The 113,600-nt window shown below is 69.6% G+C and carries 101 protein-coding genes and 1 tRNA gene (1 of these 102 cut by a window edge); 46 read left to right on the forward strand and 56 right to left on the reverse strand.

The annotated features are described in order from the left end of the window. Positions 1 to 855: the 5' portion of a helix-turn-helix transcriptional regulator gene (locus tag ACGFIO_RS01205; RefSeq protein ID WP_392820445.1), read on the reverse strand. 30 nt of this gene lie to the left of the window's left edge; 855 of the gene's 885 nt are visible here — the first part of the coding sequence; it begins with the start codon at positions 853 to 855; the stop codon falls past the left edge of the window. Positions 856 to 1,043: 188 nt separating this feature from the next. Between ACGFIO_RS01205 and ACGFIO_RS01210 the strand changes: the two genes are divergently transcribed. Then, positions 1,044 to 2,204 (forward strand): MFS transporter, encoded by a 1,161-nt coding sequence (locus ACGFIO_RS01210; protein ID WP_392822523.1) that lies wholly within the window; start codon positions 1,044 to 1,046, stop codon positions 2,202 to 2,204. Between the two features lie 168 nt (positions 2,205 to 2,372). Here the strand turns inward: ACGFIO_RS01210 and ACGFIO_RS01215 are convergent, their stop codons facing one another. Beyond that, positions 2,373 to 2,618: a hypothetical protein gene (locus ACGFIO_RS01215; protein WP_392820447.1), complete on the reverse strand. Its 246-nt coding sequence runs from the start codon at positions 2,616 to 2,618 to the stop codon at positions 2,373 to 2,375. A 474-nt stretch (positions 2,619 to 3,092) separates the two neighbouring features. Between ACGFIO_RS01215 and ACGFIO_RS01220 the strand changes: the two genes are divergently transcribed. From ACGFIO_RS01220 to ACGFIO_RS01245, 6 genes are all read left to right on the forward strand, one after another. Further along, on the forward strand, positions 3,093 to 4,823 hold the full coding sequence (locus ACGFIO_RS01220; protein ID WP_392820450.1) for a hypothetical protein: 1,731 nt from the start codon (positions 3,093 to 3,095) through the stop codon (positions 4,821 to 4,823). After that, complete coding sequence (locus tag ACGFIO_RS01225) at positions 4,801 to 7,029, forward strand: WD40 repeat domain-containing protein (RefSeq protein ID WP_392820452.1); 2,229 nt, start codon at positions 4,801 to 4,803, stop codon at positions 7,027 to 7,029. The genes ACGFIO_RS01220 and ACGFIO_RS01225 overlap by 23 nt, the downstream gene beginning before the upstream one ends. A 57-nt stretch (positions 7,030 to 7,086) precedes the next feature. After that, positions 7,087 to 8,457, forward strand: coding sequence for an alpha/beta fold hydrolase (locus tag ACGFIO_RS01230; RefSeq protein ID WP_392820455.1), 1,371 nt, complete (start codon positions 7,087 to 7,089; stop codon positions 8,455 to 8,457). Between the two features lie 595 nt (positions 8,458 to 9,052). Continuing rightward, positions 9,053 to 10,330 carry a formylglycine-generating enzyme family protein gene (locus ACGFIO_RS01235; RefSeq protein ID WP_392820458.1) on the forward strand — a complete coding sequence of 426 codons (1,278 nt, stop codon included), beginning with the start codon at positions 9,053 to 9,055 and terminating at the stop codon, positions 10,328 to 10,330. A 57-nt stretch (positions 10,331 to 10,387) separates the two neighbouring features. Further along, a complete protein-coding gene (locus tag ACGFIO_RS01240; RefSeq protein ID WP_392820460.1) occupies positions 10,388 to 10,837 on the forward strand; it encodes a pyridoxamine 5'-phosphate oxidase family protein in 450 nt (149 codons plus the stop codon). Positions 10,838 to 10,999: 162 nt separating this feature from the next. After that, positions 11,000 to 11,821 carry an L-histidine N(alpha)-methyltransferase gene (locus tag ACGFIO_RS01245; RefSeq protein ID WP_392820463.1) on the forward strand — a complete coding sequence of 274 codons (822 nt, stop codon included), beginning with the start codon at positions 11,000 to 11,002 and terminating at the stop codon, positions 11,819 to 11,821. 533 nt (positions 11,822 to 12,354) lie between these two features. On the opposite strand, the gene ACGFIO_RS01250 is transcribed toward ACGFIO_RS01245, so the two are convergent. The 3 genes from ACGFIO_RS01250 to ACGFIO_RS01260 all read right to left on the reverse strand — a co-directional run bounded on the left by ACGFIO_RS01250 (position 12,355) and on the right by ACGFIO_RS01260 (position 13,958). Further along, a tRNA-Arg gene (locus tag ACGFIO_RS01250) sits at positions 12,355 to 12,426 on the reverse strand. An 84-nt stretch (positions 12,427 to 12,510) separates the two neighbouring features. Next, positions 12,511 to 13,176: a DUF305 domain-containing protein gene (locus tag ACGFIO_RS01255; RefSeq protein ID WP_392820466.1), complete on the reverse strand. Its 666-nt coding sequence runs from the start codon at positions 13,174 to 13,176 to the stop codon at positions 12,511 to 12,513. Next, complete coding sequence (locus ACGFIO_RS01260; protein WP_392820468.1) at positions 13,176 to 13,958, reverse strand: DUF3105 domain-containing protein; 783 nt, start codon at positions 13,956 to 13,958, stop codon at positions 13,176 to 13,178. The genes ACGFIO_RS01255 and ACGFIO_RS01260 overlap by 1 nt, the downstream gene beginning before the upstream one ends. Positions 13,959 to 14,066: 108 nt before the next feature. Here ACGFIO_RS01260 and argS point away from each other — a divergent pair, with 108 nt between their 5' ends. From argS to ACGFIO_RS01285, 5 genes are read left to right on the forward strand one after another with little or no spacing between them, the layout of a single operon-like run. After that, entirely contained in the window at positions 14,067 to 15,710 is a 1,644-nt protein-coding gene (argS, locus tag ACGFIO_RS01265; RefSeq protein WP_392820471.1) for an arginine--tRNA ligase, read from the forward strand. A gap of 3 nt (positions 15,711 to 15,713) precedes the next feature. Next, positions 15,714 to 17,099 (forward strand): diaminopimelate decarboxylase, encoded by a 1,386-nt coding sequence (lysA, locus tag ACGFIO_RS01270; protein WP_392820473.1) that lies wholly within the window; start codon positions 15,714 to 15,716, stop codon positions 17,097 to 17,099. Further along, positions 17,096 to 18,397 carry a homoserine dehydrogenase gene (locus ACGFIO_RS01275; RefSeq protein WP_392820475.1) on the forward strand — a complete coding sequence of 434 codons (1,302 nt, stop codon included), beginning with the start codon at positions 17,096 to 17,098 and terminating at the stop codon, positions 18,395 to 18,397. The genes lysA and ACGFIO_RS01275 overlap by 4 nt, the downstream gene beginning before the upstream one ends. A 1-nt stretch (position 18,398) precedes the next feature. Next, entirely contained in the window at positions 18,399 to 19,448 is a 1,050-nt protein-coding gene (gene thrC, locus ACGFIO_RS01280; RefSeq protein WP_392820478.1) for a threonine synthase, read from the forward strand. Between the two features lie 15 nt (positions 19,449 to 19,463). Further along, positions 19,464 to 20,525: an acyltransferase gene (locus tag ACGFIO_RS01285; RefSeq protein ID WP_392820480.1), complete on the forward strand. Its 1,062-nt coding sequence runs from the start codon at positions 19,464 to 19,466 to the stop codon at positions 20,523 to 20,525. 58 nt (positions 20,526 to 20,583) lie between these two features. Here ACGFIO_RS01285 and ACGFIO_RS01290 read toward each other — a convergent pair whose 3' ends face one another. Then, a complete protein-coding gene (locus tag ACGFIO_RS01290) occupies positions 20,584 to 21,411 on the reverse strand; it encodes a patatin-like phospholipase family protein (protein ID WP_392820483.1) in 828 nt (275 codons plus the stop codon). A 110-nt stretch (positions 21,412 to 21,521) separates the two neighbouring features. Here ACGFIO_RS01290 and ACGFIO_RS01295 point away from each other — a divergent pair, with 110 nt between their 5' ends. Beyond that, complete coding sequence (locus ACGFIO_RS01295; RefSeq protein WP_392820486.1) at positions 21,522 to 22,076, forward strand: TetR/AcrR family transcriptional regulator; 555 nt, start codon at positions 21,522 to 21,524, stop codon at positions 22,074 to 22,076. Between the two features lie 110 nt (positions 22,077 to 22,186). Beyond that, the gene (locus ACGFIO_RS01300; RefSeq protein ID WP_392820489.1) at positions 22,187 to 22,795 is read left to right on the forward strand and encodes a hypothetical protein; all 609 of its coding nucleotides are present in this window, start codon (positions 22,187 to 22,189) and stop codon (positions 22,793 to 22,795) included. Here the strand turns inward: ACGFIO_RS01300 and ACGFIO_RS01305 are convergent. Beyond that, positions 22,792 to 25,536, reverse strand: coding sequence for a glycoside hydrolase family 2 TIM barrel-domain containing protein (locus ACGFIO_RS01305; protein WP_392820492.1), 2,745 nt, complete (start codon positions 25,534 to 25,536; stop codon positions 22,792 to 22,794). The genes ACGFIO_RS01300 and ACGFIO_RS01305 overlap by 4 nt on opposite strands. A 9-nt stretch (positions 25,537 to 25,545) precedes the next feature. Beyond that, the gene (locus ACGFIO_RS01310; RefSeq protein WP_392820494.1) at positions 25,546 to 27,621 is read right to left on the reverse strand and encodes a PQQ-dependent sugar dehydrogenase; all 2,076 of its coding nucleotides are present in this window, start codon (positions 27,619 to 27,621) and stop codon (positions 25,546 to 25,548) included. 122 nt (positions 27,622 to 27,743) lie between these two features. Between ACGFIO_RS01310 and ACGFIO_RS01315 the strand changes: the two genes are divergently transcribed. Further along, positions 27,744 to 28,853 carry an acyltransferase gene (locus ACGFIO_RS01315; RefSeq protein ID WP_392820497.1) on the forward strand — a complete coding sequence of 370 codons (1,110 nt, stop codon included), beginning with the start codon at positions 27,744 to 27,746 and terminating at the stop codon, positions 28,851 to 28,853. Here ACGFIO_RS01315 and ACGFIO_RS01320 read toward each other — a convergent pair. Then, complete coding sequence (locus ACGFIO_RS01320) at positions 28,809 to 29,294, reverse strand: MarR family winged helix-turn-helix transcriptional regulator (protein WP_392820500.1); 486 nt, start codon at positions 29,292 to 29,294, stop codon at positions 28,809 to 28,811. The genes ACGFIO_RS01315 and ACGFIO_RS01320 overlap by 45 nt on opposite strands. Before the next feature lie 140 nt (positions 29,295 to 29,434). Here ACGFIO_RS01320 and ACGFIO_RS01325 point away from each other — a divergent pair, with 140 nt between their 5' ends. Then, complete coding sequence (locus ACGFIO_RS01325; RefSeq protein ID WP_392820503.1) at positions 29,435 to 32,719, forward strand: efflux RND transporter permease subunit; 3,285 nt, start codon at positions 29,435 to 29,437, stop codon at positions 32,717 to 32,719. Positions 32,720 to 32,765: 46 nt separating this feature from the next. On the opposite strand, the gene ACGFIO_RS01330 is transcribed toward ACGFIO_RS01325, so the two are convergent. Beyond that, positions 32,766 to 33,560, reverse strand: coding sequence for a GNAT family N-acetyltransferase (locus tag ACGFIO_RS01330; RefSeq protein ID WP_392820505.1), 795 nt, complete (start codon positions 33,558 to 33,560; stop codon positions 32,766 to 32,768). A gap of 2 nt (positions 33,561 to 33,562) precedes the next feature. Continuing rightward, positions 33,563 to 34,504, reverse strand: a complete 942-nt coding sequence (locus ACGFIO_RS01335) for an RNA polymerase sigma factor (protein WP_392820508.1) — start codon at positions 34,502 to 34,504, stop codon at positions 33,563 to 33,565. 189 nt (positions 34,505 to 34,693) lie between these two features. Here ACGFIO_RS01335 and ACGFIO_RS01340 point away from each other — a divergent pair, with 189 nt between their 5' ends. Genes ACGFIO_RS01340 through ACGFIO_RS01350 form a run of 3 tightly spaced genes read left to right on the forward strand, consistent with a single transcriptional unit; the run spans position 34,694 to position 36,467 of the window. Continuing rightward, a complete protein-coding gene (locus ACGFIO_RS01340) occupies positions 34,694 to 34,969 on the forward strand; it encodes a hypothetical protein (RefSeq protein WP_392820511.1) in 276 nt (91 codons plus the stop codon). Positions 34,970 to 35,022: 53 nt separating this feature from the next. Continuing rightward, the gene (locus ACGFIO_RS01345) at positions 35,023 to 35,904 is read left to right on the forward strand and encodes a DUF4231 domain-containing protein (RefSeq protein ID WP_392820514.1); all 882 of its coding nucleotides are present in this window, start codon (positions 35,023 to 35,025) and stop codon (positions 35,902 to 35,904) included. A 53-nt stretch (positions 35,905 to 35,957) separates the two neighbouring features. Then, complete coding sequence (locus ACGFIO_RS01350) at positions 35,958 to 36,467, forward strand: pyridoxamine 5'-phosphate oxidase family protein (RefSeq protein ID WP_392820517.1); 510 nt, start codon at positions 35,958 to 35,960, stop codon at positions 36,465 to 36,467. Positions 36,468 to 36,472: 5 nt separating this feature from the next. Here the strand turns inward: ACGFIO_RS01350 and ACGFIO_RS01355 are convergent, their stop codons facing one another. After that, positions 36,473 to 36,655, reverse strand: coding sequence for a hypothetical protein (locus ACGFIO_RS01355; protein ID WP_392820519.1), 183 nt, complete (start codon positions 36,653 to 36,655; stop codon positions 36,473 to 36,475). A 144-nt stretch (positions 36,656 to 36,799) separates the two neighbouring features. Here ACGFIO_RS01355 and ACGFIO_RS01360 point away from each other — a divergent pair, with 144 nt between their 5' ends. From ACGFIO_RS01360 to ACGFIO_RS01375, 4 genes are read left to right on the forward strand one after another with little or no spacing between them, the layout of a single operon-like run. Beyond that, complete coding sequence (locus ACGFIO_RS01360) at positions 36,800 to 37,573, forward strand: hypothetical protein (RefSeq protein WP_392820522.1); 774 nt, start codon at positions 36,800 to 36,802, stop codon at positions 37,571 to 37,573. Then, positions 37,566 to 38,510 (forward strand): DMT family transporter, encoded by a 945-nt coding sequence (locus tag ACGFIO_RS01365; protein ID WP_392822524.1) that lies wholly within the window; start codon positions 37,566 to 37,568, stop codon positions 38,508 to 38,510. Before ACGFIO_RS01360 ends, ACGFIO_RS01365 begins: the two co-directional genes overlap by 8 nt. Then, complete coding sequence (locus ACGFIO_RS01370; RefSeq protein WP_392820524.1) at positions 38,507 to 39,250, forward strand: SDR family NAD(P)-dependent oxidoreductase; 744 nt, start codon at positions 38,507 to 38,509, stop codon at positions 39,248 to 39,250. The genes ACGFIO_RS01365 and ACGFIO_RS01370 overlap by 4 nt, the downstream gene beginning before the upstream one ends. A gap of 18 nt (positions 39,251 to 39,268) precedes the next feature. Continuing rightward, on the forward strand, positions 39,269 to 42,397 hold the full coding sequence (locus ACGFIO_RS01375; protein ID WP_392820526.1) for an SUMF1/EgtB/PvdO family nonheme iron enzyme: 3,129 nt from the start codon (positions 39,269 to 39,271) through the stop codon (positions 42,395 to 42,397). A gap of 220 nt (positions 42,398 to 42,617) precedes the next feature. Here ACGFIO_RS01375 and ACGFIO_RS01380 read toward each other — a convergent pair whose 3' ends face one another. The 5 genes from ACGFIO_RS01380 to ACGFIO_RS01400 all read right to left on the reverse strand — a co-directional run bounded on the left by ACGFIO_RS01380 (position 42,618) and on the right by ACGFIO_RS01400 (position 47,869). Then, on the reverse strand, positions 42,618 to 43,265 hold the full coding sequence (locus tag ACGFIO_RS01380) for an NADPH-dependent F420 reductase (protein ID WP_392820529.1): 648 nt from the start codon (positions 43,263 to 43,265) through the stop codon (positions 42,618 to 42,620). 330 nt (positions 43,266 to 43,595) lie between these two features. Then, the gene (locus ACGFIO_RS01385; RefSeq protein ID WP_392820532.1) at positions 43,596 to 44,540 is read right to left on the reverse strand and encodes a LacI family DNA-binding transcriptional regulator; all 945 of its coding nucleotides are present in this window, start codon (positions 44,538 to 44,540) and stop codon (positions 43,596 to 43,598) included. An 89-nt stretch (positions 44,541 to 44,629) separates the two neighbouring features. Continuing rightward, a complete protein-coding gene (locus ACGFIO_RS01390) occupies positions 44,630 to 46,186 on the reverse strand; it encodes a protein kinase (protein WP_392820535.1) in 1,557 nt (518 codons plus the stop codon). Between the two features lie 136 nt (positions 46,187 to 46,322). Beyond that, positions 46,323 to 47,453 carry a serine hydrolase domain-containing protein gene (locus tag ACGFIO_RS01395; protein ID WP_392820538.1) on the reverse strand — a complete coding sequence of 377 codons (1,131 nt, stop codon included), beginning with the start codon at positions 47,451 to 47,453 and terminating at the stop codon, positions 46,323 to 46,325. A 5-nt stretch (positions 47,454 to 47,458) separates the two neighbouring features. Continuing rightward, complete coding sequence (locus tag ACGFIO_RS01400) at positions 47,459 to 47,869, reverse strand: VanZ family protein (RefSeq protein WP_392820541.1); 411 nt, start codon at positions 47,867 to 47,869, stop codon at positions 47,459 to 47,461. 94 nt (positions 47,870 to 47,963) lie between these two features. Between ACGFIO_RS01400 and ACGFIO_RS01405 the strand changes: the two genes are divergently transcribed. Beyond that, the gene (locus ACGFIO_RS01405) at positions 47,964 to 48,569 is read left to right on the forward strand and encodes a TetR/AcrR family transcriptional regulator (protein ID WP_392820543.1); all 606 of its coding nucleotides are present in this window, start codon (positions 47,964 to 47,966) and stop codon (positions 48,567 to 48,569) included. Then, positions 48,566 to 50,125 (forward strand): MDR family MFS transporter, encoded by a 1,560-nt coding sequence (locus tag ACGFIO_RS01410; protein ID WP_392820545.1) that lies wholly within the window; start codon positions 48,566 to 48,568, stop codon positions 50,123 to 50,125. Before ACGFIO_RS01405 ends, ACGFIO_RS01410 begins: the two co-directional genes overlap by 4 nt. A gap of 311 nt (positions 50,126 to 50,436) precedes the next feature. Here ACGFIO_RS01410 and ACGFIO_RS01415 read toward each other — a convergent pair whose 3' ends face one another. From ACGFIO_RS01415 to ACGFIO_RS01430, 4 genes are all read right to left on the reverse strand, one after another. After that, complete coding sequence (locus ACGFIO_RS01415) at positions 50,437 to 51,294, reverse strand: cupin domain-containing protein (protein ID WP_392820548.1); 858 nt, start codon at positions 51,292 to 51,294, stop codon at positions 50,437 to 50,439. A gap of 13 nt (positions 51,295 to 51,307) precedes the next feature. Continuing rightward, positions 51,308 to 52,201 (reverse strand): MBL fold metallo-hydrolase, encoded by an 894-nt coding sequence (locus tag ACGFIO_RS01420; RefSeq protein WP_392820551.1) that lies wholly within the window; start codon positions 52,199 to 52,201, stop codon positions 51,308 to 51,310. A gap of 70 nt (positions 52,202 to 52,271) precedes the next feature. Next, the gene (locus ACGFIO_RS01425; protein ID WP_392820553.1) at positions 52,272 to 52,604 is read right to left on the reverse strand and encodes a YnfA family protein; all 333 of its coding nucleotides are present in this window, start codon (positions 52,602 to 52,604) and stop codon (positions 52,272 to 52,274) included. Between the two features lie 25 nt (positions 52,605 to 52,629). Beyond that, positions 52,630 to 52,986: an STAS domain-containing protein gene (locus tag ACGFIO_RS01430; RefSeq protein WP_392820555.1), complete on the reverse strand. Its 357-nt coding sequence runs from the start codon at positions 52,984 to 52,986 to the stop codon at positions 52,630 to 52,632. Between the two features lie 276 nt (positions 52,987 to 53,262). Between ACGFIO_RS01430 and ACGFIO_RS01435 the strand changes: the two genes are divergently transcribed. After that, positions 53,263 to 54,228 carry an AraC family transcriptional regulator gene (locus tag ACGFIO_RS01435; RefSeq protein ID WP_392820557.1) on the forward strand — a complete coding sequence of 322 codons (966 nt, stop codon included), beginning with the start codon at positions 53,263 to 53,265 and terminating at the stop codon, positions 54,226 to 54,228. 116 nt (positions 54,229 to 54,344) lie between these two features. Here the strand turns inward: ACGFIO_RS01435 and ACGFIO_RS01440 are convergent, their stop codons facing one another. Then, complete coding sequence (locus ACGFIO_RS01440) at positions 54,345 to 54,689, reverse strand: hypothetical protein (protein ID WP_392820560.1); 345 nt, start codon at positions 54,687 to 54,689, stop codon at positions 54,345 to 54,347. A 402-nt stretch (positions 54,690 to 55,091) separates the two neighbouring features. Between ACGFIO_RS01440 and ACGFIO_RS01445 the strand changes: the two genes are divergently transcribed. After that, positions 55,092 to 55,376: a hypothetical protein gene (locus ACGFIO_RS01445; RefSeq protein WP_392820563.1), complete on the forward strand. Its 285-nt coding sequence runs from the start codon at positions 55,092 to 55,094 to the stop codon at positions 55,374 to 55,376. A gap of 100 nt (positions 55,377 to 55,476) precedes the next feature. Here the strand turns inward: ACGFIO_RS01445 and ACGFIO_RS01450 are convergent, their stop codons facing one another. The 3 genes from ACGFIO_RS01450 to ACGFIO_RS01460 are packed head-to-tail and all read right to left on the reverse strand — an operon-like array spanning position 55,477 to position 56,813. After that, a complete protein-coding gene (locus tag ACGFIO_RS01450) occupies positions 55,477 to 55,839 on the reverse strand; it encodes a DUF4180 domain-containing protein (RefSeq protein ID WP_392820565.1) in 363 nt (120 codons plus the stop codon). After that, a complete protein-coding gene (locus tag ACGFIO_RS01455; protein WP_392820568.1) occupies positions 55,836 to 56,306 on the reverse strand; it encodes a helix-turn-helix domain-containing protein in 471 nt (156 codons plus the stop codon). Before ACGFIO_RS01455 ends, ACGFIO_RS01450 begins: the two co-directional genes overlap by 4 nt. Before the next feature lie 30 nt (positions 56,307 to 56,336). Continuing rightward, positions 56,337 to 56,813 (reverse strand): GNAT family N-acetyltransferase, encoded by a 477-nt coding sequence (locus tag ACGFIO_RS01460; protein WP_392820571.1) that lies wholly within the window; start codon positions 56,811 to 56,813, stop codon positions 56,337 to 56,339. A 45-nt stretch (positions 56,814 to 56,858) separates the two neighbouring features. Here ACGFIO_RS01460 and ACGFIO_RS01465 point away from each other — a divergent pair, with 45 nt between their 5' ends. Continuing rightward, positions 56,859 to 57,401 (forward strand): TetR/AcrR family transcriptional regulator, encoded by a 543-nt coding sequence (locus ACGFIO_RS01465; RefSeq protein WP_392820574.1) that lies wholly within the window; start codon positions 56,859 to 56,861, stop codon positions 57,399 to 57,401. Positions 57,402 to 57,426: 25 nt separating this feature from the next. Here ACGFIO_RS01465 and ACGFIO_RS01470 read toward each other — a convergent pair whose 3' ends face one another. The 6 genes from ACGFIO_RS01470 to ACGFIO_RS01495 all read right to left on the reverse strand — a co-directional run bounded on the left by ACGFIO_RS01470 (position 57,427) and on the right by ACGFIO_RS01495 (position 64,269). Continuing rightward, positions 57,427 to 59,196, reverse strand: coding sequence for a GAF domain-containing SpoIIE family protein phosphatase (locus tag ACGFIO_RS01470; RefSeq protein ID WP_392820576.1), 1,770 nt, complete (start codon positions 59,194 to 59,196; stop codon positions 57,427 to 57,429). An 87-nt stretch (positions 59,197 to 59,283) separates the two neighbouring features. Then, complete coding sequence (locus tag ACGFIO_RS01475; protein ID WP_392820579.1) at positions 59,284 to 60,933, reverse strand: molybdopterin-dependent oxidoreductase; 1,650 nt, start codon at positions 60,931 to 60,933, stop codon at positions 59,284 to 59,286. After that, on the reverse strand, positions 60,930 to 61,562 hold the full coding sequence (locus ACGFIO_RS01480; protein ID WP_392820582.1) for a fasciclin domain-containing protein: 633 nt from the start codon (positions 61,560 to 61,562) through the stop codon (positions 60,930 to 60,932). The genes ACGFIO_RS01475 and ACGFIO_RS01480 overlap by 4 nt, the downstream gene beginning before the upstream one ends. Before the next feature lie 120 nt (positions 61,563 to 61,682). Further along, the gene (locus tag ACGFIO_RS01485; RefSeq protein ID WP_392820584.1) at positions 61,683 to 62,423 is read right to left on the reverse strand and encodes an anti-sigma factor domain-containing protein; all 741 of its coding nucleotides are present in this window, start codon (positions 62,421 to 62,423) and stop codon (positions 61,683 to 61,685) included. A gap of 58 nt (positions 62,424 to 62,481) precedes the next feature. Next, positions 62,482 to 63,090, reverse strand: a complete 609-nt coding sequence (locus tag ACGFIO_RS01490) for a sigma-70 family RNA polymerase sigma factor (protein WP_392820586.1) — start codon at positions 63,088 to 63,090, stop codon at positions 62,482 to 62,484. Positions 63,091 to 63,375: 285 nt separating this feature from the next. Continuing rightward, positions 63,376 to 64,269, reverse strand: coding sequence for a Gfo/Idh/MocA family protein (locus tag ACGFIO_RS01495; RefSeq protein WP_392820589.1), 894 nt, complete (start codon positions 64,267 to 64,269; stop codon positions 63,376 to 63,378). Between the two features lie 43 nt (positions 64,270 to 64,312). Here ACGFIO_RS01495 and ACGFIO_RS01500 point away from each other — a divergent pair, with 43 nt between their 5' ends. Together ACGFIO_RS01500 and ACGFIO_RS01505 are read left to right on the forward strand one after the other, a co-directional pair. Then, on the forward strand, positions 64,313 to 64,678 hold the full coding sequence (locus ACGFIO_RS01500; protein WP_392820591.1) for a hypothetical protein: 366 nt from the start codon (positions 64,313 to 64,315) through the stop codon (positions 64,676 to 64,678). Further along, positions 64,671 to 65,093: a hypothetical protein gene (locus ACGFIO_RS01505; RefSeq protein WP_392820593.1), complete on the forward strand. Its 423-nt coding sequence runs from the start codon at positions 64,671 to 64,673 to the stop codon at positions 65,091 to 65,093. Before ACGFIO_RS01500 ends, ACGFIO_RS01505 begins: the two co-directional genes overlap by 8 nt. A 79-nt stretch (positions 65,094 to 65,172) precedes the next feature. On the opposite strand, the gene ACGFIO_RS01510 is transcribed toward ACGFIO_RS01505, so the two are convergent. The 5 genes from ACGFIO_RS01510 to ACGFIO_RS01530 all read right to left on the reverse strand — a co-directional run bounded on the left by ACGFIO_RS01510 (position 65,173) and on the right by ACGFIO_RS01530 (position 70,110). Beyond that, entirely contained in the window at positions 65,173 to 65,664 is a 492-nt protein-coding gene (locus ACGFIO_RS01510) for a pyridoxamine 5'-phosphate oxidase family protein (RefSeq protein ID WP_392820596.1), read from the reverse strand. Positions 65,665 to 65,718: 54 nt separating this feature from the next. Beyond that, on the reverse strand, positions 65,719 to 67,173 hold the full coding sequence (locus ACGFIO_RS01515; protein ID WP_392820598.1) for a glutathionylspermidine synthase family protein: 1,455 nt from the start codon (positions 67,171 to 67,173) through the stop codon (positions 65,719 to 65,721). A 1-nt stretch (position 67,174) separates the two neighbouring features. Next, positions 67,175 to 67,573 carry a hypothetical protein gene (locus tag ACGFIO_RS01520; protein WP_392820601.1) on the reverse strand — a complete coding sequence of 133 codons (399 nt, stop codon included), beginning with the start codon at positions 67,571 to 67,573 and terminating at the stop codon, positions 67,175 to 67,177. 120 nt (positions 67,574 to 67,693) lie between these two features. Then, on the reverse strand, positions 67,694 to 68,443 hold the full coding sequence (fabG, locus tag ACGFIO_RS01525) for a 3-oxoacyl-ACP reductase FabG (RefSeq protein ID WP_392820602.1): 750 nt from the start codon (positions 68,441 to 68,443) through the stop codon (positions 67,694 to 67,696). Between the two features lie 20 nt (positions 68,444 to 68,463). Next, on the reverse strand, positions 68,464 to 70,110 hold the full coding sequence (locus ACGFIO_RS01530) for an alpha-amylase family protein (protein ID WP_392820605.1): 1,647 nt from the start codon (positions 70,108 to 70,110) through the stop codon (positions 68,464 to 68,466). A 76-nt stretch (positions 70,111 to 70,186) separates the two neighbouring features. Between ACGFIO_RS01530 and ACGFIO_RS01535 the strand changes: the two genes are divergently transcribed. Continuing rightward, on the forward strand, positions 70,187 to 70,834 hold the full coding sequence (locus ACGFIO_RS01535; RefSeq protein WP_392820607.1) for a DedA family protein: 648 nt from the start codon (positions 70,187 to 70,189) through the stop codon (positions 70,832 to 70,834). 199 nt (positions 70,835 to 71,033) lie between these two features. Here the strand turns inward: ACGFIO_RS01535 and ACGFIO_RS01540 are convergent, their stop codons facing one another. From ACGFIO_RS01540 to ACGFIO_RS01550, 3 genes are all read right to left on the reverse strand, one after another. Further along, positions 71,034 to 72,215 carry a chitinase gene (locus ACGFIO_RS01540; RefSeq protein WP_392820609.1) on the reverse strand — a complete coding sequence of 394 codons (1,182 nt, stop codon included), beginning with the start codon at positions 72,213 to 72,215 and terminating at the stop codon, positions 71,034 to 71,036. Between the two features lie 35 nt (positions 72,216 to 72,250). Beyond that, complete coding sequence (locus ACGFIO_RS01545; RefSeq protein WP_392820611.1) at positions 72,251 to 73,492, reverse strand: chitinase; 1,242 nt, start codon at positions 73,490 to 73,492, stop codon at positions 72,251 to 72,253. An 84-nt stretch (positions 73,493 to 73,576) separates the two neighbouring features. Next, positions 73,577 to 74,944 carry a carbohydrate-binding protein gene (locus tag ACGFIO_RS01550; protein ID WP_392820613.1) on the reverse strand — a complete coding sequence of 456 codons (1,368 nt, stop codon included), beginning with the start codon at positions 74,942 to 74,944 and terminating at the stop codon, positions 73,577 to 73,579. 112 nt (positions 74,945 to 75,056) lie between these two features. Here ACGFIO_RS01550 and ACGFIO_RS01555 point away from each other — a divergent pair, with 112 nt between their 5' ends. The 4 genes from ACGFIO_RS01555 (at position 75,057) to ACGFIO_RS01570 (ending at position 79,397) form a co-directional block, all read left to right on the forward strand. After that, the gene (locus tag ACGFIO_RS01555) at positions 75,057 to 76,199 is read left to right on the forward strand and encodes a glutamate--cysteine ligase (RefSeq protein ID WP_392820615.1); all 1,143 of its coding nucleotides are present in this window, start codon (positions 75,057 to 75,059) and stop codon (positions 76,197 to 76,199) included. Then, the gene (locus ACGFIO_RS01560) at positions 76,196 to 77,587 is read left to right on the forward strand and encodes an FAD-dependent oxidoreductase (protein WP_392820618.1); all 1,392 of its coding nucleotides are present in this window, start codon (positions 76,196 to 76,198) and stop codon (positions 77,585 to 77,587) included. The genes ACGFIO_RS01555 and ACGFIO_RS01560 overlap by 4 nt, the downstream gene beginning before the upstream one ends. Before the next feature lie 42 nt (positions 77,588 to 77,629). Further along, a complete protein-coding gene (locus ACGFIO_RS01565) occupies positions 77,630 to 78,415 on the forward strand; it encodes an alpha/beta hydrolase (protein WP_392820620.1) in 786 nt (261 codons plus the stop codon). Between the two features lie 133 nt (positions 78,416 to 78,548). Further along, positions 78,549 to 79,397, forward strand: coding sequence for an Fpg/Nei family DNA glycosylase (locus ACGFIO_RS01570; protein ID WP_392820622.1), 849 nt, complete (start codon positions 78,549 to 78,551; stop codon positions 79,395 to 79,397). On the opposite strand, the gene ACGFIO_RS01575 is transcribed toward ACGFIO_RS01570, so the two are convergent. Further along, entirely contained in the window at positions 79,333 to 80,571 is a 1,239-nt protein-coding gene (locus tag ACGFIO_RS01575; protein ID WP_392820624.1) for a polysaccharide deacetylase family protein, read from the reverse strand. The genes ACGFIO_RS01570 and ACGFIO_RS01575 overlap by 65 nt on opposite strands. 414 nt (positions 80,572 to 80,985) lie before the next feature. Between ACGFIO_RS01575 and ACGFIO_RS01580 the strand changes: the two genes are divergently transcribed. Both ACGFIO_RS01580 and ACGFIO_RS01585 read left to right on the forward strand, forming a co-directional pair. Further along, positions 80,986 to 81,822, forward strand: coding sequence for a patatin-like phospholipase family protein (locus ACGFIO_RS01580; protein ID WP_392820627.1), 837 nt, complete (start codon positions 80,986 to 80,988; stop codon positions 81,820 to 81,822). After that, the gene (locus ACGFIO_RS01585; RefSeq protein ID WP_392820629.1) at positions 81,822 to 82,862 is read left to right on the forward strand and encodes a 1-acyl-sn-glycerol-3-phosphate acyltransferase; all 1,041 of its coding nucleotides are present in this window, start codon (positions 81,822 to 81,824) and stop codon (positions 82,860 to 82,862) included. The genes ACGFIO_RS01580 and ACGFIO_RS01585 overlap by 1 nt, the downstream gene beginning before the upstream one ends. Here ACGFIO_RS01585 and ACGFIO_RS01590 read toward each other — a convergent pair. Next, positions 82,838 to 83,632, reverse strand: coding sequence for a hypothetical protein (locus tag ACGFIO_RS01590; protein ID WP_392820632.1), 795 nt, complete (start codon positions 83,630 to 83,632; stop codon positions 82,838 to 82,840). The two genes, ACGFIO_RS01585 and ACGFIO_RS01590, sit on opposite strands and share 25 nt — an antisense overlap. A 156-nt stretch (positions 83,633 to 83,788) precedes the next feature. Here ACGFIO_RS01590 and ACGFIO_RS01595 point away from each other — a divergent pair, with 156 nt between their 5' ends. Next, the gene (locus ACGFIO_RS01595) at positions 83,789 to 84,934 is read left to right on the forward strand and encodes an FHA domain-containing protein (RefSeq protein WP_392820634.1); all 1,146 of its coding nucleotides are present in this window, start codon (positions 83,789 to 83,791) and stop codon (positions 84,932 to 84,934) included. Here the strand turns inward: ACGFIO_RS01595 and rocD are convergent. The 3 genes from rocD to ACGFIO_RS01610 form a co-directional block, all read right to left on the reverse strand. Continuing rightward, entirely contained in the window at positions 84,931 to 86,136 is a 1,206-nt protein-coding gene (gene rocD / locus ACGFIO_RS01600) for an ornithine--oxo-acid transaminase (RefSeq protein ID WP_392820637.1), read from the reverse strand. The genes ACGFIO_RS01595 and rocD overlap by 4 nt on opposite strands. A gap of 225 nt (positions 86,137 to 86,361) precedes the next feature. Then, positions 86,362 to 86,859: a hypothetical protein gene (locus ACGFIO_RS01605; protein ID WP_392820639.1), complete on the reverse strand. Its 498-nt coding sequence runs from the start codon at positions 86,857 to 86,859 to the stop codon at positions 86,362 to 86,364. 146 nt (positions 86,860 to 87,005) lie between these two features. Beyond that, the gene (locus tag ACGFIO_RS01610; protein ID WP_392820642.1) at positions 87,006 to 87,620 is read right to left on the reverse strand and encodes an ATP-dependent Clp protease proteolytic subunit; all 615 of its coding nucleotides are present in this window, start codon (positions 87,618 to 87,620) and stop codon (positions 87,006 to 87,008) included. A gap of 249 nt (positions 87,621 to 87,869) precedes the next feature. On the opposite strand from ACGFIO_RS01610, the gene ACGFIO_RS01615 reads away from it, so the two are divergent. Further along, a complete protein-coding gene (locus tag ACGFIO_RS01615) occupies positions 87,870 to 89,111 on the forward strand; it encodes a serine hydrolase domain-containing protein (protein ID WP_392820645.1) in 1,242 nt (413 codons plus the stop codon). A gap of 6 nt (positions 89,112 to 89,117) precedes the next feature. On the opposite strand, the gene ACGFIO_RS01620 is transcribed toward ACGFIO_RS01615, so the two are convergent. The 10 genes from ACGFIO_RS01620 to ACGFIO_RS01665 all read right to left on the reverse strand — a co-directional run bounded on the left by ACGFIO_RS01620 (position 89,118) and on the right by ACGFIO_RS01665 (position 101,672). Then, positions 89,118 to 90,479 carry a chitinase gene (locus ACGFIO_RS01620; RefSeq protein WP_392820647.1) on the reverse strand — a complete coding sequence of 454 codons (1,362 nt, stop codon included), beginning with the start codon at positions 90,477 to 90,479 and terminating at the stop codon, positions 89,118 to 89,120. 18 nt (positions 90,480 to 90,497) lie between these two features. Continuing rightward, entirely contained in the window at positions 90,498 to 91,151 is a 654-nt protein-coding gene (locus ACGFIO_RS01625; RefSeq protein WP_392820650.1) for an ABC transporter ATP-binding protein, read from the reverse strand. A gap of 20 nt (positions 91,152 to 91,171) precedes the next feature. Next, positions 91,172 to 92,104 (reverse strand): hypothetical protein, encoded by a 933-nt coding sequence (locus ACGFIO_RS01630; RefSeq protein WP_392820652.1) that lies wholly within the window; start codon positions 92,102 to 92,104, stop codon positions 91,172 to 91,174. Positions 92,105 to 92,147: 43 nt separating this feature from the next. Further along, positions 92,148 to 92,363 carry a hypothetical protein gene (locus tag ACGFIO_RS01635; RefSeq protein ID WP_392820654.1) on the reverse strand — a complete coding sequence of 72 codons (216 nt, stop codon included), beginning with the start codon at positions 92,361 to 92,363 and terminating at the stop codon, positions 92,148 to 92,150. Positions 92,364 to 92,384: 21 nt separating this feature from the next. Next, positions 92,385 to 95,582: a cyclic nucleotide-binding protein gene (locus ACGFIO_RS01640; protein WP_392820656.1), complete on the reverse strand. Its 3,198-nt coding sequence runs from the start codon at positions 95,580 to 95,582 to the stop codon at positions 92,385 to 92,387. Positions 95,583 to 95,859: 277 nt separating this feature from the next. Then, entirely contained in the window at positions 95,860 to 96,999 is a 1,140-nt protein-coding gene (locus ACGFIO_RS01645) for a S1C family serine protease (protein ID WP_392820659.1), read from the reverse strand. 729 nt (positions 97,000 to 97,728) lie between these two features. Continuing rightward, complete coding sequence (locus ACGFIO_RS01650; protein ID WP_392822525.1) at positions 97,729 to 99,309, reverse strand: sensor histidine kinase; 1,581 nt, start codon at positions 99,307 to 99,309, stop codon at positions 97,729 to 97,731. A gap of 25 nt (positions 99,310 to 99,334) precedes the next feature. Continuing rightward, positions 99,335 to 100,048, reverse strand: coding sequence for a response regulator transcription factor (locus tag ACGFIO_RS01655; protein ID WP_392820662.1), 714 nt, complete (start codon positions 100,046 to 100,048; stop codon positions 99,335 to 99,337). 83 nt (positions 100,049 to 100,131) lie between these two features. Continuing rightward, a complete protein-coding gene (locus tag ACGFIO_RS01660; protein ID WP_392820665.1) occupies positions 100,132 to 100,914 on the reverse strand; it encodes a lysophospholipid acyltransferase family protein in 783 nt (260 codons plus the stop codon). Next, positions 100,911 to 101,672 (reverse strand): GNAT family N-acetyltransferase, encoded by a 762-nt coding sequence (locus ACGFIO_RS01665; RefSeq protein ID WP_392820667.1) that lies wholly within the window; start codon positions 101,670 to 101,672, stop codon positions 100,911 to 100,913. The genes ACGFIO_RS01660 and ACGFIO_RS01665 overlap by 4 nt, the downstream gene beginning before the upstream one ends. A 101-nt stretch (positions 101,673 to 101,773) precedes the next feature. Here ACGFIO_RS01665 and ACGFIO_RS01670 point away from each other — a divergent pair, with 101 nt between their 5' ends. The 7 genes from ACGFIO_RS01670 (at position 101,774) to ACGFIO_RS01700 (ending at position 111,716) form a co-directional block, all read left to right on the forward strand. After that, complete coding sequence (locus tag ACGFIO_RS01670; RefSeq protein WP_392820670.1) at positions 101,774 to 102,700, forward strand: ABC transporter ATP-binding protein; 927 nt, start codon at positions 101,774 to 101,776, stop codon at positions 102,698 to 102,700. Then, positions 102,697 to 103,521: an ABC transporter permease gene (locus ACGFIO_RS01675; RefSeq protein WP_392820672.1), complete on the forward strand. Its 825-nt coding sequence runs from the start codon at positions 102,697 to 102,699 to the stop codon at positions 103,519 to 103,521. Before ACGFIO_RS01670 ends, ACGFIO_RS01675 begins: the two co-directional genes overlap by 4 nt. 122 nt (positions 103,522 to 103,643) lie before the next feature. Then, positions 103,644 to 107,369: a multifunctional oxoglutarate decarboxylase/oxoglutarate dehydrogenase thiamine pyrophosphate-binding subunit/dihydrolipoyllysine-residue succinyltransferase subunit gene (locus ACGFIO_RS01680; RefSeq protein WP_392820674.1), complete on the forward strand. Its 3,726-nt coding sequence runs from the start codon at positions 103,644 to 103,646 to the stop codon at positions 107,367 to 107,369. 86 nt (positions 107,370 to 107,455) lie between these two features. After that, a complete protein-coding gene (locus ACGFIO_RS01685) occupies positions 107,456 to 107,635 on the forward strand; it encodes a DUF6104 family protein (RefSeq protein WP_392820677.1) in 180 nt (59 codons plus the stop codon). After that, on the forward strand, positions 107,625 to 108,344 hold the full coding sequence (locus ACGFIO_RS01690) for an AAA family ATPase (protein WP_392820679.1): 720 nt from the start codon (positions 107,625 to 107,627) through the stop codon (positions 108,342 to 108,344). Before ACGFIO_RS01685 ends, ACGFIO_RS01690 begins: the two co-directional genes overlap by 11 nt. Before the next feature lie 4 nt (positions 108,345 to 108,348). After that, positions 108,349 to 110,418, forward strand: coding sequence for a phosphate acetyltransferase (gene pta, locus ACGFIO_RS01695; RefSeq protein WP_392820681.1), 2,070 nt, complete (start codon positions 108,349 to 108,351; stop codon positions 110,416 to 110,418). Then, positions 110,415 to 111,716: an acetate/propionate family kinase gene (locus ACGFIO_RS01700; RefSeq protein ID WP_392820684.1), complete on the forward strand. Its 1,302-nt coding sequence runs from the start codon at positions 110,415 to 110,417 to the stop codon at positions 111,714 to 111,716. The genes pta and ACGFIO_RS01700 overlap by 4 nt, the downstream gene beginning before the upstream one ends. On the opposite strand, the gene ACGFIO_RS01705 is transcribed toward ACGFIO_RS01700, so the two are convergent. Continuing rightward, positions 111,620 to 113,272: an FkbM family methyltransferase gene (locus ACGFIO_RS01705; RefSeq protein ID WP_392820687.1), complete on the reverse strand. Its 1,653-nt coding sequence runs from the start codon at positions 113,270 to 113,272 to the stop codon at positions 111,620 to 111,622. The two genes, ACGFIO_RS01700 and ACGFIO_RS01705, sit on opposite strands and share 97 nt — an antisense overlap. A gap of 81 nt (positions 113,273 to 113,353) precedes the next feature. Further along, positions 113,354 to 113,512, reverse strand: a complete 159-nt coding sequence (locus ACGFIO_RS01710) for a hypothetical protein (protein ID WP_392820690.1) — start codon at positions 113,510 to 113,512, stop codon at positions 113,354 to 113,356. Between the last annotated feature and the right edge of the window lie 88 nt (positions 113,513 to 113,600).

The following is a 113,600-nucleotide window of genomic DNA, read 5'->3' on the forward strand; positions in this document are numbered from 1 at the left end:
ATGCGGCTGGAATCGCCGCTGCGGTTGCCGGGTCGGCAGACCGGCCGAGGCCAGGATCGACAGCTTCTCGGCGTCAGGGGATCCCGCATCCGCGTGGTAGATCACCAGCCACTGCCCGTCCGTACCGCTGATCGCCAGCCGTTCCCGGTTCAGCACCAGCTCGCCGAGCTCCGGATGGTTGAACCGAATCGGTGTGCCGTACTGCGCGCGCACCTCGTGCCGTGCCCAGAGCTGTCGGAACGTCACGCTCGCCAGCGACAGCTCACCGGTGAGCTCGATGAACCGTGGGTCCTCGATGTCGGCTCCGACAGCCTGGTGAAGGTTGGCGACAAAGCACTCCGTCATCGCCTCCCACTCGGGATACAGAGTCTGCTGCGCCGGGTCCAGGAAGAAGTCCCGAAGCTGGTTTCCGCCGACATCGAGCCCGGGCGAAAGGGCCCGGGCCAGATTGTTGGTGGCCAGGATGTCGAAGTAGCGGCCCTCGATGAAGGCGGGCTGCACGAGGGAGTTCAGCAACCCGAGCGCCCCGTTCGGCACCGTCTCCTCGCGAGGACGGATCCGGCGGTGCTTCCGCGGCGCGTCCACGGCCAGGGAGAGCAGATGAGCCATGTGCTCGTCGTTGAGGCAGAGAACCCGTCCGATCGACGTGAGCACCTGCGGCGACGGGTTGCGGTCGCGGCCTCGCTCCAAGCGCAGGTAGTAATCAGCGCTGATGCCGGCAAGCATCGCGACTTCCTCCCGGCGCAGCCCCGGCACACGTCGTACGCCGTTGTCGGGAATGCCGGCTTGCCGCGGCGTTACGAGCGCCCGCCGAGCACTCAAGAACGTACCGAGGGCATTCGATTTCTCACTCACCCATCCACCCTAGGACGGCGCCGGCCGATTTGCCGGGGTCCTGTCAGACCCCCGTTTGATCGGGGCTCTGGCCGGCCCGGCGAGCCGTTCCTAGCGTCGTCGGAAAGTGCTCGGGGCGTCGCACGTCCATCGGGCATCGGCAGTGACGGAAGGACACAACTTTGACTGCCACGTCCCCGTCGACCGAGGTGCCTACGGTCGAGCGAACGACGCCCGCGTGGGGTGCGGTCGTCTCCCTGAGCCTGGGCGTCTTCGCCATCGTGATGTCGGAGTTCCTGCCGGCCAGCCTGCTGCCGCGCATCGCCGACGACCTCGGTGTCTCGGACGGCGCGGCCGGCCAAGCCGTCAGCGTGACCGCCTTCGCCGCGGCCCTCTCGGCGCTGTTGATATCGGTGGTGGTATCACGCGCCGATCGGCGGCGCGTCATGATCGGCCTGACTCTCCTCGCGATCATCTCCAACCTGATCGTGTCCGTGGCGCCAAGCCTCTACACCGTCCTGCCCGCGCGCCTCCTGCTCGGTGTCGCACTCGGCGGATTCTGGGCGATGGCCACCGCGATGGCTGCGCACCTGGTGCCGGCCGGCCACGTGGGCCGAGCACTAACAGTGATCAACTCGGGCGTGGCCGCGGCCACGGTCGCCGCCGTGCCCCTCGGCGCCTGGCTCGGCGACGTCTGGGGCTGGCGCGGCGTCTTCGTACTCGGTGCCGGTGTCGCCGCGCTCGCTCTGGCCGTGCAGGTCGCCACGTTGCCGGTCGTCAAGCCCACCGCCGTGAGCGGACTCCACGCGCTCGGATCCGTCATTCGCTCCGGGATCGTCGTGGGTGGGTCGCTCGCGATCCTGCTCATCTTCAGCGGACACTTCAGCGGCTTCACCTACATTCGCGACGCCGCGCAAGGTATGTCCGGAATCAGCGGTGGCGGGTTTGCCGTACTACTCCTCGTCTTCGGCCTCGCCAATTTCGTCGGCACCGCTGCCAGCGGCCCGCTCGCGGACCGGGTGCCGCGGGCCGGAGTCTTGCTCTTCCCGGCCGTTCTGGGTGCCGGAATGATCGTCATGTACGTCACCGGCAGGTCCGTCACCGGGCTCTTCATCGCGGCCGTGATCTGGGGATTCGGTTTCGGTGGAGTGCCGACCACGGTGCTGAGCTGGGGCGCCAGGACCGAGCCCGATCGACTCGAGCAAATCGGCGGCGTCATCGTGACGGTGTGCAATATCGCTGTGGCGACCGGGGCTGTCCTCGGCGGTTTTCTGGTGGACCGAGTGGCGACTGATCTGCCACTCCTGGTCGGTGGCACAGCGTCGATCGCCGGCGCCCTCGTCCTCACCGTCCTGCGCCAACGCCAGTGACGTGGGGTCCTCACTGTGCCCCGCCCACTCATACACCCACAAAGTAGGCATGGCCCCGAGTGCGGCATCCGAGGCGCCGGCCACGCGAAGCGCCGATCTGGAAACGGGGGCGTCGCCAAGATCCGCTCAGCGTTCCATCACGGCGTTTGGCGGTGTGCCCTCCGGCGCTTACAGCTGATGGCCTTGGATGAAGGAGACGAGTTCACCCACGGTCCGGAATCTGGAAACGTCGTCCACGTCGATCGGAACACCGAAGCGACTGGCGACGTGGCCCATCAAGGCACCAACCTGATCAGCGCGCACTTCCAGGGCGGAGATCTCCTTGTCGAGGCGCAGGCCAGAGCTCCCCGCAGGCAGCACCTCACGCACGATCTCGCCGAGGCCTCGCAGGATCTCGTACTGACTGAAAGCCACGCGCATCTCCCAGCGCTCGGAAACCGATTCACCGTTCGCACCGCTTGTCGCTCGACGAGCTGTCGCACGAACATATCGCGTGCCGGCTGGTCAACCCGATAGAGTGTACGCACGAGATCCATAACGGTAGAACTCAGTTGCGACTACCAGCGATCGCGGGTTGCCGTCGGCGGATACGGCAGGTGAGGCGCGACGCGGGCAAATTCATCGCGACCTCGCATCGGCTGGGTGGCTTGGAGCTCAGGAATGCGTTCTAGCGTCTTCTCGGTCGGTATCGATTACGCAGGGACTGGCCATCGCGAGCTGCCGTCCGCCGTCGATGACGCACGGCGACTGGAGCTGTTCCTGACGCGGTGGGGATTCGTCGCCCGGTTGGAATGCGGTGCCCTATCTGGCAGGACTTCTCGTGACATCACTGAGGCGCTTGAGGCCTGGGCGGACGATATAAGGGCGGCGCGGAGGTACAGAGGGGCCGTGTTGTATCTGGCGGGCCACGGTCGCCTCCATAACGGCCGTCATTACGTCTTGGCCGCCTCCAGCCCGCTTGAGCCGCCATACTTCGGCAGCAAAGCAGTCGACTCGGACGATCTGGTGCAGGCCGTCCTGAACAGTGGTGTCACCACCGCACTGATACTGCTGGACGCCTGCTACTCCGGATTCGCCGCCGGTGAGATTCAAACAGCGCTCGAGAGGGCCGCTGCGTCGCAAGGCGGCGCTGGGATGGATCTGGCAGTCCTGGTGCCTTCCTTGCACCACCAGAAGTCCTACAGCGGACTATTCGTTGAAGCCATGTTGGATGCCCTCGAAAGCGGATCGTTGTCGGGGCATTGGAAGGACGGCGACGAATTCGTCACCCTGTTCGAGCTGCGTCAGGAATTGCGGGACCGGCTGCGCGACGAACAGTGCGCCTACGTGGCCGGCCGTGACGGCATCAAAATCCTGCCTAATCCTCGGTACCGGGCAAGTATCACGCAGGACATCCTCTCCGGAGTGCCGCTGCTAGGCGATCTACCGGAGGTCGAACGGCTGCACTTCGTCCGCAAGGCGGCAAGTGCCGGGGAAGACGGGCGAGGCTGGTTCTTCATCGGACGGCGGGCCGCTGCGCGGGACACTGTCGACTGGCTGAGGGACGCGCAGGGCGGCGTCCTGGTGGTGACCGGGGCGCCGGGCAGCGGTAAGTCGGCATTCCTCGGGCGCATGGCCGTATTGGCCGATCCCGCCTCGCAGCCCTCATGTCGAACTCTGGGGTTGTTCGACGACGACACCGAGCCGTGCCCGCCGGTCGGGTGTTTCGACGCCGTAGTGCAGTTGAAGAGTCGGCGAACCGAGGACGCGGCTTACCAGATAGCCAACCAGCTCGGCATAGATCTGGATGAGTCGACCAATGTCCCGCGGGATCTAGTCTCGGCCCTGCGGCTGTCGGGCCGACGCGTGACGGTCCTCGCGGACTCGTTGGACGAGGCGGAACCGGGTGAGGAGGTCTTCATCGCCCGTGACGTCCTGCGCGCCATCGCCAACTCGCCTGGCTGCCGTGTCATTGTGGGGACACGACGTGACAAAGACGGCACGAGCGGTGACCCGAACCGATCTAGTCCGTTGATCAAATCCTTGAGTTCTCGGAGCCTGCCGGTGTCAGTCATAGACCTCGATCAGGATGCGACCGCCGACGACGACATCGAGAAGTACATCGATAAGCGGCTCGCCCAGGAGCCGCGTTGGGCGACTGCGCCAGGCCGCACTGCGGTCGCGGCAGGGGTGACCGCGAAGGCCGGCGGAAACTTCCTGTTCGCGCGATTCGCCGTTCGGGCGCTGGCTGGGCTGGACGAGACGTGGTTCGACGAGCCGGACTGGGAACGCCGCCTGCCAGCGTTGGTCGGGCAAGCGGGTCTACACGAGGCACTTTCGCTAGATCTTGATCGGTTCGAGAATGCAGGTGCCGTCCGGGACGCACTGCTTCCGCTAGCCTACGCCCGAGGAAAGGGCCTACCTCGGCGCGGGATCTGGCCGCGTCTAGCCACGGCACTGGCGAACGACGGATCCGGCCGGGTGTTCAACGCAGCCGACATCTCCGGCGTAATCCGTGACGCCGGGTGGTATCTGGCGGAGGGTTCCGAGGATGGCCAGTCCGTGTATCGGCTATACCACCAGTCCATCGGCGACTATCTGAGAGCGGACGGCGGCTATGAGCGGCGACGCCGACAATGAGGCCCGCATCGTCGATCAGCTCCTCGCTGAAGCTGCCGCCGAGGGCTGGTACCGCGTGAACCCATATGTGACCCGCTACCTGGCACTGCACGCTGCCGCAGCCGGCAAGTTGCCGGTCATCGCCGGTGACCCCGACTACCTCGTCGCCGCCGACCCCGCAATCCTGACTGGTGCGCTGGGCACCGGTCTCGACCCAGCGCTGCCCGAACTCGCACGGATCTATCTGCGGCGCGCCCACTCCATGCGCAGCGCACCGGTTACCGAGCGCATGGCGGTGCTGAGACTGGCCGCACTCGAGGCCGGCGAGGACGCGGATTTCCACCGACCTGAGAGCGGACGCTGGTGGCCCGAATGGGTGCAGCAGCCGCTGATCCCGTTCCACCGGGTGCTGGAGGGACACACCGGCGGCATCAACGCTGTCGCGCACGCGACTCTGTCCGGCGGCCCGGTCGCGGTCACCGGGGGTGAGGACGGCACGGTCCGCGTATGGGACCTGGTCAGTGGGGCCACGATTCGGCTGATCGAAGCGCACGACGGTTCCGTGCAGGCCGTCACCTGCATCGCGGACGACGGCAATACCTTGCTTGTGACCGTCGGTGACGACGCCGCAGTGAAAGTCTGGGACCTAGCCACCGGCACGGCGCTGCAGGTTCTGGGCGGCCATGAGGGTTGGGTGGGGGCGGTTGCCGCGACTCGTCTGGACGGCAACCTGATGGTCGTCAGTGGAGGTTTCGACCGGACGGTCCGGATGTGGGACGCCACTGCAGGTTCCCTGGTAGAGACATTCCGCGGACACGAGGGCACCGTGCGAGCGCTGGACGTGGCGCACGCCGGTGCCGATGTGGTGGCGGTGTCGGGTAGCTCGGACGCAACGGTCCGCACGTGGGACCTGCGTGGCGGCGCAGCCGGCGGCATTCTGGGCAGGCACAACGGATGGGTCCTGGCGGTCGCGGTGGGCGTGGTCGGCGGGCAGGCGACTGCGGTGACCACCGGGGACGACCGGATGGTGCGGGTGTGGAACCTGGAAAGCCAAGAAGAGCGGCACCGCCTCGCCGGGCACGCGGCATGGGGTCGGTCCGCGGTCCTGCTCGTCGACTCCGCGCTTGCCCTGACCGGCGGCGCGGACCGCAAAGTCTGCCTCTGGGACGTCGAGCGAGGACTCCTGCTGCAGGCGATTGGCGGCCACTCTGCGGATGTAACCGGAGTGGCCGTCACCCGGCTGGAGGACGAGGTCGTGGCGATGTCGGCCTCGGACGACTCGACCGTGCGATTGTGGAGCATCGCCGCGGTCGGCGACGTCGACGAGGTACATCACAGCGGCTGGGTGCTGGGTGTGGCCGTGACCGGGGCGCTGGGGACGCGTGTGGCCGTTAGCGGCGGAACTGACCGTACCTTGCGGGTCTGGCGCCTCGCCGACGGCCGTCACCTGCGGACGTTGACCGGCCACACGGGATGGATCGGTCGGGTGACCACGAGCACCGAGGACGGCGCCGGCGTAGTGGTGTCGGTCGGCGCCTTCGGCGAAGCCGTCGTCTGGGACGTCGGCGACGGGCGGATGATCAAGAGGGTCGTTAAGGCACCCAGCTCGCTGTTGGACGTAGCGACGGTCCGCGTGGGCCCCGCCACGGTGGTCTTGACCGCCGGTGACGACGGATACCTAAGGGCATGGGACATAGAAACCGAACGTGACGTGCTGGCAGTACGCAGTCATGACGGAGGCGTGCGCGCAGTCGCCGGCCGCTCATCCGGGGAGCGCAGCATCGCGGTGTCGGGCGGCACCGATGGCGCCCTGCGGGTCTGGGACCTGGTTACGGGGCAACTCGCGGCGACTCTGCCGGGACACACCGGCTGGGTCCGGGAGGTCGCCTTCCTCGACGGAATTGACCGTGTGGTGTCGGCCGGCGACGACCACACGCTGAGGGTGTGGGATCTGCGCACAGGATCGTCCACGGTCCTGCGAGGCCACCGCGACGCCGTCCTCACGGTGGTGGGCGGCATGGTTAACGGTCAGCCCCACGCGGTGAGCGCAAGCGCGGACGGCACCGTAAGGGTGTGGGATGTCTCGACCGGCAACAGCTTTGGCATCCCGCTCGGCGGTTGCTATGGGTTGGCTTTCGAAGCGACGACGATCGTCGCCGCCACCCACCTCGGCGTGTTCGGTATCAGCCTCCACCGGGACGACACAACGTCCACCAGCGGGCCGTAACCGGGAGCGGAGCGCCGGAAACAGGTAGACGGCACAATCCAGCGGATCGGAGATCCAGTGTCCACCGTCACCCACGGCGACATCGTGGTGGTCATCCCGGGAATTCTCGGGTCGGTGCTGTACCGCGGCACCGACCAGGTGTGGGGATATCGCCAAATCGTCACCAACCTGCACCGGCTGCCACAACGCCTGACGCGGGACCTGGCGCTGCCGGCCGACGCCTTCGAACAGCCCGCCGAGGAGGGTTACGACGATGGGGTACGTGCGACCGGCGTGCTTCGCACCCAGGCGATCGTCCCCGGCTTCTGGGCCGTCGACGGCTACGACGTACTGCTGGACAGGCTGCGCCGCCGATTCCCATCCGACAGAGATGGCATCGTAGAGTTCCCGTACGACTGGCGGCAGTCGAACGAGTACACCGCCCGGCGACTCGCCGCCTTCGTTGAACCGCTGATCGAGCGGCGACGGCGTGAGTATCCGCAGGCGAAATTGATCCTGGTCGGGCACTCTATGGGCGGCCTTGTCGCCAGGTACTTCGCGGAGTGCCTCGACGAGGAGGGCGTCGTCCGCCGCATCGTCACGATCGGAACGCCTTACTCGGGCGCCTTGAAGGCGTTGGCCGTGTCGGCGAACGGCTACGTCCGTTTAGGACCGGTACGCATTGATCTGGCCGAACTGGTGCGCTCGCTGCCGTCGGTGGCCGAGTTGCTACCTGTCTACGGGTGCTTGGACTCCGCGGCTGGCGCACCGCAGACGATCTTTGACGGCATGCCCGTACCGGGACTGACGAAGCAGGCCGTCGAGCGGGCGCGCCGGTTCCACAGGGGGATGGACGCCGCCGTGGCGGCGGCCGGACGACGACACCGCTACCACGCGCTGGTGAGCCACCGACAGCCGACCGACGTCGGCGCCTTCCTGTCCGCGACGGGCGAAGTGCAGGCAAGGCGGTCGACCGATCCGGATTTCGGCGGTGACGGGACTGTGCCAAGGTGCTCGGCGACGCCACCGGAATGGACCGACGACGCCAACGCCGTTTTCATCGGCGGTCGGCACGCGAGTCTGCAGCGTCAGAACGAATCCCTGGTGCAGCTGTACGGGATCCTCACCGCTCGTCCCCGCCACGCCCAGGCGGTCGCCGACGAGATCGCGGTGGACGCCGAGGCTTACACGGTCGTCGGTACCGACTGGGTGGTGCGGGCACACTGCGTGACCGGCCTGGACAACTTGGCGTTGGCGGTGAGCGTCGTCGATCCCGCCGAACCGGGCCCCCCGTTCACTGTGCCGTTGACGCCCACAGGTGCCGGCGGGTACCAGAGCAGCGTCGTCCTGACCAGACCGGGCCTGTTCCGGTGGACCGTGCATTCGATCGCGGCGGCCGCAACGCCGATCGATCCGGTCTCGGACCTGCTGCTCTGTCTCGAAGCATGATTCGCCTCGAGACCGACAGGCCGATGCCCACGACCGGCCTCGTGCGGACTCTTCGCGCGCCGACCACCGGAGTCCGTAACGATACGGGCAGGCCGCGTCGCCCACGCCGGGCGGCCGACGGTGCAGCGGTCCGTTCGCCGATGAAGGCCATGATGGAGAATCTGTCGAGCCGTAGGCAGACTGGCTCGGACATTCAGACTATTTACGTTGCGTACGGGACGTCATACTCTCAGCACGTTCAACCGACACATCACGTAGTACTGCCAGTACAGCGTCCCCCGGTCAGCGGAGGTGCTCTCAGATGGTCGACAGAGATAACGGCGTGCCGCTCGACGAGGCCCGAGAAGCACAAGCGGCGAGCGGACGAGCTTCCCGGATTGGTGTACTCCGTAGACGACTTGAGATTGAGCGGTTGCTCGAGACACGGGATGCCTCCGACGACCGCAGCAAGTGGTAGGCGGTCGGACCTCCACTTCTATTGCCGACTGTTACGCGCCGACTGAGCCTGCACCGCACGAGCGGAAAGTTTCAGATCTTGGAGCCTGAGCCCACGCGGATCGATTGCTCGTCGTACTGGTCAGGCGTTAACGCGGTCGTGGCCGACGCCGAGGACGTGGCTCGGCGCGGCTCACCAGGAGCGGACGAGAGCCTCACCCAGCTAGCGTTGTCCAGCCCGCAATGGCCGATCCGAGCGGCGTGTCTGCGCCTACTGGCTGAACACTTCCTCTCAGAGCCGCAGACGCCGCGATCCATCGCCGCTGGCATCCACGATCCAGTGGACTGGGTCGCCTTCACCAGCATCCAACTCGTCCAGCAACACCGGTTGTGGATCGCCGTCGAGGAGTTGGTGCGGGTCTCAGGATGGCCGAGCAGATTCATGCGGCCCGGCTATCTCCGCAAGCCCGTCGGATGCGGGGCCGCGTTCGCGAAACGGGCGCTGATCCACATCTTCGGCACCGTGGATCCAGCCGAGTTACGTAGACGCGAGGACGACTACATCGAATCGCTGCTGGCCAACGTCCGGACGGCGCCAGCTCCCGCGTCCCGCGACCGGCATCGCGACGTCCTGCTAATTCCTGGCGGGACGTTCGCCGCCGGCGCGCCGGGCGTCGGGGGCAACCCGTTTAATCTCGACGACACAGACAACCCCGCCCGGTCGGTGCACCTCGACCCGTACTACGTCGATCGGAAGGCCGTCACGAACGAGAGATACCGCAATTTTCTGCGGGACGTGGACGGCAGTACTGCCTTCGATCATCCCGAGCAGACCGCCCGAACAGATCACGAACCCTCGCATTGGCACGACCTGCGCTTCAGCGCGCCAGACCTGCCCGTCGTCGGGGTTGATTGGTACGATGCCTGGGCTTTCGCCCAATGGGCCGGAGGCTCTCTGCCGTCGGAGGACCAGTGGGAGAAGGCGGCACGGGGCAACGACGGCAGGACCTATCCGTGGGGAAATGAATACGATCCTGATCGTGTGAACGACGTGGCCCGCGCGTTCGGTCGGCAGCCTGCCGACATCGACGAATGGGAGGAGCTACTCGTGAACGCCTCCGCATCCGATTTCCCACCCGCCCCGGTGGTGGCCGTCGATGCCCTTCCCGCTGGGGCTAGCCCTCTGGGCGCGCTGCAGATGTCCGGCAATGTCTGGGAGATAACCCGAACCAACTACTTCTCCCGCGAGGACATGGACCCATTCTTCCGCGCCCGCTCGCCGCGAGAATTCATGCATCGGCGTGACGCGTTCCATGTGATAAGAGGCGGGGCATGGACGTCGCCGGCGCCGTGCCTCGCCACCCACTACCGCGGTCGGGACCTCATCACCGACCGTCACAGCGAGATCGGGTTCCGCTGTATGTATCCGGTGCTCTGAACTGGTGCCGGCGATGAAGTACTCGGTGTCGCAGACGGATGGAAAGGTAACTGGAGAATGACGGAAGCACCCCGCCCCGCCGTGGTCCGCAAGAAAGACGCCCTGCACCGGTTGGAGAACGACCAAGACCTGTGGGCCGCCACCGCCTCGCGGGACGGTGTTCCCACACTGGTCCCGCTCTCCTTTCATTGGGACGGATCGACCCTGCTGGTGGCGACGATCCCTTCAAACCCCACTGGGCGCAACATCCTCGACACCGGGGTCATCAAGGTGGCCCTGGGACATACCCGCGACGTCGTGCTGATCGACGGTGCCGCGCGAATCCTCGACAACGCGGATGTTGGGGCGGACCGGACGTCCGCGTATGAGACGAAGAATAAGTGGAACCCCGCGGAGTCGTCGACCTACCGATTCTTCCTTATCACGCCCGCTTCGATCGAGTCGTGGCGTGAGCTCAACGAACATGGCGACCGTGCGCTTATGCGCGACGGCACCTGGCTGGTCTAGCGGCGCCACGATGGACACGCGAATCCGAACGCCCCACGCCGGCCCATGGCACAGGGGCCGGCCATAGCCTGGTTCGAGCGGGGTAGCGACGAGAGCACGCTCGTGCGAGGGATGGCCGCGGGGCGTGTCCCCGGTCGGCTTGCCTTCGCCGGTAGCGCCGCGATGAAGCAGCTGCGCTTCGCCGAGGACTTTCCAGAGGAGTACGAGGACGGCCGGGCGGACATCGAGGTCGAGGCAGTAACCAAGATGATCGACGGTGGGTTCGACGCTCGGCAGTTGTGTGACATCGGCCCGAGCAACGGCGTCCACACTGCACAGCTGCTCGAGCGATTGCAGCGGCGGGCAGCTCTGCCGGTCAGATATTTGGGTCTCGACTTCAGCGACACCCTGATGCGAGGTGCCCGACGCCGATTGACCGATCTCCTGCCGACGGACCATACCTTCCGACGATGGGATATGGAGACTGGCGCGACCGCCGTCATCAAGCGTTGGCGCAGCGGTCGCAATCCTGTGCTGATCTGCCTGTTCGGTAACACACTGGGCAACGTCCTCGATGAGGCCGCGACACTGCGCAACATCCACCTAAGCAGCCACCCGGGCGATCGCCTCGCCGTCGGCGTCTACCTGGCTTCCGAGCACTGCATCGACGCAGCTTCGCAGTACTACACACAACGCGCCATCCTCGACATGGCCACAGAGCCGCTGCGCGCCGCAGGACTGAACGAATCGACGGTCCGGGTCGACGTGCGTCGCACCGGGAACCGGATCACGTTCACCGGCACGCTGCTAAAACCCTTCTCCCGGGCCGGTATCCGGCTGGACGCCGGACACTGCTTTGAGTGCTTCACTTCGGCACGCTACGAGGAGGGCCGTGTGCGAGCGCTCCTGGATCATTCTGGCTGGCGATGCCTGCCAGATTGGTCCTCCCACAACGACGAGTACCTCGTCGCGGTGGCTGAGCGCATGCCGACCACGCCGTCCTAAGGCCGGAACGCCCTCCACACCGGAAACGCGGGCGGACAAAAGGACTCGACTGGCCGGTGGCGGCGTGGTGCTGGTGCACGGCGGCGCTGCGGCGGGGAACCCGCGCCCTCTATGGGCCGATGAGCTGCCTGCGGTCGGAGTACGGACTTCTCGTGCCGGTGTCCGGCCGGACGCTGCCCCAAAATTCGGGCGAGCCGCCCGGCGTCGGCGATCGCAGGCGGGTCGTCCAGCCGGCGTTCGGCGGCATGGCAGCATGCGCGGCCCGGGTGGTCGGCCGAACCTAGACGGCGACCCAAGGGCGCCATCGGTCGAGGCGGGTGCCTCGGCGCACGCAGGACGCCAGCCGTTTCAGGCGGTAGCCGATGGGTTCGCGGGCCCGGCCAAGCTCTTGATGATCTTGATCGGGCTTCGGTACGTCCTCGGCACGAAGGACCTTAGCTGTCCAGTGATGGCCGTACACGGCCAGACAGACAAAAAGGGCCACTGACCGAGTCATCGCTGGTCAGTGGCTCGAAAGGCCACGTCAACTACGGTGCCCCCGGCAGGATTCGAACCTGCGCTTTCGCCTCCGGAGGGCGACGCTCTATCCCCTGAGCTACGGGGGCTCAGGAACGCTCAGAAGCCTAGCAGGCCCCCAAGACCCCGAGCCAGCCGGATACCCGCGTGGCGGGCACCCGGCTTGCGGCGGGTCAGCTGGCCTGCTTCTTCTTCAGCAGGTCGTCGATCAGGTTGAGTTCGCTCTGCTGGCCGGTGACCATCGACTGGGCGAGCCAGGTGATGTCCTTGTTGTCGGTCTGGTCGAGGATGGCCTGGGCCATGTGCAGGCCGCCGAGGTGGTGGGCGCGCATCAGGGTCAGGAACTGGAGGTCGACGGCGGGGGCGGTGGCCTGGCGGAGTTTGTCGATCTCGGCGGGGGTGGCCATGCCGGGCATGAGGCCGTTCTGGACCGAGGCGGCGCCGCCGGGCATCCAGGACATGGCGGGCTGGGTGCGGGTGGGGCTGAGGCCCCAGTCGCGGAGCCAGGCCTGCATGGTGCCGATCTGGCCCTGCTGCATGGTGGCGATGTCGGCGCTCAGGCTGATGATTGTGGGGTCCGTCGACGCCGCGTGGGCGATCATCGACATTTCCACGGCCTGGGCGTGGTGGTCGCTCATGTCGCGCAGGAAGCCGGCCTCGGCTGAGGCGTCGCCGGGGCGGGCGGCGGTGTGGAAGGCGAAATACGTGCCGCCGGCGCCGAGCAGGAGGCCGAGGATCAGGAGGCCGGCCAGCCAGGCCACGCCGAAGCGGATGGGCTGGGCGGGCGCCTCGACCGGGGCGGTGTCGGCCGCCCCGGGCTCGGTGATGACGCTGCTCATCAGCTGTCCTGGGGCGTGGTGCCGACCGCCGTGACGCCGTTGGAGCAGATGGCCTGCGGCTCGACGGTGGCGTTCTGGCGGAGCGCCTTGATGAACTCGTCGATGCGGGTGTCGTCGACCGAGTCGAGTTTGAGCTGGTAGCCCCAGGCCTGCAGGGACACGTTCTTGTCGAGGTTGGCGATGGGGCTCATCAGCGAGTACGGCTGGCCCTGGATCTTGCCCTTGAGCTTGTCGACCTGGTCGGCGGGGAGGCCCTGCTTGTAGGTCAGCCAGACCGCGCCGTGCTCGAGGCTGTGCACCGCGTGTTCCACGGGGATGGGCTGGTCGTACACGTCACCCATGCAGTTTTCCCAGCGCGGGTTGTGGTCGCCGCCCACGGGGGGACTTGTCTTGTACGTGAGGACCCCGGGCTTGTGGTTGCGCGCGGTGATCGTCTTGTCGGGGTTGTCGCGGTAGTTGACGATGCCCTTGATGGCGTCGGCGCGCTCTTCCCATGGGGTGGCCGCGTCGTTGCTGCTCTTGGCGGCGGCGTACACGCCGTACCCGATGATGCCGCCGGCCAGCAGGACAACGACGGCCGCGACGATGATCGGGCCCCAGTTGCGCCCGCCGGCGACCTTGACCGGAGTGACCGGCTTGCGGCCTTTGCCGCCGCCTTTGCCCTTGGGCGTGCTCTTTTTGGCGCCGGAGGGGCGGCCGGCGGGCGGTTTGCCCTGGCCAGAGGTCTTGTCGACCTTCACCGTGGACGGGACCCGCTCGGGACCCGGGGTGCTCATGCTCATCGTGCCTCGTCAATCCATCCGCAAGACGATCGCCGCACGGCCGTCGCGGCGAGACCTAGGGCGCCATAGGCCACCGAGCACGAAAGTCTACCCGGATAGCATGGCTCAGTGACTCCCGCCGACCTCGCTGCCACCGTTCTCTCAGCTGCCCGTGCCGTTTTCGTGGCCCGCGAGCTCGACGAAGCCGCTCTGCCGGCGACGACGGCCGTCGAGCGACCGCGCAACCCCGAGCATGGCGATTATGCCTCGACCCTGGCCCTCCAGCTCGGCAAGAAGGCCGGAGTGCCGCCGCGTGAGCTGGCCGCCGCGCTGGCCGCCGAGCTGGGCGCGCAGCCGGGCATCAAGTCGGTGGAGATCGCCGGGCCGGGCTTCCTGAACATCCGGCTGGATGCCGCCGCGGCCGGTCAGCTGGCCCGCGACATCGTGCTGGCGGGCGCCGAGTACGGCCACACCTCCCGGCTCGACGGTCAGCGGATCAACTTGGAGTTCGTCTCGGCCAACCCGACCGGGCCGGTGCACATCGGCGGGGTCCGGTGGGCGGCGGTCGGTGACGCCCTGGCCCGGCTGCTGCGGGCGGCGGGCGCCGAGGTCGGCACCGAGTACTACTTCAACGACGCCGGTTCGCAGATCGACCGCTTCGCCAAGTCGCTGTACGCGTCGGCGCGGGGCGAGCCGGTGCCCGAGGACGGGTACGGCGGCGAGTACATCGCCGAGATCGCCGCCACGATCAAGGCCGAGTCGCCGGGCGCCGACCTCGAGGGGTACCGCGTCCGGGGCGTCGAGCTGATGTTCGCCGAGATCAAGCGGTCGCTGTCCGACTTCGGCGTGCACTTCGACACGTACTTCAACGAGAAGGACCTGCACGACCGGGGTGAGCTGCAGACCGCCCTGGACCGGCTGCGCGAGCAGGGCCACACGTTCGAGGCGGACGGCGCGACCTGGCTGCGGACGAGTGACTTCGGCGACGACAAGGACCGGGTGCTGCGCAAGTCGGACGGCGACTGGACCTATTTCGCCGCCGACTGCGCGTACTACCTGGACAAGCGGGAGCGCGGGTTCGAGCGCGTGGTGATCATGCTGGGCGCCGACCACCACGGCTACATCGGCCGGATGAAGGCGATGTCGGCCTGCTTCGGTGACGACCCGGCGGTCAACCTGGAGATTCTCATCGGGCAGATGGTCAACCTGGTGCGTGACGGCGAGCCGGTACGGATGAGCAAGCGGGCCGGCACGGTGGTGACCCTGGAGGACTTCGTCGAGGCGCTGGGCGTGGACGCGGCCCGGTACGCGCTGGCCCGGTATTCGTCGGATTCGACCATCGACATCGACATCGACCTGTGGACCCGGGCGACCCGGGACAACCCGGTCTACTACGTGCAGTACGTCGCCGCCCGCACGGCGAACGTGGCCCGCAACGCCGCCGAGGTGGGTCTGACCCGCGGCCGCCCGGACGACTTCCACCCCGGGTTGCTGGGCCACGAGAAGGAGAACGAGCTGCTCAAGGCCCTGGGCGAATACCCGGCCGTGGTGGCCAGCGCGGCCGAGCTGCGTGAGCCGCACCGGGTCGCCCGCTACCTCGAGGAGGTGGCCGGGGCGTACCACCGTTTCTACGACAAGTGCCGGGTCACCCCGATGGGCGACGAGGAGATCTCCGACCTGCACCGGAGCCGGCTGTGGCTGAACGACGCCACCCGTACGGTGATCGCGAACGGGTTGGGCCTGCTCGGGGTCAGCGCACCGGAAAGGATGTAAGGCGTGAGAGCGCATGAGGCGGGTGCCCTGCACGGTGATCTCGGCACCCGGGGGCCGGCGTGGCTGCGTACCCCCGAGAATGTGAATCAGCTCGTGCCGGAACTCTGGCCGCGGACAGTGCGTCGCGCCGAGGCCGGCGATCTGATCATCGGCGATGTGAGCGTGCGTGACCTGGCCGCCGAGTACGGCACTCCGGCCTACCTGCTCGACGAGGACGACCTGCGGGCCCGGTGCCGCGACTTCAAGAGCGCCTTCGACGGCGCCGACGTCTATTACGCGGGTAAGTCGTTCCTGTGCAAGGCCGTGGTCAAGGTCGTCGATGAAGAGGGTCTTTTTCTAGATATTTGTACGGGTGGGGAGCTCGCCGTGGCGCTGGCCGCCGGCTTCCCTCCGGAGCGCATGGGTTTCCACGGCAACAACAAGTCGGCGGCCGAGTTGCGGAGAGCGGTCGACGCGGGGATCGGCCGCATCATCGTCGACTCGTTCCAGGAGATCGATCGGCTGAGTGACATAGCCGAGAAATCGGGCAAGCGGCCGTCGGTCCTGGTCCGCGTCACGGTCGGTGTCGAAGCTCACACGCACGAGTTCATCGCCACCGCGCACGAGGATCAGAAGTTCGGGTTCTCGCTGGCCGGCGGCGACGCCTTCGCGGCCGCCACCAAGATCATCGACGAGGACCGGCTCGACCTGCGCGGACTGCACTCGCACATCGGGTCGCAGATCTTCGACACCAGCGGTTTCGAGGTGGCGGCCCGGCGGGTGCTGGAACTCCAGGCCCAGATCCGTGACGCGCGCGGCGTCGAACTGCCCGAACTCGATCTGGGCGGCGGCTTCGGCATCGCGTACACCACTCAAGACGATCCCTCACCCGCCGCCGACCTGGCCAAGCGCATCAACAAGATCGTCGAGGGCGAGTGCGACCTGGCCTCGCTAGCCAAACCCAAGCTCTCCATCGAACCGGGCCGGGCGATCGTCGGCCCGGCCGTGCTGACCCTGTACGAGGTGGGCACGGTCAAGGACGTCGACGGGATCCGGACGTACGTGAGCGTCGACGGCGGAATGAGCGACAACATCCGCACGGCGCTCTACGACGCCTCGTACAGCGCCACGATCGCCTCCCGGGCCAGTGACGCCGAACCGCTGCTGGCCCGCGTGGTGGGAAAGCATTGTGAGTCCGGGGACATCGTCGTGAAGGATGAATTCCTGCCCGCCGACGTGCAGCCCGGAGATCTTCTCGCGGTTCCCGGCACGGGCGCGTACTGCCGGAGCATGGCCAGCAACTACAACCACGTGCCACGCCCGCCGGTGGTCGCGGTCCGGGCCGGTGCCTCGCGGGTGATCGTCCGCCGGGAAACCGAGGAAGATCTGCTCGCATTGGATGTTGGATGAGGTCTGTGAAACTGGCCCTGCTCGGCTGTGGCACGGTCGGCTCCGAGGTCGTCCGGCTGCTGCACGACCAGGCCGACGACCTGACCGCGCGCATAGGCGCCACGCTCGAGATCGCCGGCATCGCGGTCCGCCGCGCCGGCCGTGAACGCGGCGACCTGCCCGTCGACAAGAGCCTGTTCACCACCGACGCGCTCGGCCTGGTCAAGCGCGACGACGTGGACATCGTGATCGAGGTCGTGGGCGGCATCGAACCGGCCCGCACCTGGCTCACCGAGGCCCTGCGCGCCGGCAAGAGTGTCGTGACGGCCAACAAGGCGCTGCTGGCCGAGGACGGCGCGGCCCTGCACGACGCGGCCGCCGAGGGCAGCGCCGACCTCTACTACGAGGCGTCCGTGGCGGGTGCGATCCCGCTGCTCCGCCCGCTGCGCGAGTCTCTGCACGGCGACCGGGTCACCCGCGTCACCGGCATCGTCAACGGCACCACCAACTTCATCCTGTCGTCCATGGACCAGAGCGGGGCCGGTTTCAGCGAGGCGCTGGAGGAGGCCACCGCGCTGGGGTACGCGGAAGCCGACCCGACCGCCGACGTCGAGGGTTTCGACGCCGCCGCCAAGGCCGCCATCCTCGCCTCGCTCGCCTTCCACACCCGGGTCACCGCGGCCGACGTCTTCCGTGAGGGGATGACCGGGGTGACGGCCGGCGACATGGCCAGCGCCAAGGCTATGGGCTGCACGATCAAGCTGCTGTGCATCGCCCAGCGTGGCCTCGACTCGACCGGCCAGGAATCGGTCAGCGTCCGGGTGCACCCGGCGATGATCCCGGTGTCCCATCCGCTGGCCGGGGTGGGCGACGCGTTCAACGCGGTGTTCGTCGAGGCCGAGGCCGCGGGCCAGCTGATGTTCTACGGCCGCGGCGCCGGAGGTACGCCGACCGCCAGCGCCGTGCTGGGTGACGTCGTCGCGGCGGCCCGCAACCGGCTCACGGGCACCCGCGCGCCGAGCGAGTCGGCGTATGCGAAGCTCCCGATCCGCCCCATCGGCGAAGCCGTGACCAGATACCACATCAGCCTGGACGTGGACGAGCGGCCCGGCGTGCTGGCCGCGGTGGCCGGGGTGTTCGCGCGGCACGAGGTGTCGATCGCGACGGTCCGGCAGTCCGGCCGGTCCGAGGACGCGCAGTTGGTGATCGTCACCCACGGCGCACCGGACGCGAACCTGGCCGCGACCGTCGCTGAGCTGGACAAGCTCGATATCGTTCGGTCCATCGCCAGCGTGCTGCGGGTCGAGGGTGGAGATTGAGATGTGGCGTGGACTGATCGAGGCGTACCGCGACCGGTTACCGGTCGGGCCGGACACTCCCGTGGTGACCCTGCATGAGGGGAACACGCCGCTGGTTCCGGCGCCGGTGTTGTCCCAGCGCACCGGGGCGGATGTCTACCTCAAGGTCGAGGGGGCCAACCCGACCGGCTCCTTCAAGGACCGCGGCATGACGATGGCCGTGTCCAAGGCGGTCGAGGAAGGCGCCAAGGCGATCATCTGCGCCTCCACCGGCAACACGAGCGCGTCGGCTGCGGCGTACGCGGCAAGAGCGGGTCTGACCTGCGCCGTTCTCGTCCCCCAGGGGAAGATCGCGCTGGGCAAGCTGGCCCAGGCCCTCGTCCACGGCGCCAAGTTGTTGCAGGTCAACGGCAACTTCGACGACTGCCTGGCGCTGGCCTCGAAGCTGTCCCAGGACTACCCGGTCTCGCTGGTCAACTCGGTCAACATCTTCCGCCTGCACGGGCAGAAGACGGCCTCCTTCGAGATCGTCGAAGCGCTCGGCGACGCGCCCGACATCCACTGCCTGCCGGTCGGCAACGCCGGCAACATCTCCGCCTACTGGATGGGCTACCAGGAAGAACTCGACGCCGGCAACATCAAGCGGGCGCCGCGGATGTTCGGCTTCCAGGCCGCCGGCGCCGCACCCATCGTCAACGGCCAGGTGGTGCCCGAGCCGTCCACGATCGCCACCGCGATCCGAATCGGCAACCCGGCCAGCTGGACCAAGGCACTGGACGCGCGCGATGCGTCCGGTGGCCTGATCAACGCCGTCACCGACCGCGAGATCCTGACCGCGTACCGCCTGCTGGCCCGCGAGGTCGGCGTCTTCGTCGAGCTGGCCAGCGCGGCCAGCGTCGCCGGTCTGCTGCAGCAGGCCGAGGCGGGCCGGATTCCGGCCGGTGCGCGCATCGTTTGCACGGTCACCGGCCACGGCCTGAAGGACCCCGAGTGGGCCATCTCGACGGCGCCGTCCCCGACCACGATCAAGAACGACGTCCTGGCGGCGGCGAAGGCCCTCGACCTGACGTAGCTCGTTGAACCGGGCGTGGCCCTTCTCGACATCCCGGTTCAGGCGACGGCACGACCGCAGCGGGAGTGGGGGCTGGACGCGCTCCGGGTCGTAGCGATCACCGGTGTGGTCGCGATCCACGTGTCCGGCCTGCTGCTCGGGCCGCGTTCCGGCGGTCCGGCGTGGTGGGCGGCGGTGACCGTCAACGTCGGCTCGACCTGGGTGGTCCCGGCCTTCGTGATGATCAGTGGCGCGCTGGTGCTGTCGCCCCGGGCGCACGCCGACGGCCCGGCCGCCTTCTATCGCAAACGCTTCGCCCGTGTCCTGCCCGCGCTGCTCGCCTGGCATGTGATCTACCTGGTCGTCGTCCGGTGCTGGCTGCGCGGCGAGCCGTTCCGCCCGCGCATCGCCCTGATCGGCCTGCTCGACGCCAAGACGTTCACGGCGCTGTATTTCCTCTGGCTGATCGCCGGTCTCTACGTGATCGCCCCCGTGATCGCGGCGTTCCTGCGTGGTGGCGGCCGCCGGCGCGCGTTCGGCGTCGCGCTGGTCGCGCTCCTCTGGACCCAGCTGGGGTACGCCGTGAGCACGCTGTCGTCACTCCTCGGCGCCCCGCGCCCCATCCACCTCGGCGTCTGGAACCAGTGGTGGCCGTACGTCGGCTTGTTCGTGGCCGGCTGGGCGTTGCGTGGCGTCGTCCTGCGCCCGTCCGGGCTGGTGGCGGCGGCGCTGGCCGGCGTGCTGGCGGTGGCCGAGCCGATCTGGCAGTACGCCCACCCCCAGCGCCTGCTCGCCTTCCTGCCGATCACCCGGCTGGGCCCGATGATGACCGTGGCGGCGATCTGCTTCTTCCTGGTGGCGACCGGGGTGGCGGCCCGGATCACGCCCGGCCCCCGCACGGCGTCGGCCCTGCGTCGTCTCTCCGGGGCGGCGTTCGGCGTCTTCCTCGTACACCTGCTGATCCTGGAGATCGTGAAGGTGATCGTGCCGGCGACCTCACCTGTCATCCTGGCCGCCGCCTTCGTCGCGACCCTGGCGACGTCCTACGCGATCTCCCTGCTCGCCGCCAGGATCCCCTACCTCGGCGCGATCTTCTAGGGCGCAATCTGACGGCCCAGGGCCACGCCGCGGCCCGGGGTGATCCGTCCGATGCGCCCTAACCGTGGGCGCGACCCAGCTCGTAGGCCCGTGGGGCGCGTGAGCCGTCGAGCACGTGCAGTCCCCGGCCGCTCAATTCCTGAAAGGCCAGGTCGGGTTCGATGACCGTGACCTCGGCGCCGGCGGCGCGGAGGGCGGCCAGGTCGGCGTGCTGCCGGCGGTCGACCTCGTCGAGGATCGGGTCGGCCGGGCGGTCCGGGGAGTCGAGCGGATAGCAGGAGATCGCCAGGACGCTGGTCGCGTGCTCGGCCGTGTGGGCGTTCAACGGCGTACGCATGCCGCCGTCGATCTGAGGCGCGCCTCCGACGGTGATCGGCGGGATGACCGTCGGCACCGCGCAGCTGGCGGCGACGGCCCGATGCAGTTCGACGCCGTCGGCGGCGCTCCAGACACGGAACTCGCCGGTGAGCGCGTCGATCGTGGTGCACCGGAAGGACTCCGGCCAGGGGCGGCCGACCAGCCGGGCGAAGTACGGGTGAGCCAGGAACGCCTCCTCGGGCATGGTGTCCGCGGCCAGGGCGGCGCGCCCGATCGCCTGCAGCGCCTCCACCGGTCCGGCGGCGCCGGCGATGGCGCGCAGCATGGCCGCTTGCATGGCCGCGAGGTCGACGGTCCCCGCGCCGACCGGCAGCTTCGCCGCCGCGAGCAGCTCGCTGGTGTCCTCGCCCAGCGTCAGGTAGGCGCCGGCCACCGCCCCGGCCGAGGTGCCCACCACCAGATCGGCGTCGCCCACCCCGGCGCCGCGCTCACCCAGCGCGTCGATCAGCCCCATCTCCCAGGCCAGACCAACCGGCCCACCGCCACCCAGAACCACCGCACGTCGCATCCGCTGCCACCCTCTGCCGATCTGTCAGTGGCTGCCAAACTAGCACTGCCTGTCAATGAGTTAGAGTCCGACAGGTGGCCGGCGATCTACGTGCGAGAACTCGGGAAGCCATGCGAACCGAGATCGCCGCCGTCGCCATGCACCTGTTCGTCACCCAGGGCTTCGCGGTCACGACTGTCGACCAGATCGCCCAGACCGCCGGCGTCTCGCCCCGTTCCCTGTTCCGCTACTTCGGCACCAAGGAAGACATCGTCCTCGGCGACATGAGGGCAGCCGGCGAGATGGTCCGCGACGCCCTTCGCGCCCGCCCCGCCGCCGAGTCTCCGTGGGACGCGCTCAGCGCCGCGATCGCCGCCCTGGGCGAGGTCCCGGGCAACACCCACGAACGCGCCTTCCGCCTCGCCGAGATGTTCACCATCGAGCCGTCCCTGCGAGCCCGCAAGGCCGAAAAGCGCCGTGACTGGCTCGACCTGCTGGTCCCCGAAGTCGAACGCCGCATGGGCATCGACCCCGTCGACCTCCCCGACGTCCGGGCTCACGCATTGGTCGCCTGCGCCCTGACCTGCCTCGACACCGGAACCGAAATCTGGGTCCGCCAGGGCGGCACAGGCAACCTCGGCGACCTCGTCAACGAGGCCCTCACCGTCATGCGCCCGCACCGGTAGTCCGCGGCGACTCCGTGGCATGGTTCGCGCCACGGCCGGAGTTCCCGGATTCGTGCCAGCAGTTGCCGGGGCTCGTCCGCCGGGGCGGCTCGGGCGGCAAGGTCATCGGCATGAATCGACTTCTGGCAATTCCGGTGATCGTCGGCGCTTTCGTTCTCTCGACCGCCTGCTCGGGCATCCAGCCGAGCGCCGGGTCACCGGCCCCGCAGGCGCCGGCCGCCAGCACTCCGGTGGACTCCGCGCCGGCCGACGCCGATCAACCGGCTGTCCAGCCGGAGAAGGCCAAGGACGTGCGGAAGACCAAGACCGCCGCGCAGGCCAAGAACGACAAGAGCACCAAGACCACGAAGACCACCAGCAAGCGCGAAGGCGGGGACGCCACGTTCCCGATCAGCCCGGGAACGCACCTGGTGCTGCTGCACAGCTACAACAGCGCCAAGCACACCGCGGTCATCGAGCCGGCCACGTTCAGCAAGGACGGCAGCGCGGTGAACGGCGACGGCAGCCGGTACACGCTGCCCGTCAACTCGTCGCCCAAGATCTTCTCCACCAACGGTGGTAACCCGGACTGCATGGACGGCGAGGGCTTCAAGACCACGGGCAGCTGCATGGCCGGCGCCGACTGGCTGAAGAAGCAGCTCGGCCACGGCGGCTTCCCGGTCACCATCGCCAACACCGGTGACTTCATCTACGAGATCGCCGAGCAGTACCGGCCCTAAGCGTCGAACTTGAAGTAGAGGGTCCGGTGGTAGTCGGTGGACGCCGCGGTGTTCGGCTGGCTCTCGGGGCCCAGCGCGGCGGCCGCGTGGAACTTGTTGCCGATCGCGGCGATGCCGTCGAGGAAAGAGATGTCGCCGGTGGGATAGGTGGCTGTGGCGGTTTGTGGGTCGGGACCGGTCGCGGGGGTGAACAGGCGCAGGAACAGATTCTCCTCGGCCGCCACGACGGTGATGGTGCCCTCGGTGGTGGTCAGGCGGGCCCAGCACGTGTTGGCGTGGTAGCCCTTGAACTCGGGGTATTGGAAGCCGCTGGAACCGGTGGCCGTGTTGTTGTAGGGCTTGGCCCAGACGTCGGGGGTCACGCCGCGCAGGCGGTTCTTGTAGACGCGGTATGGGCCGTCGCCCAGCCAGGTGACGGAACGAACCTGGGACTCGGGGTAGTCGAAGTTGACGCCCAGGTGGTCGAAGGTTCCGGTGCGACGGTATCGGTACTCCAGGCGAAGCCAGCCGTTGGCGTCGAGGCGCCAGCGTACGGAAGCCAGATCGCCGGTGTAGTCCGCCCGCACGACCCAACCGGTGCCGTCGCGGAAGTGCGTGAGGGCCGTGAGGGCCGCCGTGCCACCGGCGGGGGCAGGGCCGTTGGCCAGGGAGAAGCCGGTCACGCCGGTCAGCCTGCCGGTGGTCTTGCTGATGGTGACGCGGGTCGTCCGGGCCGCCATGGTGACGGTGGACGAGGTCTCGGTGGCCGTGACCGAACCGGAGCCGGGGGTGACGAGCAGCGCCACGTAGTCGGTGGCCTTCTTGATGCGCCAGGCCCAGTCGACGATCTGGCGGCCGGTCGGGTCCGTGGCCGTCAGCCGCAGGGCGTCGGCGTTGGTCCACAACGCGGGCAGGCCGAGGGTCACCGCGCCGGAGCCGCCGGGGGCGATGTCGGGGCCCGGTCCGCTGCCCTGCGCGGTCACCTGGTGGCCGGTGCCGGTGCCGGGCCGCGGGAAGTCGACCAGCTGCCAGGTGAAGGTGCACCGGCGGAGGTTGGTGAAGGCGTACCGGTTCTGGATCTTCACCGTACGGTCGAAGCCGGCCGGGAACGTCGAGGCGTAGTAGCCGGGGTTGGACAGCTGGACCGGTGACCAGATGTCGCGGATGGTGTAGAAGCTGGCCTCTTTCTCGCGGTACGGGCCGAGGATGCCGTCGGGGGCCCGGTTGCCGAACGTGTCCAGGGTGCCGCCGAGGTCGTCGCGGGCCACCGTCTCGTCGACCAGGGACCAGATGAAGCCGCCGGCCGAGCGGCCGCTGCCGCCCATCAGCTTCCAGTAGTCGTTGAGCCCGGCACCGGCCCCGCCGTCGTACAGGCCGTGCAGGAACTCGGTCGGCATGTAGACATTGCTGCCGTTCGCCCGGCTCTGCGTCGACGCGTACGTCTGATAGTGGCTGGTGTCGACGCCGCTGAACGTGGTCCACGGGTGCAGGACCTTGCGCTTCTGCGGATCGTAGAGCGCGAAGTCGTCGTCCAGCGCGGTGTTCCAGCCGCCCTCGTTGCCGTTGTCCCAGAACAGGATGGACGGGTGGTTGACGTCGCGGGTCACCGTCGCGGCCACCAGCGGCGCCCCGGCGCCCTCGTCGTAGCGCTTCTGCCAGCCGGCCAGCTCGTCCAGCACGTACAGGCCGAGTTCGTCGCAGAGGTCGAGGAAGAACGCGTCCGGCGGATAGTGCGACATCCGCACCGCGTTCATGTTCATGTCCTTGATCAGCTCGACGTCCTGACGGGCGAGCCGGGGGCTGGAGGCGCGGCCCAGCGTCGGCCAGAAGGTGTGCCGGTTCGCACCCTTGAGGACGACGCGGGTGCCGTTGACGTAGATGCCGTCACCGGGGCGGACCTCGACCGTACGGAAGCCGAAGCGTTCGGTGACGACGTGCAGGGGCCCGCCGGCGCTGTCGGTCAGTGTCACCTCGACCTGGTGCAGGTTCGGTGTCTCGGCCGTCCACAGCGGCGGATCGGCGACGGTCGTGGTCAGCCGGGCCGTGGTGGCGCCGGCCGAGACGGCGACCGTGAAGGTCTGCCCGCCGATCCGGCCGATCACCTGACCGGCCGACGTCAGGCCGGCCAGCAGGACGTCGGCGGTGAAGGTGCCGTCGGCCCGGGCGTCGATGGCGATCCGGTCGATGTGGGCGGCCGGGACCGCCCGCAACGAGACGGGACGGAAGATGCCGCCGAAGTTCCAGTAGTCGCCCCGCCGCTCGGCGTCGTTGATCGAGTTGTCGGCCGATTCCTTGCTGACCGTCGCCTCGAGCAGGTTGGATTGCCCGAGGCGGATCAAGGCCGTCACATCGTACGAGAATCGGTAGAAACCGCCCCGATGGACCGGGCCGGCCGAGACGCCGTTGACCCGCACCTCGGTGTCGGTCATCGCTGCCTCGAAGACCAGGAAGATCCGGCGGCCGGCCCAGGCGGCGGGCGGCGTGAAGCTGTGCCGGTAGTTGCCCTTCTCCCCCGGCACCAGGTCGGAGCCGTAGTGGTAGCTGCCGAAGCCGTGACACTCCCAGTTGGACGGTGTCGGGATGGTGGTCCACTCTCCGGCCCGCCGGCCCTGGGTGACCTGGAACTCCCAGTCGACCGTGTGATCGGCGTCCGTACCGGTCAGCACCATGGTCTCGGTGGCACGGGACGGTTCGCCCAGGGGCGGGATCCCGGCGGTGGAGAGAGCGCCCAGGGCCAGGAGATGACGACGGCTGATCTGCATGGGAACCCCTCAGCTGCCCAGCGTGACGTGGAAGAGCTTCTCGTTGCTGTTGTCCGGGATGCTGTCCTTGTCGCCGTTGTTGCTGGTGGTCAGCCACAGGCCGCCGTCGGGCGCGGGTTCGACGGTGCGCAGCCGGCCGTACGTGCCGTTGAAGAAGATCTGCACGTCGGTCAGCTCGCTGCCGCTGATCACCTCGCGGTAGAGCCGGGTGCCGCGCTCGCAGGCGACGTAGAGCACGTTCCGCACGATCGCGATGCCCGAGCAGGAGCCGTCCGCGGTCGGGTAGGTGCGTTTGGGCGCGATGTACCCGGCGGTGCCACAGGTGCCGGACGTGCCCTCGCAGGCCGGCCAGCCGTAGTTGCCGCCCTTGGTGATCAGGTTCGTCTCGTCCATGACCGAGTTGCCGAACTCCTGCTCCCACAGCCGGCCCTGCGAGTCGAAGGCCAGGCCCTGCGGGTTGCGGTGCCCGTAACTCCACACGTAGTTGCCGAACGGGTTGTCCGACGGCACCGACCCGTCGGTGTTCAGCCGCAGGACCTTGCCGTTGAGGCCGCTCAGGTTCTGCGCGTTGTCGCCGTTCTGCGCGTCGCCGGTGCTGGCGTAGAGCTTGCCGTCGGGGCCGAACCGCAGCCGGCCGCCGTCGTGGAACTTGTTGCGCAGGATGCCGGAGATCAGCACCTGCTCGGTGCCGGTGTTCAGGGTGTCGCCGTCGAGCCGGATCCGCACGATCCGGTTGTCGCTGGGCGACGTGTGCATGATGTACAGCCAGTGGTCGCTGCCGAAGGTCGGCGCGATGGCCAGCCCGAGCAGGCCGCCCTCACCGTCGGTGTTGTCGACGTTGGGCACCGTGCCGACGGTCGTCCGCGCGCCGGTCGCCGGGTCGAGGCGGACGATGGTGTGCGCGTCGCGCCGGGTGTAGAGGATCTTGCCGTCCGGGAGCGTGACGAGTCCCCACGGGATGTCGGTGTCGGTGCCGATCTGGGTGACCGCGCAGATCGCGCCGTCGCACGCCGCCCCGGTGGTCACCGTCACCGTGTTGCTGTGCGCGGAGACGTTGGCCTGCGCGTCGCGGGCCACCACGAAGTACGGGTAGGCCCGGTTCGCGGCCAGGGCGCTGTCGATGAACGTCGTCGCCGGTGCGCTGGTGGCGGTGCCGGTGACGGTGCCGACCTTGGCGTTGTCGCGGTAGATGTCGTATGCCCGTACGCCGATGTTGTCGCTCGCCGCGGTCCAGTTCAGCGTCACCGTGGTGCCGGCGGCCGCGCCGGTGAGCCCGCCCGGCGCGGTCGGGGGCTGGGTGTCGGCCTGGCAGTGCGGCGGGGTGACCGGCACGGTGGTGCTGGCCTGTGAGACGTTGCCGGCGGCGTCCCGCGCGTTGACGTAGAGGCCCCAGGTCACGCCGCCGACCACGGTCAGACTGGTGGACAGGGTGGTGCCGCTGACCGACTTCATCAGCTGGCCGTCGTGGTAGACGTCGTAGAAGGCGACGCCGACGTTGTCGGTCGACGCGTCCCAGGCGAAGGTGGCCGCGTCGCAGACCACGTCGGTGACGCGCGGGTTGGCCGGAACGCTGGGCGGGACGCTGTCGCCGGCCGAGGTACGCCATTTCTGGTTGGCCTGGCCGGTGCAGGTGAACATCCCGACGAGCGTGCTGTTGGCCGTGTCCGCGCCGCTGACGTCGAGGCAGAGGCCGGACTGTACGCCGGTGACGGTGCCGTCGGTGTTCAGGCGCCACTTCTGGTTGGCCCCGCCGTTGCAGGTGTAGATCTGCGCCACCGCCGGCGAGGTGGTGGCCTGCCCGGCGACGTCGAGGCACTTGGGCGGGTCGTACACCCGCAGCTCACCGGCGGCGGTGAAGGTCCACGCCTGGTTGGCCGTGCCCTTGCAGTCGAAGATGTTGACCCGGGCCTTGTCGGCCTGGGACTCGCCGACGACGTCGAGGCAGCGGCCGGAGGCGACGCCGATCACGGGTACGCCGGTCGCGGCCTCGGCCGGCGTCCGGACCACGGTCAGGCCGATGGAGATGAGGACGACCGCGATCAGGACGATGACCGGCCGTCGGCTGCAAACGTTTGCGGTATTCATCCCTCGCCAGGGTAGAGATGAATTTCGATGTGTCAACGGCATCGGCGGGTAGCCGCTCTACCCGGCGGCGGCCTCGACACCCCGTAGCTTTATGAGTCGTTGACAGGGTTGTGACGCAAATAGTGGCTAATGTCGCTGTTGTCCCGAGCCAGAAAGGCACCGGGGTGGCGGCGGGCGCGACCCGGCGCCGGCAGTGGGAGCTCGACGCGCTGCGGCTCATGGCCATCTGCGGGGTGGTGGCGATCCACGTCGTCGGCATGATGCTGGGCAACGATCACCTGACCGGCGGGCGGCAGTGGTGGGCCGCGGTCACCATCGATCTCGGGCTGGTCTGGGTGGTGCCGGTCTTCGTGATGATCAGCGGGGCGCTGGTGCTGTCACCGCGGGCCCACGCCGCCGGGCCGGCGGAGTTCTGGCGGAAGCGCTTCGTACGCGTCGGGCCCGCTCTTGTCGTCTGGCACTTGATCTATCTGTTCGGGGCGCGGGCCTGGCTCAAGGGCGAGGAGCTGAACCGCGGCACGGTCATCGCCTGGCTGCTCGACGGGAAGGTGTACACCGCGCTCTACTTCCTCTGGCTGATCGCGGGGCTCTACCTGGTCGCGCCGCTGATCGCCGCTTTTCTCCACAGTGGTGGACGGCGGCGGTCGGCGGTGACGGCGGCGGCGACGCTCGGGTTCACCGTGGCCGTGTTCGCCGCCTCGGGGCTGGCCGCGCTGAACGGCACGCCGCGGCCGATCGCGCTGGGCGCGCTGACCATGTGGCTGCCGTACGTGGGCTATTTTGTCGCCGGATGGGCCCTGCACCGGGTCGTGCTGCCCGCCTGGGGGGTCGCGCTGGCCGTGGCCGGTGCCGCCGTGTCGCTGGCCGAGGTGGTCTGGCAGTACGGGCACAAGCCCGCCTACCCGGCCCTGCAGCAGCTCGTGCCGACCAGCTACCTGGGCGCCGGCACGGCGGTGGCGGCCGTGTGCGTCATGCTGGCCGCGACCGGGCTGGGCGCGCGGGTGACGCCCGGCCCGCGCCTCGGCCGTCTGCTCCGTCGGCTGGCCGACGCGACGTTCGGCGTGTTCCTCGTCCACCTGCTGATCTTCGAGGTGGTCCGGCGCCTGGTGCCCGCCGTGGCCGAGGCGTCCTCGCTGGTCGTGATGCTCGCCGCCTGGGCGTTCGTGGTGGTCGCGTCCTTTGCCGTGTCACTGGTGGCGGCACGGATTCCCGTCGTCCGGGCCGTCTTCTGAACCCAGTTCGTCCGACGCCGCCTTGACCAACAGGGTGGTGGCCTCGGCAATCGTACGAAGCTGATCTGCTGAGAGCCGGCTGAGGAGTTTTCGCTGCTTCTCCATGCCGGCGTCGAAGATACCCCCGATGAGTTCGCTGCCCGCCCTGGTCAGCCCGATCCGGCGCACCCGCCGATCGCGCTGGTCCTCGGTGCGCGCGACGAGGTCCTGGGCGACCAGGCGATCGATCATCCCGCTCAGCGCGGCCAGACCGACGCCGAGCATTCTCGCCAGCTCACCGCCGGAGATGTTGCCGTGACGGGCCAGCAGCATCAGGATCTTGATCTGGGTCAGGGTCAGGTGCGAGTCGAAGAGCGGATCCGCGCGGTCGTAGGCAAACAGCCGCTGGAGCCGCTGCTGCGCGACCATAATGTCGGCGATGAGCTGTTCGTTCGCGGCCACCGCAGCCTCCTGTGTATCGGGCTGATGGCCGAATTGCGTCCATCTGGTGACGAACGCTACCAGCGCACCCCACCGAAAAACCATTTGTTCGTGTGGGGCAAACTATCAGTGCTGACCGAACCATTATCGGGGGAGCGCACATGTCGGTTCTGACCAGGCTGAGTCTCGCCAACCGCGGGCTCGTGGCACTCATCGCGATCGTGATCACCGGCTTCGGTGTCTACGCGATCCCATCCCTCAAGCAGCAACTGCTGCCGTCCCTGGAGTTCCCCGGCGCGTTCATCGGCGCATCGGTGCCGGGCGCCTCCCCGGAAATCATCGAGGAACAGGTCACCAGACCGATCGAGGACGCCGTCAAGGGAGCCGACGGCCTCGACACGATCCAGTCGAGCACCCGCGAGGGCTTCGCCACCATCTCGGTGACCTTCGAGTTCGGCACCGACATCGACCAGGCGGTCAACCAGCTGACCACGTCGATCAACCGGATCCAGTCGACCCTGCCCAACGGCGTCGAGCCGACCGTCTTCGCCGGCAGCACCGACGACATCCCGGCGATCGTGCTGGCCGCCTCGGGTGGCGGCGACGCCAAGACGCTCGCCCAGAAGCTCAACGAGAGCGTCGTCCCCGAGCTGAACGCCATCGAGGGCGTCCGCGACGTGCAGGTCACCGGGACCAAGTCCGAACAGGTCGTGATCACCCCGGACTTCGCCAAGCTGGGCCAGAACGGCGTCCAGCCCACCGCCCTGACCGATTTGCTCAAGGCCAACGGCATCTCCATACCGGCCGGCGCGCTGACCGAGGGCGACAAGTCGTTGAGCGTGCAGGTCGGCGCCCCGATCACCACGCTCGACCAGCTCAAGAACCTCTACCTGTCGGGTACGCGCGGCGCGGTGAAACTCTCCGACGTGGCCAAGGTCGAGAGCAAGCCGTCCACCGTCACCTCGTTCACCCGCACCGACGGCAAGGAAAGTCTCGGCATCGCGGTCACCGCCTCCCCCGACGGCAACCCGGTGGCGATCTCGCACGAGGTCAACGACAAGCTCGCCGAGCTCGAGAGCGGGTCCGGCGCCGACCTCACCGTCATCGTCGACCAGGCGCCGTTCGTCGAGCGATCGATCGACTCGCTGACCACCGAGGGTCTGCTCGGCCTGGTCATGGCCATCATCGTCATCCTGGTCTTCCTGCTGTCCATCCGGTCGACGCTGGTCACCGCGGTGTCCATCCCGCTGTCGGTGCTCGTGGCGCTGATCGCGTTGTGGATCGGCGACTACTCGCTCAACCTGCTCACCCTGGGCGCGCTCACCATCGCCGTCGGCCGCGTCGTCGACGACTCGATCGTGGTGCTGGAGAACATCAAACGACATCTGGGGTACGGCGAGCAGAAGGCGCACGCCGTCACCGCCGGCGTACGCGAGGTGGCCGGCGCGGTGACCGCCTCGACCCTGACCACGGTGGCCGTCTTCGCTCCGATCGCCCTGGTCGGCGGGTTCGTCGGGCAGCTGTTCGCACCGTTCGCGATCACCGTCACCGTGGCCCTCGTCGCGTCCCTGTTCGTGGCCCTGACCGTGGTGCCTGTCCTGGCGTACTGGTTCCTGAAGCCGGCCGCCGGCGGCGCCGAGACCGAGGCCATCCGCCAGGCCGCCGAGGAAAAGGAACGCCGCAGCCCGCTGCAGCGCGGCTACCTGCCGATCATCCGGTTCGCCACCAAGCGGCGCTGGACCACGGTGCTGATCGGCATCCTGGTCCTGGGCGGCACGTTCGCCCTCTCCACCCGGCTCGAGACCAACTTCATCGACCAGTCCGGCCAGGACTCGGTCAACATCAGCCAGCAGATGCCGGTCGGCACCAGCCTGGCCGCCACCGACGCGGCGGCCAAAAAGGTCGAGCAGATCATCGGCGCCCGGGGCGACGTGAAGTCGTACCAGGTGACAGTCGGCCAGGGTGAGTTCAACCCGTTCGCCGGGTCCGGCGGCGCCAGCCAGGCCGAGTTCAGCGTCGCGCTCGACGAGGACGCCGACGCGGTCAAGGTCGGCGACGAACTGCGCGACCAGCTCGGTAAGCAGACCGGCATCGGCGAGATCACCGTCGGCGGGGACAGCAGCACCGGCCTCAGCGGCGACGAACTGTCGGTGACCGTCAAAGCGTCCGAGAACGACACGCTGACCACGGCGACCGAGCAGGTCCGGGCCGAGCTGGCCAAGCTCGGTGACGTCACCGACGTGAAGACCTCGCTGGCCGCCAGCGTGCCCCGCCTCGAGGTCTCGGTCGACCGGCAGAAGGCGGCCGCCGCCGGGCTCACCGAGGGCCAGGTCGGGCAGTCGGTGGCCGGTTCCTTCCGGCCCGCGCCGGCCGGTCAGATCACCATCGACGGGACCAGCCAGGACGTGGTGATCTCGTTCGCCGCCCCGCCCACCGACCAGAAGGCGCTCGAGGCGCTGCCGCTGACCACCGCACGTGGCCCGGTCCCGCTGTCCCAGGTGGCGACGGTCAAGCAGGTCGACGGCCCGGAAGAGGTCACCCGGATCGACGGCGAGCGCAGCGTCACAGTCAGCGGCACGTTCACCGGCAAGGACCTGCGCGCGGTCACCAGCACGCTGACCAAGAACCTGGACGCGCTCAACCTGCCGGCCGGTGCGTCGTACGAGATCGGCGGGGCCAGTGCCGACCAGGCCGACGCCTTCGCCGACCTGGGCCTGGCCGTGCTGGCCGCGATCGCGATCGTCTTCGTGATCATGGTGGCCACGTTCAAGAGCATCGTGCAGCCGATCATCCTGCTGGTGTCCATCCCGTTCGCCGCCACCGGCGCGATCGCGCTGCTGCTGGCGACCGGGACGCCGCTGGGCGTACCGGCCCTGATCGGTGTGCTGATGCTGGTCGGCATCGTGGTGACCAACGCCATCGTGCTGATGGACCTGATCAACCACTACCGCCAGCAGGGCATGGGCGTGCAGGAGGCGGTCATCGAGGGCGGCCGGCACCGGCTGCGCCCAATCCTGATGACCGCCATCGCGACCATCTTCGCGCTCCTCCCGATGGCGTTCGGCCTCACCGGCGAGGGCGGCTTCATCAGCAAGCCGCTGGCCGTCGTGGTGATCGGCGGCCTGGTCAGCAGCACCCTGCTGACCCTGGTGCTGGTGCCGACGCTGTACACCATGGTGGAGAACCGCAAGGAGAAGTCGCGGGCCAAGCGGGAGCGCAAGCGGCTGGCCAAGGCGGGCCCGAAACACGCGGCCGACGAGCCCGAGGGCCTCGTGCCCGCCGACGCCGAGGTGCCCGACTCCAGCGGCGGCGCCCACGAGGCCGAGCCGGAGCGGTCGTTCAGCTCCCAGGCCGACAAGCCGGGTGGTGCGCTCCGCGGCCACACGGACCAGTTCGAGGTCCTGAAGCTGCCCCGGCGCCCGGCCGGCCCGCCCGAGCCGGCATGAACACGCTGAATTGACGAGATGGCCCCGGCAACCGCCGGGGCCATTCTCATGCGGCGGTCCAGCGCCAGTTGGGGCGGATGTAGTTCGGTTCGAGGCCGGCCCGGCGCATGTTGTTCAGCGACGAGTGCCGCGGCGACGCGTCCGACCAGCCCGTCTCCGCGACCACCGTGTGACATCCGGCCTCGCGGGCGGCGGCGATGCGGGCGGCGATCAGCGCGTTCTGCGCACCCCGGCGGCGGAAGCCGGCCCCGGTGCCGGCGCCGCCCAGGCCACCGACGCCGTCCAGCAGATAGAGGTTGGCGCCGGCCACGACGCGGCCCGAGTCCCAGACCGCGAACGAACGACAGCGCGAGTCGCCGAGCATGCCCAGGAACATCGCGACGTGCGGCTCGCGCTCGAACTCGTACGCGTCGACCAGGGCCTCGGCCCACGCGCGCGCGTCGGCCTCGGTGACCGGGCGCACGTCCAGGCCGGCCGGGCCGGCCGGGGTGGTCTCGCCGATCGGGCCGGACAGCTTCATGACCCGGCCGCCGCTGTCCTCGATGCCACGGGACGCGCACAGTTCGGCCCAGTCGTCCGGCGTCAGCTCGGGCGGGATCTGCAGCGTCCCCCAGGCCGTGCCATGGTCCTGCCAGAAGCCGATGATCTCGTCCAGCAGCGCGCCGGTGACCGGCTTGGTGAAACCCACGGCCTTGTTCCAGTAGCGGTTCGGGTCGTCCCGCAGGGCCAGGACGACGACGCCGTCGACCTCGGTGGAGGCCGGCCCGTGCGACGCCGGTGCCCCGGTCAGGTAGGCGCGCATGAAGGCGGCCTCGACGGCTTCGATGTTGATGGTGGTCATGCCTACAGGTGCGCGGCGGCGGCCGGAAAGTTCGATCGCGGCTGGTGAATTATCCGGACCCGGCTCACCCGCCCGTCCCGCACGGTCTGCACCCAGGCCGACCCGGGCGGGCAGTGATCCGGATCCCAGGCCGGGCTGATCAGGTCGTTCTCCCAGATCAGCACGTCGCGGGCGGCGAACACGGCGCGCAGCGGATGGCGTACCCCATCGGAAAGGCTCTTGCGTACGCCCCCCAGCAGCGCCTCGATGGTGCGCCCCGACCGCCCGCTCGGCCAGCGGCTGTCCACATCGTCGTGGAAGACCTCGGCCAGCCCGGTGAAGTCGCCCTGCTCGAGCCGGCCGAACACATCGCCAGCCTGCCGCCGCCGCGCCTCGGTGACCGCGGCCAGATCGTCCGCGCCGGCCGTCTCGGCGGTCGCCCGCAGCGCACCGGCCAGCTTGACCCGGGCCTGGCTGAGCCGGCTCCGCACGGTCCCCACGGGCACATCACACGCCCGCGCGATGCTCTCGTAGTCGTTGCCGACGGTGAAGTAGCGCAGCATCGTCACCAGGCGCAACGGCGGCGACAGATCGTCCAGCGCCCGCCACACCCAGTCACGCAACGCGAGCCGGTCCAGCAGTTCCTCCGGCCCCGGCCGCGGGTCTTTCAAAATCGGCACTTCGATGGGTACGAAGCGGTCCCGGCGTCGCAGCACCCGGCACGAGTTGCGCGTGATCCCCCGCAGCCACGCTCCCACAGAGTCGGGTTCTCGCAGGTCATCGAGGCTGCCCACGGCGATCAGCGCGGCATCCTGCACCGCGTCCTCGGCGTCCGGCCCGGCGCCGAGCAGACCGACCGCGACCGCGTACATCCCGGCCCGATGCCGCCCGAGCAGCACGCCGAGGCTGGCGGCGTCACCGGTGCGCGCCGCCCGCACAAGATCGGCGTCCGTCGCGATGGGCATCCCGGCAACGATAGCCACCCGAGAAAATCGGTCCAAAATCTCCGCATCCCCAACGCCGCCGGGTCAAGGGTGCGCGGGTCAGCGGCCCGCCTTTCCCGGTCCTGACCGATTCTCAGGAATTCGACGAACCGGTCGAGGCTCGAGTTGACCAGGCTGAGCCCTGCGCCGCCGACCACGAACACCTCGAGCGTGGCGGTGTCGACCGCGACCATCTCCCTCAGCATCGGCGCCGATCTGAACAAGCTCGCGGGCTTCCACATCGGACAACAAGGCCAGCGGGCCGCCGCCTCGGAGGTGCCGGAAGAACATCGCCGGCAGGGAGCCTTCTCTCAGAATCTGGGCGATCCGCGGCGGCACCCGCCCCAGAGCCTCAGCGGGGAACTCGGCGGCTTCGCTTGCGCGCATGTCACGAGCGTCGACCCCGCTGCCACCCGCAACCACCGAGCCGCGCACAACAGCAAGTGATCAGTCGCCCCCAACGACATCGACGGGTAGCCACGCTTTCATAGGCTAGCAATGTGGGCGAATCTTTTACCCTTCAACGAAAAGACCTTCCGGAACTCTACCGGGTCGGTTCAGCACACTCGGCCAAGGGACGTCAGCAGTCCGCACGCTGGCTGGCGGTTCAGCTAGCCCTACTCAGCGCCGGCGCCGGGATTGGAGCCATCGACGGCGTCAAAATCGGAGCCTTGGACCTGGGCGCCGCGTCGGCAGTCGCCGCGCTCCTCCTCTCGCTCGTGCCCGCTACATGGCTGGCAATGCGTAACCCGCAGCGATCTTGGTACGAGGGTCGAGCGGCGGCCGAGTCAATAAAGACGCTCGTCTGGAAGTATTCGGTCCGGGCTCAGCCTTTCGACCACGACGACGAATCCGCGGTAGCCCGCTTAACTTCCGACTTCGCAGCCGTACGCTCGGAGATCAGCTCGATCGCGTGGCCCTCCGAATCAATGTCCGTCACACCAGCTATGCAGCAACTGCGGGACAGCGCATTGGCGGAGCGCAAGAACGCTTATCTCACTGGCCGTCTGGCTGAGGAACGCACCTGGTACACCGCGAAGGCACGGCGGCATCGGCAGATGCACCGAATGTGGAGCATCCTTGTCTTCGGCGCTACCGCCGTCGGTCTCCTGACCGGTGCCCTTGACGCGTTCGGCGTGGTCTCGTATGACGGCCTGGGCGCTGCCACCGCTGCTGCAGCGGGGGCGACGGCCTGGCTGCAGATGAAGCAACATCGCCCGCTTGCCACCGCCTACGAACTGACCGGCCGGGACCTCGCCGCAGCCAGCAGGACGCTAGCTTCCATCGAGGAGGAGCGGGACTGGGCTCGGCGAGCGGAGGAGGCGGAGGAAGCGGTGTCGCGGGAACACACCATGTGGATCGCCCGCCGAGAAGCCGCATGATCGCTCAGTGACGGTAGCTTTAGCATCGTGACGATACGAAGGCGAGGAAGGACATGGCTGTAGACCTCCAAGTCTTGGACGATAAACATGAAGCCGACGAGGTCATGTCCTCCGCGCTAGATGTTTTGACGGGCCGCGACCTTCTGACCTTGGCCACCCAATCGAGTGAGCTAGGACCGCACGCCAACTCGGCCTTCTTCGCCGTCGACGACCTGGTTCTGTTCTTCCTCAGCGAGCGGACGACTGTACACAGCCAGAACCTCGATGCTGATCAGCGCGTGTCAGCTTCGGTCTTTCTCGACCCCCCGCAGTACGGCGAAGGGCTACGCGGCATTCAGGTGTGGGGAACCGCACGGGAGGTGAGTCCAGAGGAGCGACCGCATGCGATGGATGTGCTCAGGCGCAGGTTTCCCACCTTTGCCGCCGACCCGGCCGTGCGTGATCGCTTCCTGCAAGCCGAGCTGCCGTCGGTCTTCTATCGAATCGACATCGACCGTCTGACTGTTCTGGACGAGCCTCGTTTCGGGCGACGTGTCTATGTTTCCGCATCGGTCCGGCGCTGAGAGACTCAATCGCCGTCGAGATCGATCTCCGGAACATCGACATTGGCGAATACCGCGAGGCTGTCCGCCGGGTCCAGATCAGCGGCCAGCTGCTGCAACTCGGCCAGCGGGTCCACGTCGTCCGGCAGAGTGCCGGACTGCAGGGCGCTCAGCCAGTTGAGGGGCCGGGAGGGGCCGTCTTCAGACATCCACAACCTCGAATATCGATCAAGGGTTTGGAACCCATACTCTAGAGCGAGTCTAGTTCCCGGCCGCCGATCGGAGAGACTGCGTTGAGTGCGACTGGCAAGCGTGTGCGGCTGAATCGACTCCTCGGCCGCGGCCGAATGATCATGGTTCCGTTCGATGACGACTTGATCAATGGACCGTTCGACGGCCTCGCCGATCCACTCGATCGACTCCGGCGTTGCGCTGCGAACATCGACGCTGTCCTCGGCTATCGCCGGCTGTTCGACAGGTACACCAGTGAGGGGATAGCACTACCCTTCGTCCTCAACCTGACCGGCAGCACAGTACTTCGCGATCACACACGCAAAGTGCTGGTCGGTACTGTGGACGCCGCTCTCCGAGCCGGCTGTGATGCAGTCGCCGTACACGTCAATCTGTCTTCTGTGCACGAGTCCACGATGCTGGCCGGTTTGGCCAAGATCGGCGAAGACTGCGACAGGCTGGGCATGCCCCTTGCGGCGATCATGTATCCGCGCCGGGAGACGGACGGAGCCGATGACAACTACCTGAGCTTAAAGCGACGTGACATCACGTCGTACGCGCGGTTGGTACAGCACTGCGTTCGCGTGGGAGTAGAACTTGGTGCGGACCTGGTGAAAACGCAGTACACGGGCGACCCTGACAGCTTTGGCACCGTCATCTCTACGGCCATGGGTGTTCCTGTGATAGTTGCAGGTGGCCCGAAGGTTTCGACGGAGCAGGCCCTGCGCAACGCGCATGGTGCGATAGCTGCTGGCGCGGCGGGAGTGTGCTTCGGCCGCAACACCTACAACAGGACAGATACGGCAGCCTTCGTCCAGCAACTAGCGAAGGTGGTCCACAGTGGGGTCAACCCGGACAGCCTCATCGATGGCCGCAGCGCCACCATCGATGCATAGCCACAACCGGCGGGCAGCCACACACCTCGCTGCGGTCGGAGGCACGGCCGCTGTGGCGCTGGTCTGGGGAACCAGCGGCGCAATCGTTCGCCTCCTTCCACTTCCGGCCGCCGAGATTGCCTGCCTCCGTGCGGCTTTCGGCGCAGTGACGCTGGGCTTGTGGTTCTTGATGCGTCGCCGGCCTTTCGACTGGAGCGCGGCCAGGCCGTCTCTCCCCTCGTTGCTAGTGTCCGGCCTCCTACTCGCGGCGCATTGGCTGACTTACGTCATGGCTCTTCAGCGCGCTCCGATCGGCACAGTCCTGACCGGTATCTACATGGCCCCGATCCTGATCGCCGTGTTCGCACGCCGGGCCTTGAGCGAACAACTGACACGGCTAGGTTGGACCGCCGTTCTGCTGTCGGTGCTGGGTAGTGCGATGGTACTGCGGCCAACTGCCGCGGGCGGCTGGGCTGGCGTGGGCCTGATCTCGTTCTCAGCGATCACCTATGCCGGTTCGATCATCGCCAGCAAGTCGGCATTGCGGGCTCTTTCCGCATCAACTGTTGCCGCCGGCCAGCTAGGCGTCACCGCTGTTGTGCTTTCACCGGTGATGCTGATCGGCTTCGTAGCGCTGTCGTCAAGCGATATCGCTCTGCTCGGCGCTCTCGGGGTCGTTTACAGTGCAGTCGCCATGTTGGCTTACCTCGCCGCTCTCAACAACATCTCGGTCGTCTCATCGGCGGTACTCCTCTGCCTGGAGCCGGTGTCGGGGTTCGTCACGGGATGGATCACACAGGGTGAACGTTTTGGCGTCTTGACGGCCATCGGCGTCGCAGCGGTGCTGACAGCGGGGACGTTCACCACGATCACCACAGCAGGGGCAGTGAAGCAAACAGTCACCGGTGCGGAGTCATCCGCGCCGGGGACCACCCATGAAGAGGAGCAAAAAGCATGAGGCTGGCCGGGAAGGTCGGGGTTGTCACTGGTTCGTCCCGAGGGATCGGCCGGGCCATTGCCGTCGCGTTGGCCGAGAAGGGGGTGCGGGTCATTGTCAACTCCCGCTCCGACCGAGCCGGTGGCCGAGACGTGGTCAACGAGATCGTTGCCGCAGGGGGTGAGGCCGTTTACCAGGAAGGCGATGTCACGGTCGAAGCCGACGTCGACACCCTGCTCCGCGCGGCCGAGTCGACGTTCGGCCAGATCGACATTCTCGTAAACAACGCCGGTCGAACGGAGCCTTCGTCGTTCGAGTCAGCCACGATCGAGCACTGGCAACGGATGTTGGATCTCAACTTCATGTCGGCGGTGCTGTGCTCCCGACGTGCGCTGAAGTCGATGCCCCCGGGAGGCACCATCATCAACACATCGTCGTCGCGTGGATTCGATGCCAACGGCAGGGAGGGCGTGATAGCTTATTCTGCCGCGAAATCGGCGATCCACAACCTCACCCGGACACTCGCCAAGCAGCTCGCGCCCGACGTTCGCGTCAACGCGGTGGCGCCGGGCTTCGTTGCTACCTCCTACATGGATCGGGTCAGTGAGGAGCAGAAGGAGCAGTGGCTCGACATCATCCCGCTGCGCCGCTTCATCACACCGGAGGAGATCGCCCGTGTCTACGTCTTTCTGGCCGAGGCGGACTTCCTCACCGGGACCATCGTCAACGCAGACGCCGGATTTACCCTGGGGCGCGGGTGACTCGGTGAAAGGGCAGCGGTGAACGGAGCTCCTCCCAAAGTCTTCATCTCGTACCAGCGAGATTCGGCGCACGTTGCCGTACGGCTGCATGCCGCGTTGAACGATGCGGGCTTCGTGGTCTGGCTCGACACCGAGCAGATCCGCCACACCGACCGCTGGTCGGTGGCCGTCGATCAGGCACTACGCGAGTCAGACTCCATGGTGCTTCTGCTGACGCAGGCCGCGAACCGCTCTGTCGAAGTGTTCAACGAGTGGTTCTACTTCTACCGGATGCGCAAGCCTCTGCACGTCGTCCGGCTCGACGACGTGCAGCCTCATTATCAACTCATGCCGTTCCAGCGGATCGACTGGGCTGGGCGGACTGATGATGAGCTTTCGACACTCGCCCAGCAACTGATCGACGCAATTAACGCCGATCCGGACGAAGGCCGCCGGGCACCCGCGCCCGCCCCAGACACGGTCGTCACGACACCTCTTGCACCTGCTCGCAACACCTCCAGTGCCTTCCAGGCTCTTCAACAGGCGATTCGGAGTTCCGAGCAATCGGTGGCGCTACGCCCAGACGAACTGCAGAAGATGCAGCTACACATGGCCAGCACCATGGAGGAGTATTACCTCACCTGTTATGCGCGCTGGTGCGGGCCGCAATACCAGCTCGACCGCCGATTCGTCCGGCTGAACCTGGTTTACGACGAAGGCACAGGGTCGCCGGACCGGTGGGTCACTATGCCGAGCGTCCGGGAGAGCGATGACCTGAACGACGTTCTGGAAAATTCGAACTCCTTTGCCTACGTGCTGCTGGGAGCGCCCGGGTCGGGTAAGACCACGTTGCTGCGCCGGCTCGAGATGGACATCGCCCGTAAGTCGATCATGGAACCCCACACCAGGTCGGTGGTGCCTTTCTCGGTCTCCCTCGCCGAGTTCGGATTGGGTCACGGTGGCCAGATTCCAGATCCCCTCGAGTGGTTGCAGCAGAAGTGGTCCGGGCGTAACCCACAGCTCCCGGATCTGCGTGAACTGCTCAACGAAGGTCGCGTACTGCTGCTGGTGGACGGGCTCAACGAGCTGGCGCACCGAGAAGGCGCCGACCTTCGTCTCCGCATCGACGCATGGCGCGCGTTCCTCTACGAGCAAATTCGCGATATCCCGGGCAACCGAGCGCTGTTCAGCTGCCGCACGTTGGACTACGGCGCGATGCTGAGCACCAAGGACGTCGGCGTGCCGCACATCCGGCTCGAGCCGATGACGCAGAGCCAAGTTTTCGCGTACGTTGATCTTCACCTTCCGGAGCAGACCGAGATGGTTCGCGCCTCGCTGCTACGCGACCCGCGAACGCTGTCCTTCTACCGGACTCCGTACATGTTGCGGTTGCTCGTGAGCCAGGTGCGCACGATCGGGACAGTCCCGGTCGGCCGCGCCGACGCTTTCAGCTCGATGATCCGCGAGCTGCTTCGTCGTGAAATCCTCGCCGCGAACCCCCGCCTCGCCGACTCAGAACTGCTAACCGAACGGGAGCAGCGTCGGCTGCGCGACGGCGTCCGCGATCCGATGTGGCTGCCGAGCGGTGGTCAGTTCATCCCCGCATTGACCCGGCTGGCCTATCAGATGCAGACCACCAAACTCGGCCACGACAAGGGCTCCGTCGTCGTGGACTACGAGACTGCGGTCGTCCTACTCAACGGACTGGCCCGTTTGGCCGAGGCATCACTGCATGTGGGGTTCGATACCGGGATCCTTGATGAGCACGAAGAGACTGTGCGCTTCTTCCACCAACTCCTCCAAGAATTCTTCGCCGCGCGCCAACTCGCCATCGCTGAAGAACTCCCCCATGTGGCGATCGATACGCAAGCACACAGCGTCACCCCAGACCTGGAAACGCAGTTGAGTCAGCTCGCCCCTGGCGAGCCCCTGCCACCGCTGCCGAGCACAGGGTGGGAGGAGACCACAATCATGGCGGCAGCTCTGACCCCTGACCCGGACACATTCGTTCGCCGGGTACTCGGCGTCAATCCCGGACTCGCCGGACGATGTGTGGCGTCGGCGGACGTGCAGTGCTCGGCCGATGTTCATCGTGAGACAGCAGATCGACTCGTCACTGGGGTTGCGGATCCAGAACAGGACTTGCGCGCCCGTATCTCGTTCGGTCGGGCTCTCGGTCTAATTGACGATCCACGCTTTGAAACCGTCACGGGCGCACACGGCAACGCCCTTCTACCAAAGTTTGCGCAGATCACGGCCGGAACCCACCTAGTCGGAGCTGACCGCAGTCCGTACCCGCTGGAGAGTCCTGCTCACGAGGTGTCCCTGCCGGCATTCGAAGTAGCGGTCACGCCTGTGACGAACGCCGAATATGCCCTGTTCATCGCCGCAGGGGGATATCAAGACGAACGTTGGTGGCGGACTGATGCGGCCAGACAATGGTTGTCGGGTGACGGTCTCCTCGGTCAGATCGCCGACGAGTGGATCAAGAAGCGCAACAATCTCCGGAGACGACCGCGTCTACCTGTAGAGATGCTTGCCGCCGGCACCGCCACGCTGGTCCAGGCGGTGGGCATGGTGAAGCTGACGGGCATGACGGACGAACAACTTGGTGCTGCTCTCGCCGAGGTGTACAGCGTCGGGAATCACCGCGCGCCGGCCTACTGGCACGACTTCCAGTTCAACAGTCCATCGTGTCCTGTTGTCGGCGTCAGCATCTATGAGGCCGAGGCCTACTGTGCCTGGCTGAGCGCCACCACCGGGCAGTCGTACCGGCTCCCGACCGAGCATCAATGGGAGGTTGCCGCCGGCATCGGCGGAACGGTCTATCCCTACGGCGACATCTTCGACCAATACTCAAGCAATACCTTCGAACTGCACATACGCACCACTACGCCGGTCGGCATCTTCCCGACCGGCGTAACGAGTACGGGCTGCCACGACATGTCCGGCAACGTCTTCGAGTGGACTGCGAGCGAGTACCGGCCCTACCCGTACGACGGCGGGCTTCGCGGGTCGGATGTTCCCGGGACGGCCCGCATCTGCCGAGGTGGTTCTTGGCGTCACCATCAGATTCGAGCCAGGGTTGCCTATCGCGGGCGCGGACAATGCTTTGTCCGTAACGACGATCTTGGCTTTCGTCTCGCACGGCACCAGACGAGAGAGTAGCGAGCTGGATATGGTTGTCGGCGCTGCCAATCGGGCCGGAGCTGCGCCTACCGGGCCGTGAATCTCGTCGGTGGTAGTCATGCTCTAGCCCCAAAGAGCTGGTTGGTGACCGACTCGTCTGGCCGGTCGACCACTGGCTGCGGTGCCCGGTGTTTGCGGTCGTGCTGGCCTGAGCCGGCGTGCTCGGATCGGCGCCGATATCGCCCCGTCCGAGTGATGGTTACTGGTCGCGGTAGCGCTTAGCCGCGGCCAGTTGGAGGGCCAGCTCGGCAGCGATGGCGGGCGGTTCCGTCTTGTACGGGGCGACGTAGGCCGGAGTGTCGCGCTGGAAGCGCCAGCCCTCGGCCAGCCGGCCGGCGTCGTACGTCTCGAACCCTATGGCCTTGAAGAATTCGGCCACCGTCTTTTTCGCCGCGGGGTCGTCGCCGGCGATGGGCAGCGTTGTGCCGGCGGGGCTGTCGGCCAGGTCCACGTAGTGAATGTTGTTGAAGCCCTTGACCACAGTGGACTCCGGCAGGTGGGACTGCAGGAGCTCGCTGGTCGTGGTCGACTCGTCGTCGAGGGCGGCGAACTGGCCGTCGCGCTCGGGGTAGTAGTTGTTGGTGTCGATGACCACCTTGCCACGCAGCGGTTCGACCGGCACCTGCTGGTACGCCTTCAGCGGCACGGTCACTACCACGATGTCACCGGCCGCCGCCGCCTCGGCCGCGGTGGCCGCCCGGGCTTTGGGGCCGAGCTTGCCGACGAGGCCGGTCAGTGTCTCGGGGCCGCGGCTGTTGCTCAGCACCACGTCGTAGCCGGCGTCCACGGCCAGCTTGGCCACCGTGCTCCCGATGAAGCCGCTGCCGATCAATCCGATTGTCGTCATTCCCGCCGCAACCTCGCCGCGGCCGAGCTCATTCCCTACCCGCCGATGGGACATCGGCACTGGGAGTAGGCCGCCGACCTGAAGAACGGGCCGCAGGCACGGGAAAGGAGACGTGGGCGCCGACTCCGCCGAACGATCCCGCACCGCCGCTATGACGAGGATCGCAGCGGCCAGGCTCACGGCCGCGGCCACCAGGAGGAAGCGTGCACTGGGCGACCGTCGGGCCGCCGACCCGGCCGGCCCGCCGGCCCCGACGTCCACGCCCGCCTGCGGTGCGACGCCGGGCACGACATCCGGCCCGGCGAGCTCGCGGTGGTGGCACGCCCGGAGCTACGCCAACGCCGGACCGATTGAGGCGCGGTCCACGAAGACCGGGCCGGCCGTCGTCACGGGCGCCGGGAACTCCTTGCCGTCGATCGCCTCGAGCAGCAGCCGGGCGGCCAGCCGGCCGTCGTCGTACGGGTCCCGGCCGGCCGTGGACAGCGCCGGGTGCAGCAGCCCGGCCACGGTCAGGTCGCCCCAGCCGACGACCGAGACGTCGGTCGGCACCCGCTGCCCGCGTCCGGCCAGGTCACGGAGGCACGCGGCGGCCGCCAGGTCGTCGGCGTGGACGATCGCGGTGGCCCGGTCGGTATCGCTGCCGACCACGTCGTGCTCGCGGAAGCACGTCTCGAAGAGCTCGCGGCGCGACCGGGGCAACCCCACCAGCGCGACGCGGCGATGGCCCAGCCCGGCCAGGTGGGCGACGACGGCGGCGACCGCGGCGGACTCGTCGTGGACCAGCACCGGCATGGTGGTCGGCTCGGGTGGGCGGCCCAGGCTGACGTACGGCAGGCCGGTCTTCGCCAGCAGCCGGAACCGCGTGTCGTCGGGCCGCGGGTCGACGACGACCAGGCCGTCGACCCGGCCGTCAAGGGCCAGCCGGTGGTAGGCGCTCTCCTCCGCCTCGGGATCCTGCACCACCTCGGTGACCAGCGAGTACTGGGCGGTCACGAGCGTGCTGTGCAGCCCGGCCATCAGCCGGAGCCACCAGTCGGCGGGCGCGGCCGGGAAGATCAGGCCGATGGCGTACGCCCGGGAGGCGGACAGTGCCCGCGCCCGGAAACTCGGCGTCCACCCCATCGAGCGGGCCGTCTCCACGATGTGGGCGCGGGTCGACTCCCTGACTCCGGGGCGATCGTTCAGCGCGTACGAGACCAGGGTCTTACTGACCCCGGCGGCTCGCGCCACATCGCTGATCCGGACAGCCTGCCGCCGACCCGTCACGCCACTCATGCACCCCGTCGCTTTCCGTTCAACTCCCCGACCGATGGGGGATCAGGAAGTAGTACGGGAAATATCCGGGTTCCGGCTCAATCCAAAGATCACAACGGCAGATTGACCGTCGCCGGCTGTCCTCCGACGCAGGTCACGGTCATCCGGATGCGCTGATTCCTCTGCTTGAAGACGGCCGCGGTGGTGGCGGCGGGGCCGGGGTTCACCTTCTGGACCTTCCACGGGTCCTGCGGATCCCAGTCCAGCAGCCGCGCCTTGCCGCCGGAGCACTCGGCCGTCACCCGGCCGGCTTTCGAGGTCAGCACCTTGGTGCGCGGGGCGCTGCTGGTCGACGGCGGTGTCGAGGGCTCCGCGCTGGGCGTCGCCGAGGTGTTGGCCGAGCTGGGCGCGGGCGTGGTCGGGGCGGCGGTGGTCGGTACCGCCACCGAGTCGTCCTTGCCCGGCGTCGTCCCCTGGCCCGCGCCGCCGGCCGGGGTGGTCGGGCGCCGCCCCGGACCGGTCGTGCCCGTCGCCGCCGGACCCGGCGTGTTCGACGGCGCGACGGGAGCGATCCCGGCCCGCGGCCGGTCGCCGCCGCCCTCGGCCGACTCGGGCCGGAACGCCCACACCAGCAGCGCGGCGACCACCACGACAGCCACTCCGCCGGCCGCGAGAAGGGTCCGCCGCCGGTGGTTCCGCGCCGGCGCCGCGGGGGTCAGGGTGGCGACCGCGGCCACCGGCGCCGCGTTGGTGCTCTTCGATCCGGCGGTACGCTCGTTGCCCGACCGGCCCGGGCCGATCTTGGCCGCGTTGCCGGTCTTGGCCCCGGGCACCAGCCGGCGCGGCGCGTTCGGCGCGTCGGCCGCCTCCAGCAGCGTCTCGGACACCTCGGCCGCGCTCGGCCGCTCCGCCGGGTCCTTGAGCAGGCAACGGCTGACCAGGTCGTGCACGCCGGCCGGGACGCCGGTCAGCTCGGGCAGCGGCTCCGGCTCGACGTAGACGTGGGCGTCCAGCATCTGGGTGGTGGTGTCCACGCTCCACGGGGAGTTGTCGGCCAGCATCCGGTAGAGCAGGACGCCGAGCGCGTACACGTCGGAGGCGGGCTCGATGCGGTCGCTGAGCAACCGTTCCGGGGCGAGATAGGCCGGCGTGCCGAGCAGTTCGTCGTCGGGGCGGCCCGGCCCGGCCGACGCCGCGATGCCGAAGTCCACCACCTTGGCCCGGGCCGGGGTGACCATCACGTTGGCCGGCTTGATGTCGCGGTGCACCAGGCCGTGGGCGTGCGCGGCGGCCAGCGCGGCCGCCACCTCACCGCCGATCCGGAAGGCGGCCCGCGGCGGGACCGGGCCCTGCAGCACCCGCTCAGCCAGCGTCGGGCCGTTGATCAGCTCCATCACGACGTACGGCAGCTTCATCCCGCCGTCGTCCGACTCGCCGTAGTCGTAGATCTGGGTGATGTTGGGATGCGAAATGGTGGCGGCGGCGCGGGCCTCGGCCTGGATGCGGGCACGTGACTGGGCGTCGTCGGCGTACCGCCCGGCGAGCACCTTGATCGCCACCGGCCGGTTGAGGACCTCGTCGTGTGCTTTCCACACGACGGCCATGCCGCCACTGCCGAGCTCGTTCAGCAGCTTGTAGCGGCCGCCGAGACTCTGCTGCACCTCCACCCGAGGCAGTCTGCCAACCACGAGCGGAATTGGCTAACCCACAGCTAAGGAAATTAATCTGATTACGGTTTTGAGTAGTACGTCATGTCGCATTTGATGGGCGAAGTCCATCCTTTCGGCAAAGCGCTCACATTTATCACGGGCAGTCGGCGAAGCGGACGAACTCGGCCATGCCGCGGCCGAACAGGAATGGCGTCGACTGGGTCATCGCGATGGCGACGATCCGCTGCTCGGGGTCGACGAAGAAGTCGGTGCCGTAGCCGCCCGACCAGCCGTACCGGCCGGTGTCGCGCTCGATGCCCAGGCCCATCCCGTAGCCGTTGCCGTTGAGCAGGAACGAGCCGCCGGCAATCTGCTCCGGCGTCAGATGGTTGCTGGTCATCAGTTCGATCGCGTGTTCGGACAACAGCCGGGTGCCGCCGTGCACGCCCCGGTTCAGCAGCAGCCGCGCGAACGCGAGATAGTCGTCGACGGTCGAGGCCAGGCCGCCGGCTCCGGACGGGAACGGCGGCTCCTCGATCCAGTGTTCGGGCCGGGTGGCGGCGTTCTCGCCCTCCGTCCCGTACTGCGCCGGCAACCGCCCGGCCCGGTCCCGGGGCAGCGCGAAGCCGGTGTGTGTCATGCCCAGCGGCTCGAAGACCCACTCGGCCAGCACCGCGCCCAGCGGCTTGCCGGTGGCCCGGCTGATCAGGGCACTCAGCACCAGCGACCCGGTGTTGTACATCCACTTCTCGCCCGGCTGGTGGATCAGCGGCAGCGAGGCGAACCGCCGCACCCACTCGTCGACGCCGAACGGCGACCGTGGCTCGGGCGGGCCGAACATCAGCTCGAGATCCTGCCCGCGCCGCACCACCGGCACCGGCGGCTCCATCTCGGGCTCCACGATCATCCCGTGGCCGAGCCGGAAGGTGAGCAGGTCGTCCACGGTGACCGGGCGGTGCGGCGGCACCGTGTCGTCCAGTTCGGCGTCGTACGCCCGCAGCACCCGCTGCCCGGCCAGTTCCGGCAGCAGCCGCTGGACCGGCTCCTCGAGGTCGAACAGGCCGTCCTCGGCCAGCATCAGCGCGGCCGCCGCGACGATCGGCTTGGTCATCGAGGTGATCCGGAACGGGGTGTCCCGCCGCATCGGCACGTCGCCGCCGAACGCGGTCACGCCGATCTCCTCGACCGTCACGTCGTCGTCGCGGGCCACCAGGGTCACGAGACCGGGCAGCTCGCCCTGGTCGACCAGGGCCGTCATGGCCGCGCGGAGCTCTTCGGTTGGCATGCCGCTCAGCCTGCCAGGGCCTCCCGCCGGGACGCGAGCCTCAGCAGCCACCAGCCGATCAGCGCGCCGCCGGTGTTGGCGATCAGGTCGTTGACGTCGACCGTACGGCGGCTCCCGATGGTCACGTCGAGCAGCAGCTGGGTCAGCTCGATGCTCAGCGACGCGCTCAGGGCGAGCCAGCCGATCCGGGTCGCCGTGGCTCCGGCGGCCGGCCACAGCAGCGGGATCAGGACGCCGAAGGGCAGGAACATGACCACGTTGAGGGTCATGCTGAGCGGGTCGACCACGAACGGGATCCAGCGGATCATGGCCTGCCACGGGACGTGGCCCCAGTAGTCGAAGGCGCGTACCGGCACCACCGTGACGGCGAGTACGCCGGCGGCGTACATCAGGAAGAGGACACGGACCCGCAGCACAACCGCAACGCTAGCCAACCGCCGGTAGTAACCCGCGTCACTGCACTCGATAAAAGTTTGCAGGCACTGCAATTTAGGCTCTACCGTTGCTCGGGTGACCGACCTGGGCCTGCGTGACCGCAAGAAACAGCAGACCAGGGCCGCCCTGACCGAGGCCGCCCTGCGCCTGGTGGATGAGCGCGGGCTCGACGCGGTGACCGTCGAGGACATCAGCGCCGCCGCCGATGTGTCCCCGCGGACCTTCTTCAACTACTTCGCCACCAAGGACGAGGCGCTGATCGGCGACCACACCGCCGACGACGACGTGATGCGCGAGCGGTTCCTCGCCGTCGAGCCGGCCCTGTCCGTCTTCGAGGCCATCCAGGTCGCGGCCGAACCGGTCATCGACGCGATCGACCGCGAACGTGAGCTCTGGCGCCGCCGCATCCGGGTGATGACCGCCAACCCCGAGCTCGTGGCCGGTCTGATGGTGCGCAGCGCCCGCTCCGAACGCGAGCTGATCGAGGCCATCGGCCGGCGCGCCGGCGTCGCACCGGACAGCGGCTGGCCCGTGCTGGCCGCCGGGGTGATCGGTGCCGTCTTCCGGTCCGCTCTGCTCAGCTGGGCCAAATCAGATGGTCGAACGTTCGCCGACCACGTGCACGAGGCCTTCGGCGCGATCGCCGCGGGCATGCCCGACCCCATTAAGGACCCGAAATGACATCAGTTGTGGAGGACGCCTCCAGCACCGGGCGGATGTCCCGGCGGGAGGTGATCCAGGCCCTCTCCGGCCTGATGCTCGGCATGTTCGTGTCGATCCTGGCGTCCACCATCGTGGCCAACGCCCTGCCGCGCATCATCGCCGACCTGGGCGGCACCCAGTCGGTGTACACCTGGATCGTCACCACCGAGTTGCTCGCGATGACCGCCACCGTCCCGCTGTGGGGCAAGATGGCCGACCTGATCAGCAAGAAGCTGCTGATCCAGCTGTCCCTGTCGCTGTTCGTGGCCGGTTCGCTGATCGCCGGCTTCACCCCGAACGTCGGCATCCTGATCCTCAGCCGCGTCGTGCAGGGCGTCGGCGCCGGCGGCATGACCGCGCTGGCGCTGATCGTGATGGCCGCGATGATCCCCCCGCGCGAGCTGGGCCGCTACTCCGGCGTCTTCGGTGCCGTGTTCGGTGTCGCCACCATCGCCGGCCCGCTGATCGGCGGCGTCCTGGTCGACACCAGCTGGCTCGGCTGGCGCTGGACGTTCCTGGTCGGCGTGCCGTTCTCACTGGCCGCGATCTTCCTGCTGCAACGCACCCTGCACCTGCCCGCGCAGCCCCGGCGGCAGGTCTCGATCGACTGGCTCGGCGCCTTCCTGATCACCGCCGGCGTCTCCGACCTGCTGATCTGGTCGACCCTGGCCGGCACCCAGTTCGACTGGGCGTCGTGGTCGACGGCCGCCTTCGTGGCCGGCGGCGTCATCCTGCTCGGCCTGGCCGTGCTGGTCGAGTCGCGCGCCCCCGAACCGATCATCCCGCTCAGCATCTTCCGCAACCGCACCGTCACCCTGGCCATCGTGGCCAGCACCCTGGTCGGCGTGGCCATGTTCGGCGGCACGGTCTTCCTGTCCCAGTACTTCCAGTTCTCGCTGGGCAAGACCCCGACGGTGGCCGGCCTGATGAGCCTGCCGATGATCTTCGGTCTGCTGGTCAGCTCCACCGTGGCCGGCCAGCTGATCACCAAGTACGGCCGCTGGAAGGCCTACCTGGTGGCCGGGGCCGTCATCATGGTCGCCGGCATGCTCCTGCTGAGCCGCATCGGCTCCGGCACCACCGTCGTCACGGTGTCGATCTACATGGCGGTCCTCGGCATCGGCGTCGGCATGCTCATGCAAAATTTGGTGCTCGCCGCCCAGAACGACGTGCCCGCGGCCGAGCTCGGCGCCTCGACGTCGTCGGTGACGTTCTTCCGCAGCATGGGCGGCGCGATCGGCGTGAGCGCCTTAGGCGCCGTCCTGGCCAACCGGGTGACCACGCTGTTCCAGGAGAAGTTCCCCAACCTGCCGGCCACCGGCGGCGGCGCCGAGGTCCCCGACATCACCAAGCTGCCGCCCGAGATCAAGGCCGTCATCGCCGACATCTACGGCCAGGCCACCGCCGACCTGTTCCTGGTCGGCGCGCCGATCGCCGCGCTCGCGGTGATCGCCGTCCTCTTCATCAAGGAGAAGCCGCTGCACACGCTGAGCGGCGACGAACGCGCCGCCCAGGAACGCATGGTCTCGCACTGACGTCCCTCCGGCCGGGGCGGGTCCAGCTTCGTGCGGACCCGCCCTTTCCCATGGGTACGCGCGTAACCTCCCCAACCGCAGGCACCAAGCCCCGTCCCCACTCCGCGGCCCACCCGGTGGGCCGCGGCCGCGAACGCGCCTCTCGCGCGACACCCCACCCCGCCATCCGTCCCGCCCAAACCCCCCGCTCCCACCACCAATCCCAGTGGCACCCCACCCCGCCATCCGCCCCGCGTGCAGCACCCGGGGCTACCACCGGGAGTCCGAGTGGTAGACCAGCGCGGCATTTGCCGGGCGCGTAGCGCCCGGGGCTACCACTGGGGGTCGGGGTGGTGGGAAGGGACGGTGGCGCGGTGGTCGTGGCGGTACCGGCCGGCGGGGATTCCGTACTCGCGCTTGAAGGCGGCGGCGAACGCGTACGGCGAGCCGTAACCGGTGCGCCGGGCGACAGTGGCCAGCGGGGCGTCGGTGGTTCGCAGCAGGCGGGCCGCCGTGGTCAGCCGCCACCACAGGAGATAGGTGAGCGGCGGCTGCCCGACCATCGTGGTGAACCGGCGGGCGAAGGCGGCCCGGGACAGCCCGGCCTCCGCGCCCAGCGACGCCACGGTCCATGGCTCGGCCGGATGCTCGTGCATCGCGCGCAACGCCCGGGCGATCACCGGGTCGGCCAGCGCCACACACCAGCCGGAGGTGCGCCACCGCGCCTGCTCGGCGCACCACGCCCGGATCAGATGAACGAACAGCACCTCCAGCAACGCCGGAACAACCACGTCGGTGCCCGGCGACGGCTCGATCACCTCACCGCGCAGGAGCCCGATCGTCGCCTGCAGACCCCCGTCGCGGGCCGGCAGGATCACCACGTCGGGAAAGTCCCGGACGATCGGATGGACCCGGTTCTGGTCGAGCTCACACCCGCCGCACAGCAGCTGAAGGCCACCGTCACCGGCATTCTCGAGGACGTGGGCGGTGCCGCGCGGCAACAGCACGGCGTCTCCCGGCCCCAGGGCCCCCACGCCGGTGACCGCGCAGCGACCCGTGACGACCACGTGGAACCGGGCCCCGGGGAAAGTGTCGAACTTCGCCGTCCACGACGGGTCGGCCGTCTCGGTCAGCGACACCCGCGGGCGGCCCGCTCGCATGGCGGCGATCGCGTCGCTCAGCACGTCCATTCCGGAGCCCCTCTCAGGCGGCCCATCTCTTGATCGAGAAGTTTCCGTTCGAGCGTGCCACCTCGACGGCGGCCGCCCCGCCGAGGTGCGCCGGCACGAGCAGGCTGTTGGTGGCGGCCGCCTCGGCCAGCACCCGGCGCCGGGAACGGGCGGCCTCGGCCTGGTCCTCGCTCAGGCAGGTGTCGTGGTCGGGTTGGAGGATCTGCAACGGCGTGTGCACGACATCCCCGACGAACAGCGCCCGGTCGGTGCCGGACTCGAGCCGCAGCACCGCCGAGCCCGGCGTGTGCCCGGGCGCCGGTTCCAGCGACAGGTCCGCGTCGATGCGGTAACTGTCACCCTCCCACAGCACCGCCTGCCCGGCCTGGTGCACCGGGAGGACGCTGTCGATGAACGAGGCGCGGATGTCCGAGGGCGAGGCGAACGTGCTCTTCGGCGTACCCCCGCCATCGGGGTTCCAATAGTCGTAGTCGGCCTTGCTGATCAGGTAGCGCGCACGCGGGAAGGTCGGGATCCAGTCGCCGTCGGCCAGCCGGGTGTTCCACCCCACGTGGTCGGCGTGCAGGTGGGTGTTGACGACCAGGTCGACGTCCGACGGCCGCACCCCGGCCGCCGCCAGGCGGGTCAGGAAGTCGCCGTCGCGCCGGTCGAGCACTTCGGCGTCGCGGGGCTTGTCGTTGCCGAGCCCGGTGTCGACCAGCACGGTACGGCCGGCGCTGCGCAGCACCCAGACCCGGAAGGTGGCCTGATAGTCGCCGTCGCGCACGAAGTCGGGGGCCAGCCATGACTCGTGTTCGCGCCACAGTTCCCCCGGCATCGTGGGGAACAGGACATCGACCGGGGCGAACGCGCCGCGCCACTCCGCGATCGGGAAGACCTCGACATCACCAAGAACGAATCTCTGCACGGATTCGACGGTAGGAAGCGGCGCCGAGACGCGAAATGCGTGAGGGTCTCGGCGTTTTGCGGCAGCGTCTTCAGCCGCGCGGGGCGTACATGATCACGGCCACGCCGGCCAGGCAGCAGGCGGCGCCGATCAGATCCCAGCGGTCGGGCCGGAAGCCGTCGACCAGCATGCCCCAGAGCAGGGAACCGGCCACGAAGACGCCGCCGTACGCGGCCAGGATCCGCCCGAAGTGGGGGTCGGGCTGAAGCGTGGCGACGAAGCCGTAGGCGCCGAGGGCCAGGACGCCCAGCCCGGCGAAGATCAGCCCGCGGTGTTCGCGGATGCCCTGCCAGATGAGCCACGCGCCGCCGATCTCGGCCATGGCCGCCACCACGAAGAGACCGATCGACCGCAGGACACCCATGGGTCCGAACGGTACGAGACGCCGATCAGGCCGGTCGCAGGCCCACCGACGTACGTGGCGACGGCGGCTCGGCGCAGCCCAGCAGGCCGACCAGGCCGGACACCCACAGCTGGCGGTAGACCGTCGGGCTGGGGTGGCTGACGACCAGCTTGACGTCGCTGGCGGCGGCCGTGTGGAAGCAGGCGACGAGGATGCCGATGCCGATGCTGTCGATCAACATCACCCGTTGTAGATCGAGGCAGATCTTGCCCGGCGTCGAGGAGGTGAGCACGTCGTTGACGGCGTCCCGCATCACGTGGGCATTGTCGAGGTCGATCTCACCACTTGGGGCGATCTCGACGGTGCCGTCGGCCAACTGGCGCGTGGTGATCGGCAGATACACGGCTGCCCTCTTCCTGGCGTCGTACGGCCGACGCCGACCTCTCCGCGGGGGTTCCGCTGCGCTGACCTGCCACGCATGCCGGCGCCCTGCCCTTGGCGCCCCGGGGACCGCGTTCAACAACAATCCGCTGGTCTGCAAGTTACGCCACGTAGGCGTGGAACGCCAGAGTAGTTCATATGGCCGGAATGTGCTGGAACGGTCAGGAGCAGTCCCGGACGTTGACGCCCGACGTCCACTTCCCCTTTACTCTGGGTATGCAATGGATCGCCTTCAGCCATGTCTGATCGTCCGTCGATGTCGCACTTCAACAGCGCAGACATCAACCAGGTACGGACCATGCTCAATCGGTTCTACTACCCGATCTCCGTCGGTGCACCCGAGGGCCACGACAGTTTCAAGATCGGCGCTGAAGTGATCCAACTCGGACCAATGACCATTGGCCACCTGACTTTCGGGGCCCCGGTGACCCTGATCGCCTCGGAACTCGACGCCTACCACGTCACGATCCCCACGACCGGCCGGATGCAGTCGCGGCACGCCGGGCGCGAGGTGCTGGCCCACCCGTCCACCGGCGCCGTCTTCGGGCCCGGAAACCCGGTCTACACGCTGCACAGCGCCGACTCGTCCGAGTTGGATGTGAAGATAGAGCGCCCCGCCCTGGAGGCGGAACTGGCGGCCCTGCTGGGTCACCCGATCGAGGGACCCCTGACCCTGCCGCCGGAGATCGACGTGTCCGGCGGCCCTGGGCTGAGCTGGTCCCGGCTGGTCCGGCAGATGCACGACGAGTGCGGGCACTCGGACAGCCTCATGCACCAACCGCCGATCGCCGGCCGGATGCGCCGGCTGATTCTCAGCGGCCTGCTGTACGCGCTGCCGCACAACTACCACGACGAGCTGACCGCCCCGCCGCAGCCGAGCCCGCCCCGCGCGGTCCGGCGGGCCCAGGAGGCGATCGAGGCCGAACCGGAGCGGGCGTTCACGGTGGCCGATCTGGCCGAGGTGGCCCGGGTGAGTGTGCGGTCGCTGCAGGACGGCTTCCGCAAGCACGCGGGTTGCTCGCCGATGAGCTACCTGCAGCGGGTACGCCTGCAGCGCGCGCACGAGGACCTGCTGCACGCCGACCCGGCCAAGGACACGGTGGCGTCGATCGCCCACCGCTGGGGTTTCGCGCATCTGGGCCGGTTCGCGTCGGCCTACCGGGCGCGCTTCGACGAGTCGCCGTCCGAGACCCTGCGGCGCTGACTGCCGTTCGCCAGGGCCGCCGCACCCACCCCGGGAAACCGCCGCGCGCAACCCGCGGAACCGGCGCGCTGGAGCCGCGAAATCGTCACATTCTGGTCAGTGGGCCGGGTGTGCCCTCATTCGCCGGGGTCGGTGCGGCGCCGACGGGGAAGCTCGCTCATCTTGCGGGTCGCGTCCCGGCCGCCGAGGAGGTGGCCGCGCGGCGGGACCCAGTCGCGCCAGGGGGCGAGGTGCGGCGGGACGGCCGCGGTCGCGCCGTCGCCGGCGCCACGGAGACTCTGGAGGTACGCGACGACACGCTGCGCGCCGGCGGATCCCTCGTCGGCCAGGCTCCGGAGCACGCGGAGAGTGTCGTCGAACGCCGGATCGCCGGGCTGGAGCCGGGAGAGCAGAGCCGCGAGGCCGCCCAGCGACTGCGCCACATCGCAGGCGTCACGCTCGGCGTCCGGCAGGTTGGACACTAGCGGCGTTCCTCACGATCGGTCATTTCGCTCACGTTCTCCTCGCCACCGCATGTGCTCGAACCAGGGGTTGCGCACACGTAACAAGCGAGAACGTATTCGTCTGGCTACTCAGCGTCCATCCGAAGAGCGCAGTCGTTGTCCGCTTCACGCTCACTTCGACGGCGGGCTCACTGATCGTCCGTTTCGCACCGGGCGACCTGGTGTATAGCCCCGCCAACCGCCCATCGACGCAGGTCACGGCGGCTGTCGGCGGGGTTGCCGGACGGACCGCTGGTCCGATTGGACCGCACCCCGCGAGCGGGCGGAATCCGTTGGCCGAGAACCACCCGGACGGGTCGCGGGTAGCTTTACCCGATCGTGGGTAGGACACGTTCGAGTCGCTCGTCGCAGGGAGGTCGGATGGAACCGAATCAGCCGCTCGAGGAGAGGCCCGAGGTCGCGGACGCGATCGAGGACGACGTCGCGGTGGACGCGTTCATCACCGGCGGCGGCCCGGACGCGGACACCCCCGAGTTCGTGGCGCCGGGCACGCGGGCCGAGTACCGCACCGGCGCCGAGCAGAACTGGGACCCGGAAGACCTGGCGGTCGCCCAGGGCAAGGACCCGACACCGGAGAACGTCGAACGGGCCCGCGCCGAGCTCGACCGCGACGGCGCCGCGGCGATCGAGCGCACCGTCCCCTGATCCCGTCCGCGGGGCGGCCTCCCACCGGTCCGCCCCGCGGGCGTCCCCGCCGGCGCCGACAAGAACGCGCTCGACCGGCATGCGCCGGGCCGGGTAGTGGTCAGCCGGACAGATGGCCGGCCAGCTCGTCGAGGTCGGCGACGAACCAGACGTGCCGCCCCCGGTTCGACTCCCGCACCAGGTCGCGCAGTGCGTCGCTGGCGGCCACGTGCACGGTGATGTCGCCGACCACGGCCAGCCGAATCCGGTAGTTGACGAACTTCTGCATGATCTCGCCGGCCAGTCCGCTCCGCAGCTGGAAGAAGCTGTCGTCGAGCCGCCCCACCGGTATCGCCACCACGTCGGCCCGGCCGAACGCGCCGCCGATCACGTCCAGCGCGTCCTGGGGCGTACTGATCGCCGGACCGTCGGCCGCGCACACCAGCACCGGGGTCCCGCCGCTGTCGACCACCGTGTCGCTCATTGCCCCTCCGCCTTCAGAAACGTGTCGATCGTCTGCAGCACGTCGCCGGTCGCGCTGGGCGGCCCGAGGACGATGAGCTTGAGGTGGCCGCGCGACGCGTCGTGCACCGTCTGCACGCGCAACCCCGGCACCTGCTGGGCGCCCGCCACCACCAGCGTGGTGAGCCGGTCGGCCAGGCCGACGGGCACGTCCTCGACCTCGACGACCGTTGTCACGTGCACGGTGGGCTCGGCGCGCGGGCGGCCGGTGAACGCGGCCAGGTCACTGTGGGCGACGCGGTACTGCTTACCGATGCGGACGGCGGGCAGCCGGCCGTCACGGATGTACCCACGCACCGTCCGCACGTGCAGACCCAGGATGCCGGCCACCTCATCCGGTGAGTGCCAATCCGGTGAGTGCCGGTCCAGTGAATGCCAATCCGGTGAGTGCCGGTCCAGTGAATGCCGGTCCGGTGAATGCCGCTCCATACTTCCCTATCGTACGCAGAATGAGGAAGGTTAAGGAAGTTGACGTGACCAGTTCTGACCGATGAGGTCCGCGCCATAGCTGCGCTGCGGAGCCTCGTCATCGAGGGTGAAGCCGGCCGCCTGATAGATCCGCCGGGCCGAGGCGAGCACGTCGTTGGTCCAGAGCGTCATCCGCCGGTAGCCGGCCCGGGTCGCGAACGAGACGCACTCCCCGACCAGCCGCGCGCCCAGCCCGTGGCCGCGGAACGCCGGATCGACGAGCAGCACGCGCAGCCTGGCCGTCTCCTCGTCGCCGCGCACACAGAACACGCAGCCGGCCCGCTGCCCGTCGACCTCGGCGATCCAGGCCGCCTCCCGCTCCGGGTCCCGCTTCTCCGCGTAGTCGGCCACGATCCGGGCCACGAGCTCCTCGAACGTGGCGTCCCAGCCGTACTCACGGGCGTACAGCTCGCCGTGCGCCATCACCACCCAGCCCAGGTCACCGGGCCGGCCCAGCGGTCTGATCATGCAGCCTCCTCCGAACTGAAACGAGTGTTTCAGTAGACTGCCCGGATGGGAAGCGCGCGCCGGACCGAGTTGCTCGAATCCGCCTACCGGTACGCCCTGGCGCACGGGCTCGCCGACCTGTCGCTACGCCCGCTGGCGGCGGCGATCGGCTCCAGCCCGCGGGTGCTGCTCTACCTCTTCGGCTCCAAGGACGGCCTGATCCGCGAGCTGCTGGACCGGGCCCGCTCCGACGAGGTGGCGCTGCTCGGCACGGCGCCGGCCGGTGACCTGGCCGCGACCACCCGGCTGATCTGGGGCTGGCTGTCCGACCCGGCGCACCGCGCGCTGCTGACGCTGTGGACCGAGGCGTACGCGCGGTCACTGATCGAACCGGACGGTCCGTGGTCGGCGTTCGCGCGGGAGACCGTCGGTGACTGGCTCTCGCTACTCGCCGCGACGCAGCCGGCGTCCACCCGCGACACCCCCGAGGCCGTCGCCGAGCGCACCGCGACGCTGGCCCTGCTCCGGGGCGCCCTGCTCGACCTGCTGGCCACCGGCGACCAGAACCGCACCACGACGGCGGTGCTGGGCCGCGCCGGCGACTCATAGGCCGCGACACGGCAAGACCGCGGCGCTACCGCGAGTCCGGCGTACGCAACGCCAGCATCGCCACGTCGTCCTCGTGCGTCTCCCCCGCGACCCGGGTCAGCAGCTCCGGCAACAGATCCGGCAGCGGCGTACCGACCAGCCCGGCCAGCACCTCCCGCAGCTCGGCCTCGCGCTCGTCGAACGGCCGGCCCCGGGTCTCGGTCAGCCCGTCGGTGTAGAACAGCAACGTCGACCCGGGCGGCAACAGCCGGGTGTGGTTGTTGCGCGGCGTCCGGCGCTGCACCCCCAGCAACGTGTCGTGACCGGACAGTTCGGCGACCACACCGTCCGCGCCGAGGAGCAGCGGGGCCGGGTGGCCCGCGTTCGACCAGTGCAGCCGGTGGCCGCCGGTGGCGGTGTCCGGCCGTACGTACCCGAGCACCGCGGTGGCCAGCGCCCGTTCGCCGAGCAGATGGTTCGCGGTGTCCAGCCGGCGCAGCAGGGCCGACGGCGGCTCGTGCCGGTCGACCAGGTAGGCGCGCAGCATGCTGCGGAGCTGTCCCATCCGGGCCGCGGCGGCGATGTCGTGGCCGGTCACGTCCCCGACGACCAGGGTCAGGTGGGTGTGGTCGAGCCGGATCGCGTCGTACCAGTCCCCGCCGACCTGCTCGCCCCGCGCGGCCGGCTGGTAGAGCGCGGCCAGCTCGTACGGCGCCGCCTCGGGCAGGTCGGTCAGCATGGCCCGCTGCAGGACCGCGGCCACGTTCTCGCGGTAGCTCAGGTAGTCGGCGCGGTGCAGGGCCTCGGCGACATAGCCGGCCAGCGCGGCCAGCACCGTCTGCTCCTCGTCGCGCAGAGTGGTCGGCTGTTTCCAGACGAACGTGAGCGCGCCGAGCGAACCGGTCGGCGACGGCAGCGGCAAGCTGGCCGCCGCCTGCCAGCCCATCTCGTTGAACGTGGGCAGGGCGGCCGGCACCGCGGCGGCCACCGCGGCCAGGTCGGGCAGCAGCACCGGCGCTCCGGTCCGCGCGGCCAGGGCCGACGGCGTCCCCGCGCTGACCGGGTAGCGCCGCCACCGGGCCGCGACGGTGGTGGGCAACGAGTCGCCGGACTGCAGCAGGACCCGGCCGTCGCCGTCGACCAGGGACAGCCCCACGTACGCCGGGTCGAGCGTGCCGGTGACCAGATCACGGACAGCGGCGACGACGTCCTCGGCCGTGGCGGTGTTGGCCAGCGTGGCGCTGGCGTTCAGCAGCAGCTGACTGCGCTCGTAGGCCGCGCCGGCGAGGTATTCCTGGCGGCGGGCCTGACCGGTGGCCACCCGCAACCGCAGGCTGTCCGAACAGGCCGCGGCCAGGTCGGCCAGCAGGCCCAGCTCGCGGGGCGTCCACTCGCGCGGTGCGGTGTCGATCGCACACAGCGAGCCCAGCACCAGGCCGTCGGCGTCGGTCAGCGGCATCCCGGCGTACCCGATCACGTCGAGGTCGGTGATCGCCAGGTTGCCGGTCACCCGTGGGTCGGTGCGGGCGTCGGTGATGACCAGCGGCTCGGCGCTGACCACCACATGCTGGCAGAACGAGTGCGACAACGGCGTGTACCGCTGCGCCTGCCACGGTTCGCCCAGCCCCTGGGCACCCGGGAAGATCTGCCGGTCGGCCTCCACCAGGGTGACCAGCGCGACCGGTACACCCACAACATTTCTCACCATTTCGGCGAAACGATCGAAAACCGGATCCGCGGCCGCCGACAGCCCGGTCCGGCGCAACGCGGCCAGCCGGTCCGTCGCGGCCAGGCCGACCGGCACCTCCCCGCTCACACGGCCACTCCCACCCGCTACCCGCTTCCACACCGACGCGATAGTTGCCCTGTGGCATGTTCACACGTCGGCGGGGACGGTGACCACTCAGCCCGTGACCGTGATGGTGTGCCAGCCGGTGGCGCCGGATGGGAACGGGGTGGCGCGGGCCTCGGTCTGCACGGCACCGGTCCGGTCGGTCGCCCGGACCGTCAGGGTGTGCGGGCCCGCCTCCGGGGTCCAGGCCAGGCGCCACTGGACCCAGGTGTCGGTGGACGGCACGGGCAGCAGGTCGGCGTGTTGCCACGGGCCGTCGTCGACGCGTACCTCCACCGCCTTGATCCCCCGGCCCTGCGCCCAGGCGACGCCGGCGATCGTGACCGGCTTCCCGTTCAGCTGCGCGAAGGGCTGCGGGCGGTCGATCCGGGACGCGGTCTTCACCGGGCCCCGGGCGGCCCAGCCGCGGCGTACCCAATAGGCGTCGAAGTCCGCGAAGGTGGTCAGCTCGAGGTCGGTCAGCCACTTGCAGGCGCCGGCGTAGCCGTACAGGCCGGGGGTCAGCATGCGCACCGGGAAGCCGTGCTCGAGCGGCAACGGCTCACCGTTCATGCCGACGCAGAGCATCGCGTCCCGGCCGTCCAGGACGGTGGCCACCGGTGTGCCGATCGTCATACCCTCATCGGACCGGGCCACCAGCTGGTCGGCGCCCGGGTCGACGCCGGCCTCGCGCAGCAGCGGCGCCAGCGGTACGCCGAGCCAGCGCGCCGTGCCGATGTAGGGTCCGCCGACCTCGTTGGAGACGCAGTTGAGGGTGACGTCCCGTTCGATCAACGGCCGTTCCAGCAGGTCGGCGAAGCTGAGCTCGAGCTCCCGCCCGACCATCCCGTGCACCCGCAGCCGCCACGTGCCGACGTCGATCCGCGGCACGGTCAGCGCGGTGTCGACCCGATAGAAGCCGCCGTTGGGGGTCACGAAGCCCGGGCCGACGCCGGTCGGCAGCGCCTTCGCCGGGTCGGCGGGCGCCGGGAACCGGATCGCGGCCCGCGACTCGGTGATCGCCCCGCCCCGCGCCCGCCCGACCACCGCCGCACCGCCACCGGCCACCGCCGCACCGCCCGCGATCACGCCCGCCGCCCGCAGAAACGCCCGCCGATCGACAAGCACCCGCGAAGGCCCCCGCGCCTGCCGCACAGCACTGCCGGCGATCCGCTGACCCGGGCCTCGCCACGCCGCCCCTGTGGGTGGGGAGGAACGTAGCGCACCGGTCCGACGGTTCCGCAACGTTGTCCACAGGCGCCCGGACGAAGACAGCGTCCACAGGCGACCCGACGGGGACAGCACCCAGGTCAGCACCACCCCGGCCACCGCCGCGGCGACCAGTGACGGCACCACGTCGAAGGCCGAGGCCGCCGGCCGGGACGCCGCCGCGACCGACCCGGCCACGCCGAGCAGGACCGCGCCGGCCACCCCGATCCAACGCCGCCGGGCCGCCAGCACGCCGAGCACGCCCGCGAACACCGCCACCACGAGGCCGATCGACCCGAGCAGCACCGGCTTGTCCCAGGTGCCCAGCGACCGGACCGCGAACTCCTTCACCGGCGTCGGCGTGGCGTCGATGACCGCGCCGCCGACCGCGACCAGCGGGCCCGCCGCCGGCCGCACGGCCGCCGCGATCAGCTCGCCCACGGCCACCCCACCGGCGGCGGCGAGCACACCGAGGCCGGCCGCCCGGAGGCGGCCGGTCAGGTTGGTGGTCACTTCTTCGGCATCAGGACGGTGTCGATGATGTAGACGGTGGCGTTCGCCGTCTGCACGTTGCCGCAGACCACCGAAGCCATGCCGTCCACCTTGAACATGTCGCCGCTGCCCTCGACGGTCAGCGACCCGCCCTCCAGCGTCTTGTGCGTGCCGGCCAGCTGCTCCGGGGCGAGCTTCCCGGGCACCACGTGGTAGGTGAGGATGCTGGTCAGCGTCTTCTTGTCGGCCATGACCTTCTTCAGGTCGGCGGCCGGGATCTTCTCGAACGCGCTGTTGGCCGGGGCGAAGACGGTCAGCTCGGGCGCGGTGTTGAGCGAGTCGACCAGGCCGGCCTGCTTGACCGCCGAGACCAGGGTGGACAGCACCGGGTTGCCGGAGGCGGCCGTAGCCACCGGGACCTTGGCCATCGAGGCGAAGCTGCCCGGGTTGGAGTCTTCGGTCGGCACGGCCGAACAGCCGGCGCCGAAGGTGTCGGTCATCATCGCCGGCGCGGAGCTGCTCATCATCGGCGCGGGTGACGAGGCGTCGCCGGTGCCCGAGCCGCCGGCCTGGGTGCCGCTGCTGTCGTTGCCGCACGCGGCCACCGAGATGGCGAAAACAGCCACCGCGGCGATCTTCAGAAGTCGCATCGTACTACCCCTCTTTGTCTGATGTGTCAGAAGGGATTCGGTGCGAGCGAGTTGCCGGATGGGTACCGAAAAAAGAAAATCCGGGCCCGGGTCGATGCCCGGGCCCGGATGTGCGCGGAATCAGACCAGCGGCACCTGCGACACCAGCGGCATGGTCGGCGTGACCGAACCGCCGGCCGGCTCGGCCGTCACCCCGACCAGGTCGGCACCCGGCAGCCCGTCGACGATCTGAACCGTGCTGGTCTGGCCGACCCGCAACGCGCCGGCCGAGGTCGGCCGCTGACCGCGGATCGTCCACAGTTGATAGACCCGGCCATCGGACGGCGCGGCGTTCGCGCCCAGCATGATCACCCCGGCTTTCAGGGCCGGCGACTGGGCCACTGTCACCTTGCCGCCGCCGGCCACCGGGGCGGTCCGCACGACCAGGTCCGGGGCGGCGAGGATGTCCCGGGTCCGGTCGGACTCACGCTGGGCCCGCGCGGCGATCGAGCCGGCATCCCGTACCCGCTGATCCTGAATTTGATAGACGGTCGCGCTCGCCCCACCGGCCAGCACCACCGCGGCGGCCGCGGCGACCAGCCATCGACGGCGACCGGGCCGCACCGGCCGCACCCTGACCGCGGGCGTCGGCGGCAACTGCCGGGTCCGCGCGACCGCGGCCATGACGTTCTCCCGCAGCCGCGGCGGCGGAACCGACCACGTGCTGTCGGCCAGCCGGGCGGCGGTCTCGCGGAGCTCGTCGAGCTCGGTGCGGCAGCTGTCGCAGTCGCGCACGTGCCGCTCGAAGTCCGCCCGCTCGACGTCATCGACCGCGTCCAGCGCATAGGCGCCGACCAGCGCGTGAATGTCCGTGGTGGTCATGCTGAGCCTCCCAACCGAAGAAGGAGAAACACGACACCATGACGCTCGCTTCGCTCGATCATGCTGTCAACTCCACTCCCAGGCAGTCGCGCAGCCTGATGAGCCCGTCGCGCATCCTCGTCTTGATCGTCGGCAGCGAGGTGGAGAGAAGTTCGGCCACCTCGCGGTAGGTGTGACCCTGGTAGTAGGCCAGCGTCACGGCCTGCCGTTGCAACCCGGTCAGGTCGTCGAGGCAGCGCCGCACCTGCTGGCGTTCCAGCCGCCCGGTCACCTCGTCGACCACCTCGTCGTGCGGGATCTCGACCGAGGCCACGCCGACCTTCATCACCCGGTCGGCCGCCGACTGCTCGGACCGCACCCGGTCGACCGCCCGCCGGTGCGCGATCGTGAAGATCCACGAGGTGGCCGAGCCGCGGTTGCCGTCGAACCGCGCCGCCGTCCGCCACACCTCGACCAGCACCTCCTGCGCGACCTCCTCGGTCTGCGCCGGGTCCCGCAGCACTCGCCGGATCAGCCCGTAGACCCGTGGCGCGACGATCTCGTAGAGCCGCCCGAACGCCTTCTCGTCGCCCTTGGCGACCTCGCGCAGCAGGTCAGCGGGGTCGGTCGGGGCGGACGGCGGCGGCTCCGGCACGGCGGAGAGATGATCTCGTGCATGCTCCGGCATGGCTGGCCCCTTCGCCGCGTAGATGGTCACGCAGGTGCTTCGGCGCCGACGCGTGGGTGGATTGGCCTCTTGATGGGTACGCGCGACGTCCCGAAACCGTGGCACGCACGCGGGCTGAGCGGTGGGTCACCCCCTCTGCCCCGCCGCCGGGTCGCCCCGGCCCCTCGGCCCGTGGTAGCCCAAGCCGTACCGCTCAGGCCGTTGGAGCCGGACCACCAGCCAGTGGTAGCCCAGGCCGGTATCCGCAACCGCGATACCGCTCAGGCCTACCACCCCGGACCTGCCCTACCGCTCGGGCCGTTGGACCCGGACCAGCTGGCCGGACGCCGCCGATGTGGCCGCCGCCTCCAGGACCGCGGTGATCGAGGCGCCGAAGGTGACGTCCATGGCCCGGTCGCCGGCGAGCAAGGCGTCGACGGCGTTCCCGTAGGCCAGGTTGGGCTCCCAGGCCGGGTCCGGGACCGGCCGGACGCCCGCCTCGCCGAACAGGACCGCCTCCTCGCGCGCGGCGGCCGGCGGCACGTCCACCGAGAGTGTGATCTTGCTGACGGCCCCGCTGCTGTGCCGGAGAGTGAGGTGGGTCATGTCCCGGGCCGCGACCATGGCCGACACCTCGACGACCGGGCCCAACACGGGCACGACCAGCGCCAGCGCGTGCGGCCCGACGTCCCAGAGACCGCCCTTCTCTCGCCGCCACGGCGACGCGCCGAACGGGTTCCCCTCGTCGAAGATCGTGCCCACGTGGTCGACCCGAGCCTCGATCCAGCCGCCCTCGGCCGCCACCGACGTGAGGAAACCGGCCAGCTCGGGCAAGAACCGGCGGGTGAAGTAGACCACCGACCTGAGCTCGTTGTCGCGCACCGTGCGGGCGATCTCGTCGGCCCGCGCGGCCGTCATGGCGACCGGTTTGTCGAGGAAGAGGTGCTTGCCGGCCTGAGCCGCCCGCAGCGCCAGGTCGCCCTGGACCTCCGGCGGGAGCGCGATGGCGACCGCCTCCACGTCGGCGAGCAGGGCGTCGACGTCGGGGTAGGTCGCAACGGCGTACTCGCCGGCCAGCGCGGCCGCCTTGGCCGGGTCGCGTCCCCACACGCCGGCGAAGTCGACCCGGTCGTGGGCGGCCAGCCCAGGAGCGTGGGCCAGGTGGGCCCAGGGACCGGTGCCGAGCAGACCGAAGCGCATGGCCGGAAGCTAGCACGGCGGGCAGGAAAGTACGCTGTGGCGCGTGAACGGTCCTCTGTCGGTGGCGACGATCGTGGTGTCGCTGGTGCTCGCGGTGTGGTTCCTGATCCGCTGCGCCCTCAACCGGGCCCCGAGCCGGCTCGACCTCTACGCCGGGCTGGCGCTGGGCGCCCTGGTCGCCGTGCTGTGCCTGGTCGCTGTGATCGGACTGTTCGGCGACACCCGGCCGAGCGAGGTCGCGACCTTCGTGGGCTATCTCTTCACCGCGCTGGCGTTCATGCCGACGGCGTTCGTGCTGGCCCGCATGGAGCCGACCCGGTGGGGCACCCTGATCCTCGGCGTGGCCGCGCTGGTCATGCCCGTGCTGGTGCTGCGGCTGCAGCAGATTGCGTCGGTGACCGGTGGCTGAGCCGAAGACCCGGCCGCGGGACGCGGCCCTCAACACCGGCCTGGGCCGGGTGCTGCTGCTGGTGTACGGCATCTTCGCGCTGTCGGCCAGCGCCCGCGCGCTGGTGCAGATCACCACGCATTTCGCCGAGGCGCCGCTGGCCTACCTGCTGTCCGCGCTGGCCGGCCTGGTCTACATCGCGGCCACGGTCGGTCTGGCCGTCGGCGGGCCGCGGGGCCGGGCGATCGCGTTGACCTCCTGCTCCATCGAGCTCCTGGGCGTGCTGGTGGTGGGCACGCTGACGATCGTCGACGCGGTCGCCTTCCCGGACGCCACGGTGTGGTCGAGGTTCGGTCAGGGCTACGGCTACGTCCCCCTGATCCTGCCGTTCATAGGCCTCTGGTGGGTCTACCGCCACCGCCCGCCCCGCCCCTGATCACCAACCCCAGTGGTAGCCCCGCGCGGCACCGCCCGGGCCTACCACTGGGAGACCGAGTGGTAAGGCGAGGGCGTTGCTAGACGATTACCTCGCGGCGGGTGTCTGTGCCGGTGCCGTAGGTCGGGTCGCCGCCCGGGATGTGCACCTCGTGCTTGGTCGCCCGGGCCACATAGAGCCGCAGGTCGGCGTCGCCCCGCAGCTCGGACGGGTCGAACGCCCGCGCGCCGCCGGGCGGGACGGTCGACCATGCCGCGGCGGCCCGCGCCACCAACTCGTCATCGGGCACCTCGTGGGCCCGGGCGGTGAGATACACCGCCCGCCCCTGGCCGACCGCGACGGTCGAGTCGTAGATGACGATCGCCACGTCGGGACGGGCGCGCACGTTCTCGGAGTGGTGCGCGGACGGACCCGACACCCAGTAGAAGTCGCGGTAGCCGTCGTGGGTGAAGTAGACCGGCGAGACCCGCGGCCGCCCGTCCGGCTCCGTCGTGCCGAGCGTCAGGTAGCGGTTGGTGTCGATGACGCCTCGCGCCATGCCGGCCAGGTCCACGCGCGTCTCCTTGGCCATAGTTCCACATTCGACAGCGGTTTCATCGCCCCGGAAGCGAATTCGAGACCAGGGCTACGTGATGATGTGCGGCACGAAATTGCACTGGTCCTTGGTGATCAGGCCTTCCTCGCCGAGGCCCTCGCGGATGCCCATGCCGGCCGGCTCGCCGTCGATCAGCCACGAGCCGATGACCGGGTGCACGGTGCCCTCGAGGCCGTCGAAGGACGGCAGCTCGCACAGCTCCTGGACGACGTAACGTCCGTCCGCGCCGTACTCGCTGGGGTTCTCGGTCGTGGTGCCGTCCTCGCGGACCAGCGTGACCGAACCGCCCTCGCGCCCCCAGATGGGCTTCTTGGCGTAGCTCTTCAGCTTGGCCGCCGACGAGGACTCGGCGAAATATGAGGGCAGCAGGTACTTACCGCGTTCGGGGTCGTCGCCGAACAGCTTCCACAGCACCGGCAGCAGCGCCTTGTTGCCGAGCAGGGCGGCTTTGTACGGTGGCTCGATCCACACCGTGCCCTTCTTGGTCGGGTCGGCCATGTTGCGGAAGAAGCCCTTGCCGCCCTCCTCGTTCCAGAACCACTCCCACGGATAGAGCATGAAGATGATGTTGATCGGCTCGGCCTTGCTCTCCTGACCCGGTCCGGGGACGAAGAGCACCCGGTCGCCGGCCACGTCCCAGCCGATCTGGCTCATCGCGATCAGCTCGACCGGGTAACCGGCCTCCTCGGCCGTGGCCATCAGGTAGGCCACGTTCATCCGGTCCTCGCCGGTGGTTTCCGACGTCTCGTACGCGAAGAAGATCTTGGGCTTCTCGGGGAGCCAGGTGCGGGCCTCACGCAGCTTGTTGATGTTGCGCCGCCACGCGCCCGGGTTGGCCGGTTCGCCGTCGGCCGCCTCCCAGCCGACCAACCGGTCGTGGATCGAGTTCCACTGCCGCCACGGGTGCTCGGTCAGGTTGGTCTGGTCGGCCCAGTGCCACTGGATGACCGCGGCCTCGACCAGCGAGGTCGGTGTCTGGGCGTTGAACTCGAGCAGCTTGGGCACGCTGCCGGCGCCGTTGTACCAGAGGTCGAACCGGCCGTACACGCTCGGCGAGAAGTCCGGCGTCTCCATCGGAAAACGCATGTCAGGGTCTTTGTCGTAGTGCGTCCACGTTTCCGCGTCGCCGTCGAACCAGGTCCGGATGATCTGCTCGTGGGCGAACTCGGGGATGCCGATCCGGGCCATGAAGCAGCTCTCGGGCGTACACACCGAGTTGAAGTAGCCCTGCTTGCGGCCCTCGACCGTGCGCCGGGGGCACTGTTGCACGATCCAGTCGCCCGCTTCCAGGCACATCGCGTGCAGCGTGGTGGTCGCGGTCTCGAGCTCTTCGATCTCGGCCGACGAGAAGTCGTAGTACGGACCTTCCTGCCAGTACGACATCATCGTGCCGTCGGGCAGCTCGGTGTCGTTGTAGGTGAGGCCGAGGCTGAAGTTGGTCAGGCGCCAGCCGTCGCGGACCGGACCGTAGGGGACCCGCTTCACCTCAGCTGCCGGACTTGGAGCCGGAGCCGGACGAGCCGCTGCCGCCCTTGCCCACCGAGCCGGTCTTGATCGTGCCGTTGCCGATCCGGCCGCTCGACGGCAGGCCGAACGACGAGCGGGCCGCCTTGTCGTTGTACGCGAACTTGCTGCCGCCGGAGGGCAGCCGGGAACCGATCGGGTAGCCCGACCGGTAGCCCGACGAGTGCCAGATGAAGAAGCCCCCGCCGCCGCCACCGTTGTTGTCATCGTCGTCGCAGTAGTCCTCGTCGACGATCACGCCGTTGGCGTCGGCGCAGTAGAACCCTTGGTTCTGGTTGTCGTTGTCGCTGTCGCAGGCGGCCGCCCCGCCCGCCGCGAGCAGGAGGAAGGTGCTGGTCAGCGACACGCTGCGGGAGGTCATCCGTCGATTCACAGTCCGCTTCTCCACAGGTCTATTTAACCGCCCGGGAGCAACCGGACGTTCAGACCCGTTCCAGATTCGCCCCGGATCCATCGCCCCGCATGTGAATCTGAAACAGGTCTACGCTCGCGGACCACCGGCGACGTAGATCACCTGACCGGACACGAAACCGGCGCCCTCGCTGACCAGGAAGGATACGGTGTTCGCGACATCTTCGGGTGCGCCCGCCCGGCCGACCGGAATCTGACTGACGGCGTTCTTCACAAAGTCGTCCCAATCGACGCCCACCCGCTTGGCCGTGGCCTGCGTCATGTCGGTAGCGATGAAGCCGGGGGCGACCGCGTTGGCGGTGATGCCGAACCGGCCGAGCTCGATGGCCAGGGTCTTGGTGAAGCCCTGCAGCCCGGCCTTGGCCGTGGCGTAGTTGGCCTGGCCGCGGTTGCCCAGCGCGGAGGTGCTGGAGAGGCTGACGATGCGGCCGTACCCGGCGTCGACCATGTGTTTCTGCACGGCCCGGCTGAACAGGAAGGCGCCACGCAGGTGGACGCTCATCACCGTTTCCCAGTCGTCGTCGCTCATCTTGAACAGCAGATTGTCGCGCAGCACCCCGGCGTTGTTGACCAGCACGGTGGGCGCGCCGAGCTCGGCCGCCACCCGCTCGACCGCGGCGGCCACCTGGGCGGCGTCGGAAACGTCGGCGCCGACCGCGATCACCGTGCCGCCGGCCTGCTTGATCGCGTCGGCGGTCTCACCCGCCGTGCTCTCGTCGAGGTCGACCACGGCCACGGCCATGCCGTCGGCGGCCAGCTTTTTCGCCGTGGCGGCCCCGATGCCGCGCCCACCACCGGTGACGATCGCTACCCGCGACATCTGTTACCTCCAGGAGAAAGTCACAACGAACGACGCAGCCGGATCCAGCGGTAGCCGTACCCGGCGATGTCCAACTTATCGAGCCCGGCGGGATCGGCGTACTCCTGATCGGCAAGCACGTCGTTGGGGAACTCGGCCTCGCCGGCCAGCGAGCTCAGGTCGACGACGCCCGGATTGTTGCACAGGTTGTGCATGAAGACCATCGTGCCGCTGACGTCGTCGCAGCGGTGCACCAGCACCCCGGTCGGCATCGGCACGTCGACGTGCGTGCACGAGCCGCTGCCGACCTCGGGGCACTCACGCAGGGTGCGGATCATCCGCTCGAACCACGACAGCAGCGACTTCGGGTCGTGCCGCTGGGTGGTGACGTTGACCTTCTCGTACCCGTACTCCTCGTCCGCGATCACCGGGCGCACGAGCTGGTCCTTCGGGGCGGTCGAGAAACCGCCGTTGGGGAGCAGGCTCCACTGCATGGGGGTACGGATGGCATCGCGCCCGTTCAGCGACAGGTCGTCGCCCATCCCGATCTCGTCGCCGTACCGCAGCACCGGGGTGCCACGCAGGCTGAACTGCAGCGAGTAGGCCAGCTCGAGATGCCGGCGGTCGCCGCCCAGCATCGGGGCCAGCCGCCGCCGGATGCCGCGCCCGTACAGCTGCATGTTCTCGTCCGGCCCGAACTTGCCCAGCACGTCGGCCTTCTGCTCGGCGGTCAGCCGGGACAGGTCGACCTCGTCGTGGTTGCGCAGGAAGGTGGCCCATTGACCGCCGTCCGGCAGCTTCGGCGTGTCCCGCAGCGCGTCGATGACGCTCTCCGGGTTCTCCCGGGCCAGCGCCAGCATCAGCCGCGTGTTGAGCATGAAGTCGAACAGCATGTGGATCCGGCTGGACGAGCCGCCGGCGTCGCTGAAGAACTTGGTCAGCTGGTCGGGTTCGACGTTGGCCTCGGCCAGCAGCACGGAGTCACCCTTGCGCCACTGCACGTGCTGCCGCAGGTCGCTGAGGAAGTCGAGGTCCTTGCGCGGGTTCGGGTTGCCGGGCTCGGTCTGCTCGATGATGAACGGGACGGCGTCCATCCGGAAACCGGCCACCCCGAGCTGCAGCCAGAAGGCACAGATCTTCTTGATCTCCGCACGCACATCGGGGTTGTCGATGTTGAGATCGGGCTGGAACTTGTAGAAGCGGTGGTAATACCAGAGGCCCGCTTTGCGGTCCTTGGACCAGGTGGTGGCCTGCTCGCCCGGGAAGACCATGCCCTGGTGCCGGTCCGGGGGCGCGGTCTCGGACCAGACGTACCAGTCCCGGTAGGGCGAGTCCGGCGACGACCGGGCCGACTGGAACCACGGGTGCTGGTCCGAGGTGTGGTTGACGACCAGGTCGATGATCACCTTGATGCCGCGGTTGCCGGCCTGGTGCAGCAGCTCGGCGAAGTCGCCCAGGTTGCCGAAGCGCGGGTCGACGTTGTAGAAGTCGGACACGTCGTAGCCGTCGTCGCGGTTGGGCGACGGGTGGATCGGGTTGAGCCAGATGCACGTGACGCCGAGCCGGGCCAGATAGTCGAGCCGGCCGATCAGGCCACGGAAGTCACCGCAGCCGTCGCCGTCGGAGTCGGCGAACGTATCCACATCGAGGCAATAGATGACGGCCTTGTCGTACCACCGGTCGCTCATGGCCCCTTTAGTCACCGGAGCACCGGCGGTCGAAACTCCAGGTAGTTCTAAGGATTTCTGGGTACGTTGCGTCCCTATGGCGGAAACGGATCTCTCTTCGGTGGGCGGGCTGACCGGGTGGGTGGCCTCGGTCATCGAGTCGCTCGGCGAGGCCGGCGTGGGTCTGCTGGTCGCGCTGGAGAACATCATCCCGCCGATCCCGAGCGAGATCGTGCTGTCCATGGCCGGCTATCTGGCCAGCGAGGGCAGCATCAACGTGGTGCTGGTGTGGGTCGCGGCCACAGCCGGGTCGGTGGTCGGCGCGCTGGCGCTCTACTGGCTCGGGTACGCGCTGGGCGAGGACCGCCTGAAACGCTGGCTGGACCACGTGCCCCTGGTCGACCTGGACGACCTGAACCAGGCCGACCGCTGGTTCGAACGCCACGCCAAGAGTTCCGTCCTCTTCGGACGGTGTGCGCCGGTGGTTCGCAGCCTGGTCTCCATCCCGGCCGGCGCCAACCGGATGCCGCTCGGGATCTTCACGCTGCTGACCACGATCGGCAGCGGGGTGTGGAATCTGCTCTTCATCGGCGGCGGCTTCCTGCTCGGGTCGCGCTGGCAGCGGATCGAGCAGTACAGCCACTGGTTCGACTACGCCATCTACGCGCTGATGATCGGCGTGGTCGGCTGGTGGGTGATCAAGAAGGTACGCAAACGGCGAGCGGCCGCCGGCCACGTGGGCTGACGGCCGCTCGGCGCGTCCTGCGGAACGAAACAGTTTCGTTCAGGCTCAACGGGCGGGTGGCCCCTGCGGAACGAAACAGTTTCGTTCAGGCTCGACCGACGGACGGTCCCTGCGGAACGAAACAGTTTCGTTCAGGCTCGACCGACGAACGGCCCCTGCGGAACGAAACAGTTTCGTTCAGGACAGGCGTGGGCAGGGCTCAGAAACCGGCGCTGATCGAGGTGAACTGCCAGACGCTCTGGTCGATGCCGGAGCAGTCGGAGACCACGCCGCCGCCCGGGCACGGCCGGTCACGGTTGACCGCCCAGAAGGTGAAGCGGGCCAGACCCTTGCTCTTGGCGTAGTCCCGGATCCGCGTCCAGGTGGCCGGGTCGGTCTTCTCCTGCTGGTCGGACAGGCCGTTCATGCCGGAGATGCCCATGTGCGCGTACGCCGTCGCGTCGCTCCAGCCGAAGGTCGACTTGAGCTTGTTCTTCAGGCCCTCGGTGGCACCCACGGTGGCGCCGTACATGTCGCCGCCACCACCGAAGTCGAACGGCATCTGGGTGAAGATGTCGATGTTCGCGCCCTTGGCCTTGGCCTGGTCGATCAGCCGCGAGCCGTAGTAGTTCGGGCCGGTCGGCGAGGTGCCGAAGGTCAGGATCGTCTTCACGCTGGGGTTCCGCTGCTTGACGATCTTCAGCGCGTCGACGATGCGGTCGGCGACGACGGTGTTCTCGAACTCGTCGGTGTTCTCGATGTCGATGTCGATCGCCTGCAGGCCAAAGGCGTCGATCACCTTCTGGTACGCGCCGGCCAGCGCGTCCGGGGTCGAGCAGTTCGGGCCGAGCTTGTTGCCCTGCCAGCCGCCGATCGACGGGACGATCGACGCGCCCGCCGCCTTGGCCGCGTTGATCCAGCTGGCGTGCACGCCGCCGGTCAGGCCACCTTCACCGTCCCAGACCGGGTTGCAGCCGTTGGCCAGCACGAAGGCGATGGTGTAGGAGCGGATGCCGGTCCCGGTGAGGGTCGACGGCGCCGGCGGGTTGCCCCAGCCGGGGTAGACGTAGGGCGCCGACGCCATCTTGGTGCCGCCGGGCGGCGGGTTGTCCGGCGGGGTGGTCGGGTCGTCCGGCGGGGTCGTGCCGCCACAGGCGCCCTGGTCGGCCCAGACGTCCCACTGTCCACTGTGGGTGGCCGGGCTCTCGTTCTGGGTCCACCACTTGGCGCGGTAGTTGTGGCCGCTCTGCGACGCGGTGTTGTTGGCCACGTAGACCTGGGAGGCGCTCCAGGCCCCGGCGCAGGCCTCGGCCGCGTTGGAGGCCGCCATCGGGAGCACGGCCAGGCCGATGCCGGTGACTGCCACGGCCGCGACCGTGAGCAGTTTGCTGCGGAGTTTCATGGGGATTCGACCCTTCGTACGTGGGGGGTAAGGGGTTAGGGCAGGGTGTTCAGGTGGGGGCGAACGGTGTTGGCAAAGGCGTTGCCGGTCGTCATGTCCCAGTTGATGGACCAGGTCATGGCGCCGCGGATGCCCGGGTAGGTGTGCGGGGGTTTGAAGGAGCCGCAGTTGGTGCCGCGGGCCAGGCAGTCCAGCGCCGCGTTGACCACGCTGGGCGCGACGTAGCCGCCGCCGGCCGCGCCCTGACTGGCCGGGAGGCCGACCGAGACCTGGTCCGGGCGCAGGCCCTTCTCGGTCTGGATGCAGGCGAGGGCGACGATGAAGTTCTCGGTGCCTTGGCCGTACGCGGCGTTGTTGTCGCAGCCGAGCATCGCGCCCGAGTTGTAGAACTGGGTGTGTACGACGGTCAGGATGTCCTTGATGTCCAGGGCGAGCTTGAAGTACGACCCGGCCGGGTTCTGCATGTCGATGGTCTGCGGCGCCATCGTGATGATCAGGTTGGCGCCGACCCGGCTGCGGATGCTGCGCAGCGCCTGGGCCATGTAGGTCGGGTTGAGCCCGTTCTCCAGGTCGATGTCGACCCCGTCGAAGCCATACTGGCTGATCAGGTTGACGATCGAGTTGGCGAAGTTGGTGGCCGAGCCGGAGTCACCGACGCTGACCGTGCCACGCTCGCCGCCGACCGAGATGATCACCTTCTTGCCGCGTGAGTGCAGCGTGGCGATGTCGGACTTGAAGTTGGCGTTGGTGTAGCCGCCGAGGGCCGCGCTCAGGCCGGCGTCGATGTTGAACGACACCGCGCCGGGCGTGCTGGTGGCGTCGGCGAAGGCCACCGCGATCAGGTCGTAGTTGGCGGGTACGGCGCTGAGCCGGTACTCGTTGGCCGGGTTGTCGAAGTTGTGCCAGTAACCCGTCAGGAAGTGCTTGGGCAGCGGATCGTTCGGGTTGCCGGGCGGATCGGTGGGCGGATCGGTCGGCGGGTCGGTGGGGGGATCGGTCGGCGGATCGGTCGGCGGAGTGGTCCCGCCGCCGCACGTGCCCTGATCGGCCCAGACGTCCCACTGTCCACTGTGGGTGGCCGGGCTCTCGTTCTGGGTCCACCACTTGGCGCGGTAGTTGTGGCCGTTCTGGGCGGCGAGGTTGCCGCTGACGTAGACCTGCGTGGCGCTCCACGCGGGCTCACAGGCGACCGCGGCGTCCGCGGCCGAGGCGAGGTAGACGGCCGATCCGCCGGCGAGCAGTGCGGCGGTGAGGCCAAGGACTAAGGAACGGCGCATGGAGGGTGCCCCTTCCAGGTTCGGGGAGTCCCGTAATTATTAGGACTGTTAACTGAACCTGGCAAGAGGCACCCGTCGATCTATTTACTTTCTGAACTGAATCCAGTTGATGTTCATGAAGTCCGCCGGCTGACCGCTGGTAAAGGTCAGATACACGGTGTGTGTTCCCGAGACGTTGCTGACGTTGCCCGGAATCGATGTCCAGTTCTGCCAGCCGCCGGTGTTACCGAGGGCGAAACTGCCGATCGGGGCGTTGCCACGGCTGTCGACGCGCACCTCGATCAGGCCACTGACCCCACTGCCGGCACCGGAGGCGACCCGGGCGACGAAGTCGCGTACCCCACCGGTCCCGAAGTTGACGTTGTTGAACTGCAGCCAGTCCCCGTTGGCGATCCAGCCGACGTCCTGACCGCCCTCCGAACACGTCTCGGTCTGGGTGCCGGCCGACGCGTTGGCCGACTCGGCCTCGATCCGCGAGTACGCGTCCCGGGTGTCCCCGGACGGCGGCGGGGTCGTGCCGCCGCCCTTGCTGTAGACCGCCACGTAGTCGACCAGCATCGGACGGCCCGAGACGGTAGCCGCGGTCGGCGTCGACGAGCCCGCCACGCCGTTCGGGAAGGCGCCGCCCATAGCCACGTTGAGCAGGATGAAGTAGCCGGCGTGCGAGGTCATGTTCGACCACGCCGGCTCGCCGACCTGGCTCTGCGTGACCGTGTGCGACTGCACTCCGTCGACGTACCAGCGCAACTGGTTGGGCGAGACGCTGGTGTCCCACTCGATCGCGTAGGTGTGGAAGTTGCCCTGGCAGGTGCTGTTCGGGCAGGGCCGGTTGGTGCCGATGCCGTTCGTCTCGTTGCACGGGCCGCCCGGGTTGACGCCGCAGTGCAGCGCGTTCCAGACCGCGTTGATGCCGTTGACGTTCTCCATCACGTCGAGCTCGCCGACGCCCGGCCAGTTCTGGTAGTTGCCGCGGTACGGCGCGCCGAGCGCCCAGAACGCCGGCCAGTAGCCGGCCGCCTCGGCACCTGTCGCGTTCGGCATCTGCAGTCGGCTCTCGATCCGCAGCACGCCGCCGGACGGGGGCTTGAAGTTGCTGCGCGTGGTCTCGATGCGGCCCGAGGTCCACTGACCGTTACTGCCCTTGATCGGCGTGATGCGCAGGTTGCCGGAGCCGTCCTGGGCCAGGTTGGCGGTCGAGTTGGTGTAGGTCTGGATCTCGCCGGTGCCCCACTGGGCCGGGCCGCCCGGGTACGACGTGCCGGTGTCGATGATCCAGTCGGACGAGCTGGGCAGGGTGTTGGCCGAGCCGATGAAGTCGTCGGCCCAGACCTGGGTCCAGCCCGACGGCGGCGGGGGAAGGGAGGCGTCGGCGGTGCCGGCCACGGCCAGCGAGCCGGCGCCGAGGGCAAGGGTGGTGGCAGCTACCGCGAGCAGCCTTTTCTGAAGACTCATGGGGGATGGCCCTTCTACTCTGAGAGCGCTCTCACGGGAGTTTCGAGTGTGTTACAAGCCGTTGTCAATATGTACATGTGTCTATGTCATGCGGGGCGGGTAGAACTCGCGCATGAGCGACGCCACCACGATCTCCGACGAGCTGGCCGACGAAGCCGAGACGCAGGACCTGCTGACCCTCGGGGTCGAGGAGGAATACCTGCTGGCCCACGCCACCGAACCGCACGCCGTCGAGGCGTACGACGAGGTCAACGCCCAGGTGCCGGAGGAGCTGCGGGACTCGGTGCAACGCGAGTTCCAGCGCAGCCAGATCGAGGTGGCCAGCCCGCCCCACCTGCGGCTGGCGCCGCTGCACGAGGCACTGCGAACCCTGCGGACCGGGCTGGCCGAGGCGGCCGATCGGGCCGGCGTACGCCTGGTCGCCGTCGGCTCCGCACCCGGCCCCGGTGAACCGGCCCGGATCAGCGACGCGCCGCGCTACCACCGGATGCGCGAGCGGTTCGGCAACCTCTCCCCCGGCCAGGGCATGAACGGCATGCACGTGCACGTCTCCGTCCCCGACCCGGAGACCGGCGTGCAGGTGCTCAACTTCCTCCGGCCCTGGCTGCCGGTGCTGCAGGCCGCCACGGCCAACTCGCCGCTGTCCGACGGGCAGGACACCGGCTACGCCAGCTGGCGTTCGATGATGTGGGAGCGCTGGCCCACCGTCGGGCCCACCCCCTACCTGCACTCCCACCAGCAGTACCTCGACCTGGTGGCCGGCCTGGAGGCGACCGGCGCGATGCTCGACGAGGGAATGCTCTACTGGTACTCGCGGCTCTCCGCGCAGTACCCCACCGTCGAGATCCGGATGGGCGACGTCTGCCCGACCCTCGACCACACCATGCTGCTCGCCGCGCTCACCCGCGGCCTCGTCTCCACCTTCGTCAAGCGGGTCGCCGACGGCCTGCGCGCCCCCGACGTGCCCCAGCCGCTGCTGTCGGCCGCGCACTGGCGGGCCGCCCACGACGGGCTCGAAGGCGACAACATCGACCCGTTCGACCAGCGCGTCCGGCCCACCTGGGACCTCATGGACGACCTCCACCGGCTGGTCGCACCCGAACTCGACCGGCACGGCGACCGCGAACTGGTCGACGAACTGCTGGCCAAGCTGCGCTCGGGCGGAACGGGTGCGGCGAGACAACGCGCGCTGCTGGCCGACGGGGGTAGCGTCAAGGACGTGGTGGACTGGTTGGCAGTGGCGACGCGCGGATGACCACCAAGCTCGTCGTCATCGGGGGCGACGCGGGCGGAATGTCGGCCGCGTCCCAGGCGCGCAAGCTGCTCAAGGACGACCTCGACGCAGTCGTGTTCGAGCGTGGTCACTTCACGTCATATTCGGCCTGTGGCATTCCGTACTGGATTGGCGGGGCCGTCACCGACCGTGACGCGCTGATCGCCCGCACCCCGGCCGAACACCGGGCCAACGGCATCGACGTACGGCTACGGCACGAGGTCGTCGGCATCGACCTGGACCGGCGCGAGGTGGTGGCCCGCTCGCTGTCCTCCCCCGGCGGCGAGATTCGGGAAAGCTTCGACCAATTGGTGTACGCCACCGGGGCGGTCCCGGTCACGCCGCCCTGGGCCCGGGAACGTGGCGCCGGGGTGTTCGGGGTGCAGACGCTCGACGACGGCGCGGCCATCCACGCCTGGCTGGACTCGGCCGACTTCGAAGTCCGACGGGCGGTGGTCATCGGCGGCGGCTACATCGGCGTGGAGATGGCCGAGGCCATGGTGCAGCGCGGGCTCCAGGTGACCCTCCTGGAAAAGTCGCCCCAGCCGATGCGGGCCACGGTGGACCCCGACATGGGCGCGCTCGTCCACGAGGCGATCGAGAAACAAGGCATCGACGTACGCACCGACGCGCACGTGGACGGCCTCGACCTGCGCGACGGCCGGGTACGTGGCGTCGTCACGCCGGCCGGGACGCTGGCCGCCGACATCGTGGTGCTCGGCATCGGCGTACGCCCCAACACAGCGCTGGCCGAAAGGGCCGGCCTCCCCCTCGGGCCGACCGGCGGCCTCGTCACCGACCTGCGGATGCGGGTGTGCGGCGACGACGGCCCGATCGACGGCGTCTGGGCCGCCGGCGACTGCGTGCAGACCATCCACCGGATCAGCAAACGCGCGGTGCACGTGCCGCTCGGCACCCACGCCAACAAACAGGGCCGGGTGGCCGGCATCAACATCGGCGGCGGGTACGCCACCTTCCCCGGCGTGATCGGCACGGCGGTCACCAAGGTGTGCGAGCTCGAGGTGGCCCGCACCGGCCTGACGTCGGCCGAGGCCGAGGCGGCCGGATACGCCTTCGTCACCGCGTCGGTCGAGTCGACCAGCCGGGCCGGTTACTACCCCGGCGCCGCACCGATGACCATCAAGCTGATCGCCGAGAAGCGGACCGGGCTCCTGCTCGGCGCCCAGATCGTCGGGCGCTCGGAGGCCGCCAAGCGGATCGACTCCCTGGCCGTCGCCGTCTGGAACCGGATGACCGTCGAGGAGATGACCGCCCTCGACCTCGGCTACGCCCCGCCGTTCGCTCCCGTCTGGGACCCGGTCCTGATCGCCGCGCGCAAGGCCACCGACGCCGTGCACGCCGCCGGCTAGGCTCCGGCGGCAACCTCGATCGTTCCCGGGCGTTGTACAACCGTGCGACGCATCAGCCGACGGACCATGCTCACCGCCGGATCGGTCGCGGTCACCGCGGCCGCGGCCGGCCTCTGGCTCCGGGAGGACCGCGGTCCCGCGCCGGTGCGGCTCAGCGCCCCCGCCGGCGACGAGCAGCTGACCCAGGAACAGTCGGCCGCCCGGGGCCGGACCGTCGACTTCTACACCGCGGTCCCGGACGGCTACGGCGACGGCCGCGGCCTGCCCGTGTGCCTGATCCTGCACGGCGGCTCCAAGCGCCCGGCCGACTTCGCCGCGCTCGGGCTGGGCCGCTTCCTGACCGACGCGGTGCAGCGTGGCGCGGCCCCGTTCGTCCTGGCCGGCGCGGCCGGCGACCGTCTCGGCTGGACACCGCACCCCGGCGACGACCCGCAACGCATGGTCCACGAGGAACTTCCGGAATGGTGCGCGGCCCGCGAGTTCGACACCACCCGGCTGGCCGCGTGGGGCTGGTCGATGGGCGGATCGGGCGCGCTGCTGCTGGCGGGCGCGTTTCCCGGTTTCGTCCGCTCGGTCGCCGCCTTCTCGCCCGCCGTGGCGCCCGGGGACGCGGTGTTCGGCAACGCCGCGCGGCTGGCCGACACGCCGGTCGGGCTGTGGTGCGGCCGCGACGACGCCCTCTACGACAACGTGCGGTCACTGGGCGCGGCGCTGCCCACCAAGCCGGCCGCCGGCTCCTTCACCGCCGGGGACCACAACTTCGACTACTGGAGCACCGCCATCCCGGCCGCCTTCGACTTCATCGCCGCCACCCTCACCGACGCCTGACCCCATCCACAGTGGTCGCCCAGCGCGGCATCCACACCCCGACGCCCGGGCCTACCACTCCCATCCACGGTGGTGGGCCGGGAATGCGGTGGGCGTACCCATCGATGAGTTTGATCATGGGTAGTTTGGCGGGGTGCCAGAGGGTCATACGATTCATCGGCTCGCCGCGCGGCATCGGGAGCTCTTCGGGGGCGGGCGCGTCGCGGTGTCGAGTCCGCAGGGCCGGTTCGCGGCGGGGGCGGCGCTTGTCGACGGGCGGGAGTTCGCCGGGGCCGAGGCCTACGGGAAGCATCTGCTGCACCGGTACGACGGCGGGCTGTGGGTGCATGTGCATCTGGGGCTCTACGGCAAGGTAAGCGACGGGGCACTGCCCGCGCCGGCGCCGGTCGGGCAGGTGCGGATGCGGATGGCCGGCGACGCGCACTGGCTCGATCTGCGCGGGCCGACCGCGTGTGAGGTGTTCGACCAACAGCAGGTCGGGGAGTTGATCGCGCGGCTGGGGGCCGATCCGCTGCGCGGCGACTCGGAAAATCCGCGGGAACAGGTGCTGCGTAGCGCCCGGCCGGTGTTCGCGCTGCTGCTCGATCAGTCGATCGTCGCCGGCTGCGGGCTCATCTATGCCAACGAGGTGCTGTTCCGGGCCGGGGTGGCGCCGACCACGCCGGGGCGGGAGGTGGCGCCGGAGCGCTGGGATGCGATGTGGACGGACCTGCGGGAGCTGATGAGGGAGGGCGTCGTCAAGGGGTGGATCGACACCGTGCACACCGCTCACACGCCGGAGGCCATGCGCCGGGCGCCACGCGTCGACCGGCACGGTGGTGAGGTGTACGTCTATCGTCGGCCGGGGCAGCCCTGCCACGTCTGCGGCACGGCGGTCGCACGCGGTGAACTGGCGGCGCGCAACCTCTTCTGGTGCCCTAGCTGTCAGCGGCCGGATCGTCCTTCGCCACCGGCGGCACGCCGAGCTCGTACTTCGCGCTGAGCCACGGCAGCAACTGGGCGTAGGCCAGGATCGTGTCGGGCTGGTTGAAGTCATGGGACAGCACGATCGCGCCCGGCTTCACCGACTTTTGCACCTCGGCGACCACGCGCTTGACGTGGGCGTCGTCGTCCTCGCCCTGGTCGTGCTTCCAGTCCTGCGGGTCGACCTCCCAGTAGAGCGACCGCATGTGCTCCTGGTAGGCCACCTGCACCAGCGGGTCGGTGAAGTTGCCGCCGGGCGCGCGGAAGAACGGCACCTCGGCCCCCGGCGCCGCCGCCTGGATCGCCGCCGTCGTCCGTTCCAGGTCGGCGCGGATCTGCTTCGGCTTCTTCTTCCCGATCTTCAGGTCGTGGTCCCAGGTGTGGTTGCACAGGGTGTGCCCGGCCGCGACAATCTGCCGGACGATCTCCGGGTGCTTCTGCACCTGCTCGCCGACCAGGCAGAAGGTGGCCTTGACGTCGTACTCGGCCAGCATCGACAGGATTGCCGGCGTGTGTTCCGGGTCGGGACCGTCGTCAAAGGTCAGCGCGACCGTGTTCGACCCGGTGGTGCGCAGCGACTCGGACGGCCCGTCGCCCGGCGGCACGGTGACGGCCGACGGCTCGGCGCTCGGTGCGCTCGGCTGCGGCGCTGGTTTCAGCACGGCCTCCGGGGCGGTGCCGGCCGGCTTGGCCTTGGCCGGTTCGTCGTGCTGCGGCGGTAGCTGCGGTTTGCCACCGGCCGCGTCCGGCCCGGCGCCGCCGGTCTGCGGCTTGCGGGCGGCCCGCTCGGCCACCGTGGACTGACCGGCCACGTTCACCGGGTCGCCCGGGTTCGCCGACCGTGCCACCGGGATCATCACCAGGGTCAGGCCGACCGCGACCAGGCTCGCCAGTAGCGCCTGCTGTTTGGGCCGGCCGGCCAGCAGCCACGCCTCGATGGGCAGGGTGCCGGGCGCGCGGTGCGATCCCATGACCGGCCGGCGGCGCTCCGGAGTCAGCGCGCGCACGGTGATCGAGAACGGGTCGCCCGGGCGGCTGTGGCGCCCACGCCGCCGCTTGGCGCGGTCGGGTGGGGCGGTGGTGTCGCGCGCCTCCACCCGCCGGGACATCGTGTCGGCCAGGGTCTCGGGCCGTCGATGACGCCCACCGGGCTCGGTGTCCAACGAGTGCCTGGGCAGGTGCTGAGGCGCCATATGGTCGGATGGCGTCGGCAGCATCCGTTATGCCTACCGCGCGCCTAGATCAAACGCGATACCGCATCGGTGATCATCGAATCACGCGCAGTTATCGTTGCCGCTCAGAGCTTTGCCGTTCAAAACCATTTAAGGGTACGCACGACTTGAACAAACCGTGACACACACGCGGGCCGGGCGGTGGTCACCCTCCCTGCCCCCGTTCCGGGTTGTTCTGCCCACTCACTCGCGCACGACCCATGGGCCGCGTGAGCGGCGGGGGTGACCAACGCACGGACATCGCAGGGAGGCGGCCGCGGAAGCGAAGCGTGCGGCCGCCGGACCGACCTCGGCGGGAGCTGCGGTCAGCACCACCCACCCCGCTACGACAAGGGGTTGTGACCTTGCTTCTCAGGGGTGGGGCAGGATGGGGGAATGGGTCCGGTCGCGTTCGTGCTTGGTGGCGGTGGGGTGCTCGGCGCCGTCGAGGTGGGGATGCTGCGGGCCCTGTTCCGCGCCGGGATCCGGCCCGATGTCGTCGTCGGGACCTCGATCGGAGCGGTCAACGGGGCGCTGGTCGCGGCCGAGCCGAGCGAGGAGTCGACCGATCGGCTGGTGCGGCTGTGGACCTCGCCGGAGGCCGCGGCCGTCTACGGGGACTCGATCGGGCGGCAGATGCGGCGGTTCGCGGCCCGGACGCACCTGCACTCGCCGCTTCCGCTACGCCGGCTGCTGGAAAGTGAGCTCGGCGAGCATTCCGTCTTCGACGACCTGAAGGTGCCGTTCCGATGCTGCGCGGCCAGCATCGAGCGGGCCGCCGAGCATTGGTTCGACAGTGGGCCGCTGGTCGACGCCGTGCTCGCCTCCTCGTCCGTGCCGGGGCTGTTGCCGCCGATGGAGATGGGCGGCGAGCACTTCGTGGACGGCGGGATCGTGAACTCGATCCCGATCGGTGAGGCGGTGCGGGTCGGCGCCAAGCTGATCTTCGTGCTGCAGGTGGGGCGGATCGAGCGGCCGCTGGCCGTACCCAAACGGCCGTGGGAAGTGGCGCAGGTGGCGTTCGAGATCGCGCGGCGGCACCGGTTCGCCCGCGAGGTCGCGGCCCTGCCGGATGATGTGGCCGTGCATGTGCTGCCGACCGGCGGCGGGGAGGGCCGGGACGACTCGCCGTGGGCCTACCGGGACATGGCCGCGGTCGGGCGCCGGATCAGCCGGGCGTACACCGCCTCGCGCCGCTACCTGGCCGCGAACCTGTCGGCGGGCGACGCCTGATGCCGCCGATCTGGGTCCGCCGGGTCGTCTTCGCCCCGGTCGTCATCGCGCTCGCCCTGGTCCTGCTGACCACGCTGCCGGTGTGGCTGATCCTGGCCCTCGCGCTGTCCCCGGTCATGCCCGGCCACCTGCGGGTGCCGCGGCTGGTCGGGCTGGCCATCGTCTACGTCGTCTGGGACGCGGCCGCGCTCGTCGTGCTCTTCGTGCTCTGGGTGGCGTCCGGCTTCGGCCTGACCATCCGCTCGCCCGGCTTCCAGCGCGCCCACTACGCGGTGACCGGCGCCTTCCTGCGCTTCCTGTTCTGGATCGCCCGCTGGTCGCTGCACCTCAAGGTGGACGTGGTCGGCACCGACCCGGACACCGCGCTCCCCGGCCGGCCCGAGATCGTGGTCAGCCGGCACGCCGGCCCCGGCGACTCCTTCATCCTGATCCACGCGCTGGTCAACTGGTTCGCCCGGGAGCCGCGGATCGTGCTGAAGGCCACCCTGCAGTGGGACCCGGCCGTCGACGTGCTGCTCAACCGCCTGCCCAGCCGTTTCATCCTGCCCGGCCAGGTCTCCTCGGAGACGCTGGAGCGGGAGGTCGGCGAGTTGGCCGTCGGGCTCGACGACAACGACGCGTTCGTGATCTTTCCGGAGGGCGGCAACTTCACGCCCCGGCGGCGGATCCGGGCGATCGAACGGCTGCGTGCCCGGGGCCTGCGCGACCTGGCCGAGCGGGCCGAGGATCTGGAGCACCTGCTGCCACCGAAGCCGGGCGGGCTGCTCGCCGCGATCGACGCGGCCCCGGACTCCGGCGTGGTCTTCGTCGCGCACACCGGCCTCGACCGGATGCTGACCGTCGGCGACGTCTGGCGTGAGCTGCCCATGGACAAACAGCTGGTGATGCGCTTCTGGAGCGTGTCGCCGGAGGAGATCCCGGCGACCGAGCAGGAGCGCATCACCTGGCTGTACGACTGGTGGGCGCGGATCGACGAGTGGATCGGTGCGAATCAGCCCACGCCCCTGCGATTCCGCTACTTGCCGCCCAGGGTCGAGTAGAGGTCGGCCGGGGCCTCGACGACCTCGTTGGCGGCCGGCTTCAGGTCGGGGACCGAGACGCCGTAGTCGGTGTAGAGCACCTCGAGCGGCTGCGCCTGCTGGCCGTTGACCGCGGGCAGCTGGATGGTCAGCGCGGACAGCCGGCCCTGCTCGTCCAGCCCGGCGGTGAACGGCACCTTCTGCGCGTTGGTGCCGTACTTCTGGACCGTCGCCTGGTCGACGCCGGTCAGCCCGACCGCCTTGGTCAGGTCGAGGTTGCCTTCGAACTTGCGCGGGTCGGTCTGCCGCACGTCGGTGGTCGAGGAGAGCAGCTGGGCGGTGTTGGCCGGGTCGATCTGGCCCGGCTTGAGGCCCAGGTTGGCCCCCTCGGGCAGCCGGGACATGTCGATCCGGGTCCAGGTGCCGGCCTTGGTCACGCCCGGCACCTGTACGTACAGGTCCTGCCCGACCAGCCGGGTCTGCACCGTGATCTCGGTGTTGGTGCCGGTCGCCTTCATCTCGGCCGAGCCCTTGCCGCCGGGCGCGTCCATCTGCCCGGTGAGACGGAAGCCCGGACCCGACGTCATGGTCACCTTGAAGCTGGTGTTGCCGAGCGCGGCGGCGGCCTGGCCGAGCGACTGCGTGGCGGCGGGGTCAGCGGCCGCGCCGGTGGCGCTGCTGGACGGAGCTGGCGCATCGGACGGAGCGCCCGGATCCGCCGGGCTCGCCGGATCACACCCGGCCACGAGTGCGGTCGCGGCCACCAGGGCCAGCACGGATCGGGTCCGCATAGTGGGTTCCTCCCAGACTCCGCCGGCGTCCGATTGACACCGGCGCGGCACGGATGTGCCCCATTCGATGCGTGCGCAAACGAGCCCGCGTTTCACCTGCGCGCCCTCAGACGGCATGATGGCCCGAGGTAACCGTGCGCGCCCTGGGAGTCATCAGTGAGATTCGAGGTCAGCAAGGTCCTCGACGCCATCGAGGCCCGGCTCACCACCGACCCGGCGCTGGCCCGCGCCGTGGTCGACCTGTCCGAGGTGGTTCGCTACGCCGACCTGGACGGTGGCCGCCCGGCCAGCATGCTGCGCCTGGGCCTGGTCATCGACGCGCTCGGCCGGCACGTGGCCGAGGAGAGCGTCCCGGTGTACGCGGTGGCGCCACGCGGCCTGCTCTCCGACGCCGACCTCACCTCCAACGAGCGCATGGTGATCCGCCGCTGGGCCGACGACGGCGTCATCGAGGTCGTTCCCGAGCTGGGCGACCGGGTGCTCGAGGTGGCCGAGTTGATCGGCCTGCCGGTGCTGACCCGCAACCGCGCCGAGCAGTTCCGCGACCGCCGGTCCTGGGTCGACGAGCCGGGCCGGCTGCTGGCCGCGGTGCCCGGCGCCGGCGGGCCGGTGCTGGTGGCCCGGGTCGGCCGGGGCGAGATCCCGGCCGTCGGTGAGCCGTCCCCGATGGGGGCCAAGCTGCTGGCCCGGGTGTGGCGCTGCGCGGAGTCGAACTGCTCGAACTTCGGCGGCGGCGACTCGGACAGCCCGTTCGCCGACATGCGCAAGTCGACCAGCCCGGTGGCCCAGCCGCCGCCGACGATCAAGGCGGGCGCGCCGACCTGCCCGCGGCACGGCACCCGGCTCAGCGACGCCGGTCCCCGGCCCAAGGTCGAGGTTCTCTCGGTACGCATCGACGAGATCAACCGGCAGCGGTTCGTGGTCGCGGCCGGGGCGCCGGTCGTGGTCGGCCGGGCTCCCGACGGTGGCGGCGGCATCATGCTCGGCCAGTGGCTGAGCGAGGACGCGCGCAAGTGGATCAGCCGCGGGCACGCGAAGTTCGCCCTGGACGGCGAGGAGCTCACCGTCCAGGACGTCTCGACCAACGGCACCGGCATCCGGCCGGGTGGTTCGGCCGACGACGACGAGCGGATCACGCTGGCCCGCGACGAGACCCGGGTGCTGGCCGGGGAGGATGTCGTCGAGCTCTACGCCGGGGTCAACGTCGGGCGGGCGCGGCTGTGGGCCAACGGTGGCGTAAGCCAGCCGTCGTCCGTCATGTCCGACGCCCCGACCATGGCCATCCGCAAGTTCGAGCGTTAAGACAAGACTTTCCGGATTTTTCCGAGCGCGAGCTCGAGATCCGCTTCGCTGACCACGAGCGGGGGCGCCAGGCGGATCGTCGAGCCGTGTGTGTCCTTGACCAGCACGCCGTTCTCGGCCAGCCGCTCGCATGCCTCGCGGCCGGTCATCAGAGCCGGATCGATGTCCACGCCGGCCCAGAGGCCACGGCCGCGAACCGCCTTGACACCAGGCATGGCTCGAAGGCCCTCGTGAAGGCTGTGCCCGAGTTTTTCGGACTTTTCCTGAAACTCGCCGGTTTGCAGCAGCCGGACGACCTCGGCGCCGACAGCGCAGGCGAGCGGATTGCCACCGAACGTCGACCCGTGTTCGCCGGGCTTGAGCACCCCGAGCACGTCCCGGTCCGCGGTCACCGCCGACACCGGTACGATCCCGCCACCCAGCGCCTTGCCCAGCACGTACATGTCCGGTACGACACCCTCGTGCTCGATCGCGAAGGTGCGGCCGGTGCGCCCCAGCCCCGACTGGATCTCGTCGGCGATCATCAGCACGTTGTTCTCGGTGCAGGCCGCGCGCACCCCCTGCAGGTAACCGGCCGGCGGCACCAGCACCCCCGCCTCGCCCTGAATCGGCTCCAGCAGCACCGCCACCGTGTTCTCGTCGATCGCCGCGGTCAGCGCGTCCAGGTCGCCATAGGGCACGATCGTGAAGCCCGGCGTGTACGGCCCGAAGTCGTTCCGCGCGTCCGGGTCGGTGGAGAAGCTGACGATCGTGGTCGTCCGCCCGTGGAAGTTGTTCTCGGCCACGATGATGGTGGCCTGGCCGTCCGGCACACCCTTTACCTGGTAGCCCCACTTGCGGGCGACCTTGATCGCGGTCTCGACCGCCTCGGCCCCGGTGTTCATCGGCAGCACCAGGTCCTTGTCGCAGAGCTGGGCCAGGCCGCGGCAGAAGTCGGCGAACTGGTCGTGCACGAAGGCGCGGCTGGTCAGCGTGAGCCGGTCGAGCTGGGCGTGCGCGGCCGCGATCAGCCCCGGATGCCGGTGGCCGAAGTTCAGCGCCGAATAGCCGGCCAGGAAGTCGAGGTAGCGGCGGCCGTCCACGTCGGTGACCCAGGCGCCCTCGGCGTCGGTGATCACCACCGGGAGCGGGTGGTAGTTGTGGGCCGTCCAGCGCTCGGCGTCGGCGAGCGCGTCCGGCGTACGCGAGTCCACGGTGGTCATGATGGCCACGCTATGCGGGAAACCCCTGTTCGCGCCGCAGATCAACCTTGCTCGCCACGATCGGATCATTGCGCGGTTGGGGCTTCTCACAACGAATCGTTGCAAGCGGAAGGGCCGGCACCCGCATCGGGTGTCGGCCCTGTCCATTGCCTCCAGCGCACCGCCGGAACATTTCGGGGCGGGTCCGGCGATAGCCGTCCCGGTTCCGTAACAGTGTGATACCCGTCAGAAACGGTTCGCAAACTGTGCGTCGAGCCACTCGCGCGCCGTGTTTACCGGCTGCATGTCGGTGCCGAGCCAGCTGAGTGAGCCGGTCAGCGCGAGCACGCCGACGACGATCGCGGCGAGCGAAAGCACCATGCCGAGCAGGGCGTCGGACTTGCCGGCCACATGCCGGCGGCGGGTGGCGAGGACGCCGCCCAGCGACAGCACCAGCGCGAGCCCCGCGACACCGATGCCGTAGCCCATCAGCGGGCCGGACAGCACCAGCATGGCGGCGACCACGCCGAGGATCAGGCCGAGCGTGGCAAGCAGGCTGGCCCGCGGCTTCTTGTCGACCGGGGCCGGCTTGGCGTCCCGGACCGGCTGCTGCTCCAGCGTCGGGTCGGTGTCGGTGTCACGCGGGGTGACCGGAACGCGATCCTTGCGGTCGTGCGCCGCCGGCCCGCCCGGGGAACTGAAGTGGCGGGTGGTCGTCTCATCGGGCCGGGCGACAGTGCTCATGCCGGCGGCCGGGCGCTCTTCGGTCGGAGTATCGGTAGCGGACTGGCGAGAGAACGTAGGGAGCCTCATCGTCAGCACACCTCCTCAGCGATTCGGGGATGCCGAGATCTCTACCCCGAACCGCTGAGGACAAAACGACGCCCCGATCAGGCCGGCGTCGGCGCGTTCGTCGCCCCGACGTCGCTGGCGCTGCGGATCACGTGGTCGATCAGGCCGTATTCCTTGGCCTCCTGAGCCGTGAACCAGCGGTCCCGGTCCGAGTCGCGCTCGATCTCCTCCGGGGTGTGCCCCGAGTGGAAGGCGATGCGCTCGTTCATCACGGTCTTGATGTGCAGCATGCTCTCGGCCTGGATGGCGATGTCGGCCGCGGTGCCGCCGATGCCACCGGACAGCTGGTGCATCATCACCCGGGCGTGCGGCAGCGCGTAACGCTTACCCGGCGTACCCGCGCACAGCAGGAACTGCCCCATCGAAGCGGCCATGCCCATCGCGATCGTCGCGACGTCGTTCTTGACGTACTGCATGGTGTCGTAGACGGCCATGCCCGCGCTGATCGACCCACCCGGCGAGTTGATGTACAGCGCGATGTCCTTCTCGCTGTCGGCCGAGGCCAGCAGCAGGAGCTGGGCACAGATGCGGTTGGTGACCTCGTCGTTCACCTCGGAGCCGAGGAAGATGATCCGCTCCCGGAGCAGCCGCTCGAAGACCTGGTCGTCGAAGGAGGCGCCGCCCGCCCGCATGGAAATCTCGTCAACGTTCATGGACCAACCCTCTCACCTATTCGGATCTCCTCCACCTTCCCCTGCCCCTGGCCACCCGGCCCAGCGATTCGTCTCTGGGCGAAGTCCGCTCTGGGCATAAAACCCATCACTTCAGCGCGCTGTCCACCGGCGGAGGCGTTCGCGGTCCGGGAAACGCCTCCGTCCGGGCCGCGGGGTTTCGCGCGAGACGCCGAAGATGCCAGGATCGTCGCCGTGTCCTTAGGCAGACGTTCCGTGATCGCAGCCGGCTTGACCACAGGCGCCGCCGCGCTGACCGGTTGCGCCCGCCCCGCGTCCGACCCCGCCGCCACGCGGTGGGTCGCCGCCCCCGCGGCCACCAGGCCGGCCACGGCTTCAGCCGCGCCCAAGCCCCTCCCCAAGAGCCGGGCGCCCTACACCGGCGACGTCGAGGTGGTGCTGCACAAATACCTGCAGCCGACCAAGGACAACCCGAAACACCCGGGTTACGCCGGGGCCGTCGCCCTCGTGCTGGAGGACGGGGTGAAGCGGCTCGAGGTGGCGGCCGGGGACGCGGTTCGGTATGGCGCCGGGCCGGTCGAGTTGCCGAAGAACAAGCGCGTGGTGATGCGTACCGACGCGATCTTTGATCTTGCCTCGATCACCAAGGTGTACACCGCTCTGCTGGTGTTGCGGCTGGCCGACCGGAACGACGTGGAGCTCGACGCGCCGGTTCGTGACTATCTGCCGGAGTTCACCGGTAAGGATGACGTGACGGTGGCGATGCTGCTGGCGCACACCGGTGGGCTGCCGGTCGGGGCGGGTCAGGCGAGCTGGGCCCAGGTGCCGAAAATTCCGCTGGTCAAGGGTGCGGTGCCGGGTAAGACGTTCCGATATTCGAGTGTCGGGCTCATGGTCCTCGGGATGATGGTCGAGAAGCGCACCGGGTTGTCCCTCGACAAGGCGGTGAAGGATCAGCTGACCGGGCCGCTCGGGCTGCGCGACACCGGGTTCAAGCCGCTGGGCTGGGCGAAGAAGGAACGGCTGGTGGCGACCGACGCTCGGACGTCGCGGGGGCTGCTGCGGGGCGAGGTGCACGACGATGTCTGCGCCCGGCTCGGCGGGGTGGCGGGGCATGCGGGGATCTTCGGTACGGCCGCCGACGTCGCGGCGATCGGTCAGTTGCTCCTCGATCGGGGTACGTATCGGGGGAAGCGGATCCTGTCGGCCGAGATCGTGGACCGCGCCCTGACCAACGTGAACAAGGGCAAACCGGCGGTCGACCCGGACCGCCCGAACCGGTCGGCCGACCATGGGCTGGGTGTGGAGATCGGCCAGCCGTGGTTCATGGGAAAGCTGGCGTCGCCGCGGACCTTCGGGCACACCGGTTTCACCGGCACGTCGCTGCTGGTGAAACCGGAGCGGCGGCTGGTCGTGGTGCTGCTGACCAACCGCGCGCATCCGAACTGGAGCTGGTCGAACCCGGACGTGCACCGGGTCGCCGTGGCCGACGCCATCGCCTCGGCCGTCTGACCCGGCTCAGGGCAGGGCGTTCAAGAACGGTTCATGACTGGTACGGAACTCCCAGCTGTAGTACCGGTCCCAGTTGATCGACCAGGTCATCAGGCCCCGGAAGTTGGGGTTGGTGCCGCTGCGGGGCGCATACCCTCCACAGTTCTGTCCCCGGACCAGGCAGGTCACGGCTTGCTGGACTCCGGCCGGCGCCACGTACCCGTTGCCGGCGCTGACCGATGACGGCGCACCGAACGCGATCTGGTCCTCGCGCAGCGCCGGGAACGTGTTGGCGGTGTTGCCGGCCACCGGGAAGCCGGCCATCAGCATGTCGGTCATCGCGATGTGGAAGTCCGCGCCGCCCATGTTGTGGTACTGGTTGTCCAGCCCCATGATCGGCCCGGAGTTGTAGTCCTGAACGTGCAGCACGGTCAGGTCGTTGCGCATCGCGTAGATGACCGGCAGGTAGGAACCGGCCCGCGGGTCCTGTCCGCCCCACGGCCCGGAGCCGTAGTACTGGTAGCCCAGCTGCACGAAGAACGTCTCAGGGGCCATGGTCAGCACGAACCCGGCGCCGTAGCGGGCCTTGAGCGAGCGCAGCGCCGAGATCAGGTTGACGATCACCGGGGTGGTCGGGTTCTTGAAGTCGGTGTCGCCGGTGTTCAGGGACAGCGAGTGGCCTTCGAAGTCGATGTCGACGCCGTCCAGCCCGTACCGGTCGATGATCGCGCTGACCGATTGCACGAACTTGTCCCGTGCCGCCGTGGTGGTCAGCTGCACCTGCCCGTTCTGACCCCCGATGGACAGCAGCACCTTCTTGCCGGCCTGCCGCTTGGCCCGGATCGCGGCGATGAAGTCGGCCTCCGGCTCGACGTTGGCGCATTCGGACACCTTGCACAGGCTGAACCGGATGTCACCTGAGGTCGGGTTGGTCGGCTCGCCGAAGGCCAGGTTGATGATGTCCCAGTCGGCCGGCACGTCGGCCATCCGCAGGTAGCCGGAGCCGTTGAGGAAGCTGGCGTGCAGGTAGCCGATCAGCGCGTGCTTCGGCAGCCCGCCGACCGGCGGTGGGTCGGTGGGCGGGTCGGTCGGCGGATCGGTGGGTGGGTCGGTGGGTGGATCGGTCGGCGGCGTGGTGCCGCCGCAGGCACCTTCGTCGGCCCAGACGTCCCACTGCCCGCTGTGCGAGGAGGGGCTCTCGTTCTGGGTCCACCATTTGGCCCGGTAGTTGTGGCCGGACTGGGAGGCGGTGTTGCCGCTGGTGTAGACCTGGGTCGCACTCCACGATGCCGCGCAGGCGGCCGCCGCGCCGGCGCTGGACGCCAGATAGACCACCGACCCGGCCGCCGCCAGCAGAGCGGCCGAAGCCATCACAAGGGATCGACGCATGGCTAATTATTAGGATTGTTAACCGATTCTGTCCAGACCTGTGAACGGCGAAAATCCTTGCCAGACGAGCTTGCCGTGATCGATCACGACGATGCGGTCGGCCATCTCGACGGCCTCCGCACGGTCATGCGTGACATAGATGGTCGTCATTCCCAGCCGCTTGGTCAGCGCCACGATGTCGCCTCGTAACTCGGCCCACACCCGCGGCTCGACGTTGGACAACGGCTCGTCCAGAAGCAAGACCTGAGGCCGGCGTACGATCGCCCGCGCCATCGCCACCCGCTGCCGCTGCCCCCGGGACAGGTGAGCGGGCAGCCGCCCGAGCAGATCGTCGATGCCCAGGTGCCGGGCCGCCTCGGCCACCCGCTCACCGACGTCGGGCGTGCTGCCGCGCAACGGGAAACCGATGTTCTGGGCCACGGTCAGGTGCTGATAGACCGAGTAACTCTGGAAGACGGCGACCACGGCGTCCGGTTCGTCACCGACCTCGATGGTGCCGCCGGTGGCCGCCTCCAGCCCGGCGATCAGCCGCAGCAGCGTGGTCTTGCCGCTGCCCGGTTCACCGAGCAGGACCAGGAACTCGCCGGACGGTATCTCCAGCGTGACGTCGTCGACCGCCACCGTGCCGGGGTCGAAGACCTTGGTGAGCGCCTCGAGACGTACCGCGACCATCACCACATGGTGCGGCTTGATCAGTCCTTGTGCCACACGGTGCGGTCGAGCCAGCCGTCGTTGTTGTCGTCGTACATCGTCTTCTCGAACACGCCGTCGCGGTCGCGGTCGATGGTGGCCTCGTCGACCTTCCAGTCGCGGTCGAGGTCGCGCCCGATGAAGTCGACCTTCCCGTCGTGGTTGACGTCGACCATGATGTCCACACCGCCGTCCTCGCGGGCGGAATAGGTGGCCTTGTCCCAGTGGCCGTCGCCGTCCGCGTCCACCCGGTTGTGGTAGTCGCCGACGCCCTTAGCCGACCCGCCGCCCTGCATCGGAGCGGTCGCCCGGTGCAGCGGCTCGGCGTGGGCCGGCGGCGCCGCGTCGCCGAGACCGGCCCGGGGCGCGTCACCGAAGCCGGCCCGAGCCGGCAGATCGTCCAGCCCGTGACCCGGCGCATCACCCAGCACACCGTGAGCCGAAGCGGCACCCAACGCCCCACCAGAGCCACCGACCGGCGCATCACCCAGCACACCGTGAGCCGAAGCGACACCCAACGCCCCACCAGAGCCACCGACCGGCGCATCACCCAGCACACCGTGAGCCGACGCGGCGCCGAACGCCCCACTGGCCGGAGCCACACCCAAGGCGCCATCGGCCGAGGCGGCCCCCAACGCGCTGCCGGTCGGCGCGGCGACCTCGCCGATGTGGTGCGCGGCGGCGCCGGCGGCCGACCCGAAGGCCGAGAAGTCCCCCAGCGACGAGAACAACCCGAACGTGCTCGACTTGGTGGTGCGCCCCTCGACCGCCGCGGCCGCCCGCCCGGCGTCGCCGGACACCTGGCTGCGCAACAGGTCGATCTCGCCGGCGTCGAGCCGGTAGCCGGCCAGCGCCGCATCCGGGTCCGCGGCCAGGGCGGCCGCGAACGACGGGTCGGTGAGCAGCCGTTCGAGCACGTCGTCGAAGTCGCTCATGACCTCAAGATAGACGCGCCGGTCGAGGGCCGAAATCGCCCGGTCAGTCCATCTCGGGCATCGCGACCGGCTGCGGCCGCGGCCGGCAGGTGCCGCACTGCACGGCGTCCTCGACCACCAACGCCTCGGCCCGTTGCCGGGTCTCCGAGCGGGTCACCTGCAGCAGGTACGGCCCGAAGCGCGCGTGATCCTCGCACACGCCCCGGCCGCAGAATCGGCAGGTCGCCCGGGCCGGCTTGGCGCAGAACCAGCAGAGCACGTCAGCAGTCCCCCATCATGATCACGCGATGTCCGGGATCACGATAATCGGAACCGCCGCCGCGCCGGTCGGCCCCATGCCGACGACCGGCCCACGGCCGCTCCCCGACGGGGTCGGGTTGTCCGGCGGGTCGGGCTGGTCCGACGTCGGGTCGGGGTCGGGCTCGGGGTCGGGCTCGTCCGGCGGGTCGGGCTGAGACGGCGGGGTGGTGGTCGTCGGCCGGGGCCGGGGCGTGGTCGGCCGCGGGTTGGTGGCCGGCGGGTTGTCGTTGTCGTTGTTGTTGCGCGGATTACCGTTCGGCCGCGGGATCGGGTCCGGTTCCTCGGTCGGCGGCGGGGCCGACGACTCCTCCACCGACGGCGTCGCCGACGGCTCGCTCGGCAGCTCGGACGGCGGCTCCGAGCTCGGCCCGGCGGCCGGCGGCTCGACGGCCACCCCGTCGCCACAGGACAGGGCGCGGTTGGTCGGCGCCGCCCGCTGCCCGTCGACTTCCACCCGTCCGGCGGACACGGTCACCGCGGCGGTGTCGATCGAATACCACGCCTTGCCGGTGCTGGTGACCGCACCCAACGGCCGGTTGACCCTCAGGTCGAGCGGCCGGTACGCCCCGCTGGTGCTGGTCGTGTCGGCCAACAGGCGACCGCTGTCCAGGGTCAGCTCGCCGCTCGGCTGCCGGCCGCGGCCGGTCCCGGTGGCCAGCGCACCGACCTCGGTGGTGGATCCGCCGCAGAGCAGCGCGGCCGAGCCACCGGAGAACGTCAGCAGGGCGGACGAGTTGTCGGCCACCTCGATCGTGGCGCCCGCGGTCACGAACCGGCGGTCACCCTGGGCCAACACGGTCACCCGCTCGCCGTCCTTGACCGTCAGCCGGCCGCGCTCCGAGGTGAGCACCGCCCGGTTGGCCGGCATCTCGGCCCAGGCCGGCCCGGGAGCGATGTTCGCCGCCGTGAGCAGCAGGGCCAGCAGCAGCACGAGCAGGACGAGCCACCACATCCGGCGCAGGAACCGCTTGTCGACCTCAGGGTCCTCGGTGCCGTCGGGCGGGCCGGGCGGGACGATCAGCGGCGGGTAGTCGTCCGGGTTCTTGCCGAACCTCGGCGCGCCGCGCCCCTCGACCACCGGCGCTGCGGTGACCCCGTTGCCACCGACCAGGGGCGGCAGGCTCGAGGCGTCCGGCATGACCCACAACCGCACGGGGGTACGCGACTGAGCGACCATCCCCGGACTGCCGTCACCGACCGGGCCGACCAGTGTGCCCCGGCGCAACTCGGTGCCGTCGGCCATCGCGATCACACCGGACTCGACCACCACCGCCTGGGTGGGGCTGACCAGCATCACCGGCGCGCCCGGTTCCAGATCGACCGGGTGGGCCGAGGCGATCAGGGCCAGCTGTTCGTCACCGGCCAGCGCGGCCAGCGCCGGGGTGTCCGCGAACAGCGTCTCGGCCTCGTCCCGGTCCAGCGGCGGCGGCCCGGGCAGCGGGCCGATCACGGTCGCCACGGTCGCGGTCGGGACGCTGAGCAGCGTGGTGCCGGCCGTGTGCCAGTCGAGCGCGGTGGCCCGGCCGGTCAGCGCGTTGCCGAGGCCGACGACGCCACCGGGCCCGACGTGGTGCCGGATGGTGCCGCCCGGGTCGCCCGGCCGGCGGCCCTGCAGCGCACCGTCCACCACCACGTACACCGCGGTCTGGGGTCCGCCGGCCAGGACGATCTGCCGGCCCGGCGCCGGGCGCTCCCAGCGGGCCCGCGCGGCCAGCCCGTGCAGCGCGTGCTCGGGCAACCCGCCCAGGTCGGAGTTGCGCAGTGCCTCGATGCGGCGGGGCAGGTCGGCTTCACGCTGCTTCTCGGCCGCCCGGGCCCGGGACTTGCGCCACCAGCGGGACAGCCGGCGCAGGCCGAGGTGCACGAGCGGAGCGCACAGGCCGAGCACGATGAGCACCAGCAGCAGCTGGGCGGCCGGTCCGCTGTGCCAGAGCCCGGTCGCCACCCCGCTGACCCGGTCGGACCACATCCGGTAGGCCAGGTTGGCCGCCACCGCGAGCCAGAGGACGGCGAGTACCCCGTACAGCGCGATGATCCTGCCCTCACGGTCGAGCGTCGACCAGCGGGGCGGACGGCCGCGCAGCCGGCTCGACACCCAGGACAGCCCGCGCGTACGCAGGTTGGGGATCTCGAGCCAGTCCATCAGCAGGTAGTAGCCGTCCAGGGCGATGAACGGGTTGAGGTTGAACAGCACGTTCACGTACCAGGCGAAGGCCAGCTTGAAGGCCAGCCCGGCGACCGCCGGCACGAACAGCCCGACCGTCTGCATGCCGCCGGCCAGCACCAGCCCGGTCAGCGGGCCGACCGCGGTGACCAGCAGCCGCGCACGTCGCCCGGCCATCCACACGTCGGTGGTGTCGACGAAGACCGACGGGATGCCGAAATAGACCAGCAGGCCGGCCGCGGGCACCTCCCGCCCGGCGTGTTTGGTGGCGAGCGCGTGGCCCAGTTCGTGGCAGGCCAGCGCGACCACGTTGAGCAGCAGCAGGATGACCGCGCCGAGCAGATAGGAGCCGTTGGTCAGGAACAGCGCCTCGGTGCCGCTGACCCAGGTCCAGCCGAAGATGCCCAGCCCGGTCAGCGCGATCAGGCCGAGCACGACGGCGGCGACCTTGGTGAACAGGAACCGGGCGCCGAAGCGGTAGAGACCGGAGACGAAACCGTCGATGTCGGTGATCAGCAGGCGCCGGCCGCGTGCGGCGTTGAGCAGGCCGCGACCCACGCGTACGGGCAGAGGCTTGCGAACCACCGCTTCGAGCGGCCGGAACGCGTCGAGCGGCAACTCCTCCAGCATCCGGTTGCCGGCCAGGTCGGCGACCACCCGCTTGACCTGGTCCGGGGCGAGCCGACCGGCGATCCGGGCGAACTCGGCGACCAGCCGGGCCACCGAGAGCGACCCGTCCAGGATCTGGGCGAGCTCCCACTCTTCCGGGGTCAGCCGCAGGTAGCACGCGCGCGAGCCGTCGTCGGGCGAGCGCACCATGATGTACGCCGGACCGCGCACGCTGGCCAGTTCGACCGCCTCGACCCCGGCCCGCAGCACCGGACGGGCCCGGGCCGGGTTGAGCCGGTCGACGATCGCCGCCCACAACCCGGGGTCGGCCGGTCCGATCGGCTCGCCCGGGGGCCGGCCCGCCAACGCCTCCCAGATGTTCATCCGGGTCTCGACGTACGTCACGTTGCTTGCCCCTCACTCCGCGCTGCGCCGGTGCGCTCACGCCGCTGGCGAGGGTATGCGTTCGGGCGGTGGCAAAGCGAGCCCTCGTGGAAAGAACAGGTACCGATAGGCCTACAAAGCGCCCACAAGACAGAACGGTGGGCGACCCCGGCCAACCCCCTTGGCCAGGATCACCCACCGAGTTTGACGGCTCCCCTTCGTCCGCAGGCCGCTCGCCCCCTGATGCCGGTGGGATGACTCGCCATCCCACCGACGGGGCGATCGCAGGTGGTCCCTCTCAGCCTGCTTCCGCGAGGGTCGCGGTAACGGTCTTCTGTGCACCGTCGCGGGTGAAGGCGATCGTCACCTTGTCGCCGACCGCGCCGCCCTGGATCACGCCGACCAGGTCGTCGGAGTCGTTCACCGACTTGCCGTTGACCGAGGTGATGACGTCGCCCTGCTGGATGCCGGCCTTGGCGGCGGCACTGCCCTCGGTGACAGTACGCACCAGAGCCCCGCCGTTCTCACCCTCGGTGACGCTGACGCCGAGCGCCGGGTGGCTGACCTTCTTGCCGGCGATGAGCGAGTCGACGACCTGCTTGACCTTGTTCGACGGGATGGCGAAGCCCAGGCCGATGTTGCCCTGGCTGCCGCCCGAGGTGTAGATCGCCGAGTTGATGCCGATCACCTGGCCGTTGGTGTTGACCAGCGCGCCGCCCGAGTTGCCGGGGTTGATCGGGGCGTCGGTCTGCAGCAGGCCGGACATCGACTGCGAGCCCGACTGCTGTTGCTGTTGCTGCTGTTGCTGCTGGCCGCCACCGAACGGGTTCGGCTGCTGGTCCTGCGGGTTGGGCTGCTCACTCTCGGACCGGATCGTCCGGTCCTTGGCGCTGATGATGCCGGCGGTCACCGAGCCCTCCAGGCCGAGCGGGCTGCCCAGCGCCAGCACGGTGTCACCGACCTGCATCTGGGCGCTGTCGCCGAGCGTGGCCGGTTTGAGGTCGGAGACCCCGCTCGCGCGGATCACGGCCAGGTCGGTACGCGGGTCGGTGCCGATGATCTGGGCCGTCGCCTTCTTGCCGTCGGCGAAGATCACGTTGACCGTGTTGCCCTGCGCGGTCGACACCACGTGGTTGTTGGTCACGATGTCGCCGTTGGCGTTGAGGACGACGCCCGAGCCCTCGCCGCTGCCGGTGGTGATCGAGACGACGCTGTCCTGCACCTGGGAGGCGATCTGGGCCAGCGAGGACCGGTCGACCACCCGGGTCACCGAGGAGTTGCCGGTCCGCACGGTCGAGCCGCCGTCGCGGTCGTCCATGGCCAGCACGGTCGCCGCGCCGATGCCGCCGCCGGCCAGCGCGATCAGCACGGCCGCGGCGCCGGCGACGAAGATCCTCCGCCCGCGGCCGGTCGAGGCCGGCCGCTCGTCGGTGGCCACCGGCTGCATCCAGGTCGGCGGTTGGTACCCACCGGGGTAGGACGGCTGCCCGGCAAACGTCGAATGGGCCTCACCTGGCTGCCCCGGCTGCTGCGACGGCCCGCCGGACCAGGTCGGCTGCCCGTAGGGCGACTGAGCCGGGTAACCCGGGTGACCGGCCGGCCCGTGGTTCGGGGGCCCGGCCCAAGGCGAGGCGGCCGGCTGCGGCGCACCCGGAGCCGGCGGCTGCGGAACACCAGAGGCAGGCGGCTGCGGTACACCAGGCACCGGCGGCTGCGGGACACCAGAGGCAGGCGGCTGCGGTACACCAGGCACCGGCGGCTGCGGGACACCAGAGGCAGGCGGCTGCGGTACACCGGGCCCCGGCGGGTGAGGGACACCGGGGGCGGGCGGGTGTGGGACGCCGGAAGCCGGGGGCTGCGGCGCGCCCGGGGCCGGGAAGCCCGAGGACGGCGGCACCACGGGCTGCTGGATGGTCGGCTGGGCGGCGGTCGGCTCGGTCCCTTCCCGCTCCGGGCCAGCGCCGGGCACAGGTGCGCCGGTAACGGGAGCGCCGGTGACGGGAGCATCCGCGGGCGAGGCGTCCGCGGGCCGGTGCGACGGCTCCGGAGTAGCCGGAGTCTCGTGCCGCTGCGGGTTGGTCTCGTGCTCGTTCATGGGTTCAACCTTGCCCATCGGGTCTCCGACGAGACTGTGTTACGGCTGGATGTTTTCTGTGAATGGCGACACTCAGCCGACGGCGGTACTTTCCCGGGCGACCGCGGGCAAAGTGACCCGGAAGGTGGCCCCCTGGCCGGGCGTGCTGATCACGTCCACCGTCCCGTGGTGAGCCCGCACGATCGCCGCGACGATGGCCAGCCCCAGGCCGGTGCCGGTGGCCGCCTGATCGGTACGCCTGGTCCGCGCCTCGTCCACCCGGAAGAACCGCTCGAACACGTGCTCACGCTGCTCGGCCGCCAGCCCGGGCCCGGTGTCCGCCACCTCGATCACGGCCTGGTTGCCGTCCTCGGCGTGGAGTCTGAGTGTCACCTGTGCGTCCGGTGGCGTGTGCACCAGCGCGTTGGTCATCAGGTTGCCGATGACCTGCCGCAGCCGGGCGTCGTCGCCGTACGCCACCAGTTGCTCGGGCTCGTCGCGTACCTCGAGGTCGATCCGCCGCTCCGGGTCGATCGCCTGCGCCGCCTGGACCGCGTCCATGGCCAGCACCGGCAGCTCGACCGGGGCCAGGGTGAGCGGCCGTTCCCGGTCCAGGCGGGCGAGCAGCAGCAGGTCCTCGACGAGCAGGCCCATCCGCGCGGCCTCGTCCTCGATCCGGCGCATCAGCCGGTTCACGTCGTCGCCGGCCGGCACCGCGCCCTGCCGGTACAGCTCGGCGAAGCCGCGGATGGTGGTCAGCGGCGTACGCAACTCGTGCGAGGCGTCGGCCACGAACTGCCGCATCTTGGTCTCCGAGCGCAGCGCCCGCGCCTCGGACACCTGGGCGGCGTCGGCGGCGTCGCGCGCGGCCGACTCGGCCGCCCGGGCCGCGGTCTCGGACTGGGCGCGGGCGGTGAACGCGGCCTCGATCTGGGTCAGCATCGCGTTCAGCGCCCGGGACAGCCGGCCCAGCTCGGTCATCGGCTCGACGCTGTCCGGTTCCGGGTCGGGGACCCGCCGGGTCAGGTCGCCGGCCGCGATCGCCCCGGCGGTTTGCTCGATCTCGACCAGCGGGCGCAGGCTGGTGCGTACGATCGCCGCGCCCACCGCCGCCAGCGCGATCAGCACGCCCAGCCCGACCAGCGAGTCGATCCAGACCAGCCGGGTCATCGCGAAGTCGATCTCGCCCATGTTGCGGGCGACGTAGAGCACCTGACCGGAGTCGGTCAGGGTGACGTTCATCCGCCAGTGCTGCCGTTTGTTGGGCGACGTGACGGTGAACTTCTTCTTCGCCATCCAGGTCTCGACCTCTTCCGCGCCGGTGGAGACCGGCGGCAGGTCGCTGACCGAGAACTTGGGGCTGTACATCCAGACGCCGACCCCGGACGTGGTGCGTACCGAGACGGCGTACTCACTGACCAGGTAGGTCTGCACGTTCAGGCCGAGCGAGTTGGCCCGGATCGAATCGGACACCTGGTCGGTGACAGTGGCGAGCTCGTCGTCGATCCGGTCGATCAGGTACGTCCGCAGCGCGAACGTGCTGGACACGCTGATCAGGGTGAGCGCGGTGAACACCAGCACGAGCACCGAGGCGATCAGCTTGAGTCGCAGTGGCGTGGTGCGCAGCCGCGTGGTGGTCCGGTGCGTCGCGGGTGGCTCGGGTGTCGGCGGCAGGACGGTGACGGACACCGCGGGATCGTCAGACGGCCGGTTTGCGGAGGACGTAGCCCACCCCCCGGAGCGTGTGGATCAGCCGGGGCTGGACGTTGTCGACCTTGCGGCGCAGGTATGAGATGTACGACTCGACGATGTTGTCGTCGCCCCGGAAGTCGTACTTCCACACGTGGTCGAGGATCTGCGCCTTGGACAGCACCCGGTTGGCGTTGAGCATCAGGTAGCGCAGGAGCTTGAACTCGGTCGGTGACAGCTGCACCCGCTGGCCGGCGCGGTACACCTCGTGCGTCTCCTCGTCGAGTTCGAGGTCGGCGAAGGTGAGCCGGGACGGCGTCTCGTCGCCGGCCGTGGTGCGCCGCAGCACCGCGCGGATCCGGGCGGTGAGCTCCTCCAGGCTGAACGGCTTGGTGACGTAGTCGTCGCCGCCCAGCGTGAGGCCGCGGATCTTGTCGTCGGTGCCGTCGCGAGCGGTCAGGAACACCACCGGGGTCCGCGCGCCGCCCTCTCGCATCAGCCGGATCACTTCGAAGCCGTCCAGGTCGGGCAGCATCACGTCGAGGACGACCAGGTCGGGGTTCGCGCTCTTGGCGGCCGTGACCGCGGCACTGCCGCTGGTCGCCGTGCTCACGTCGAACCCGGCGAACCGCAGGCTGGCGGAGAGCAGCTCGAGGATGTTGGCATCGTCCTCGACGACGAGCAGCTTCGCCTCGCTCGGCTTGGGCTGGGTCTGGGTGGCCATGCCACCCATCTTTCTCCCAGCGACTGCGTCGCGCCTGCATGGACGCTGAAAGTTTTCTGTGAGCCGCGTGATTCCCCGAAGATCTAAGCAGCCAGTTCGAGGGCGATGGGCGAGGTGATCGGCGAGGTGCCGACCGACGCCTGGGCGGCGCGGGCCAGCGTACGACGGTCGGCCCCGGCCTCGGGCCGCAGGGCGGGCGCGCCGACCACGGTGGCGGTCAGCCCTCGCAGCCCGGCCACCCGGCACACCGAGGTGAACAGCGTCTCGTCGCCGATGAAGGCGGCCGCCGTCGTGCCGTAGTCGATCGAGATGGGTACGACCGGAGCGCCGGCGTTCACCGCGGCCTGGAACATCGCCGGGCGGAACCGGCCGCGTTCGGGGCCGCAGAACGTCGTACCCTCGGGAAAGACCGCGACCGACCGCCCCTCGCGCAGCGCGCCGGTGACCTCGGCCACCGCGCCCGGCAGCCGTTTGGGCCGGGTCCGGTCCACGAAGATCGCGCCGAGCACCGAGGCCAGGTGACCGATGCCGGGCCACGCCTCGACGTCGTGCTTGGCCACGAGGCGCACCGGTTCGAGGGCCAGCAGCACCAGGATGTCCAGCCACGAGACGTGGTTGGAGACGAGCAGGCTGCCGGGGCGGTGGGCCGGGCCGCGCCACTTCATCCGTACGCCGAGGGCGCCGAGCATGCCCCGGGCGATCACCCGGATGCCGTGGCCGCGGCGTATCGGCACCACCACGAGCGCGGCCAGGAGCACACCGAACAGGGCGGTCATCCGGAGCACGGCGCGGACGCCGGCGACCCGGTCGTCGCCGCCCACCCGGCAGTCGTCGCCGCAGGTCGAGATCGGCTGCCAGAAGGTCATCGGGCCACCCCCAGGAAGTGCCGCCGGTAGCGCGGGTCCATCCGGTCCATGGAGAACAGCACGTACAGGTCGGCGCAGTTGAAGTCCGGGTCGTAGGCCGGCTCGCCGCACACCCAGCTGCCCAGCCGCAGGTAGCCACGCAGCAGCGGCGGCACCGGGACGCTCTTGTCGCCGGCCGGCTTCTCGGGCGAGAGCCACGGGTTGCGCGGCTCGACCCGCAGCGCGGGCGGGGACATGTGCTTGGCCGACACCCGGGCCCAGACCCCGGCGGCCAGCGCGCCGCCGTCGTCCAGCGGGAGCGAGGCGCAGCCACCGAGCCAGCGCAGGTTCTTCAGGTGCAGGTAGCGGGCGATGCCGGCCCACATCAGGTTGACCACCGCGCCGCCCCGGTGGTCCGGGTGCACGCACGAGCGGCCGGTCTCGACCAGTTGGTCGCGCAGCACCGAGAGCCGGCTCATCTCGAACTCGCCGTCGGCGTACCGGCGCCCGGCCCGCTCGGCCGCCGCCGGGGGCAGCATCCGATAGGTGCCGACCACGGTGCCGGTCTCGTCCTCGCGGACGATCAGGTGGTCGCAGTAGTCGTCGAACTCGTCGATGTCGCGTCCGTCCACCGCACCGTGGAGGGTGGCACCGAGTTCGCCGGCGAAGACGTCGTGCCGGAGGCGTTGTGCCGCCTCCACCTGATCCGCGCTGTCCGCGATCAGCAGGGTGTAGCCACTGGTCCCGGTAGATGCGTCGGCGGTCAGAAGTACTGTCATACCCCTTTGTGTAAGGGCCATAACTGCCGGTGGAATGACCTCGCCGGTGGTCTGATGTGTCCACAAAGTGAACACGTGGAGGGGCGGTATAGATTGTCTGCGTGACCGGGGGCGCGGAGATCCAAGTCCAGGGGTTGTCGAAGCAGTACAAGACGCTGCGAGCGGTCGACGACCTGAGCTTCAGCGTGCGATCCGGGCGGGTCACCGGCTTCCTCGGCCCCAACGGCGCCGGCAAGACCACCACGCTGCGCATGCTGCTCGGCCTGGTCACCCCCTCGGCCGGCACGGCCACCATCGGCGGGCAGCGCTACCTCGACCTGCCCGACCCGATCCGGCATGTCGGCGCGGTGCTCGAGGCGTCCAGCGCCCACCGCGGCCGGACCGGGCGCAACCACTTACGGGTGATCTGCCGGGCCGCGGGCCTGCCGGTCGCCCGGGCCGACGAGGCGCTGGCCCTGGTCGGGCTGACCCCGGCGGCCAAGCGCAAGTTCAAGGGCTATTCGCTGGGCATGCGACAACGGCTGGGCATCGCCGCGGCCATGGTCGGCGACCCGCGGGTGCTGATCCTGGACGAGCCGGCCAACGGGCTCGACCCGGAGGGCATCCGGTGGATGCGTGACCTGCTCAAGGCGCTCGCCGCCGAGGGCCGTACGGTGCTCGTCTCCAGCCACCTGCTGAGCGAGATGCAGCAGCTCGCCGACGACGTGGTGATCGTGGCGGCCGGCCGGCTGGTCCGGCAGGGCCCGGTCGAGGAGGTGCTCGGCTCGATGGGGGCGGCGAGCCAGGTCCGGGTGCGTACCCCCGACCCGGCCAAGCTGACCACCGTGCTGGCCTCCTTCAGCCCGGCCATCGACCCGGTCATCACACCCCTGCCGGACGGCGCGCTGATGGTCGGCGGCCTGGACGCCGCGCAGATCGGTCACGCGGCTTTCACCGCGCAGATCGAGCTGCACGAGCTGACCAGCGAGCGAGCCGACCTCGAACAGGTGTTCCTGCAGCTGACGGCCGGAAGGGCGGGCATCCGATGAGGCTGGTCGGCGCCGAGTTGACCAAGATCTTCACGACCGCCCTGTGGTGGGTGTTCGCGCTGATCCTGATCCCGCTGTGGGCGTTGTCGATCCTGTTCAACTGGGGCACGGCCAACGTCACCAGCCAGGTCGACGCCAGTCAGGTGCCGGCCGACCAGGCCGATGTGATCGCCGCCACCGGCCAGCCGATCAACATCGCCAGCAACCTCTACACCAGCGGGCAGTTCTTCGGTGTCCTGCTGATTCTGCTGCTCAGCGCGATCCTGGTGACCAACGAGTTCTTCCACCTGACCGCGACCACGACCTTCCTGGTGACCCCGCACCGCGAACGGGTGATCCTGGCCAAGCTGGCCGCCGCGGTGCTTCTGAGCCTGGGCTTCTGGCTGGTCACCACCCTGCTCAACCTGGCCGTGGCCCCGTTCCTGCTGCGGCAGCTGGGGCTGCCGGTGCAGCTCGGCGCGGGCGGGGTGTGGCGGGCGGTCGGGTTGAACGCGCTGGCCTTCGCGCTGTGGGCGATCGTCGGGGTCGGTGCCGGCGTGCTGATCCGCAGCCAGATCGGTGCCACGCTGACCCTGTCCATCGGCTACCTGGTCGGCCCGCTCGGCGCGCAGGCGGTCTTCTTCCTGCTCAGCCAGTACGTCACGAAGGTCTTCGAGAAGCTCACCGTGCTGGAGCCGACCACCGCGTCACAATTGATGATCTCTGGCACCGAACTCCCCGGTAACCCACCGAGGTGGGTGGGCGCGCTCGTCCTGATCGGGTACGCGCTGATCACCGGCCTGATCGGGACACTGATCATGCGCCGCCGCGACGTGAGCTGACGCTGTCCACAGGCCAAGACCCTGTGACTTCCCTCGCAGCGTAACCTTGACATCGTTCATTCCGTCCGCGCGACGAACGCCGCCGCGCGTGCTGACAAACGGTGAAAGAGGCGAACACGCAAGTGTCGACCCAGCAGACTTCGCAGGACAACCCGCTCGCCGATTTCGGTCCCAATGAGTGGATCGTCGACGAGATGTACCAGCGCTACCTCGCCGATCCCTCCAGCGTCGACCCCGCCTGGCACGATTTCTTCGCCGACTACAAGCCGGCCACCGCCACGGGCTCGATCGTCTCACCGGACGAAGCGACCGCCGCCAACGCCACCGCCACGGCGGCCAAGGCCGGCACGGATGCGCCGGCCGCGAAGACGATGGCGCCGGCCAAGCCGACCGTACCCGCGAAGCCCGCACCCGCACCGCAGCCCAAGCCGGCACCGGCCGAAAAGGCCGCGCCCACGCCGAAGGCCTCCGCCAACGGCAAGGCGCCCGAGGGAGCGACGGTCACCACGCTGCGCGGCGTCGCCGCCCGCATCGTGCAAAACATGGACGCCTCGCTCGAGGTCCCCACGGCCACGTCGGTGCGCGCGGTCCCGGCCAAGCTGATGGTCGACAACCGCATCGTGATCAACAACCACCTGGCCCGCGGCCGGGGTGGCAAGGTCAGCTTCACCCACCTGATCGGCTGGGCGCTGGTCCGCGCGGTCCGCGACCACCCGGAGATGAACAACTCGTTCGCCGAGGTCGACGGCAAGCCCGCCCTGGTGCAGCCCGAGCACATCAACCTCGGCATCGCGATCGACATGAAGAAGAAGGACGGTTCCCGCACGCTGGTGGTGCCGTCGATCAAGAACTGCGAGCAGCTCGACTTCCGCAAGTTCTGGCAGGCCTACGAGGACGTCGTGCGGCGGGCCCGGCGCAACGAGCTGACCATGGACGACTACGCCGGCACGACGATCTCGCTGACCAACCCCGGCGGCATCGGCACCGTGCACTCGATCCCGCGGCTGATGGCCGGGCAGAGCGCGATCGTCGGCGTCGGCGCGATGGAATACCCCGCCCCCTACTCCGGCATGTCCGACGAGACGCTGACCGATCACGCGGTCAGCAAGGTCACCACGCTGACCAGCACGTACGACCACCGGGTGATCCAGGGCGCGCAGTCCGGCGAGTTCCTCAAGGTGATGCACGAGCTGCTGCTGGGCGAGCACAACTTCTACGACGAGATCTTCACCTCGCTGCGGATCCCGTACGAGCCGGTGCGCTGGGTGCGCGACGTCGCCCGCACCTCCGAGGGCCAGATCGACAAAGCCGCGCGGGTGGTCGAGCTGATCCACGCGTATCGCGTCCGCGGTCACCTGATGGCCGACACCGACCCGCTCGAGTTCGAGATCCGCCGGCACCCCGACCTGGACGTGCTGCAACACGGGCTGACCCTGTGGGATCTCGACCGGGTGTTCCCGGTCGGCGGCTTCGCCGGCAAACAGCGCATGAAGCTGCGCGACGTGCTCGGCGTGCTGCGCGACACCTACTGCCGGCGGATCGGCATCGAGTACATGCACATCCAGGGCCCCGAGGAGCGGCGCTGGATCCAGGACCGCATCGAGATCAAGTACGCCAAGCCGGACACCGACGAGCAGAAGCACGTGCTCAACCGGCTGAACGCGGCCGAGGCGTTCGAGACCTTCCTGCAGACCAAGTACGTCGGTCAGAAGCGGTTCTCGCTGGAGGGTGGCGAGTCGCTGATCCCACTGCTCGACGAGGTGCTCAAGGCCTCGGCCGAAAGCGGGCTGGACGAGATGGTCATCGGCATGGCCCACCGCGGCCGGCTGAACGTGCTGGTCAACATCGTCGGCAAGCCGTACGAGAAGGTCTTCAACGAGTTCGAGGGCCAGATGGACCCGAAGTCGTCACACGGCTCCGGCGACGTCAAGTACCACCTGGGTCAGACCGGCAAATACACCACGCCCGACGGCGAGCACGCCACCACGGTCAGCGTTGTGGCCAACCCGTCGCACCTGGAGGCGGTCGACCCGGTGCTCGAGGGCATCGTCCGGGCCAAGCAGGACCGCCTCGACCTCGGCCTGCACGGGTACACCGTGCTCCCGGTCCTGGTCCACGGCGACGCCGCGTTCGCCGGCCAGGGCGTGGTGGCCGAGACGCTCAACCTCTCCCAGCTGCGCGGCTACCGCACCGGCGGCACCGTGCACGTGGTCGTCAACAACCAGGTCGGCTTCACTACCGCCCCGGAGTACAGCCGCTCGTCGCTCTACTCGACCGACGTCGCCCGGATGATCCAGGCGCCGATCTTCCACGTGAACGGCGACGACCCCGAGGCCGTCGTCCGGGTCGCCCGGCTCGCGTTCGAATACCGCCAGGCGTTCAACAAGGACGTCGTGATCGACCTGGTCTGCTACCGCCGCCGCGGGCACAACGAGGGCGACGACCCGTCGATGACCAACCCGCGGATGTACGAGATCATCGACACCAAGCGCAGCGTCCGCAAGCTGTACACCGAGGAGCTGATCGGCCGCGGCGACATCACCGTGGACGACGCCCAGGAGCAGCTGCGCGACTACCAGCAGCAGCTGGAGCAGGTGTTCAAGGCGACCCGCGACGCGGCCGGTTCGGCCCCCGAGCGGCGCCGCCCGGCCGGCGACGAGCCCGAGCCCGACGTCGAGACCGCGGTCGACGCGGCCACCGTGCAGTCGGTCGGCCAGGCCCACGTCGACCTGCCCGAGGGCTTCACCCCGCACAAGCGCGTCCAGCAGCTGCTCGAACGGCGGGCCAAGATGGCCGCCGAGGGTGGCATCGACTGGGCCTTCGGCGAGTTGGTCGCGTTCGGCTCGCTGCTGGCGCAGGGCGTGACCGTACGCCTGGCCGGCCAGGACTCGCGCCGCGGCACGTTCGTGTCCCGCCACGCCTCCCTGGTCGACAACAAGACCGGCAAGGACTTCCTGCCGCTGAGCACGCTGACCACCGGCAACGCCCGCTTCTTCGTGCACGACTCGCTGCTCAGCGAATACGCGGCGATGGGCTTCGAGTACGGCTACTCGGTCGAGAACCCGGACGCGCTGGTCCTGTGGGAGGCGCAGTTCGGCGACTTCGTCAACGGCGCCCAGTCGATCGTGGACGAGTTCATCAGCTCGGGCGAGGTCAAGTGGGGCCAGCAGTCGTCGCTGGTGCTGCTCCTCCCGCACGGCCAGGAGGGTCAGGGCCCCGACCACTCGTCCGGCCGGCCCGAGCGGTTCCTGCAGATGTGCGCGCAGGACAACATGCGGGTGGCCAACCCGACCACCCCGGCGAACTACTTCCACCTGCTGCGCCGCCAGGCCCTGTCGCCGAAGCGCAAGCCGCTGGTCGTCTTCTCGCCCAAGTCGCTGCTCCGGCACAAGCTCGCGGTGTCCTCGGTCGCCGACTTCACCACGGGCACGTTCCAGCCGGTGATGCCGGACGCGGGCATCAAGGGATCGCCGCTCAATGCCGGTGACGTGCGGCGGGTGCTGCTCTGCTCGGGCAAGGTCTACTACGACCTGCTCCAGGCACGGGCCGAGCGCGGCATCACCGACACGGCGCTGATCCGGATGGAGCAGATCTACCCGCTGCCGGTCGACGAGCTCAAGGCCGTCCTCAACCAGTACCCGAACGCGGAGGACTTCGCCTGGGTGCAGGAGGAGCCGGCCAACCAGGGTGCCTGGTCGTTCGTGGCGCTCAACCTGCTGGAGCACCTGGAGGGTGTCCGGTTGCGCCGGATCTCCCGCCCGGCCGCGGCGGCGCCGGCCGTGGGTTCGGCCAAGATGCACGAGGCCGAGCAGTCGGCGCTGGTCGAGGCGGCGCTCCCCCGGCCGTAGGCGCTCGCGCTCCCCGAACAAAGTGGTAGCCCAGGGCGGCATCGGCGGTGCCGATGCCGCTCAGGGCTACCACTAGCATTTCGGCCATGTACTTCACCGATCGTGGGATTGAAGAGCTGGTCGAGCGGCGCGGCGAGGAGAGCGTCACCCTCGAGTGGCTCGGATCGCAGCTTCAGGTCTTCGTCGACACGCACCCGGAATTCGAGACCGCGATCGAGCGGTTCGCCACCTTCCTGGCCCGCGGCGACGAGGACGATGAGGACTGACCGGCCGGTTCGGCGGGTCGAGCTCGACGCCGCCGCCGAGGTCGATCGTGCGGCCTGGTGGGCCAAGATCCCGGCGGTCGCGGCAATCCTCGAGAGCGGGCTGAACATTCCGGCCGGGGTCACGTTTCTGGTCGGCGAGAACGGGTCGGGCAAGTCGACGCTGGTGGAGGCGCTGGCTCAGGCGCAGGGGCTGAACGCCGAGGGCGGCTCGCGCGGGGCCATGCACGAGAGCCGGGTCACCGAGTCGCCGCTCGGTGGGCTGCTGAAGGTCGTCCGGACGCCGGGACGGCGGGTCAACTCGTACTTCCTGCGGGCCGAGACCATGCACGGGCTGTATACGTACCTGGAGAATCTGCCCCGCCCCACCGACACCGATCTGCATGACCGGAGCCACGGCGAAGGCTTCCTGGAGCTGCTGGAACGCAAGTTCCGGGGGTACGGCTTCTACCTGATGGACGAGCCTGAGGCGCCGCTGTCCTTCACCTCGACCCTGCGGCTGCTCGCGCACCTCGACCTGCTCCGGGCCGGCGGCGCGCAGGTCGTGATCGCGACGCACTCGCCGGTGCTGACCGCCCTGCCCGGTGCGACCATCCTCGAACTCGGCGCCCACGGCATCCGCCGCACCTCCTACGACGAGCTGGAACTGGTCACGCATTGGCGATCATTCCTGTCCCGGCCCGACGGCTACCTGCGCGACCTTCTACGGTGAGGGTGTGGCGCGAAGCGTGTACGTGGCCGGGCTCGGACCCGGCGTCGGCAAGGGCACTGTCGCCCTCGGGCTGGTCGAGTTGCTGTCCCGGCAGGTGGCCCGGATCGGCGTCTTCCGGCCGCTGGTCGCCGGCGCCGACGATCCGCTGCTCACCCTCCTGACCGAACGCTATCCGCTGGTCGCACCGTACGCGGAGGCCTACGGCGTCACGTACGCCGAGGCGGCCGCGCTGGTCGCCGACGGCCGGCGGGAAGAACTGATCAGCCGGATCGTCGAGCGTTACCGCGAGGTCGAACGGCGGTGTGCCACGGTGGTGGTGATCGGCAGCGACTTCACCGACGGGCAGCACGACGACGGGCGCGACGAACTGCCCCGGGAGCTGGCCTTCAACGCGCGGCTGGCCACCGAGTTCGGCAGCGTGGTGGTGCCGGTGATCAGCGGCGAGCACCGGTCGGCCGAGGCGCTGGCGGCGGCGGCGCGGAGCGCGTACCACTCGCTGGCCGATCTGAGCGCGACGGTCATCGCCGTGATCGCCAACCGCGTCACCGGCGACGGGCCGGCGCCGGACGGCCTGCCGGTCCCGGTGTGGGCCGTGCCCGAGGTGCCGGCCGTGGCCGCGCCGACCGTGGCCGAGGTGGCCGCCGCGCTCGACGCGACAGTGGTCAGCGGCGGCGACAGCGCGATGGACCGGGACGTGCTCGACTACGTGGTCGGCGGCGCGCACGTGCCGGCCGTGCTCGACCATCTGGTCGACGGCGCGCTGGTGATCACCCCCGGCGACCGGGCCGACGTGCTGGTGGCGGTCAGCGCGGCGCACGCGGCCGGCGTCGTCACGCTGTCCGGCCTGGTCCTGACCATCGGCGAGCGCCCCGACCCGCGGGCCGTCCGGGTGATCGAGCGGCTCAACACCGGGCTGGCCATGCTGGTCGCGCCGACCGACAGCTACCACACGATCGCCGCGGCCGGCCGGATCGAGGCGCGGCTGAGCGTGACCACCCCGCGCAAGATCGACGCCGCGCTCGGCGCCTTCGAGCGGCACGTGGACACGGTCGCGCTGGCCGACCTGCTGGAGGTGTCCCGGTCGGCCCGGGTGACGCCGCTGATGTTCGAGAACGACCTGATCGACCGGGCCCGCGCCGACCGCCGCCACCTGGTGCTGCCCGAAGGCACCGAGGAACGGATCCTGCGCGCCGCCGAGAGCCTGCTGCGCCGCGGGGTGGCCGACCTGACCCTGCTCGGTCATCCCGACGAGATCACCCGGCGGGCCCGCGAGCTGGGGGTGGAGATCGGGGCGGCCCGGCTGGTCGACCCGGCGACCGCCGAGTGGCGGGACGACTTCGCCGCCCGGTACGCCGAACTGCGCAAACACAGGGCGGTCACGCTCGATCTGGCCTACGACGTGGTGCGGGACGTGAACTACTTCGGGACGATGATGGTGGCCGCCGGGCTGGCCGACGGAATGGTGTCCGGGGCCACCCACACCACCGCCGCGACGATCCGGCCCGCCTTCGAGATCATCAAGACCGTGCCCGACGTGACGGTGGCCTCCAGTGTGTTCTTCATGCTGCTGGCCGACCGGGTGCTGGTCTACGGCGACTGCGCGGTCAACCCCGACCCGGACGCCGCCCAGCTGGCCGACATCGCCCTCTCCTCGGCCCGGACGGCGGCCGCGTTCGGCATCGAGCCCCGGGTGGCGATGCTGTCCTACTCGACCGGCAGCTCGGGCGCGGGCGCCGACGTGGAGAAGGTCGCGGCGGCGACCGAGCTGGTGCGGAAACGTCGGCCCGACCTGCCGGTGGAGGGCCCGATCCAGTACGACGCGGCCATCGACCCCGCGGTGGCGGCGACCAAGCTGCCCGGCAGCGCCGTGGCCGGGCAGGCGACCGTGTTCGTCTTCCCCGACCTGAACACCGGCAACAACACCTACAAGGCGGTGCAGCGGTCGGCCAACGCCGTCGCGGTCGGCCCGGTCATGCAGGGCCTGCGCCGGCCGGTCAACGACCTCTCGCGCGGCGCGACAGTGAAGGACATCATCAACACCGTGGCCATCACCGCGATCCAGGCAGCGTCATGATCCTCGTGCTGAACACCGGCTCGTCGTCGGTCAAGTACCGGCTGTTCTCGTCGTCCTTCGCCACTGTCGCCAAGGGCCTGGTCGAGCGGGTCGGTGAGGACGGCGGCGACGCGCCCGACCACGAGTCGGCGCTGCGGCGGATCATGTCCGAGCTGGATCTGGACGGTCTGACCGCGGTCGGGCACCGGGTCGTGCACGGCGGGCCGGAGTTCTCCGCCGCCACCGTGCTGGACGACGACGTGATCGCCACGATCGAACGCCTGGTGCCGCTCGCGCCGCTGCACAACCCGCCGGCGCTGGCCGGGATCGCCGTGGCGCGCAAGCTGCTGCCCGGCGTACCGCAGGTCGCGGTCTTCGACACCGCGTTCCACGCGACGATCCCGCCGGAGGGCGTGACCTGGGCGATCGACGCGACGCTGGCCGCGCGATGGCAGATTCGGCGGTACGGGTTCCACGGCACCTCCCACGCGTACGTGTCGCGGCGTACCGCCGGCCTGCTCGGGAAGCGTCCCGACCAGGTCAACGTCATCACCCTGCACCTCGGGAACGGCGCCAGCGCCTGTGCCGTCGAGGCCGGCCGCAGCGTCGCCACGTCGATGGGCATGTCGCCGCAGGGCGGCCTGGTGATGGGTACGCGCAGCGGCGACATCGACCCCACTGTCGTATTCCATCTGCACCGGGTGGCCGGCCTGCCGCTGGACGAGATCGAACGGTCACTGACCCGCGGCGCCGGGATGCTCGGCCTCACCGGCGACAACGACATGCGCGCGATCGAGCGCCGCCGCGACGAGGGAGACGAGGCCGCCACCCTGGCCTTCGCCACCTACGCCCGGCGGATCCGCGAGTACGTGGGCGCCTACGCGGCCGTCCTCGGCCGGGTCGACGCGGTGACCTTCACCGGCGGCGTCGGCGAGAACAGCCCGGCTGTCCGCGCCGCCGCGGTCAGTGGCCTGACCACGCTCGGACTCGACCTCGACGACGCCCGCAACCTCGACCCGGGCCACACCCGCGACCCCGACCCGGCCCATACCCGCGACGTCGACCCGGGCATCCGCGACCTCGAGCCCGGTGAAACCCGCGACCCCGGCCGGGACGACGGCCGGGCGGCGGTCATCTCGACCGACTCGTCGCGTACCGCGATCTGCGTGGTTGCCACCGACGAGGAGCGCGAGATCGCCACCCAGGCCCAGTCCGCCCTGGCTCAAGCCGCCTCGATGGACGCCCGTTCCGCGTTCACCGCCGACCAGAACGACTCGTCCGGCGGCTCCGGCGCGAACAGCCACATCAGGTCACGGTAGGTGGAATCACCGGCGATGGCCTGCGCCTCGCTGTACGGCACCTCGTCGGTGATGTGGTACCAGCGGTAGCCGTGCGGGGCCATGACCTCCATCAGCCGGTCCTCACCCCGGCCGCGCAGCACCTCGCACAGCACCCAGGGCCGATGCGCGTGCAGGGTCTCGGCGGCGCCGAGGAGCACATCCGGCTCGGTGCTCTCGGTGTCGATCTTGAGTACGGCCGGGACGACGCCGGTCCGCCGCACGTACCCGTCCAGCGTCTCGACCGCGACGTCGATCTGCCGGGACGACTTCCGGAACCCGGCGGCCAGCGAGTTGGAGCTGTCCGACGTGTCCGACAGGTAGAAGGTGGCCGTGCCGCTGTGATCGCTCAACGCGATCCGCTCGACCCGGATCCGCAGGTCGTTGTCGGCGGCGAGCCGTTCGGCCACCTCGGCCAGCGCCGGGAACGGCTCGAAGGCCACCACCTCCCGATCGGAAGCGGACGCGGCCACCGCGCCGTAGAGGCCGACGTTGGCGCCGATGTCGAACACCGCACCCGGCCGTGCGCCCCGGATCGCCGCCAGGAAACACGGCAGGGCGGACGACTCGTAGCCGGCCAGCCCGTCCTCGGCCAGCTTGCGCGGCACCAGCAGCTCGGCCGGGGCGGTCAGCGTCACGACCCGTCCCGGCGAGCCGGGCACCGGGATCGGCACCGTGCGCTCGGCCGGTTGGACCGGAGCCGCGACCGGCTCGGGCCGGGGCTCGGGAACGGCGCTGACCCGGGCGCGGCGGTCCCGCCACATGCTCGCCATCGTCCTCGGCACGTCGACCACGCCGCGACCCGGATGGCGGGCGCCGTCGATCAGTGTGCGGCCCAGCCGGAACGACAGCGACGTCTGCAGTGTGGTCACCTTCTCCTTGGCCCGGGCCAGGTCCTTCGCCGTCTTGCCGGCCTCGGCCTCGGTCCCGGCCAGCTCCTTGCGCGCCTCGGCCAGGTCGGCGGTCAGCTGGGCGACCCGGTCGGTCAGCACCTCGGCCTGCCGGCGCAGCGGGTTGACCACCATCTCACCCAGCACCGGCTGGTTGACCAGCCACAGCAGCATCGGCAGGGCCGCGTCGGGAAGGGCGGCCGGCCCGGGCTCCGGGACCGTGGACAGCTGCGACCGGCGGGGCTGGACCCGTTCGACCCGATCGGCGAGCAGGGCGACGTGCATCCCGTACCGGCCGGTGGCGGTGAGCGGGACGGCGTCGGTCAGCTGGCACCGCGCGTCGGCCAGCGTGCCCAGCACCAGGTCGGCGGGGAACGTCTCGGCCGGCCAGCCGGCGATGATCAGCACCGTCACACCGGCCGGCACCGCGCTCAGCATCGAGCCCAGTTCGGCGGGCGGGGTGTGGGTGCCGTCCTGCGGGCCCAGCATGCAGAGCAGCAGGGCGTCCGGTGCGGCGTCGGCGATATCGGCCGAGAAGGGCAGGTCGTCCGGCACCATCAGATGCCGGCGCAGATCTTCCTTACCCGGGGACGCGTCCACGACGCGGGAGACGTTCTCGAGCAGGGGGAGCAGGTTACGTAAGAGCACTTGACCTCATTGCGGCCGGTGACGGCGGGCGACGCGCCCACTGTGGCAGCTGTCACCCAGTAGATCAAGTAAACATAACGGTCAGAGGGCCAGCCACAGGACCAAAGCGACCACAATGACGGCCACCACGATGCCGCCGACGATCAGCGGGAGCTTGCTCGCGGCCGGCTCGGACTCCGCCGGCGTGTTCGTGAAGGCGCGGAACGCCTCGGTGTTACCACTGGGATCAACGTCAGACATGCGCGACACCCTAGCGAAGCTGCGCATCTGTCGTCACGGCGTACTCGGTGATGGGCATTTTCCCTCTTTCGTGGGCGTGTCGAGCCTA

It is taken from the genome of Actinoplanes sp. NPDC049265 (genome assembly GCF_043197135.1).
GTDB lineage: Bacteria > Actinomycetota > Actinomycetes > Mycobacteriales > Micromonosporaceae > Actinoplanes.

What these genes read in the sequence shown, in the direction of transcription:
- ACGFIO_RS01380 (WP_392820529.1), bottom strand. Translation starts at nt 43,265, where the DNA reads ATGACGACAATCGGATTGATCGGCAGCGGCTTCATCGGGAGCACGGTG.
- ACGFIO_RS01555 (WP_392820615.1), top strand. Translation starts at nt 75,057, where the DNA reads ATGAGCGACGCCACCACGATCTCCGACGAGCTGGCCGACGAAGCCGAG.
- ACGFIO_RS01360 (WP_392820522.1), top strand. Translation starts at nt 36,800, where the DNA reads ATGGTTCCGTTCGATGACGACTTGATCAATGGACCGTTCGACGGCCTC.
- ACGFIO_RS01660 (WP_392820665.1), bottom strand. Translation starts at nt 100,914, where the DNA reads ATGACCTTCTGGCAGCCGATCTCGACCTGCGGCGACGACTGCCGGGTG.
- ACGFIO_RS01255 (WP_392820466.1), bottom strand. Translation starts at nt 13,176, where the DNA reads ATGAGCAGCGTCATCACCGAGCCCGGGGCGGCCGACACCGCCCCGGTC.
- ACGFIO_RS01370 (WP_392820524.1), top strand. Translation starts at nt 38,507, where the DNA reads ATGAGGCTGGCCGGGAAGGTCGGGGTTGTCACTGGTTCGTCCCGAGGG.
- ACGFIO_RS01605 (WP_392820639.1), bottom strand. Translation starts at nt 86,859, where the DNA reads ATGAGCACTGTCGCCCGGCCCGATGAGACGACCACCCGCCACTTCAGT.
- ACGFIO_RS01510 (WP_392820596.1), bottom strand. Translation starts at nt 65,664, where the DNA reads ATGGCCAAGGAGACGCGCGTGGACCTGGCCGGCATGGCGCGAGGCGTC.
- ACGFIO_RS01460 (WP_392820571.1), bottom strand. Translation starts at nt 56,813, where the DNA reads ATGATCAGACCGCTGGGCCGGCCCGGTGACCTGGGCTGGGTGGTGATG.
- ACGFIO_RS01465 (WP_392820574.1), top strand. Translation starts at nt 56,859, where the DNA reads ATGGGAAGCGCGCGCCGGACCGAGTTGCTCGAATCCGCCTACCGGTAC.
- ACGFIO_RS01665 (WP_392820667.1), bottom strand. Translation starts at nt 101,672, where the DNA reads ATGACAGTACTTCTGACCGCCGACGCATCTACCGGGACCAGTGGCTAC.
- ACGFIO_RS01225 (WP_392820452.1), top strand. Translation starts at nt 4,801, where the DNA reads ATGAGCGGCGACGCCGACAATGAGGCCCGCATCGTCGATCAGCTCCTC.
- ACGFIO_RS01425 (WP_392820553.1), bottom strand. Translation starts at nt 52,604, where the DNA reads ATGGGTGTCCTGCGGTCGATCGGTCTCTTCGTGGTGGCGGCCATGGCC.
- ACGFIO_RS01240 (WP_392820460.1), top strand. Translation starts at nt 10,388, where the DNA reads ATGACGGAAGCACCCCGCCCCGCCGTGGTCCGCAAGAAAGACGCCCTG.
- ACGFIO_RS01575 (WP_392820624.1), bottom strand. Translation starts at nt 80,571, where the DNA reads ATGGCGCCTCAGCACCTGCCCAGGCACTCGTTGGACACCGAGCCCGGT.
- ACGFIO_RS01560 (WP_392820618.1), top strand. Translation starts at nt 76,196, where the DNA reads ATGACCACCAAGCTCGTCGTCATCGGGGGCGACGCGGGCGGAATGTCG.
- ACGFIO_RS01610 (WP_392820642.1), bottom strand. Translation starts at nt 87,620, where the DNA reads ATGAACGTTGACGAGATTTCCATGCGGGCGGGCGGCGCCTCCTTCGAC.
- ACGFIO_RS01700 (WP_392820684.1), top strand. Translation starts at nt 110,415, where the DNA reads ATGATCCTCGTGCTGAACACCGGCTCGTCGTCGGTCAAGTACCGGCTG.
- ACGFIO_RS01580 (WP_392820627.1), top strand. Translation starts at nt 80,986, where the DNA reads ATGGGTCCGGTCGCGTTCGTGCTTGGTGGCGGTGGGGTGCTCGGCGCC.
- ACGFIO_RS01590 (WP_392820632.1), bottom strand. Translation starts at nt 83,632, where the DNA reads ATGCGGACCCGATCCGTGCTGGCCCTGGTGGCCGCGACCGCACTCGTG.
- ACGFIO_RS01675 (WP_392820672.1), top strand. Translation starts at nt 102,697, where the DNA reads ATGAGGCTGGTCGGCGCCGAGTTGACCAAGATCTTCACGACCGCCCTG.
- ACGFIO_RS01310 (WP_392820494.1), bottom strand. Translation starts at nt 27,621, where the DNA reads ATGAATACCGCAAACGTTTGCAGCCGACGGCCGGTCATCGTCCTGATC.
- ACGFIO_RS01655 (WP_392820662.1), bottom strand. Translation starts at nt 100,048, where the DNA reads ATGGCCACCCAGACCCAGCCCAAGCCGAGCGAGGCGAAGCTGCTCGTC.
- ACGFIO_RS01710 (WP_392820690.1), bottom strand. Translation starts at nt 113,512, where the DNA reads ATGTCTGACGTTGATCCCAGTGGTAACACCGAGGCGTTCCGCGCCTTC.
- ACGFIO_RS01535 (WP_392820607.1), top strand. Translation starts at nt 70,187, where the DNA reads ATGGCGGAAACGGATCTCTCTTCGGTGGGCGGGCTGACCGGGTGGGTG.
- ACGFIO_RS01395 (WP_392820538.1), bottom strand. Translation starts at nt 47,453, where the DNA reads ATGCCAACCGAAGAGCTCCGCGCGGCCATGACGGCCCTGGTCGACCAG.
- thrC (WP_392820478.1), top strand. Translation starts at nt 18,399, where the DNA reads ATGTGGCGTGGACTGATCGAGGCGTACCGCGACCGGTTACCGGTCGGG.
- ACGFIO_RS01530 (WP_392820605.1), bottom strand. Translation starts at nt 70,110, where the DNA reads ATGAGCGACCGGTGGTACGACAAGGCCGTCATCTATTGCCTCGATGTG.
- ACGFIO_RS01295 (WP_392820486.1), top strand. Translation starts at nt 21,522, where the DNA reads ATGCGAACCGAGATCGCCGCCGTCGCCATGCACCTGTTCGTCACCCAG.
- ACGFIO_RS01260 (WP_392820468.1), bottom strand. Translation starts at nt 13,958, where the DNA reads ATGAGCATGAGCACCCCGGGTCCCGAGCGGGTCCCGTCCACGGTGAAG.
- ACGFIO_RS01290 (WP_392820483.1), bottom strand. Translation starts at nt 21,411, where the DNA reads ATGCGACGTGCGGTGGTTCTGGGTGGCGGTGGGCCGGTTGGTCTGGCC.
- ACGFIO_RS01325 (WP_392820503.1), top strand. Translation starts at nt 29,435, where the DNA reads ATGTCGGTTCTGACCAGGCTGAGTCTCGCCAACCGCGGGCTCGTGGCA.
- rocD (WP_392820637.1), bottom strand. Translation starts at nt 86,136, where the DNA reads ATGACCACCGTGGACTCGCGTACGCCGGACGCGCTCGCCGACGCCGAG.
- ACGFIO_RS01540 (WP_392820609.1), bottom strand. Translation starts at nt 72,215, where the DNA reads ATGAAACTCCGCAGCAAACTGCTCACGGTCGCGGCCGTGGCAGTCACC.
- ACGFIO_RS01690 (WP_392820679.1), top strand. Translation starts at nt 107,625, where the DNA reads ATGAGGACTGACCGGCCGGTTCGGCGGGTCGAGCTCGACGCCGCCGCC.
- ACGFIO_RS01355 (WP_392820519.1), bottom strand. Translation starts at nt 36,655, where the DNA reads ATGTCTGAAGACGGCCCCTCCCGGCCCCTCAACTGGCTGAGCGCCCTG.
- ACGFIO_RS01620 (WP_392820647.1), bottom strand. Translation starts at nt 90,479, where the DNA reads ATGCGTCGATCCCTTGTGATGGCTTCGGCCGCTCTGCTGGCGGCGGCC.
- ACGFIO_RS01520 (WP_392820601.1), bottom strand. Translation starts at nt 67,573, where the DNA reads ATGACCTCCCGCAGCGTGTCGCTGACCAGCACCTTCCTCCTGCTCGCG.
- ACGFIO_RS01450 (WP_392820565.1), bottom strand. Translation starts at nt 55,839, where the DNA reads ATGAGCGACACGGTGGTCGACAGCGGCGGGACCCCGGTGCTGGTGTGC.
- ACGFIO_RS01305 (WP_392820492.1), bottom strand. Translation starts at nt 25,536, where the DNA reads ATGCAGATCAGCCGTCGTCATCTCCTGGCCCTGGGCGCTCTCTCCACC.
- ACGFIO_RS01365 (WP_392822524.1), top strand. Translation starts at nt 37,566, where the DNA reads ATGCATAGCCACAACCGGCGGGCAGCCACACACCTCGCTGCGGTCGGA.
- ACGFIO_RS01495 (WP_392820589.1), bottom strand. Translation starts at nt 64,269, where the DNA reads ATGCGCTTCGGTCTGCTCGGCACCGGTCCCTGGGCCCACCTGGCCCAC.
- ACGFIO_RS01445 (WP_392820563.1), top strand. Translation starts at nt 55,092, where the DNA reads ATGGAACCGAATCAGCCGCTCGAGGAGAGGCCCGAGGTCGCGGACGCG.
- ACGFIO_RS01545 (WP_392820611.1), bottom strand. Translation starts at nt 73,492, where the DNA reads ATGCGCCGTTCCTTAGTCCTTGGCCTCACCGCCGCACTGCTCGCCGGC.
- ACGFIO_RS01435 (WP_392820557.1), top strand. Translation starts at nt 53,263, where the DNA reads ATGTCTGATCGTCCGTCGATGTCGCACTTCAACAGCGCAGACATCAAC.
- ACGFIO_RS01385 (WP_392820532.1), bottom strand. Translation starts at nt 44,540, where the DNA reads ATGAGTGGCGTGACGGGTCGGCGGCAGGCTGTCCGGATCAGCGATGTG.
- ACGFIO_RS01485 (WP_392820584.1), bottom strand. Translation starts at nt 62,423, where the DNA reads ATGACCACCACGGACATTCACGCGCTGGTCGGCGCCTATGCGCTGGAC.
- ACGFIO_RS01480 (WP_392820582.1), bottom strand. Translation starts at nt 61,562, where the DNA reads ATGCGACTTCTGAAGATCGCCGCGGTGGCTGTTTTCGCCATCTCGGTG.
- ACGFIO_RS01415 (WP_392820548.1), bottom strand. Translation starts at nt 51,294, where the DNA reads ATGGACGTGCTGAGCGACGCGATCGCCGCCATGCGAGCGGGCCGCCCG.
- ACGFIO_RS01300 (WP_392820489.1), top strand. Translation starts at nt 22,187, where the DNA reads ATGAATCGACTTCTGGCAATTCCGGTGATCGTCGGCGCTTTCGTTCTC.
- ACGFIO_RS01490 (WP_392820586.1), bottom strand. Translation starts at nt 63,090, where the DNA reads ATGCCGGAGCATGCACGAGATCATCTCTCCGCCGTGCCGGAGCCGCCG.
- ACGFIO_RS01410 (WP_392820545.1), top strand. Translation starts at nt 48,566, where the DNA reads ATGACATCAGTTGTGGAGGACGCCTCCAGCACCGGGCGGATGTCCCGG.
- ACGFIO_RS01585 (WP_392820629.1), top strand. Translation starts at nt 81,822, where the DNA reads ATGCCGCCGATCTGGGTCCGCCGGGTCGTCTTCGCCCCGGTCGTCATC.
- ACGFIO_RS01330 (WP_392820505.1), bottom strand. Translation starts at nt 33,560, where the DNA reads ATGACCACCATCAACATCGAAGCCGTCGAGGCCGCCTTCATGCGCGCC.
- ACGFIO_RS01625 (WP_392820650.1), bottom strand. Translation starts at nt 91,151, where the DNA reads ATGGTCGCGGTACGTCTCGAGGCGCTCACCAAGGTCTTCGACCCCGGC.
- ACGFIO_RS01550 (WP_392820613.1), bottom strand. Translation starts at nt 74,944, where the DNA reads ATGAGTCTTCAGAAAAGGCTGCTCGCGGTAGCTGCCACCACCCTTGCC.
- ACGFIO_RS01630 (WP_392820652.1), bottom strand. Translation starts at nt 92,104, where the DNA reads ATGAGCGACTTCGACGACGTGCTCGAACGGCTGCTCACCGACCCGTCG.
- ACGFIO_RS01685 (WP_392820677.1), top strand. Translation starts at nt 107,456, where the DNA reads ATGTACTTCACCGATCGTGGGATTGAAGAGCTGGTCGAGCGGCGCGGC.
- ACGFIO_RS01335 (WP_392820508.1), bottom strand. Translation starts at nt 34,504, where the DNA reads ATGCCCATCGCGACGGACGCCGATCTTGTGCGGGCGGCGCGCACCGGT.
- fabG (WP_392820602.1), bottom strand. Translation starts at nt 68,443, where the DNA reads ATGTCGCGGGTAGCGATCGTCACCGGTGGTGGGCGCGGCATCGGGGCC.
- ACGFIO_RS01455 (WP_392820568.1), bottom strand. Translation starts at nt 56,306, where the DNA reads ATGGAGCGGCATTCACCGGACCGGCATTCACTGGACCGGCACTCACCG.
- ACGFIO_RS01350 (WP_392820517.1), top strand. Translation starts at nt 35,958, where the DNA reads ATGGCTGTAGACCTCCAAGTCTTGGACGATAAACATGAAGCCGACGAG.
- ACGFIO_RS01275 (WP_392820475.1), top strand. Translation starts at nt 17,096, where the DNA reads ATGAGGTCTGTGAAACTGGCCCTGCTCGGCTGTGGCACGGTCGGCTCC.
- ACGFIO_RS01245 (WP_392820463.1), top strand. Translation starts at nt 11,000, where the DNA reads ATGAAGCAGCTGCGCTTCGCCGAGGACTTTCCAGAGGAGTACGAGGAC.